The 107,954-nt window shown below is 57.4% G+C and carries 131 protein-coding genes and 1 tRNA gene (1 of these 132 running past the window's edge); 63 read left to right on the top strand and 69 right to left on the bottom strand.

The genetic code is table 11. The annotated features are described in order from the left end of the window. Window positions 1-297, top strand: the end of a protein-coding gene (locus tag AC2FFP_RS13880) for a 3-hydroxybutyryl-CoA dehydrogenase (RefSeq protein WP_058273257.1). Its footprint begins 579 nt before the window's first position; the window shows 297 of its 876 coding nt (coding positions 580-876); its start codon lies off the left edge, out of view; its stop codon occupies window positions 295-297. 72 nt (window positions 298-369) lie between these two features. Here AC2FFP_RS13880 and AC2FFP_RS13875 read toward each other — a convergent pair whose 3' ends face one another. From AC2FFP_RS13875 to AC2FFP_RS13845, 7 genes are read right to left on the bottom strand one after another with little or no spacing between them, the layout of a single operon-like run. Continuing rightward, a complete protein-coding gene (locus AC2FFP_RS13875) occupies window positions 370-1,269 on the bottom strand; it encodes a lysophospholipid acyltransferase family protein (RefSeq protein WP_496727082.1) in 900 nt (299 codons plus the stop codon). 39 nt (window positions 1,270-1,308) lie between these two features. Then, window positions 1,309-1,578 carry an HPr family phosphocarrier protein gene (locus AC2FFP_RS13870; RefSeq protein ID WP_058273259.1) on the bottom strand — a complete coding sequence of 90 codons (270 nt, stop codon included), beginning with the start codon at window positions 1,576-1,578 and terminating at the stop codon, window positions 1,309-1,311. Window positions 1,579-1,595: 17 nt separating this feature from the next. Continuing rightward, a complete protein-coding gene (locus AC2FFP_RS13865; protein WP_170561187.1) occupies window positions 1,596-1,988 on the bottom strand; it encodes a PTS sugar transporter subunit IIA in 393 nt (130 codons plus the stop codon). Continuing rightward, window positions 1,985-2,878: an RNase adapter RapZ gene (gene rapZ / locus AC2FFP_RS13860; RefSeq protein ID WP_496844441.1), complete on the bottom strand. Its 894-nt coding sequence runs from the start codon at window positions 2,876-2,878 to the stop codon at window positions 1,985-1,987. The genes AC2FFP_RS13865 and rapZ overlap by 4 nt, the downstream gene beginning before the upstream one ends. Beyond that, window positions 2,863-3,333 carry an HPr kinase/phosphorylase gene (locus tag AC2FFP_RS13855; protein WP_496844440.1) on the bottom strand — a complete coding sequence of 157 codons (471 nt, stop codon included), beginning with the start codon at window positions 3,331-3,333 and terminating at the stop codon, window positions 2,863-2,865. The genes rapZ and AC2FFP_RS13855 overlap by 16 nt, the downstream gene beginning before the upstream one ends. A 3-nt stretch (window positions 3,334-3,336) precedes the next feature. Next, entirely contained in the window at window positions 3,337-5,046 is a 1,710-nt protein-coding gene (locus AC2FFP_RS13850) for a sensor histidine kinase (RefSeq protein ID WP_496780119.1), read from the bottom strand. A gap of 32 nt (window positions 5,047-5,078) precedes the next feature. Beyond that, complete coding sequence (locus AC2FFP_RS13845; RefSeq protein WP_496727077.1) at window positions 5,079-5,783, bottom strand: response regulator transcription factor; 705 nt, start codon at window positions 5,781-5,783, stop codon at window positions 5,079-5,081. Between the two features lie 348 nt (window positions 5,784-6,131). Between AC2FFP_RS13845 and AC2FFP_RS13840 the strand changes: the two genes are divergently transcribed. From AC2FFP_RS13840 to AC2FFP_RS13830, 3 genes are all read left to right on the top strand, one after another. Next, window positions 6,132-7,730, top strand: coding sequence for a phosphoenolpyruvate carboxykinase (locus AC2FFP_RS13840; protein WP_496767165.1), 1,599 nt, complete (start codon window positions 6,132-6,134; stop codon window positions 7,728-7,730). Between the two features lie 369 nt (window positions 7,731-8,099). After that, complete coding sequence (locus AC2FFP_RS13835) at window positions 8,100-8,390, top strand: hypothetical protein (protein WP_058273655.1); 291 nt, start codon at window positions 8,100-8,102, stop codon at window positions 8,388-8,390. A 111-nt stretch (window positions 8,391-8,501) separates the two neighbouring features. Next, window positions 8,502-8,966, top strand: coding sequence for a hypothetical protein (locus AC2FFP_RS13830; protein ID WP_496727075.1), 465 nt, complete (start codon window positions 8,502-8,504; stop codon window positions 8,964-8,966). Here the strand turns inward: AC2FFP_RS13830 and AC2FFP_RS13825 are convergent. After that, window positions 8,963-9,727, bottom strand: a complete 765-nt coding sequence (locus AC2FFP_RS13825) for a sulfite exporter TauE/SafE family protein (protein WP_496727074.1) — start codon at window positions 9,725-9,727, stop codon at window positions 8,963-8,965. The two genes, AC2FFP_RS13830 and AC2FFP_RS13825, sit on opposite strands and share 4 nt — an antisense overlap. Before the next feature lie 145 nt (window positions 9,728-9,872). On the opposite strand from AC2FFP_RS13825, the gene AC2FFP_RS13820 reads away from it, so the two are divergent. From AC2FFP_RS13820 to AC2FFP_RS13810, 3 genes are all read left to right on the top strand, one after another. Beyond that, window positions 9,873-11,564 (top strand): acyl-CoA dehydrogenase family protein, encoded by a 1,692-nt coding sequence (locus AC2FFP_RS13820; protein WP_496881162.1) that lies wholly within the window; start codon window positions 9,873-9,875, stop codon window positions 11,562-11,564. 217 nt (window positions 11,565-11,781) lie between these two features. Next, window positions 11,782-12,336, top strand: coding sequence for a hypothetical protein (locus AC2FFP_RS13815; RefSeq protein WP_496737188.1), 555 nt, complete (start codon window positions 11,782-11,784; stop codon window positions 12,334-12,336). 49 nt (window positions 12,337-12,385) lie between these two features. Continuing rightward, the gene (locus tag AC2FFP_RS13810; protein WP_496737187.1) at window positions 12,386-12,778 is read left to right on the top strand and encodes an META domain-containing protein; all 393 of its coding nucleotides are present in this window, start codon (window positions 12,386-12,388) and stop codon (window positions 12,776-12,778) included. On the opposite strand, the gene recO is transcribed toward AC2FFP_RS13810, so the two are convergent. Beyond that, entirely contained in the window at window positions 12,762-13,487 is a 726-nt protein-coding gene (gene recO / locus AC2FFP_RS13805; protein ID WP_496780220.1) for a DNA repair protein RecO, read from the bottom strand. The two genes, AC2FFP_RS13810 and recO, sit on opposite strands and share 17 nt — an antisense overlap. A gap of 125 nt (window positions 13,488-13,612) precedes the next feature. Between recO and AC2FFP_RS13800 the strand changes: the two genes are divergently transcribed. Next, complete coding sequence (locus tag AC2FFP_RS13800; RefSeq protein ID WP_496727070.1) at window positions 13,613-13,918, top strand: hypothetical protein; 306 nt, start codon at window positions 13,613-13,615, stop codon at window positions 13,916-13,918. Between the two features lie 28 nt (window positions 13,919-13,946). On the opposite strand, the gene AC2FFP_RS13795 is transcribed toward AC2FFP_RS13800, so the two are convergent. The 3 genes from AC2FFP_RS13795 to era form a co-directional block, all read right to left on the bottom strand. Then, window positions 13,947-14,270, bottom strand: coding sequence for a SemiSWEET transporter (locus AC2FFP_RS13795; RefSeq protein ID WP_496780125.1), 324 nt, complete (start codon window positions 14,268-14,270; stop codon window positions 13,947-13,949). Window positions 14,271-14,375: 105 nt separating this feature from the next. Next, complete coding sequence (locus tag AC2FFP_RS13790; RefSeq protein ID WP_496740295.1) at window positions 14,376-14,705, bottom strand: DUF1491 family protein; 330 nt, start codon at window positions 14,703-14,705, stop codon at window positions 14,376-14,378. Further along, complete coding sequence (era, locus tag AC2FFP_RS13785) at window positions 14,702-15,610, bottom strand: GTPase Era (RefSeq protein WP_058273275.1); 909 nt, start codon at window positions 15,608-15,610, stop codon at window positions 14,702-14,704. The genes AC2FFP_RS13790 and era overlap by 4 nt, the downstream gene beginning before the upstream one ends. A gap of 157 nt (window positions 15,611-15,767) precedes the next feature. Between era and AC2FFP_RS13780 the strand changes: the two genes are divergently transcribed. Then, window positions 15,768-17,144, top strand: a complete 1,377-nt coding sequence (locus AC2FFP_RS13780; RefSeq protein ID WP_496767174.1) for a multicopper oxidase family protein — start codon at window positions 15,768-15,770, stop codon at window positions 17,142-17,144. Between the two features lie 27 nt (window positions 17,145-17,171). Here the strand turns inward: AC2FFP_RS13780 and AC2FFP_RS13775 are convergent, their stop codons facing one another. The 10 genes from AC2FFP_RS13775 to folK form a co-directional block, all read right to left on the bottom strand. Beyond that, a complete protein-coding gene (locus AC2FFP_RS13775) occupies window positions 17,172-17,648 on the bottom strand; it encodes a hypothetical protein (protein WP_496727065.1) in 477 nt (158 codons plus the stop codon). Between the two features lie 156 nt (window positions 17,649-17,804). Beyond that, entirely contained in the window at window positions 17,805-18,482 is a 678-nt protein-coding gene (gene rnc / locus AC2FFP_RS13770) for a ribonuclease III (RefSeq protein ID WP_058273658.1), read from the bottom strand. After that, window positions 18,479-19,318 (bottom strand): signal peptidase I, encoded by an 840-nt coding sequence (gene lepB / locus AC2FFP_RS13765; RefSeq protein WP_496767178.1) that lies wholly within the window; start codon window positions 19,316-19,318, stop codon window positions 18,479-18,481. The genes rnc and lepB overlap by 4 nt, the downstream gene beginning before the upstream one ends. A gap of 57 nt (window positions 19,319-19,375) precedes the next feature. Then, window positions 19,376-19,795: a holo-ACP synthase gene (acpS, locus tag AC2FFP_RS13760; RefSeq protein ID WP_496727062.1), complete on the bottom strand. Its 420-nt coding sequence runs from the start codon at window positions 19,793-19,795 to the stop codon at window positions 19,376-19,378. Then, the gene (locus AC2FFP_RS13755; protein WP_496881161.1) at window positions 19,792-20,415 is read right to left on the bottom strand and encodes a LysE family translocator; all 624 of its coding nucleotides are present in this window, start codon (window positions 20,413-20,415) and stop codon (window positions 19,792-19,794) included. Before AC2FFP_RS13755 ends, acpS begins: the two co-directional genes overlap by 4 nt. Beyond that, a complete protein-coding gene (locus tag AC2FFP_RS13750; RefSeq protein ID WP_496844438.1) occupies window positions 20,412-21,158 on the bottom strand; it encodes a pyridoxine 5'-phosphate synthase in 747 nt (248 codons plus the stop codon). The genes AC2FFP_RS13755 and AC2FFP_RS13750 overlap by 4 nt, the downstream gene beginning before the upstream one ends. Further along, window positions 21,151-21,849 (bottom strand): DUF2062 domain-containing protein, encoded by a 699-nt coding sequence (locus AC2FFP_RS13745; RefSeq protein ID WP_058273282.1) that lies wholly within the window; start codon window positions 21,847-21,849, stop codon window positions 21,151-21,153. The genes AC2FFP_RS13750 and AC2FFP_RS13745 overlap by 8 nt, the downstream gene beginning before the upstream one ends. Before the next feature lie 16 nt (window positions 21,850-21,865). Then, window positions 21,866-23,998: a RelA/SpoT family protein gene (locus AC2FFP_RS13740; protein ID WP_496881160.1), complete on the bottom strand. Its 2,133-nt coding sequence runs from the start codon at window positions 23,996-23,998 to the stop codon at window positions 21,866-21,868. Between the two features lie 26 nt (window positions 23,999-24,024). Continuing rightward, window positions 24,025-24,378 carry a DNA-directed RNA polymerase subunit omega gene (rpoZ, locus tag AC2FFP_RS13735; RefSeq protein ID WP_010437681.1) on the bottom strand — a complete coding sequence of 118 codons (354 nt, stop codon included), beginning with the start codon at window positions 24,376-24,378 and terminating at the stop codon, window positions 24,025-24,027. 94 nt (window positions 24,379-24,472) lie between these two features. Continuing rightward, entirely contained in the window at window positions 24,473-25,030 is a 558-nt protein-coding gene (gene folK, locus AC2FFP_RS13730; RefSeq protein WP_496881159.1) for a 2-amino-4-hydroxy-6-hydroxymethyldihydropteridine diphosphokinase, read from the bottom strand. A gap of 154 nt (window positions 25,031-25,184) precedes the next feature. Between folK and AC2FFP_RS13725 the strand changes: the two genes are divergently transcribed. From AC2FFP_RS13725 to AC2FFP_RS13695, 7 genes are all read left to right on the top strand, one after another. Next, a complete protein-coding gene (locus tag AC2FFP_RS13725) occupies window positions 25,185-25,757 on the top strand; it encodes a LabA-like NYN domain-containing protein (RefSeq protein ID WP_058278950.1) in 573 nt (190 codons plus the stop codon). Window positions 25,758-25,950: 193 nt separating this feature from the next. After that, window positions 25,951-26,901, top strand: a complete 951-nt coding sequence (gene ispH, locus AC2FFP_RS13720; RefSeq protein ID WP_496723282.1) for a 4-hydroxy-3-methylbut-2-enyl diphosphate reductase — start codon at window positions 25,951-25,953, stop codon at window positions 26,899-26,901. After that, a complete protein-coding gene (locus AC2FFP_RS13715; RefSeq protein ID WP_496723284.1) occupies window positions 26,898-27,350 on the top strand; it encodes a DUF3429 domain-containing protein in 453 nt (150 codons plus the stop codon). The genes ispH and AC2FFP_RS13715 overlap by 4 nt, the downstream gene beginning before the upstream one ends. Further along, window positions 27,347-27,934 (top strand): class I SAM-dependent methyltransferase, encoded by a 588-nt coding sequence (locus AC2FFP_RS13710; protein WP_496881158.1) that lies wholly within the window; start codon window positions 27,347-27,349, stop codon window positions 27,932-27,934. Before AC2FFP_RS13715 ends, AC2FFP_RS13710 begins: the two co-directional genes overlap by 4 nt. Further along, complete coding sequence (rnhA, locus tag AC2FFP_RS13705) at window positions 27,927-28,394, top strand: ribonuclease HI (RefSeq protein ID WP_108861286.1); 468 nt, start codon at window positions 27,927-27,929, stop codon at window positions 28,392-28,394. Before AC2FFP_RS13710 ends, rnhA begins: the two co-directional genes overlap by 8 nt. Then, window positions 28,391-29,014 (top strand): trimeric intracellular cation channel family protein, encoded by a 624-nt coding sequence (locus AC2FFP_RS13700; RefSeq protein ID WP_058273289.1) that lies wholly within the window; start codon window positions 28,391-28,393, stop codon window positions 29,012-29,014. Before rnhA ends, AC2FFP_RS13700 begins: the two co-directional genes overlap by 4 nt. A gap of 54 nt (window positions 29,015-29,068) precedes the next feature. After that, window positions 29,069-29,671 carry a COG3904 family protein gene (locus AC2FFP_RS13695; RefSeq protein WP_496767189.1) on the top strand — a complete coding sequence of 201 codons (603 nt, stop codon included), beginning with the start codon at window positions 29,069-29,071 and terminating at the stop codon, window positions 29,669-29,671. Between the two features lie 6 nt (window positions 29,672-29,677). On the opposite strand, the gene AC2FFP_RS13690 is transcribed toward AC2FFP_RS13695, so the two are convergent. The 5 genes from AC2FFP_RS13690 to def (AC2FFP_RS13670) are packed head-to-tail and all read right to left on the bottom strand — an operon-like array spanning window position 29,678 to window position 32,102. Further along, on the bottom strand, window positions 29,678-29,914 hold the full coding sequence (locus AC2FFP_RS13690) for a GlsB/YeaQ/YmgE family stress response membrane protein (protein WP_058273291.1): 237 nt from the start codon (window positions 29,912-29,914) through the stop codon (window positions 29,678-29,680). Between the two features lies 1 nt (window position 29,915). Continuing rightward, window positions 29,916-30,170, bottom strand: coding sequence for a hypothetical protein (locus AC2FFP_RS13685; protein WP_058278955.1), 255 nt, complete (start codon window positions 30,168-30,170; stop codon window positions 29,916-29,918). A gap of 14 nt (window positions 30,171-30,184) precedes the next feature. Then, window positions 30,185-31,090: a methionyl-tRNA formyltransferase gene (gene fmt, locus AC2FFP_RS13680; protein ID WP_496780138.1), complete on the bottom strand. Its 906-nt coding sequence runs from the start codon at window positions 31,088-31,090 to the stop codon at window positions 30,185-30,187. Between the two features lie 2 nt (window positions 31,091-31,092). After that, the gene (gene def, locus AC2FFP_RS13675; protein ID WP_496780140.1) at window positions 31,093-31,587 is read right to left on the bottom strand and encodes a peptide deformylase; all 495 of its coding nucleotides are present in this window, start codon (window positions 31,585-31,587) and stop codon (window positions 31,093-31,095) included. Continuing rightward, a complete protein-coding gene (gene def, locus AC2FFP_RS13670; protein WP_058278958.1) occupies window positions 31,584-32,102 on the bottom strand; it encodes a peptide deformylase in 519 nt (172 codons plus the stop codon). The genes def (AC2FFP_RS13675) and def (AC2FFP_RS13670) overlap by 4 nt, the downstream gene beginning before the upstream one ends. A 94-nt stretch (window positions 32,103-32,196) precedes the next feature. Here def (AC2FFP_RS13670) and AC2FFP_RS13665 point away from each other — a divergent pair, with 94 nt between their 5' ends. Next, window positions 32,197-33,369 (top strand): MalY/PatB family protein, encoded by a 1,173-nt coding sequence (locus tag AC2FFP_RS13665; protein WP_496881157.1) that lies wholly within the window; start codon window positions 32,197-32,199, stop codon window positions 33,367-33,369. A gap of 36 nt (window positions 33,370-33,405) precedes the next feature. Here the strand turns inward: AC2FFP_RS13665 and AC2FFP_RS13660 are convergent, their stop codons facing one another. Further along, window positions 33,406-33,759 (bottom strand): hypothetical protein, encoded by a 354-nt coding sequence (locus AC2FFP_RS13660; protein WP_496740277.1) that lies wholly within the window; start codon window positions 33,757-33,759, stop codon window positions 33,406-33,408. 211 nt (window positions 33,760-33,970) lie between these two features. On the opposite strand from AC2FFP_RS13660, the gene AC2FFP_RS13655 reads away from it, so the two are divergent. Continuing rightward, window positions 33,971-34,960, top strand: a complete 990-nt coding sequence (locus AC2FFP_RS13655; protein WP_496780144.1) for a glutathione S-transferase family protein — start codon at window positions 33,971-33,973, stop codon at window positions 34,958-34,960. Here AC2FFP_RS13655 and AC2FFP_RS13650 read toward each other — a convergent pair. Further along, window positions 34,942-35,304, bottom strand: a complete 363-nt coding sequence (locus AC2FFP_RS13650) for a response regulator transcription factor (RefSeq protein ID WP_108861296.1) — start codon at window positions 35,302-35,304, stop codon at window positions 34,942-34,944. The genes AC2FFP_RS13655 and AC2FFP_RS13650 overlap by 19 nt on opposite strands. A gap of 182 nt (window positions 35,305-35,486) precedes the next feature. Here AC2FFP_RS13650 and AC2FFP_RS13645 point away from each other — a divergent pair, with 182 nt between their 5' ends. Genes AC2FFP_RS13645 through AC2FFP_RS13635 form a run of 3 tightly spaced genes read left to right on the top strand, consistent with a single transcriptional unit; the run spans window position 35,487 to window position 38,544 of the window. Next, complete coding sequence (locus tag AC2FFP_RS13645; RefSeq protein WP_496881156.1) at window positions 35,487-36,452, top strand: threonine-phosphate decarboxylase; 966 nt, start codon at window positions 35,487-35,489, stop codon at window positions 36,450-36,452. Further along, window positions 36,449-37,369 carry an adenosylcobinamide-phosphate synthase CbiB gene (cbiB, locus tag AC2FFP_RS13640; RefSeq protein ID WP_496881155.1) on the top strand — a complete coding sequence of 307 codons (921 nt, stop codon included), beginning with the start codon at window positions 36,449-36,451 and terminating at the stop codon, window positions 37,367-37,369. Before AC2FFP_RS13645 ends, cbiB begins: the two co-directional genes overlap by 4 nt. Window positions 37,370-37,380: 11 nt before the next feature. Beyond that, complete coding sequence (locus AC2FFP_RS13635) at window positions 37,381-38,544, top strand: lytic murein transglycosylase (RefSeq protein WP_496844428.1); 1,164 nt, start codon at window positions 37,381-37,383, stop codon at window positions 38,542-38,544. Window positions 38,545-38,596: 52 nt separating this feature from the next. On the opposite strand, the gene AC2FFP_RS13630 is transcribed toward AC2FFP_RS13635, so the two are convergent. The 5 genes from AC2FFP_RS13630 to AC2FFP_RS13610 form a co-directional block, all read right to left on the bottom strand. Continuing rightward, entirely contained in the window at window positions 38,597-39,394 is a 798-nt protein-coding gene (locus AC2FFP_RS13630; RefSeq protein ID WP_496844427.1) for a class II glutamine amidotransferase, read from the bottom strand. A gap of 180 nt (window positions 39,395-39,574) precedes the next feature. After that, on the bottom strand, window positions 39,575-39,925 hold the full coding sequence (locus AC2FFP_RS13625; RefSeq protein WP_109312259.1) for a hypothetical protein: 351 nt from the start codon (window positions 39,923-39,925) through the stop codon (window positions 39,575-39,577). Window positions 39,926-39,979: 54 nt separating this feature from the next. Then, window positions 39,980-43,435, bottom strand: a complete 3,456-nt coding sequence (locus AC2FFP_RS13620) for a chromosome segregation SMC family protein (RefSeq protein WP_496881154.1) — start codon at window positions 43,433-43,435, stop codon at window positions 39,980-39,982. Window positions 43,436-43,574: 139 nt separating this feature from the next. Next, window positions 43,575-43,970, bottom strand: coding sequence for a hypothetical protein (locus tag AC2FFP_RS13615; RefSeq protein WP_282153166.1), 396 nt, complete (start codon window positions 43,968-43,970; stop codon window positions 43,575-43,577). Window positions 43,971-44,015: 45 nt separating this feature from the next. Continuing rightward, a complete protein-coding gene (locus AC2FFP_RS13610; protein ID WP_282153165.1) occupies window positions 44,016-45,215 on the bottom strand; it encodes an aminotransferase-like domain-containing protein in 1,200 nt (399 codons plus the stop codon). A gap of 155 nt (window positions 45,216-45,370) precedes the next feature. On the opposite strand from AC2FFP_RS13610, the gene AC2FFP_RS13605 reads away from it, so the two are divergent. Next, the gene (locus AC2FFP_RS13605) at window positions 45,371-46,141 is read left to right on the top strand and encodes a FadR/GntR family transcriptional regulator (RefSeq protein ID WP_496881153.1); all 771 of its coding nucleotides are present in this window, start codon (window positions 45,371-45,373) and stop codon (window positions 46,139-46,141) included. A 3-nt stretch (window positions 46,142-46,144) separates the two neighbouring features. On the opposite strand, the gene AC2FFP_RS13600 is transcribed toward AC2FFP_RS13605, so the two are convergent. The 7 genes from AC2FFP_RS13600 to AC2FFP_RS13570 all read right to left on the bottom strand — a co-directional run bounded on the left by AC2FFP_RS13600 (window position 46,145) and on the right by AC2FFP_RS13570 (window position 50,630). Then, complete coding sequence (locus AC2FFP_RS13600) at window positions 46,145-46,927, bottom strand: class I SAM-dependent methyltransferase (protein ID WP_496767217.1); 783 nt, start codon at window positions 46,925-46,927, stop codon at window positions 46,145-46,147. A gap of 3 nt (window positions 46,928-46,930) precedes the next feature. After that, a complete protein-coding gene (locus AC2FFP_RS13595; protein ID WP_496881152.1) occupies window positions 46,931-47,791 on the bottom strand; it encodes a hypothetical protein in 861 nt (286 codons plus the stop codon). A gap of 268 nt (window positions 47,792-48,059) precedes the next feature. Continuing rightward, complete coding sequence (locus tag AC2FFP_RS13590; RefSeq protein WP_496767220.1) at window positions 48,060-48,620, bottom strand: F0F1 ATP synthase subunit B; 561 nt, start codon at window positions 48,618-48,620, stop codon at window positions 48,060-48,062. A 5-nt stretch (window positions 48,621-48,625) separates the two neighbouring features. Then, window positions 48,626-49,177 (bottom strand): F0F1 ATP synthase subunit B', encoded by a 552-nt coding sequence (locus tag AC2FFP_RS13585; RefSeq protein ID WP_496767222.1) that lies wholly within the window; start codon window positions 49,175-49,177, stop codon window positions 48,626-48,628. 86 nt (window positions 49,178-49,263) lie between these two features. Beyond that, window positions 49,264-49,488: a F0F1 ATP synthase subunit C gene (locus AC2FFP_RS13580; RefSeq protein ID WP_005981269.1), complete on the bottom strand. Its 225-nt coding sequence runs from the start codon at window positions 49,486-49,488 to the stop codon at window positions 49,264-49,266. Window positions 49,489-49,536: 48 nt separating this feature from the next. Further along, window positions 49,537-50,295, bottom strand: coding sequence for a F0F1 ATP synthase subunit A (locus AC2FFP_RS13575; protein ID WP_058278975.1), 759 nt, complete (start codon window positions 50,293-50,295; stop codon window positions 49,537-49,539). A 2-nt stretch (window positions 50,296-50,297) separates the two neighbouring features. Next, complete coding sequence (locus tag AC2FFP_RS13570) at window positions 50,298-50,630, bottom strand: AtpZ/AtpI family protein (RefSeq protein ID WP_058273313.1); 333 nt, start codon at window positions 50,628-50,630, stop codon at window positions 50,298-50,300. 231 nt (window positions 50,631-50,861) lie between these two features. Between AC2FFP_RS13570 and AC2FFP_RS13565 the strand changes: the two genes are divergently transcribed. After that, entirely contained in the window at window positions 50,862-51,197 is a 336-nt protein-coding gene (locus AC2FFP_RS13565; RefSeq protein WP_058273314.1) for an ArsR/SmtB family transcription factor, read from the top strand. 2 nt (window positions 51,198-51,199) lie between these two features. Here the strand turns inward: AC2FFP_RS13565 and AC2FFP_RS13560 are convergent, their stop codons facing one another. The 4 genes from AC2FFP_RS13560 to AC2FFP_RS13545 all read right to left on the bottom strand — a co-directional run bounded on the left by AC2FFP_RS13560 (window position 51,200) and on the right by AC2FFP_RS13545 (window position 53,850). Next, window positions 51,200-51,613, bottom strand: coding sequence for a universal stress protein (locus AC2FFP_RS13560; RefSeq protein ID WP_496767225.1), 414 nt, complete (start codon window positions 51,611-51,613; stop codon window positions 51,200-51,202). Between the two features lie 106 nt (window positions 51,614-51,719). Next, window positions 51,720-51,998, bottom strand: a complete 279-nt coding sequence (locus tag AC2FFP_RS13555) for a hypothetical protein (protein WP_496881151.1) — start codon at window positions 51,996-51,998, stop codon at window positions 51,720-51,722. A 62-nt stretch (window positions 51,999-52,060) separates the two neighbouring features. Further along, window positions 52,061-52,975: a DMT family transporter gene (locus AC2FFP_RS13550; protein WP_496767229.1), complete on the bottom strand. Its 915-nt coding sequence runs from the start codon at window positions 52,973-52,975 to the stop codon at window positions 52,061-52,063. Continuing rightward, entirely contained in the window at window positions 52,972-53,850 is an 879-nt protein-coding gene (locus AC2FFP_RS13545; protein ID WP_058273318.1) for a LysR family transcriptional regulator, read from the bottom strand. The genes AC2FFP_RS13550 and AC2FFP_RS13545 overlap by 4 nt, the downstream gene beginning before the upstream one ends. A 118-nt stretch (window positions 53,851-53,968) precedes the next feature. Between AC2FFP_RS13545 and AC2FFP_RS13540 the strand changes: the two genes are divergently transcribed. Both AC2FFP_RS13540 and AC2FFP_RS13535 read left to right on the top strand, forming a co-directional pair. Beyond that, window positions 53,969-54,550, top strand: a complete 582-nt coding sequence (locus tag AC2FFP_RS13540) for an FMN-dependent NADH-azoreductase (protein WP_496767230.1) — start codon at window positions 53,969-53,971, stop codon at window positions 54,548-54,550. A gap of 71 nt (window positions 54,551-54,621) precedes the next feature. Further along, on the top strand, window positions 54,622-55,362 hold the full coding sequence (locus AC2FFP_RS13535; RefSeq protein WP_496780166.1) for an aspartate/glutamate racemase family protein: 741 nt from the start codon (window positions 54,622-54,624) through the stop codon (window positions 55,360-55,362). On the opposite strand, the gene AC2FFP_RS13530 is transcribed toward AC2FFP_RS13535, so the two are convergent. Then, entirely contained in the window at window positions 55,363-55,893 is a 531-nt protein-coding gene (locus tag AC2FFP_RS13530) for a prolyl-tRNA synthetase associated domain-containing protein (RefSeq protein WP_496767234.1), read from the bottom strand. It lies immediately after the preceding gene. 89 nt (window positions 55,894-55,982) lie between these two features. Here AC2FFP_RS13530 and AC2FFP_RS13525 point away from each other — a divergent pair, with 89 nt between their 5' ends. The 13 genes from AC2FFP_RS13525 (at window position 55,983) to AC2FFP_RS13465 (ending at window position 64,024) form a co-directional block, all read left to right on the top strand. After that, window positions 55,983-56,501, top strand: a complete 519-nt coding sequence (locus tag AC2FFP_RS13525; RefSeq protein ID WP_496767236.1) for a hypothetical protein — start codon at window positions 55,983-55,985, stop codon at window positions 56,499-56,501. A 161-nt stretch (window positions 56,502-56,662) separates the two neighbouring features. Further along, the gene (gene ffh, locus AC2FFP_RS13520; protein ID WP_496767238.1) at window positions 56,663-58,168 is read left to right on the top strand and encodes a signal recognition particle protein; all 1,506 of its coding nucleotides are present in this window, start codon (window positions 56,663-56,665) and stop codon (window positions 58,166-58,168) included. A gap of 41 nt (window positions 58,169-58,209) precedes the next feature. Further along, window positions 58,210-58,722: a GNAT family N-acetyltransferase gene (locus AC2FFP_RS13515; protein WP_496844422.1), complete on the top strand. Its 513-nt coding sequence runs from the start codon at window positions 58,210-58,212 to the stop codon at window positions 58,720-58,722. Beyond that, window positions 58,719-59,270 (top strand): GNAT family N-acetyltransferase, encoded by a 552-nt coding sequence (locus AC2FFP_RS13510; RefSeq protein WP_496767241.1) that lies wholly within the window; start codon window positions 58,719-58,721, stop codon window positions 59,268-59,270. The genes AC2FFP_RS13515 and AC2FFP_RS13510 overlap by 4 nt, the downstream gene beginning before the upstream one ends. Next, a complete protein-coding gene (locus tag AC2FFP_RS13505) occupies window positions 59,267-59,818 on the top strand; it encodes a GNAT family N-acetyltransferase (RefSeq protein ID WP_496767243.1) in 552 nt (183 codons plus the stop codon). Before AC2FFP_RS13510 ends, AC2FFP_RS13505 begins: the two co-directional genes overlap by 4 nt. Then, a complete protein-coding gene (locus AC2FFP_RS13500) occupies window positions 59,815-60,111 on the top strand; it encodes a chorismate mutase (protein ID WP_170561253.1) in 297 nt (98 codons plus the stop codon). The genes AC2FFP_RS13505 and AC2FFP_RS13500 overlap by 4 nt, the downstream gene beginning before the upstream one ends. Window positions 60,112-60,153: 42 nt before the next feature. After that, window positions 60,154-60,543 (top strand): 30S ribosomal protein S16, encoded by a 390-nt coding sequence (rpsP, locus tag AC2FFP_RS13495; protein ID WP_170561254.1) that lies wholly within the window; start codon window positions 60,154-60,156, stop codon window positions 60,541-60,543. A 12-nt stretch (window positions 60,544-60,555) separates the two neighbouring features. Continuing rightward, window positions 60,556-61,191 carry a 5,6-dimethylbenzimidazole synthase gene (gene bluB, locus AC2FFP_RS13490; protein WP_496767246.1) on the top strand — a complete coding sequence of 212 codons (636 nt, stop codon included), beginning with the start codon at window positions 60,556-60,558 and terminating at the stop codon, window positions 61,189-61,191. A 6-nt stretch (window positions 61,192-61,197) separates the two neighbouring features. After that, a complete protein-coding gene (locus tag AC2FFP_RS13485) occupies window positions 61,198-61,347 on the top strand; it encodes a hypothetical protein (protein ID WP_496844421.1) in 150 nt (49 codons plus the stop codon). Further along, a complete protein-coding gene (rimM, locus tag AC2FFP_RS13480; RefSeq protein ID WP_058278985.1) occupies window positions 61,340-61,843 on the top strand; it encodes a ribosome maturation factor RimM in 504 nt (167 codons plus the stop codon). The genes AC2FFP_RS13485 and rimM overlap by 8 nt, the downstream gene beginning before the upstream one ends. After that, the gene (locus tag AC2FFP_RS13475; RefSeq protein WP_496767252.1) at window positions 61,843-62,658 is read left to right on the top strand and encodes a hypothetical protein; all 816 of its coding nucleotides are present in this window, start codon (window positions 61,843-61,845) and stop codon (window positions 62,656-62,658) included. The genes rimM and AC2FFP_RS13475 overlap by 1 nt, the downstream gene beginning before the upstream one ends. Beyond that, complete coding sequence (gene trmD / locus AC2FFP_RS13470; protein ID WP_496780179.1) at window positions 62,655-63,464, top strand: tRNA (guanosine(37)-N1)-methyltransferase TrmD; 810 nt, start codon at window positions 62,655-62,657, stop codon at window positions 63,462-63,464. The genes AC2FFP_RS13475 and trmD overlap by 4 nt, the downstream gene beginning before the upstream one ends. 197 nt (window positions 63,465-63,661) lie before the next feature. Next, window positions 63,662-64,024, top strand: a complete 363-nt coding sequence (locus AC2FFP_RS13465; RefSeq protein WP_147235301.1) for a hypothetical protein — start codon at window positions 63,662-63,664, stop codon at window positions 64,022-64,024. Here the strand turns inward: AC2FFP_RS13465 and AC2FFP_RS13460 are convergent. Beyond that, window positions 64,021-64,824 carry a glycoside hydrolase family 25 protein gene (locus AC2FFP_RS13460; protein ID WP_496844420.1) on the bottom strand — a complete coding sequence of 268 codons (804 nt, stop codon included), beginning with the start codon at window positions 64,822-64,824 and terminating at the stop codon, window positions 64,021-64,023. The genes AC2FFP_RS13465 and AC2FFP_RS13460 overlap by 4 nt on opposite strands. Window positions 64,825-65,202: 378 nt before the next feature. On the opposite strand from AC2FFP_RS13460, the gene rplS reads away from it, so the two are divergent. Then, on the top strand, window positions 65,203-65,586 hold the full coding sequence (rplS, locus tag AC2FFP_RS13455; protein ID WP_058273331.1) for a 50S ribosomal protein L19: 384 nt from the start codon (window positions 65,203-65,205) through the stop codon (window positions 65,584-65,586). 11 nt (window positions 65,587-65,597) lie between these two features. Continuing rightward, window positions 65,598-65,819 carry a 50S ribosomal protein L31 gene (gene rpmE / locus AC2FFP_RS13450; RefSeq protein ID WP_010437577.1) on the top strand — a complete coding sequence of 74 codons (222 nt, stop codon included), beginning with the start codon at window positions 65,598-65,600 and terminating at the stop codon, window positions 65,817-65,819. 79 nt (window positions 65,820-65,898) lie between these two features. Here the strand turns inward: rpmE and AC2FFP_RS13445 are convergent, their stop codons facing one another. From AC2FFP_RS13445 to AC2FFP_RS13435, 3 genes are all read right to left on the bottom strand, one after another. Continuing rightward, window positions 65,899-66,363, bottom strand: coding sequence for a GNAT family N-acetyltransferase (locus AC2FFP_RS13445; protein WP_496844419.1), 465 nt, complete (start codon window positions 66,361-66,363; stop codon window positions 65,899-65,901). Between the two features lie 59 nt (window positions 66,364-66,422). Beyond that, a complete protein-coding gene (locus AC2FFP_RS13440; RefSeq protein WP_496881150.1) occupies window positions 66,423-68,018 on the bottom strand; it encodes an MFS transporter in 1,596 nt (531 codons plus the stop codon). A gap of 81 nt (window positions 68,019-68,099) precedes the next feature. After that, on the bottom strand, window positions 68,100-68,987 hold the full coding sequence (locus AC2FFP_RS13435) for an AEC family transporter (RefSeq protein ID WP_496881149.1): 888 nt from the start codon (window positions 68,985-68,987) through the stop codon (window positions 68,100-68,102). Between the two features lie 217 nt (window positions 68,988-69,204). Between AC2FFP_RS13435 and AC2FFP_RS13430 the strand changes: the two genes are divergently transcribed. Next, window positions 69,205-70,014, top strand: a complete 810-nt coding sequence (locus tag AC2FFP_RS13430; protein ID WP_496727013.1) for a division plane positioning ATPase MipZ — start codon at window positions 69,205-69,207, stop codon at window positions 70,012-70,014. A 321-nt stretch (window positions 70,015-70,335) separates the two neighbouring features. Beyond that, complete coding sequence (locus AC2FFP_RS13425; RefSeq protein ID WP_108861328.1) at window positions 70,336-71,802, top strand: uracil-xanthine permease family protein; 1,467 nt, start codon at window positions 70,336-70,338, stop codon at window positions 71,800-71,802. 77 nt (window positions 71,803-71,879) lie between these two features. Here the strand turns inward: AC2FFP_RS13425 and AC2FFP_RS13420 are convergent, their stop codons facing one another. Continuing rightward, the gene (locus tag AC2FFP_RS13420; protein ID WP_496881148.1) at window positions 71,880-73,124 is read right to left on the bottom strand and encodes an adenylate/guanylate cyclase domain-containing protein; all 1,245 of its coding nucleotides are present in this window, start codon (window positions 73,122-73,124) and stop codon (window positions 71,880-71,882) included. A gap of 60 nt (window positions 73,125-73,184) precedes the next feature. Further along, window positions 73,185-73,637: a MarR family winged helix-turn-helix transcriptional regulator gene (locus AC2FFP_RS13415; protein ID WP_496767264.1), complete on the bottom strand. Its 453-nt coding sequence runs from the start codon at window positions 73,635-73,637 to the stop codon at window positions 73,185-73,187. A 57-nt stretch (window positions 73,638-73,694) separates the two neighbouring features. Between AC2FFP_RS13415 and hmgA the strand changes: the two genes are divergently transcribed. From hmgA to AC2FFP_RS13380, 7 genes are all read left to right on the top strand, one after another. Next, window positions 73,695-75,050 (top strand): homogentisate 1,2-dioxygenase, encoded by a 1,356-nt coding sequence (gene hmgA, locus AC2FFP_RS13410; protein WP_496844417.1) that lies wholly within the window; start codon window positions 73,695-73,697, stop codon window positions 75,048-75,050. Window positions 75,051-75,072: 22 nt separating this feature from the next. Continuing rightward, window positions 75,073-76,329, top strand: coding sequence for a fumarylacetoacetase (gene fahA / locus AC2FFP_RS13405; protein ID WP_496844416.1), 1,257 nt, complete (start codon window positions 75,073-75,075; stop codon window positions 76,327-76,329). A gap of 10 nt (window positions 76,330-76,339) precedes the next feature. Continuing rightward, complete coding sequence (locus AC2FFP_RS13400; RefSeq protein WP_496727009.1) at window positions 76,340-77,290, top strand: MBL fold metallo-hydrolase; 951 nt, start codon at window positions 76,340-76,342, stop codon at window positions 77,288-77,290. A gap of 137 nt (window positions 77,291-77,427) precedes the next feature. After that, entirely contained in the window at window positions 77,428-79,038 is a 1,611-nt protein-coding gene (locus AC2FFP_RS13395) for an FAD-dependent oxidoreductase (protein WP_496881147.1), read from the top strand. Between the two features lie 5 nt (window positions 79,039-79,043). Next, on the top strand, window positions 79,044-79,241 hold the full coding sequence (locus AC2FFP_RS13390) for a DUF2783 domain-containing protein (RefSeq protein ID WP_200833234.1): 198 nt from the start codon (window positions 79,044-79,046) through the stop codon (window positions 79,239-79,241). Between the two features lie 19 nt (window positions 79,242-79,260). Continuing rightward, a complete protein-coding gene (gene maiA / locus AC2FFP_RS13385; protein ID WP_496767276.1) occupies window positions 79,261-79,899 on the top strand; it encodes a maleylacetoacetate isomerase in 639 nt (212 codons plus the stop codon). Window positions 79,900-79,986: 87 nt separating this feature from the next. After that, on the top strand, window positions 79,987-80,328 hold the full coding sequence (locus tag AC2FFP_RS13380) for a DOPA 4,5-dioxygenase family protein (RefSeq protein WP_496767278.1): 342 nt from the start codon (window positions 79,987-79,989) through the stop codon (window positions 80,326-80,328). Here AC2FFP_RS13380 and AC2FFP_RS13375 read toward each other — a convergent pair. Further along, the gene (locus AC2FFP_RS13375; RefSeq protein ID WP_496881146.1) at window positions 80,325-81,953 is read right to left on the bottom strand and encodes an acyl-CoA synthetase; all 1,629 of its coding nucleotides are present in this window, start codon (window positions 81,951-81,953) and stop codon (window positions 80,325-80,327) included. The two genes, AC2FFP_RS13380 and AC2FFP_RS13375, sit on opposite strands and share 4 nt — an antisense overlap. A 219-nt stretch (window positions 81,954-82,172) precedes the next feature. On the opposite strand from AC2FFP_RS13375, the gene AC2FFP_RS13370 reads away from it, so the two are divergent. The 3 genes from AC2FFP_RS13370 to AC2FFP_RS13360 all read left to right on the top strand — a co-directional run bounded on the left by AC2FFP_RS13370 (window position 82,173) and on the right by AC2FFP_RS13360 (window position 85,180). Next, entirely contained in the window at window positions 82,173-83,564 is a 1,392-nt protein-coding gene (locus tag AC2FFP_RS13370; protein ID WP_496767314.1) for an aminotransferase family protein, read from the top strand. Window positions 83,565-83,725: 161 nt separating this feature from the next. Continuing rightward, a complete protein-coding gene (locus tag AC2FFP_RS13365; protein ID WP_496767282.1) occupies window positions 83,726-84,187 on the top strand; it encodes a hypothetical protein in 462 nt (153 codons plus the stop codon). Window positions 84,188-84,361: 174 nt separating this feature from the next. Then, window positions 84,362-85,180, top strand: a complete 819-nt coding sequence (locus tag AC2FFP_RS13360) for a DUF2189 domain-containing protein (RefSeq protein WP_496767283.1) — start codon at window positions 84,362-84,364, stop codon at window positions 85,178-85,180. A 131-nt stretch (window positions 85,181-85,311) separates the two neighbouring features. On the opposite strand, the gene rplT is transcribed toward AC2FFP_RS13360, so the two are convergent. From rplT to pyk, 5 genes are all read right to left on the bottom strand, one after another. After that, a complete protein-coding gene (gene rplT, locus AC2FFP_RS13355; protein WP_058273348.1) occupies window positions 85,312-85,677 on the bottom strand; it encodes a 50S ribosomal protein L20 in 366 nt (121 codons plus the stop codon). Window positions 85,678-85,691: 14 nt separating this feature from the next. After that, on the bottom strand, window positions 85,692-85,892 hold the full coding sequence (rpmI, locus tag AC2FFP_RS13350; RefSeq protein WP_010443552.1) for a 50S ribosomal protein L35: 201 nt from the start codon (window positions 85,890-85,892) through the stop codon (window positions 85,692-85,694). 182 nt (window positions 85,893-86,074) lie between these two features. Further along, a complete protein-coding gene (locus AC2FFP_RS13345) occupies window positions 86,075-87,625 on the bottom strand; it encodes an alanine/glycine:cation symporter family protein (protein ID WP_496844409.1) in 1,551 nt (516 codons plus the stop codon). Window positions 87,626-87,639: 14 nt separating this feature from the next. Beyond that, a complete protein-coding gene (locus AC2FFP_RS13340) occupies window positions 87,640-88,077 on the bottom strand; it encodes a universal stress protein (protein WP_058279007.1) in 438 nt (145 codons plus the stop codon). 244 nt (window positions 88,078-88,321) lie between these two features. Further along, entirely contained in the window at window positions 88,322-89,767 is a 1,446-nt protein-coding gene (gene pyk, locus AC2FFP_RS13335; protein WP_108861341.1) for a pyruvate kinase, read from the bottom strand. Window positions 89,768-89,899: 132 nt separating this feature from the next. Between pyk and AC2FFP_RS13330 the strand changes: the two genes are divergently transcribed. From AC2FFP_RS13330 to AC2FFP_RS13320, 3 genes are all read left to right on the top strand, one after another. Then, window positions 89,900-90,637 carry an N-formylglutamate amidohydrolase gene (locus tag AC2FFP_RS13330; RefSeq protein ID WP_496780210.1) on the top strand — a complete coding sequence of 246 codons (738 nt, stop codon included), beginning with the start codon at window positions 89,900-89,902 and terminating at the stop codon, window positions 90,635-90,637. Window positions 90,638-90,702: 65 nt separating this feature from the next. Beyond that, entirely contained in the window at window positions 90,703-90,942 is a 240-nt protein-coding gene (locus tag AC2FFP_RS13325) for a DUF6868 family protein (RefSeq protein ID WP_108861343.1), read from the top strand. A 77-nt stretch (window positions 90,943-91,019) separates the two neighbouring features. After that, entirely contained in the window at window positions 91,020-91,334 is a 315-nt protein-coding gene (locus AC2FFP_RS13320; protein ID WP_496767290.1) for a DUF1244 domain-containing protein, read from the top strand. A gap of 43 nt (window positions 91,335-91,377) precedes the next feature. Here AC2FFP_RS13320 and AC2FFP_RS13315 read toward each other — a convergent pair whose 3' ends face one another. The 3 genes from AC2FFP_RS13315 to dgcN form a co-directional block, all read right to left on the bottom strand. After that, complete coding sequence (locus AC2FFP_RS13315) at window positions 91,378-92,238, bottom strand: D-amino-acid transaminase (protein ID WP_496726996.1); 861 nt, start codon at window positions 92,236-92,238, stop codon at window positions 91,378-91,380. An 11-nt stretch (window positions 92,239-92,249) separates the two neighbouring features. Then, window positions 92,250-93,215, bottom strand: coding sequence for an N-acetyl-D-Glu racemase DgcA (dgcA, locus tag AC2FFP_RS13310; protein ID WP_496726995.1), 966 nt, complete (start codon window positions 93,213-93,215; stop codon window positions 92,250-92,252). Between the two features lie 74 nt (window positions 93,216-93,289). Then, window positions 93,290-94,291 carry an N-acetyltransferase DgcN gene (dgcN, locus tag AC2FFP_RS13305; protein ID WP_108861347.1) on the bottom strand — a complete coding sequence of 334 codons (1,002 nt, stop codon included), beginning with the start codon at window positions 94,289-94,291 and terminating at the stop codon, window positions 93,290-93,292. 295 nt (window positions 94,292-94,586) lie between these two features. Between dgcN and AC2FFP_RS13300 the strand changes: the two genes are divergently transcribed. Continuing rightward, on the top strand, window positions 94,587-95,546 hold the full coding sequence (locus AC2FFP_RS13300; RefSeq protein ID WP_496726994.1) for an L-malyl-CoA/beta-methylmalyl-CoA lyase: 960 nt from the start codon (window positions 94,587-94,589) through the stop codon (window positions 95,544-95,546). Window positions 95,547-95,587: 41 nt separating this feature from the next. Here AC2FFP_RS13300 and AC2FFP_RS13295 read toward each other — a convergent pair whose 3' ends face one another. Further along, on the bottom strand, window positions 95,588-96,163 hold the full coding sequence (locus AC2FFP_RS13295) for a PA14 domain-containing protein (RefSeq protein WP_109312215.1): 576 nt from the start codon (window positions 96,161-96,163) through the stop codon (window positions 95,588-95,590). Window positions 96,164-96,278: 115 nt separating this feature from the next. Then, a complete protein-coding gene (locus AC2FFP_RS13290; RefSeq protein ID WP_058273360.1) occupies window positions 96,279-96,731 on the bottom strand; it encodes an Lrp/AsnC family transcriptional regulator in 453 nt (150 codons plus the stop codon). A 73-nt stretch (window positions 96,732-96,804) separates the two neighbouring features. On the opposite strand from AC2FFP_RS13290, the gene AC2FFP_RS13285 reads away from it, so the two are divergent. The 3 genes from AC2FFP_RS13285 to AC2FFP_RS13275 all read left to right on the top strand — a co-directional run bounded on the left by AC2FFP_RS13285 (window position 96,805) and on the right by AC2FFP_RS13275 (window position 99,385). After that, window positions 96,805-97,401 carry a LysE family translocator gene (locus AC2FFP_RS13285; protein WP_496881145.1) on the top strand — a complete coding sequence of 199 codons (597 nt, stop codon included), beginning with the start codon at window positions 96,805-96,807 and terminating at the stop codon, window positions 97,399-97,401. A 236-nt stretch (window positions 97,402-97,637) separates the two neighbouring features. Continuing rightward, window positions 97,638-98,321 carry a hypothetical protein gene (locus AC2FFP_RS13280; RefSeq protein WP_496726992.1) on the top strand — a complete coding sequence of 228 codons (684 nt, stop codon included), beginning with the start codon at window positions 97,638-97,640 and terminating at the stop codon, window positions 98,319-98,321. A 101-nt stretch (window positions 98,322-98,422) separates the two neighbouring features. After that, entirely contained in the window at window positions 98,423-99,385 is a 963-nt protein-coding gene (locus tag AC2FFP_RS13275; protein ID WP_108861352.1) for an acetyl-CoA carboxylase carboxyltransferase subunit alpha, read from the top strand. 4 nt (window positions 99,386-99,389) lie between these two features. Here the strand turns inward: AC2FFP_RS13275 and AC2FFP_RS13270 are convergent, their stop codons facing one another. From AC2FFP_RS13270 to AC2FFP_RS13260, 3 genes are all read right to left on the bottom strand, one after another. Next, window positions 99,390-100,517, bottom strand: a complete 1,128-nt coding sequence (locus AC2FFP_RS13270) for a lytic murein transglycosylase (RefSeq protein WP_496767294.1) — start codon at window positions 100,515-100,517, stop codon at window positions 99,390-99,392. A 111-nt stretch (window positions 100,518-100,628) separates the two neighbouring features. Continuing rightward, complete coding sequence (locus tag AC2FFP_RS13265; protein WP_496767296.1) at window positions 100,629-101,276, bottom strand: GntR family transcriptional regulator; 648 nt, start codon at window positions 101,274-101,276, stop codon at window positions 100,629-100,631. A gap of 30 nt (window positions 101,277-101,306) precedes the next feature. Further along, window positions 101,307-102,002: a M48 family metallopeptidase gene (locus AC2FFP_RS13260; RefSeq protein WP_496767298.1), complete on the bottom strand. Its 696-nt coding sequence runs from the start codon at window positions 102,000-102,002 to the stop codon at window positions 101,307-101,309. A gap of 100 nt (window positions 102,003-102,102) precedes the next feature. Between AC2FFP_RS13260 and AC2FFP_RS13255 the strand changes: the two genes are divergently transcribed. After that, on the top strand, window positions 102,103-102,429 hold the full coding sequence (locus AC2FFP_RS13255) for a TIGR02300 family protein (protein WP_496726988.1): 327 nt from the start codon (window positions 102,103-102,105) through the stop codon (window positions 102,427-102,429). A 142-nt stretch (window positions 102,430-102,571) separates the two neighbouring features. Then, window positions 102,572-102,647: transfer RNA gene (locus AC2FFP_RS13250), tRNA-Ala, on the top strand. Between the two features lie 647 nt (window positions 102,648-103,294). Here AC2FFP_RS13250 and AC2FFP_RS13245 read toward each other — a convergent pair. Both AC2FFP_RS13245 and AC2FFP_RS13240 read right to left on the bottom strand, forming a co-directional pair. Further along, window positions 103,295-103,555: a hypothetical protein gene (locus AC2FFP_RS13245; RefSeq protein ID WP_170418260.1), complete on the bottom strand. Its 261-nt coding sequence runs from the start codon at window positions 103,553-103,555 to the stop codon at window positions 103,295-103,297. A 2-nt stretch (window positions 103,556-103,557) separates the two neighbouring features. Further along, window positions 103,558-103,761: a hypothetical protein gene (locus tag AC2FFP_RS13240; protein ID WP_170418263.1), complete on the bottom strand. Its 204-nt coding sequence runs from the start codon at window positions 103,759-103,761 to the stop codon at window positions 103,558-103,560. Window positions 103,762-104,648: 887 nt separating this feature from the next. On the opposite strand from AC2FFP_RS13240, the gene AC2FFP_RS13235 reads away from it, so the two are divergent. Next, the gene (locus AC2FFP_RS13235; RefSeq protein WP_496881190.1) at window positions 104,649-105,293 is read left to right on the top strand and encodes a thermonuclease family protein; all 645 of its coding nucleotides are present in this window, start codon (window positions 104,649-104,651) and stop codon (window positions 105,291-105,293) included. A gap of 140 nt (window positions 105,294-105,433) precedes the next feature. On the opposite strand, the gene AC2FFP_RS13230 is transcribed toward AC2FFP_RS13235, so the two are convergent. Beyond that, entirely contained in the window at window positions 105,434-107,143 is a 1,710-nt protein-coding gene (locus AC2FFP_RS13230) for an adenylate/guanylate cyclase domain-containing protein (RefSeq protein WP_496844403.1), read from the bottom strand. Between the two features lie 206 nt (window positions 107,144-107,349). On the opposite strand from AC2FFP_RS13230, the gene AC2FFP_RS13225 reads away from it, so the two are divergent. Further along, the gene (locus AC2FFP_RS13225) at window positions 107,350-107,772 is read left to right on the top strand and encodes a hypothetical protein (protein WP_496844402.1); all 423 of its coding nucleotides are present in this window, start codon (window positions 107,350-107,352) and stop codon (window positions 107,770-107,772) included. Window positions 107,773-107,954 lie beyond the last annotated feature (182 nt).

Genomic DNA, 107,954 nt, shown 5'->3' with positions numbered 1-107,954 from the left:
ATGCCGATGATCAATGAGGCTGTCTACACCCTCTACGAAGGGGTCGGCAGCGTGCAGTCGATTGACCAATCGATGCGGCTGGGTGCAAACCACCCGATGGGGCCACTGGAACTGGCTGATTTCATCGGGCTGGACACTTGCCTGGCGATCATGAACGTGTTGCATGACGGATTGGCAGACACCAAGTACCGGCCTTGTCCACTGTTGACGAAATACGTCGAAGCCGGCTGGTTGGGCCGCAAGACCGAACGCGGGTTTTATGACTACAGAGGTGAAACTCCGGTCCCAACGCGCTAGAGGGGCCAGCCCCCTCGACCGGCTTTCATCCGGGTTCACCCCCGGGATTTTTTCAGCCAGATGAAGAGCGGATCAGGGATTGCGTGATTTACCAAGCGCCATTGTGCGCTTTCTTAGCCACGCCATGAAACCGCGCGGATCACTTTCCAACAGCTTCATTTCCTCGTCCGAAATCGGTTCGCCAATCACCGGAGATTGCGGTTTGTTGCAAGAGCGGACGATCTCATGCAACAGCAGCCCCTGCCGTAAGATCGGCGACAGCTTGTTGGCAATCTGATAGGCGCGCGAATTGCTGCCGGGGAAGAAAATCGGAACCACCTGCGCGCCAGATCGGCGGATCATCTTGGCGGTAAACACATTCCATTCCTGCTCTTGCGCAGGACCGAACCAGTCGTCCGAGGACATCACCACACCTGACGGGAACAGAGCAACAACGCCACCTTCCTTCAGGTGTTCCATCGCCTTGCCGCGCATCTCAAGCATTTTGGTTTGCGCTTCGGGGTCGTGTGGAAAGGGAACCGGGATCATGAACGAGGTCGCCGCCTCGTCCAACCCGGTCAGGACAGAACGGGTCAAGATACGATAGTCATTGCGAACCTGTCCGATCAGTTCCGCCAGAATCATACCGTCGACCATGCCATGCGGGTGGTTGGCCACGACAACTACGGGTCCGGTTTTCGGGATATTTGCAAACTGTTCCTTCGGAGTAGTGAGGTTGATGCCCATAACCTCAAGCGCGCCGCCCCAGAACCGCTGGCCGCGATAGTATTCGTTCTTCTTCTCGAACTTGTTGACCATCCGCAGGATAGTCAGCTTACCCGTACACCATTCAATGGCGCGGATGGCTGTAGACGTCCAGACATCGTCGAAGGAGTTCGCGTAGGTCAGGGTTCTGCGATCATAGATTTCGCCCTGATCTTCTGCCCCGTCCACCACCGGGCCTGTCTTGGTCTCGTGCGTCGTTTGCGCCAATTCCTGGTTTTCCCGTTCTTCGTATCGCGACTGGCAGGATCAGAACCCTTCCCCGAACTTTCCGTTCACAAGGGTTTCTAATGCATCCGCCAACGCCTCAGCATCCGGTCCGGACGTCTCGACGTCAATAGTCGTTCCGCGAGACGCTGCCAACATCAAAAGACCCATGATGCTGTCCCCTGATGCAGAAAGCCCGTCTTTGGACACCTCTGCCTGGGCGTCAAACCCCTCGACCACTTCGACCAGCTTAGCCGAGGCGCGGGCGTGCAGGCCTTTTTCATTGATTATTTTCAAGCTTCGGTTGGTCATTCTTAATCAATCCGGTCTTAATCCAACGTCACGTTTTGGGCATTGATATACTTGCGTCCAGCCTCCATAGCCCGCCGAACCGCATCCCCGATCGGCAGGTGGCGACTTTTGGCCAATTTTATCAGCATAGGCAGATTTGCACCGTAGAGGATACGGCGGTCCTGCGGGGTGCAGGCCTTCAGACTCAGATTCGACGGGCTGCCGCCAAACAGATCCGTGACAACAACCACGCCGTCGCCGACATCCACACCGTCAGCGGCGGTGCAGATTTCCGACTGCTTGGCTTCCCGGTCGTGGTCAGCCTCGATCGAGATTGCGGCCAGGCCCGGTTGCTTTCCGACAACATGCTGCATTGCGGCCAGATATTCCTGAGCCAGCCCGCCATGTGCTACGAGTACGATCCCGATCAATCCGGCCTCTCATTCAACGATCGACGTTCCATTTCGCGGTGCCTAATTGCCACTTGCTGCCCCTCCTGTGCAAGGGCCTTTGCGACCGCTTCTGCGGTTGCGACCGATCTGTGTTGCCCTCCGGTACACCCAAATGCCACCGAAAGGTGCGCTTTGCCTTCGGCGCGGTAAGCGGGCAACAACAATTTCAGCAGATCGACAACGCGGTCGAAAAACGGCGCGTAATTCGCGTCAGACTGTACATAGCGCGCCACGTCCGGGTTTCGACCATCTTCGGCCCGCAATTCCGGACGCCAATAGGGGTTGGCCAGAAACCTGCAGTCAAAAACCATGTCCAACCCATGCGGCAAGCCGCGTTTGTACGAAAAAGACTCGATGGATACCGCCAGATGTCGGCCGCCTTCTGGAGCGAACCAATGCTCGACCTCCTTGCGCAACTGGTGAACGTTGATCTGGCTGGTGTCGATCAGAATGTCGGCAATTTCACGGATCGGGGCCAACAGCTCTTTTTCCTGCAGCACACCGGCTTCAGGACCTGCGTTGGCCGCAACGGGATGGCGTCTTCGGGTTTCCGAGAACCGCTGCAGCAGCACTTCGTTTCGGCAATCAAGATAGAGAACCGTAAGCTCGACCTGCTCGGTCCGCCGCAGCCGCATAACAAGATCAATGAACCCAATGGTCGAGAAATCGCGATTTCGGGCATCGATGCCCAATGCCATGGGCCGATCGTTTTCCGGACCGTCCAACAAGCGCATCAAAAGGCCCATCGGCAAATTGTCGATGGCCTCGAACCCCAAATCTTCAAGCACACGGATCGCCGTCGTCCGCCCAGCGCCCGAAGGACCGGTGATCAAAACGATCCGCCGCTGTTGTTTCATTTGCTGGGCCATTCCGGGTTTACGCGCCCCATTTTCATCAGTTGCATCAATGCTGAAGCCAAATTGGGGACGCCGCTACCGCGAAGCAAGAGGATTGTTTGCCTCAGGGCTCGGATCGAGATCGGATCTGGCAAACGTGCTTCTTCCCTTTGGTCCAGATCCACCACATATCGCAAATCCACGGGTCCTACGGGTGGCGCGCGCAACAATCCGATACCGCGGGCCTCAACAACGCCGCGGATATTCGGGGCCGCATCAGCGGTCACTTCACCGCCGCTATTGTGTAAAGCCACGCGGTCATCACCGACAAGTTCGGCACCCAGCGCCATCATCTGCAAGACCAGCGCGGATTTTCCCGCCCCTGCCGCGCCAACAATCAGCAGACCGCGCCCGCCGACAGCCACACAACTGGCGTGGAGTATGGCACTGTCCTGTTCTTCCAAATCATAAATTGACGGGGCGTTCATAATTTACACAGGCAACCCGACAACAAATCGCGCACCCAGCGGGTCCGAGGTGATATCGGCGTCGGTTGGTCGGATGTTTTCAGCCCAGATCACACCACCATGTGCTTCGACAATCTGCTTTGATATTGCCAGCCCCAAGCCCGAGTTGTTTCCGAAGTGTTCAGCGGGACGCTCGGAATAGAACCTTTTGAAGACCTTTGTCAGGGCCTGTTCAGGAATTCCGGGGCCGGTGTCTTCGACCACGACCAGCACCCTGTTTTCGCGCCGTCGGACCCAGACACGGATCGCATCGCTGTCCTCGCAGAACGAGGTGGCATTGGTAATCAGGTTGACAAAGACCTGCGCCAGTCGCGCCTCCAGCCCGTTGATTATGATCGGATTGGACGGCAGATCGGTTATATAGTCGATGCCCTTAGCCCGCGCATCTTCACCCAGATACTGGCTGATATTGCCAACCAGCTTCACCAGATCAAACGGCTGTTCTTCTTCCTTGACCAGTTCGGCATCCAGACGGGACGCGTTCGAGATATCGCTGACCAGACGGTCCAGACGGCGAACATCATGTTCGATCACACCCATCAGCTTTTCACGTTGGTCATCGCGTTTGACCATTCGTAACGTGCCCACGGCAGACTGAAGGCTGGCCAGAGGGTTCTTGATCTCATGCGCGACATCAGCGGCGAACTGTTCGTTCGCGTCAATTCGGTTATAAAGCGCGGTGACCATACCCCGCAGCGCGCGGCTGAGCAGACCGATTTCATCCGGACGCGCGGTCAGGTCTGGGATGCGGATACGGCCGGGGTTCACTCCGGCGCCCCGGTCCTTACCCAGTTCGGCGGCCGCCGCAAGATCCGCCAACGGGTTTGCGATGGTTGAGGCGAGAACAAGGCTTAGTCCGATCGACACAAGAAGCGCGACAACAAACATCTGAAGGATGCGCTCCTGCTCGCGACGGGCGAGGGCGTCAATCTCTCCGGATGGCCCGGCCATGGCAACGGCCCCTACCGCGACGCCATCTTGCAGGATCGGGGCGGCTGCAACAATGACCGTTTCGCCAAAGTCATCCTTGACGGCCTGCACCTGCATCTGCCCCTGCAGCGCGCCGGGAACTATGGTCTGTACCCGTTGCGCCAGGGTAGGCGCTTCGCTGGGTTCTGTGGCGGAGAACACACGCGACAAGCCCGTCCACACGGCGTTCAAGGCGTCGCTGATCAAGGTACTGCCGGTCTGAACCTCGGACTCGGACGCCAACAGCGCCTGCTCGGATGCTGCGCCACGCGCCCATCCAATCAGAGTTCCCCGTTCGTCATAGACAAAGACCTCGCCCCCTTGGGGCAATGTAAGGCCCTCCAGCGTGTCCTTTACGTCCAGTGTGCCGGCATCCTGTGACAGGCCGGATGCTGTCTGGCGCAACTGTGCTTCGAACACGTTGCTGACCAACTGCGCATCCCCGATCAGATTGCGCGCGGTCTGCTGAACCTGCTCATCACGGGAATCGTCCAGATACAGCAACCCGGTGACAAGGATCACCAAGGCGATCAGGTTGAGCGTGATGATCTTGCGCGCAAGCGGCGAGCCGCGCATTGCAAACAAGCCGCGGCGGCGGCGCGCGTGCCGAAGTTCGGCTGACTCGGGATCCTGCGGGATGACCCAATCATCCCCCAGAACGACATCACCGTCCCGCAATTCGCTGGCTTGTTCCGTATCGCGCACGAGACTTGGTTACCCCTAGTTTTTGGCCACGCCTATTCTTCGTTGTACCTGTACCCAATTCCGTACAGTGTTTCGATCGCCGAAAACTCAGGATCTGCGGCGCGCATTTTCTTGCGCAGTCGCTTGATGTGGCTGTCGATCGTGCGATCATCCACATAGACCTGATCATCATAGGCTACATCCATCAGCTGATCGCGGCTTTTGACAAAGCCCGGTCGCTGAGCCAACGCTTGCAACAACAGAAACTCGGTTACGGTCAAAGAAACGTCCGAGCCCTTCCAGCTGACCGCATGGCGCAGAGGATCCATCCGCAGATCGCCGCGTTCCATAACCTTGGCGTCACCTGTGTTGGCGGTTGCCACATCGCCAGTTGTCGCCTCTTGCCGGCGCAGCAGCGCGCGGATGCGTTCAACCAGAAGACGCTGGGAAAAGGGTTTCTTGACGTAGTCGTCCGCGCCCATGCGCAGGCCAAGAACCTCATCTATTTCGTCATCTTTGGAGGTAAGGAATATCACCGGCATCTGAGTTTTCTGCCGCAGCCGCTGCAACAGATCCATCCCATCCATCCGCGGCATCTTAATATCCAGAACAGCCATATCAGGCAGTTTCTTGTTGAAAGCGTCCAGCGCCGCCTGCCCATCATTATAAGTTTCAACCTCGAACCCTTCGGCTTCGAGTGTCATGGATACGGACGTCAGAATATTTCTGTCGTCGTCCACCAATGCAATCTTCGACATCGGGTTAACCCCTATTCCTGCTCACTCACGCAATAATTCGCTTATTAGTAGGGCATCTTTGTCGTTTTTATGGCCGCGAATCAATCCGTATCTGCGAATCGTGAGATTGTTGTCACACAGATGCGGCAAAAAAGCCGTTAATGCGCGCGGAAAAACGCCTTGTTTTCCGACAGGAAATTAGTGGTGGCGCTAAACTTTAACTTGGTTGCGCTAACTGCGCCAAACCGTCCTGTTCATGCCCCAAACGACCATGTTAAGACCCGCCCATCCGCCGGTTTTTCCCGGTATACTGCCCCAAGTGCGCCCCCCGGCCCAACCGCCGACGCGCCGCCACAGGAGAAGAAACGCATGACATCTGGACGGGTTAACCCGCAATTCCGCCTCGAAGATCAGGGCATCGAGGGTCTGGGCAATGTCTATTACAACTTCATGGAACCGGCGCTGATCGAAGAAGCGCTGAAGCGCGGCGAAGGCACTCTTGGCAATGGCGGCGCATTCCTGGTCACCACCGGCAAATTCACCGGCCGTTCGCCCAAGGACAAACACGTCGTCAAAACCGACAGTGTTGCCGACACAATCTGGTGGGAAAACAACGCCGCGATGACCCCCGAAGGGTTTGACGCGCTGTATGCCGATATGATCGAGCATATGAAGGGCCGTGACTACTTTGTGCAGGATCTTGTCGGCGGCGCCGATCCCGCCTATTCGATCAATGTGCGCATGGTCACCGAACTGGCATGGCACAACCTGTTCATCCGCCACTTGCTGCGCCGTCCGGATCGCGAAGATCTGGAAGAGTTCATTGCAGATTTCACCGTCATCAACTGCCCCAGCTTCCAGGCCGACCCGGCCAAGCATGGCTGCCACAGTGAGACCGTGATTGCGCTGAACTTCGACCGCAAGCTGATCCTGATTGGCGGCACCGAGTACGCGGGGGAGAACAAAAAGTCTGTCTTCACCCTGCTGAACTACATGCTGCCCGAAAAAGGCGTAATGCCGATGCATTGCTCGGCCAACCACGCCGTTGGCAACCCGGTCGACACCGCGGTGTTCTTTGGCCTGTCCGGCACTGGCAAGACCACCCTGTCGGCAGACCCTGCCCGCACGTTGATCGGCGATGACGAGCATGGCTGGTCGGATCGCGGCACCTTCAACTTCGAAGGCGGTTGCTATGCCAAGACCATCAATCTGAACGCCGAAGCCGAGCCGGAGATCTACGCGACCACCAGCAAATTCGGTACTGTGATCGAGAACATGGTCTTTGACCCCGAAACCAAGGAATTGGATTTCGAGGATGACTCGCTGACTGCAAACATGCGCTGCGCCTATCCGCTGGAGTATATCTCGAACGCCTCGAGCAGCGCGCTGGGTGGGCATCCCAAGAACATCATCATGCTGACTTGTGACGCATTTGGTGTCCTTCCTCCGATCGCGCGGCTGACCCCAGCACAGGCGATGTATCACTTTCTGTCGGGCTTCACCTCGAAAGTAGCGGGTACAGAGCGTGGCGTCACCGAGCCTCAGCCCACCTTCTCAACCTGCTTCGGCGCGCCCTTCATGCCGCGTCGCCCGGAAGAATACGGCAACCTGTTGCGCGACAAGATCGCCCAGCATGGTGCGACTTGCTGGCTGGTGAACACTGGCTGGACAGGTGGTGCCTATGGTGTCGGCAGCCGTATGCCAATCCGCGCGACCCGCGCGTTGCTGACAGCTGCCTTGGAAGGATCGCTGCGCGACGCCGAATTCCGCAAGGACGCCAATTTCGGATTTGACGTCCCGGTCTCCGTGCCCGGTGTGGCCGAAGTTCTGCTGGATCCGCGCCGCACCTGGGATGATCAGGCCGCATTCGACAAGCAAGCGGAAAAACTGGTGCAGATGTTTGCAGAGAACTTTGAGCAGTACCTGCCCTTTATTGATGATGACATCAAAGCCGTAGCAATCGGTTGATATCCAAAGGGGGCGGTTTTCGCCCCTTTTCTTTTCTCCGGGCGAGTAACCTTTCTGCAATCTTCCTGTGGTTGTATAATGCACCAAGCATATACAAATTCATTGCCCGCTGCAGCAGATTGCAGTACTTCACTGTGTCATTATGACGTAAAAGCCCGGCGCTTGCGCACCGGGCGGGAAGTAAAAAGACCTTGGGGACACTCAATAAGCGCGCACTCACATTCGCGATTTGAGCAACCTAATCAGGTATCTAGTTTAATCCATCGGGGATGGGTGTCAATATGAGACATGCTGGAAAAATTCTGTTTCAGCGAGTTTCTAACTTTCGCTCCAGCGCGAAAGGCGGCAAGGAAAACAACAGGTAGGCAAATGACGGAAATCTCGAAACTGACCGAACTTCGCAAACTGATGCAAAGTATGGAACGGACCCTTGGACTGGAACAACTCTCTCCGGTTGAGCGTGACATTTACTACGCGGCCGAAGAATTGTCGAAAGCCGATCAAGAAGTCCGCACCTTCGGTCTGATCGAGCACACCCTTGTTCAGAGCGTCTCGCGCCCGACATTCTTCCGCGCGCTGAAATCGCTGGTTCAAAAGGGCTATCTGTCCCAAAGCGGCAATGCCAACCGGGGGCGGTATATCGTACATGCGCCCAGGTGACACCGCCAACCTGCGTGTTGATGGCTAATCATCGTGCGCAGATGGGCCTCTGACACTTTCTTCGCCTCACTGGCTTACATAGTTGCATCATTCCTCACCTTTGAGGTCTTGATGCCGCTGCAAAACGTGTTCTTTCCGGAATATCCAAGCCGGGCCAGCCTGCTGTTCCTACCTCACGGGGTTCGGGTCCTGGCGGCGTGGCTATTAGGGTGGCGTGCGATTTTCGCATTGTTGCCGGGCGTCTTTGCAGTCTTTGCATTCCTGGGGGGTGCGGATGTCTTTTTGCCCAGCCGCTTGTTGGCAATTGTCATCGCGGTCACAACGGTTCCCACCGTGTTCTACTTGCTCAAGTGGGCAGGTTGGGACTTGTTCCCCAGACCCGATCGCAAACCCTGCTGGTTGTGCGTCATGGGTGTCGGCGTGATCACGTCGTTCTTGGCATCCGCTATGACAAACATGAGTTTTGGCAGCGCAGGGGTAGAGTACATCGCCTTTCTGATCGGCGATATCTCAGGGCTGTTTTTCCTGATGCTGGGGCTTTACTTCGCGTTTCGGTATATGGACCGCAGAACTTAACCCATCAGACCGCGGCGCAGCAGGTTCAATCCAGCGGCCAACAGCACAACCAAAGTTACTTTGCGAAACAACGCCTGATCGATTCTCGATTGCAACTGCATACCCACCCACATCCCGATCACTGCTGGAGCGATCAGAGCAGCCGAGAACGGCGCCGTGTCGGCCCGCAGGATACCTGATCCCATATGGGCGACCATCAAGGCAATTGCGCCCAGCCCATAGATAACCCCCTGTACCCGCATTTGCACGGCTTTCGGTGTGTTCAGGGCCGTCAGGTACGCCACCGTTGGCGGCCCCCAAATACCAGACATACCGCCCACAAATCCTGCGACGGCCCCAATGAGAACCTCAACACGGGCCGATGGTTCTTTCAGCACCAGTTTCACACCCAGGACCTGGATCAAGGCAAAGAAGGTGATTGGAACGCCGATCATCAACAGGAAGGTCGATGTCGGCACCAAAGTGACCAGCTTGGCTCCGGCCAGAAGGAACACCAAGCCCACAATCAGAAATATACGAAACTCCCTGACCGACGACACGGCCGCGGAAACACCCTGTCCCAAAGCCTGAAAGACATTAGTTACCAGTGTCGGAAGGATCAGACCCGCGATGGCCAACTCGGGCGGCAGAAAGACACTCAACCCTGAAACCATAACCATCGGCATGGCAAAACCGACGATACCTTTGACCCACCCTGCCAGAAACGCAACGCTCAGAGCCAGCAGAAGATCCTGTGGAGGTAATAAAGAAAACAATGTCATGGCCCCCTGATATCATTCCTGACGGGCGCTGCACTGCAAAAACGCTCGAGAAATATTAGAACTTTTTCGCAACGTAATACGTATTTTTGTTGCGCTGCACGTGCAGCATGATATGACCAGACGACACGAGAAAAGGACACGATTCATGGCCCATGACGGACAGGATATGACCCAGATGACGACACCTGCGATTTTGCCCGATCTTCTGACGCTGACCGGTGCGGCCGCACCCGCCGTTGAAACAGTGTTTGAGCGTGCGCGTGAGTCGGTGCGCGGTATGGTTTCCGCTGATGGCCGTGTATCCGGTGCCTTGATCGAAGCCAATCAAACTGCCGCCCATGGCTTGTCATGGCTGGCCACATATTCTCAGTCCCTAAAACAGATGCAACGCTGGGCCGAGGCGCTGGAGGCCGATGGCAAGTTCGGCGAGATCGAACAATTGCTGCACCAAATCGCCTTTGGCGAATACCTGCACCAGGTTGCGGGCGGCATTCCGATGAACCAGGGCGAAGTCGTGCGCCTGCAGGACATGGGTCTTGGCTGGGACGCGCTTTCCGGATTTCAGATCCCCGAAATCCAAACGCTGATGGCACAGGCCAATTCTCAGGCCGCCCGCACACGGCTGGTCAAGCTGATGGAAGATCAGGCAGGTGCCACCATGTTCGGTGCCTCGGGTCTGGACGAAGAGCTTGAGATGATCCGTGACCAGTTCCGCCGCTATGCGGTCGAAAAGGTCGAGCCCCACGCTCATGACTGGCACCTCAAAGACGAACTGATCCCGATGGAAGTCATCGAGGAACTGGCGGAAATGGGTGTCTTTGGCCTGACCATCCCCGAAGAATTTGGCGGCTTCGGCTTGTCCAAAGCCTCGATGTGCGTCGTGTCCGAGGAATTGTCGCGCGGTTATATCGGCGTGGGCTCTCTTGGTACACGCTCCGAGATCGCGGCCGAGCTGATCATCGCGGGCGGCACCGATGAACAAAAAGCCAACTGGTTGCCTAAACTGGCCAGCGCCGAAATTCTGCCGACAGCCGTTTTCACCGAACCAAACACTGGCTCGGATCTGGGCAGCCTGCGTGCACGTGCGGTCAAGAACGCGGACGGTGACTATGAAATCACCGGCAACAAAACCTGGATCACCCACGCGGCACGTACCCATGTGATGACGCTGCTGGCCCGGACCAACCCGGACACTACCGATCACCGCGGTCTGTCCATGTTCCTTGCGGAAAAGACGCCAGGCACAGACGAGACCCCGTTCCCTACCCCCGGCATGACCGGCGGTGAGATCGAAGTTCTGGGTTATCGCGGAATGAAGGAATACGAGCTGGGCTTTGACGGTTTCAAAGTCAAAGGCGAGAACCTGTTGGGCGGTGAAGAAGGCAAAGGCTTTAAACAGCTGATGGAAACCTTCGAAAGCGCGCGCATTCAAACCGCTGCCCGCGCCATTGGTGTGGCCCAAAGCGCGCTGGATATCGCGATGCAATACGCGCAGGACCGCAAACAGTTCGGCAAGTCGCTGATCAACTTCCCCCGTGTGTCCGGCAAACTGGCCATGATGGCGGTCGAAATCATGATCGCCCGTCAGCTGACATATTTCTCAGCCTGGGAAAAAGATCACGGTCACCGCTGCGACCTTGAGGCCGGCATGGCCAAGCTGCTTGGCGCTCGTGTGGCCTGGGCTGCGGCGGATAACGGTCTGCAAATCCATGGCGGCAACGGTTTTGCGCTGGAATACAATATCAGCCGCGTTCTGTGTGACGCGCGCATTCTAAATATTTTTGAAGGGGCTGCCGAAATTCAGGCACAGGTTATTGCACGGCGTTTGCTGGGCTAACCGGAATTAGGCATCCCGTTTCCCCAACTAGACCCGGTCTTGTGCCGGGTCATTTTCTTTGTTCCGAACCCCAGTTTGAAATTCATGCCATCCGACCTGTGACCGGATAGAGACCTTTTCAGATCCTCGACCGAAAAAACTTCCCCCTTTGCTTTTTGTTGAAACCCCTTTAGGGCACGCTGCGACCCAAACCGGGCCCAAGGATGGTGATGACAGAATGACCCGACTATTTTTTGCGCTTTGGGCGACCGTTGCAGCCCTGATACTGGGCGGATGCGCCACAACCCAGCCTGTGGCGGGCTACACCGAGGTAGACGAGCTGGCACTGGCGATCGAAAACCTTGGACCCCAAGTCGATCCCGCCGAGGCACAAAAGGCCGCCACCATCGCCTACACCTATTCGCAGCAACTGAAGCGGGATTGGAACGTCACAGACCCGGCGATTATCCATAACGCCAAGGTCATCAACGGGTTCCGGGAAAAGGGATTGTGCAACGACTGGGCGCAGGCCATGACCCGCCGCCTGCAGCAGGAAAACTTCCGAACTTTGGACGTGCACTGGGCTACGTCGCCCCCAACCGCCTTTCGGATCATCCACCATTCTGCCGCTATCAGCGCCAAAGGAGACACGATGAAAGATGGCATCATCCTTGACCCATGGCGCAACAGCGGTGCGTTATTCTGGGATCAGGTAAGCGAGGACACCAGATACAACTGGAGGCCACGCCTGGACGTTCGCGAAGAACTTATCAGCGGTGAGATCCCCTACTAATCTGGCTTCGCCGGTTCCCTCGGCACCAGTAAGAAAGTAAGACACCCGAATGATGCGTCTGATCCTGACACTGCCTTTGATTGGCCTGTTTCAATGCGACAGGGACGAATCTGTTGCCGCCTACGGCGCCGCGGACCAGACTTGGGTGCTGCAGGAAATCGACGGACAGCCTTTCCAGGCCAGCGCCATGTTGCGGTTCCCCGAAGAGGGCAAGATTGCGGGGAACGCCCCTTGCAACAGCTATAGCGGCACCCTGAACGCGCCCTACCCCTGGTTCGAGATTTTGGACCTGACGGCAACACGCGCGGCCTGTGCCGGGCTTGAGGCCGAAGGGTTCTATTTCGCTGCGCTGATTGCGATGACGCAGTCCGAAGTATCCGGCGACCTGTTGATACTGCGCAATGATGACGGGCACGAAATGGTGTTCAAAGCCGCCGAGTGAACTGATCCACAAATCTTGCCCGTGCATCCGGCAAGGGGTTATGCCCCAGGGACGGGGCTAGATGGTGTTCCAGAAAGTAACCGGTGGTTTTCAACCCTGCGGCAATCTCAGCGTCCGGCGCTTGCCCCTCACCGCGCAAACAGGGTGGCAGGGGCAACAGCTTATCCGCCCATTCGCCAGCACCATCGGCGCTAACGGCTCGACCAGTCTTGGGGGAGACATAGACCAACCCATCCGCCGCCCCTGTCACAGCACAGGCCGACAGGTCCAGGCCAAAGCCCAGTTCTTCAAGCAACGCCAATTCCCAGCGCAGGTAAGCTAGCGGCCAGATTTCGTCCTGCCCCAGCAGATCCAACAACTGTTCGGTCTGTTTGTAGATCGCTGGATGCGGTTCACGCTCGGGCAGGCAAAAGGACAACAGCGCAACGGACGCGTTCAATCCTGCCAACGCCATCCGACCCGAAAATGCCGCTGCTGCACGTGAACGCAAAGGTTCAACCTGAAATGTGCCAAGGTGTTCTTCTAACCGCGCGCGCCATAAAACATCTATTTGCGCGCCGGGCTGCAGGATGGGGGCAATTTTGCGGCTGGTGCCACCGCGTACGACGCCTGCATGACGACCGTGGCCTTCGGTGAAGACCTCGATTATCGCCGCTGTCTCGCCATGACCGCGAGAGGTCAGAAGTATGCCGTGATCACGCCAGTCCAATTGGGCCTCGCACTGTTTGCCTTGCTCAACTTGACCCGGCATTGCGGGAAGCCGCAACCGCGAATACTTGACTCGCGGGCATTCCTATACTTAATTAACAATATTGTTAAACAAGAGGCCAGATCATGCGAGGCATCACAATCTCATACCGTTATGACGGTGATGAAGCCGAATGGCAGACCACTATCCGCACCTTTATCGAGGCGATCGACGCCGATCCTGAGGCGGCCGGAAAATTCACCTATCAGGTTGCGGTCGCTGATGACGGAAAGTCCCGGGTTCATTGGGGCCGCTGGGACAGCGCTGAGACATTGGCCCACGTGCAGTCGCAACCCTATTTTCAGGCCTTCGCACCCAAAGTAAAGCAATTCGCCGGTGAGACATTGACCACCACCGGGCACGATATCACGCTTAAAAGCAGCGGTTGGTGACGTCTTGGCACCGGACTGTGGCGGCCGGTCAAAACGTTAAACCGGCGTGGATCAGGATGCCCAGAACCATCAGGAGGTTCAGCACCATCGATATACCGTTGCCCAAATAGATGGGCAACTTACCGACCGCCAGCCCGTAGGCGAACCAAAGGAATGACAGCGCAGCATAGAGCGACCAAGACAGCAGAGACTGGCCGGTCGCGTGTTGCGAATGCGTGAAGTACAGCTTGATCAGCTGCGGCAACGTGGCAAAAGGGCCGACAACGCCAATGAAGACCATGAAGCCCTCAAACCGCTGCATCCAATGCCCAAATTCTGATTTTTCAAGCTTTTCAGCGAGTGTTTCGGCCACACACACCCCCATAATTTGTTCAAACGGTACGGCGATCCTCACCGACATAGTATAGGGTAAAATAGACGTTTTGACCCGAGTGACCAAGACCCGTTGAACCGCGGGCTAGTCCAACCCCTCTTCACCCAACAGATGCCGGCCTTGCCGGTCTTCGACTTCAATCACCCAGAGGTCCGGATCAAAACTGCGTTGCCGGGTGATGGCGTCGTCAACCTCTGCTTCGACGCCGGAGGAAAGCTCGACCCATTTGCGTTCACCGCTCATCAGATCAAAGCTGCGTTGGAACGCCACGGCGTGCCCGTCCAGAGTGTTCAATTTGACAAGCACTGCACCCGCCGTATCGTCGCCATGGGCTACGACAAACGCCGGGATTTCCTGAAAACGCAGCCGCGCCAGATAGGCGTGGACCCAGAAATCAGCCGTCAGGCGAGTCATGCATTACCGTCTTTGAAATCCAGACCCATTTCCGAGTAACGCTCGGATTCCTCGAGCCAGTTCGGACGCACTTTGACCTGCAGAAACAGATGTATCTTACGGTCCAGGAACTCTTCCAGTTCCGCCCGCGCGGCCTGGCTGACCGCTTTGATCGTCTCGCCCTTTTTGCCTAGCACGATGCCCTTGTGACCATCGCGCATGACATAGATGATCTGGTCGATCTTGGCAGAGCCGTCTTTGCGCTCTTCCCAGTTTTCGGTCTCGACCGTCAGCTGATAGGGCAACTCCTGATGCAGGCGCAGGGTCAGTTTCTCGCGCGTCATCTCAGCCGCGATCATGCGCAGGGGCAGATCGGCGATCTGATCTTCGGGATACAGCCACGGGCTTTCGGGCAATTCCGCAGCCAGCCATTTGCGTAGATCCTCAACGCCATAGCCCTTTTCGGCGGAAATCATAAAGGTTTCGGAAAACGGGTAGCGTGCGTTCAGGTCACTTGTTAGGGCCAGCAGCACCTCAGACTGGACCTTGTCGATCTTGTTGATCGCCAGCGCAACCTTTCGGCCCTGCCCGATCTCTTCCAGACCTTCGAGGATACGTTCTACCCCTTCGGTGATGCCGCGATGCGCCTCGATCATCAGAACGACGACATCTGCATCCGCCGCTCCGCCCCAGGCCGCGGCAACCATGGCGCGATCCAAACGACGACGCGGTTTGAACAGGCCGGGTGTGTCTACAAAGACCAGCTGCGCATCGCCTTCCATTGCCACACCGCGAATGCGGGTACGGGTCGTCTGAACCTTATGCGTCACGATCGAAACCTTGGCCCCGACCATGCGGTTCAGCAGGGTGGATTTGCCTGCGTTGGGCTCTCCGATCAGGGCGATAAATCCGGCGCGTGTGGTCATGTGTCTGGCGTTCCTGGTTGCAAGTGCGCACCCCTATAGCAGAAAGGCCGCGCGGGCCAGAGGGATTTGTCGCATTGCGGTCATGCAAAATCGGTGGCACGCCTAATCCAGGCCGCGCCAAATCCAGCCAGGCGACCATCGGAAAATGAGGCAAGACATGAAACGTCGCGAGTTTCTTTTGGGCAGCGGGGCCGCTGCCGGCGCGCTGGGTCTGGGCGGTTTCGGGTTGGCGCAAGGCACGCCGGAGTTGACCATTCAACCAGCAAGCTTTGCCCTGCGGGATACGGTGACGACCGGAATGGTCAGCCTGTCCTCTAACGCACCGCCGCCGGTATTGTACGGCAAGCAAGGGGAAGTGATGTGGCTGCCCGTGCGCAATACCCTGTCGGAATACACGGCAATGCACTGGCACGGGATGCGGATCGCGAACAACATGGACGGGGTGCCTTACCTGACCCAAATGCCATTGGGTGAAGGTGAGGCCTTCACCTATGAATTCACTCCGCCCGATGCAGGCACCTACTGGTATCATCCACATTGCATGACGATGGAGCAGATGACCCACGGCCTGACGGGCGTCATGGTCATTGCCGAACCCGAAAACCCCGGTTTTGACAGCGAACAGGTGATCAACCTGCGCGATTTTCGGCTGGACGATGATGGTGCGTTTTTACCCGCCTATACCCAGCGCGGCGCCGCACGGGCCGGGACCTTTGGCAATGTCCACACTGCCAATTGGCTGCAAGGGCCTATCTACGATCACGCCGCAGGCAGTCTGGTGCGACTGCGGGTGGTGAATACGGACACAACGCGCATCTACAAATTACATCTTGAGGGTGGCGATGCGCGGATCATCGCGTGGGATGGCCATCCGCTTGAGATCAGCATTCCAATGCCCAGCGCAGATGAGCCACTTCTGGTGGGACCAGGTCAGCGCGTGGATTTTGCGGTTGCAATGCCCGGCGACGAAGGGAGCAACGTTGCGCTGATGGCCAAACTGCCCGGTCAGCCGCACAGACCTATGGCACAGCTGCGCGCGATTGGATCATCGGCGGCACGGGACCTGCAAGAATTGCGCCCTCTGCCATTAAACCCGGTGTCCAAACCCGATCTGACCAACGCCGAGCTGCACGAGTTTGTTTTTGGTTGGACCCCCGAAGGAGGTCAGCCCAACAATGGATCCTGCGGCTCGCTGGGGTATAACTTCTGGTCCATCAATCGCAAACCATGGCCCGGTGACGCGGCAAAGGGTGTCGGTCCGCTCGCAACGCTGGAAATGGGCAAAACCTATGTCTTGCGACTGCGAAATGAATCCCCGAACCTGCACCCGATCCACCTGCACGGGCTGGCGTTTGTCCCGCTACGGTCGAACCTGCGACAACTGCCGCCCCTGATGACCGACACGATGCTGCTGCTGAAGGACGAGGTGGCCGAGATCGCGCTGGTCGCCGATAACCCGGGCGACTGGGCATTTCACTGTCATGTCATAGAGCACCAGAAGACCGGGCTAACAGGATTTATCCGAGTGGTATGAGGGGCGCACTAGACGCCCCCCTTTGACTCATCCGTTCTGACGTTCGATCAGGCGCAGAACGGCAACCATGACGATCCCGTAAAAAACATGCCCGATCAACGCGACCCAGGTGATCGCCGAGAAGTTCAGGAAAGTCGGCAATCCGGACAAGGTGGTGATCCCGCCCAGGGCAAAAACCCAAAGGCCAAACCCATAGATGGCCGAGGCGACGAACATATGAACCGGGCCAAGGACCTTAACCCAGATCGGCTTGAAGATCAGAAACCACCCCATCGGGTAGGCAATCAGACCCACAAGGTAGAAATGCACGAAGAAACCAAGGAAGGCATTGCTGGGCAAGCCGAGACTGGCCAGCAGGCTTTGGGCCAGTCCTTCGGGCGACAGATTGGCCCAGCCGATGCCGGGGCTGACAACCTGCCCCCAGAAATCGAAGGCGATCGTGGCGATAAAACCGGCGATGAACAAAAAGCCGATATTCACGGTAGTCAGTTTTGCGTTTTGCATGGAAATGCCTCAACTCATTGTATCAATTTCGCTTTGCTCGCTTGTTCTTAGACATGCGCCAAAGCGGATGATGTTCAGATACGACTGCGACCCGAGGTCTGCCATAGGCCTCAAGTTAGATTGAGAATTGTGACATGTTCGGGCTGTCGAGGGTTGCTATTTCAACTGATCCAGTAGCGCCTTTGCGGCGGCTTGTTCCGCCTGACGTTTCGACCCCGCCGTTGCCTGCGCTTCGGTCCCGTCCTGCAACCGAGCCGCAATAGTAAACACCGGGGCGTGATCGGGGCCGCTGCGCTTGACCTCGACGTAAGCGGGCGGCTTTTGCCCGCGCGCCTGCGCCCATTCCTGAAGCGAGGTTTTGGCGTCGCGCGCATCCGCTTCAACGTTGTGGACGCGATCCCCCCACAGTCGCAGGATGACGTCGCGCGCGGCCTCGAAACCGGCATCGCGATAGATTGCGGCGATTACAGCCTCCATCGCATCACCCAGCAAGGCCTGTTTGCGGCGCCCGCCTGACAGCATCTCGGACCGGCCCAGTTTCAGCACCACGCCAAGATCGATCTGCCGGGCCACATCAGCGCAGGCCTCTTTGCGGACCAACGCGTTGAACCGAGGAGCCAACTGCCCTTCTGATGCTTTTTTGTCGGCCTCCAACAGCGCGGTGGCCATGACAAGACCCAAAACCCGATCGCCCAGAAACTCCAACCGCTGATTGTCAGGTCGTGTCGAGGACGAGACCGATCCATGGGTCAGGGCGCGCACCAGCAGTTCAGGGTTCGAGAATTCGTACCCCAGACGCTGCTGGAACGCCTTTATCTCGGTCGAAAGCTTCAATTGACCGCCTTGAAGAAGCGATCCCCGCGCCACGTCCAGAAGAACAGCATCGACCGGCCAGCGGATGAGAACAGGATGCGATCAGCCCGCCCGATCAGGTCTTCGTAAGGCACATAGCCGACGCCGCCTGCGGATTGCGGCACGCGACTGTCGCTGGAGTTGTCGCGGTTGTCACCCATGAAAAAGTAATGGCCTTCGGGAACCGTGTAGATGCCGGTATTGTCAGCCGCCTGATTGCCGATGTTCAGCACTTCGTAAGACACACCGTTTGGCAGTGTTTCGATCATACGCGATTTTTCGCAGACACCGCCAAAGCCGACAGGACCGTTTTCGCAGCGCGGGCGCAGACCTTGCGAGCCTTGTGGTTCGGCGACTTCGGTGAATACACCATCGGGTTCTTGTTGCACTGGCGTACCGTTCAGAATGATCTGACCGTCCCGTACTTGAATACGGTCCCCGGGCAGACCGATCAGACGTTTGATGTAATCGCGGCCGCTGACCGGGTGGCGGAAAACAATGACGTCACCGCGTTCGGGGTCGCCGCCCCAGATACGAGTGTTTTCATCGCTCTGCATCCAGCCGCAGAGATCTTCGGCGTCAACATTCAGGCCGACGCTTGGGATGATCAGGCTGGGGCAAGACGCGTAGGAATAACCGTAAGACATTTTGTTGACGAACAGGAAATCCCCGATCAACAAGGTGGGCTTCATCGAACCCGACGGAATCCAGAATGGCTGGAACAGGATCGTGCGGAAGACGCCCGCGATCAGCAGGGCATAGACGATGGTTTTGATCGTCTCCCAAACGGCGTTACCTGTTTTGGCTTCCTCGGCCATACTGCTCTCCGGTCGTTTATTCGTTGGGGTGCTACATGCGGGTCGGTTGGGGGCAAGTCAAGACTGCGCAGGCGCATCGTGAAGCGGACGCGCCTCGATCACCACGAATGCCTGTGCCCAAGGGTGATCGTCGGTCAGGGTGACGTGGATAATCGCCTCATACCCTTCGGGCGTCATCTCTTTCAGCCGATCTGCCGCCCACCCCGTGACATGCATCACAGGCTGACCCGTGCGCAGATTGGTCACCGACATGTCCTTCCAGGCGATGCCCATGGCCAAACCGGTGCCCAGCGCCTTGGAACAAGCCTCTTTCGCGGCCCAGCGTTTGGCGTATGTTCCCGCAACATCAGCGCGACGTTCCGCTTTGCTCTGTTCGATTTCGGTGAAGACACGATTGCGGAACCGATCTCCGAACCGATCCAATGTGCCCTGAATGCGGTCGATATTTGCAAGATCTGTGCCGATGCCGAGTATCATGACAGCCGCACAGTCAAAATCTTGTAACTCGCGACCCCAAAGAACCCGGCAAAGGCGAAGTCGAACCACCGGCGAGCGCGGCGGTAGGCCTGCACCATACGCTCGGAGGAAAAGAGGAAGGCGTAGCCGATGAAGATCAACAACGATCCTGCGTAAAGCATGGCGAAATAGCCCAGCAACATCGAAAGGCTGGCATCATTCGGGGCGACGATGGCATAGATCGAGCCCCAGCTCAGGATCGCCTTGGGGTTGGTCAGGTGGATAGCTGCGCCCTTTGCAAAGATTGTGCGTAGTGAGCCGGCCACCGGGTTGCCGATAGCAACTTCATCAGACGTCAGTGCCCGGCGCAGCGCTTTGAACGCCAACCAACCCAGATAGGCCACACCAACATAGCGGATGACCTCGAACACCCAGACATTGGCCAGCATGATTGCTGATAGGCCCAGCGCTGCGGCGATGCCCCAAACGGCAGAGCCTGCGCAAATGCCCAAGGCAAAGACCAGGCCGGCGCGGCGACCTTCGTTCATTGCCGTTCCGGCAATCCCCATTGTTGCAGGCCCCGGAGAGCCACCGGCCATCAGCCAGGCAAACCAGATCGCAACAAATCCGGGTGTGATCATCCGCGCGCCTCATCCATTAGACGCCGCATCTCGGCCATGGCAGGCGTGAGGCCGCGAAAGATCGCCTCGCCAATAAGGAAGTGGCCGATATTCAGCTCGCGCACTTCGGGGAATGCCGCGATCGGTTGTACGGTGTCATAGGTCAGGCCGTGACCCGCGTGCACCTCAAGGCCCAATGAATGGGCAAAAGCGGACATTTCGCGCAGAGCTTCCAACTCACTGTTGGCCTTGTCCGCGTGGCCCTCAGCCATGGCATCGCAATAGGCACCGGTGTGCAGCTCGATCACTTCAGCGCCGATACGATGCGCCGCCTCGATCTGGCGCTGATCAGCAGCGATAAAGATCGATACACGACACCCGGCATCGCGCAGCGGAGCGATAAAATGAGCCAGTTTGTTTTCCTCGCGCGCGACTTCCAGCCCGCCTTCGGTGGTTCGTTCTTCGCGCTTTTCAGGGACGATGCAAACGGCATGCGGCTTATACCGCAAGGCAATTTTCTGCATCTCGGGCGTCGCGGCCATCTCAAAGTTTAACGGCACCGACAGGACCTCCATCAGGCCATCGATATCAGCGTCCGAGATATGGCGACGGTCTTCGCGCAGATGCGCGGTAATGCCGTCAGCCCCGGCCTCTTCCGCCAGCTTGGCGGCACGCAGCGGATCAGGATAGGCCCCGCCCCGCGCGTTGCGAACCGTGGCCACGTGGTCGATATTTACGCCAAGACGCGTGTGGTTGTCAGACATCGCTCGAATCCTTCTTAAGGCCCTGGTCAGAACCTAGGGCATTCATCAATGGAACGGCAGGCTTAGTTTCGGCCAAGCGTTTGATTTCGTCAAACTTTGCCTTGATCTTGTCGCGACGGCGCTGCTGATAGGTGCGGATCAGCGGCAAGCTGAGATAGGAGCAAATTACACCCGCCAAAATGCCCGGAAGAACGCCGCCAATCATGTAGGGAAAGAACACTTCGTTATAGAAGATGCTGAGCCCATGCCAGTCCGCGACACGATCGGTGAACATGGCAATAAAATTGTTCTTCAGATCACCCATTGCATCTGTGAACTTGCCCATCAGCCCATGTGTATCACCCTTGTGGAATTTGGTTCCCAGCAGGAAATGCCCGGTCTGCAGGCAAACCACGCCGATTGGCACATAGGTGAGTGGGTTGCCAAAGAATGTTCCACTCAGAGCCGCCAGAATATTGCCGTTCAGCAGGCGCGCCACCACGGCAGCGACAAGAAAATGCAATCCGTAGAACGGAGTGAATGAGGCAAAGACGCCTGCACCGATGCCACGCGCAATGCGCTCGGGGGAATCCGGCAGCCTACGAACACGATGCTTGACGTAGTGAAAGGCCCGCGTCCATCCACCACGGGGATAGACGAATTCAGACGCGATCTGGACAGGCGAGCGTCGGTCTCGGCGCTTAAATACCACTCCTGATCACCCCTTCTCAGCCAGCCGCAACTGCGGTTTTTGCCCTGTCCCGATACCGCTCCACTGCCGCCACGTCGCTTTCGGCCTCGAGCATCAGCATGAGCGAATGCAGCTGCTCCAGGTCACGCAGTTCGACATTGATCAGCAAGCGGTAAAAATCCGGTTTGCGGTCGACGAATTCGAGGTTCGAGATATTGGCCTTTTTCTCGCCGATCAACGTGCAAATGCGTCCCAGAACACCGGCATCGTTGCCAATGGTCATATCCAGCGTCGCACCATAGACAGCCGGGTGCGTTCCCGAGTGCCAGTGCAAATCGACCCAGCGATCAGGTTCGCTTTCGAATTCGGATAGGCGGTCGCAGTCGATCGCATGCACGACAACACCTTTGCCGCGATAGGTTATGCCGACGATGCGTTCGCCCGGCAAAGGCTGGCAACAGGGGGCGCGGTCGAATTTTTGGCCGGGCTCAAGGCCGATCACCGCGCGGCGCGGAGAAATGGCATCACCGTCATCCTGGGTCAGTTCAGGGTAAACGGCGCTGACCACATCATGCGCCGTCAGCTCGGCGCTGCCGAGACGCGCTAACAATTCGTGACGATCCTTCAGGCGCAGGTGTTTCGCCGCGGTATCAAGCGCCTTGTCGGTTGCCTTTCGACCGACATGTTCGAAACCGGAACGCGCAAGTTCCTTGCCCAGCTTGATGAACCGCTCGCGGTCGACCTCGCGCAGCGCACGCCGAATGGCGGTCCGGGCCTTGCCGGTCACCGCAATCTCAAGCCACGTTACCTGAGGCGTCTGGCCGTCAGCGGTAATTACATCCACCGACTGACCATTCTTGATCCGCGTCCACAGTGGCACACGGATGCCGTCCACCTTGGCGCCAACACAGGCATGTCCAATGCGCGTATGGATCGCATAGGCGAAATCAATCGGCGTAGCCCCGCGCGGCAGCTTGACAACATCGCCCTTGGGCGTGAAGCAAAACACCTGGTCCGAGTACATTTCCAGTTTGACCGCTTCGAGGAAATCTTCGTGATCTTCCTCACTGTCGAACTGTTCAGTCAGGTTCGCAATCCACTTGGCCGGATCAACGGCAAATGGGTTTTCCGAGCGGACACCGTCGCGGTACGACCAATGCGCTGCAACGCCGGTTTCTGCCACATCATGCATCTGACGGGTGCGGATCTGAACCTCGACCCGTTTCCCGTCGCGACCGGAAACTGTTGTGTGGATCGAGCGATAACCGTTCGATTTCGGCTGCGAAATATAATCCTTGAACCGACCCGGCACCGCGCGCCAGCGCTGGTGGATCGCACCTAGCGTCCGGTAACAATCTTCCTCGGACCGGGTAATGATGCGAAAGCCGTAGATGTCGGACAGGCGCGAAAAGCCCTGATCCTTTTCCTGCATCTTACGCCAGATCGAATAAGGCTTTTTGGCGCGACCAAACACTTCGGCTTCGATGCCCGCCTTTTCCAGCTCGTGCCGCATGTCGCCGGTGATCCGGTGAATCACGTCGCCGGTTTCACGTTGCAAGGTGATAAAGCGGCGAATGATCGACTGGCGACCTTCGGAATTCAGAACGCGGAAAGCAAGATCCTCAAGCTCTTCGCGCATCCACTGCATACCCATGCGACCCGCGAGCGGCGCATAAATATCCATCGTCTCGCGTGCCTTCTGCACCTGCTTTTCCGGACGCATTGCCTTGATCGTGCGCATGTTGTGCAGACGGTCAGCGAGCTTGACCAGAATAACCCGCAGATCCTTGGACATGGCCATGAACAGCTTACGGAAGTTCTCGGCCTGTTTGGTTTCGCGGCTGGACAGTTGCAGGTTGGTCAGTTTGGTGACGCCGTCGACCAGCTTGGCAACCTCTTCCCCGAACAGTTCGGACACTTTGCCATAATTGGCTTTGGTGTCTTCGATCGTGTCATGCAGCAACGCTGTAATGATCGTCGCATCATCCAGGCGCTGTTCGGTCAGGATGGCGGCCACGGCAACGGGATGTGTGAAATAGGGTTCGCCTGAATGGCGGAACTGACCGTCATGCATCTGCTTTCCGAACTCATATGCCCGGGCGATGCGGTCAGCATTTGTCTTGGGGTTGTAGTTGCGGACCAGCGCAATCAGGTCGTCTGCAGAAATCATCCGGTCCGCACCTTCATCTTTGGGGATTACCCCTGGCCTTGAGCCTCCATCAGAGCGCGCAGCAGCTTCTCTTCTGACATATCGTCATCGGCAGGTTTGTCCGATTCCGCACCCATCAACAGAGCCATCTGATCTTCTTCCGGCTCATCGACCTCAATCTGGGTCTGGTTGGCCTCGATCAGGCGCTCGCGCAGTTCATCCGCGCTTTGGGTTTCGTCCGCAATCTCGCGCAGCGACACGACGGGATTCTTGTCATTGTCACGGTCGACGGTGATCGGGCCGCCGGCAGAAATCTCGCGCGCACGATGGGCGGCAAGCATCACCAGTTCAAACCGGTTAGGAACCTTGTCTACGCAATCTTCAACCGTCACGCGGGCCATGGGGCGCTCTCCGTTACTGAATCCATGTCAGGAAGAGGTTTATCTAAGGGCGAATCCCCGCCTTGACAAGCAAGAAATGCTGCAAATGCACCGTTCATACAGCCGTGACTGCCGCAATATCCGACGCGGGCAGGTCTGCCAGCATTTCGGTTACCGTCCGACCCAGCACCGGATGCCGCCAATCCGGGGCGACGTCCGCCATCGGAACAAGGACGAAAGCACGATCCTGTAGGCGCGGATGTGGAATAATCAGCCGGTCCGGCGCCTTTTGCGTCTGTTCCTGTGCTGGCAGGGTCAGCCAGCTGTCAAATTCGGTGCGATCCGGCAGAACCAGATCATCATAGCAGACCAGATCCAGATCCAGCGTTCGCATACCCCATCGCTGCACCCTTTCGCGGCCAAACTGATGCTCAATCTGGTGAAGAAGGTGCAACAAATCGGTCGGCGTCCTGTCCGTTTCGATCAAAGCAGCCGCATTGACGTAGTCAGGCCCGGCACCTGCCGGGAAGCACGGGGTCTCAAAAAAACGGCTGACGGCACGAATCACCACCCCATGACGCAAGATCGCGTCAAGGGCGCTTTGAAGTGTCACCTTGGGGCCAATACCTCTCATTTTGAGATTTGCGCCCAGCGCGATAACCGCTTTTGACATAGATTTGTACGTTCCATTCACTATATTCGGCGAATTGCATACTTGCGATACGACCGAAATGGCCTAATTATAGAAGATTAGCGCGCCGCCTATTTTTCAAATACCCACTCACGTAACACCACGGCGCTCTGTATTGTACCGGAAGGACCTATTTATGTTCTATAAAGACGAACGGCTAGCGCTGTTCATCGACGGCTCGAATCTTTATGCAGCCGCAAAAGCACTGGGGTTTGACATCGACTACAAATTGCTGCGCCAGGAGTTTATGCGCCGCGGCAAGATGCTTCGGGCTTTTTACTATACGGCGCTATTGGAAAACGACGAGTATTCCCCGATCCGCCCCTTGGTTGACTGGCTGCATTACAACGGCTTCACCATGGTGACAAAACCGGCGAAGGAATACACCGACAGCATGGGGCGTCGGAAAGTCAAAGGTAACATGGACATCGAACTGACAGTCGACGCCATGGAACTGGCACCACGTGTCGATCATATTGTGCTGTTTTCGGGCGATGGGGATTTTCGCCCGTTGATTGCCAGCCTGCAGCGTCAGGGCGTGCGCGTTTCGGTGGTTTCGACCATCCGCAGCCAGCCGCCGATGATCTCGGACGAGTTGCGCCGCCAGGCCGACAACTTCATCGAGCTTGAGGACCTGCGCGACGTGATCGGGCGACCTCCGCGTGAAATGCCCATGGAGCCACGCAGCGTTGCTGCGGGTGGACAGTAAGACCGGGCCACTCACCAAACCCGGGGGAAGAAATTAGCGCGGTCAGGCTGTACCAACCTGACCGCGCTTCTTTAACTAAAAGCAGGTACTGAAACACCTGCTGGCTAGCAGTGATTCATGTCATATCAATGACAATGTCCTGTCTGGACCATAGCCGGGAAAAGACTTACCTGTGGCCTATGGAGACCAAGACATGACCAAGCCGCCCCTTACCCTATACCTCGCCGCGCCGCGCGGGTTCTGCGCCGGTGTCGACCGGGCGATCAAGATCGTTGAAATGGCGCTGCAGAAATGGGGTGCTCCGGTCTATGTGCGGCATGAAATTGTGCACAACAAATTCGTCGTAGATGGTCTGCGCGCCAAGGGGGCCGTTTTTGTCGAAGAGTTGGACGAGTGTCCTAACGACCGACCCGTTATTTTTTCAGCGCATGGCGTACCGAAATCTGTTCCCGCGTCGGCGGCCCAGCGCGAGATGATCTATGTCGATGCCACCTGCCCGCTGGTCTCCAAGGTTCATGTCGAGGCTCAGCGCCATGCTGAGGCCGGATTGCAGATGATCATGATCGGGCACAAGGGCCATCCGGAAACCATCGGCACCATGGGCCAGTTGCCCGACGGCGAAGTGCTGCTGGTTGAAACCGTCGATGACGTGGCCTCGGTTCAGGTACGCAATCCGGAAAAGCTGGCATTTGTCACCCAGACGACGCTTTCGGTGGATGACACCAAGGATATTATCGCAGCCCTCCAAGTCCGGTTCCCGGCCATCGTTGGCCCGCATAAGGAAGACATCTGCTACGCCACCACCAACCGGCAAGAGGCCGTCAAAGCCGTGGCTCCAAAATCGGATGCTTTGCTTGTTGTTGGCGCACCGAACTCTTCGAACTCACGCCGACTGGTCGAGGTTGCGGCCCGCGCCGGGTGCAACTATGCGCAATTGGTGCAGCGCGCCCACGATATCGACTGGCGGGCGCTGGAAGGCATCTCAACCATCGCCATTACCGCAGGCGCTTCAGCACCCGAAGTGCTGGTGAATGAGGTGATTGACGCTTTCGACACCCACTATGACGTGACGGTTGAACTGGTCGAAACCGCCGTCGAAAATGTCGAATTCAAAGTGCCCCGCGTCCTGAGGCAAACCGCATGAGAGGCGTCCCCAGGGCGCCGTTGGTTCTGGCGCTGGCGGGGTTGATCCCGTTCATTTGGGGCGCGCTGACCTCCTTGAACGGCGATTTGCAGGATTGGGGCAGGCAAGAGCTTGGGTCGCGGTTCGTCGGACCGTATATTCAACTGTTCTACGGCTCTGTGATTTTAAGTTTTATGTCCGGTGTTCTGTGGGGGTTCGCCACCAAGACCTCGGGCAGTAAGGCAGCGACATGCTATGTGCTGTCAGTCCTCCCGGCGCTTTGGGCGTTTTTCATGACCGGCGGTGGACCTGTTGAGGCGGGCATCAACCTAATGTACGGCTTCGCCGGTTTGCTGATGTTGGATGCGATATTTGCATATTGGCGGCTGACCCCAACATGGTGGCTGAGGCTGCGCGTTCTGCTGACAGCCATCGTCCTGATATGCCTTGCCGTAGGAGTGTACCTGTGACCGACCGCAAGACAATTGACGCCTACACCACACGTGTTGCCGAGTACCTGAGCGTCCCATTGCCGCCCGAACAGATCGAGGCCCGCATGGCCTTTGCCGAAGCGGTTGCGCCGGGCGGCTATGTGCTTGACCTCGGCTCAGGCCCCGGGGCGGACAGTATGTTCTTCATGCGTGAGGGGCTGCGGGTACGGGCATTGGATGCGACGCCGGCCTTTGTGGAACACGCCCGCGAAAATGGCGTGGATGCGCATGTCGGTACATTTGACGATGTGACCGAAACGGCCACGTTTGACGGCATCTATGCCAGCTTTTCGCTGCTACATGCGCCGCGCAAGGATTTCCCGCGCCATTTGGAGGCCATCCACCGGGCACTCAAGCCTGAGAGTATCTTTTTCCTTGGTCTGAAACTGGGAACCGGTGAACACCGCGACGACATTGATCGCTATTACACCTATTTCTCACAGACCGAGATCGAAGAGGCTCTGGCGAAGGCGGGGTTCACAATTGACCGGATCACAACTGGCGTGGGCAAAGGCCTGGCTGGATCTTATGACGGTTTTATTCTGGTGATCGCCCATGCCTGAGTTGTTTGCCTATACCGATGGTGCCTGTTCGGGCAATCCTGGTCCCGGGGGCTGGGGTGTGTTGATGCGCGCAATGGATGGCGAGAAAGTCCTGAAAGAACGCGAGCTGAACGGCGGCGAAGCTGAGACCACCAACAATCGTATGGAATTGCTGGCCGCGATCAGCGCGCTGGAAACCCTGGAGCGGGCCTCGAAGATCACTGTGGTGACCGACAGCGCCTATGTAAAAAATGGCGTGACCGGCTGGATTTTCGGCTGGAAACGCAACGGCTGGAAGACCTCGAACAAGAAACCGGTCAAGAATGTCGATCTGTGGCAGCGACTGGATGAGGCACAGGCCCGCCATGACGTGACCTGGGAATGGGTCAAAGGCCATGCTGGCCATCCCGAAAACGAAAAAGCCGACGAGCTGGCCCGCGCGGGCATGGCCCCGTTCAAACCAAAAAAGGCGCAAACGTGAGCGGTCTGGCACTGCTCGACTATGCCTCAGTTCTGGTTTTTGCCCTGACAGGCGCATTGGTGGCCAGCCGGGCACAGCTGGATTTGGTAGGCTTCGCCTTTATGGCCTGCCTGACTGCTGTGGGCGGCGGAACCGTCCGCGACCTGCTGCTGGACCGGCATCCGGTATTCTGGGTCGGCCAGCCAGACTATATCCTGATCGCCACAGCAGCCGCCGTGGTGGTGTTTTTCACTGCCCATTTGGTGGAAAGCCGATACAACTTGCTGGTCTGGCTGGACAGTTTCGCCCTGTCGATTGCCGCGGCAGCAGGTGCTGGCGCAGCCTTGTCTCTGAACCAATCCGGTGTCATCGTTGTGCTGATGGGCGTCACAACGGGCTGCCTTGGCGGCCTGATGCGGGACGTGGTCTGCAACGAAGTGCCACTGGTCCTGAAACAGGGTGAGCTCTACGTCTCTTGCGCGTTTGCCGGGGCTTTTGCCGCTGTGATCGCGACCCGACTTGGTTTCGACGAGTTGGCCACACTAGCCGCATGTGCGTTGATCTGCTGGGCATTGCGGGCAGGATCATTGGTGTTTGGCTGGCGGCTTCCGGTTTACAAGGCGCGCCCGCCGCGGCAATAAATGGGTGCAAAATGTTCGATCTGCATTTCCTGTGCCACAGAAGTGAGAACTGAAATGAAATTCACTTTCCCCATTTTTGTCGCCTCACTGGCTCTTCTGGGTGCGTGTGCGGAGCGATACGACGCGGTCAGCTTCGTTGTACAGGGCGACGAAATCGTTGCTTCGGGGGCTATTGATCACACGACACTCAGCGCTTTTGAAGAAATCACTGCGGCCAATCCCGAGATCAAGACACTTGTACTGCAGAACATCGAAGGCTCGGTCGATGATGATGCAAATGTCGTTTTCAGCCGCGTTGTTCGGGACGAAGGGTTCGATACTGTGGTGCCCTCAAACGGCTTGGTCGCCTCTGGTGGCACCGATCTGTTCCTGGCAGGCAATCGTCGCACTCTGGAACCTGGCGCATGTGTCGGGGTTCATAGCTGGGGCGGCGGCGGATATGTGGCTGCCAACCTGCCCGAAAACCACCCCGAGCACGATCGCTATCTCGACTATTTCAATGACATTGGTGTCGACCCGGCCTTTTATTGGTTCACGCTTGATGCAGCGTCCGAGGACGAAATGCACTGGATGTCAGCAGAGGAAGCCAATCGCTTCAAAATGGCGACGCGCAATTCGAAATCGTTGGGATCAACAGTGATTTGCGACGAGCGGTAGCCCCGCTCAACGCCGCAGATAGGTCTGCCATATCCAGATTACCAGCAGCGCGCCCAGAACCGCGCCTACAAATCCGGACAACCACCCTGCCACGGTGATCAAGGCCCGCAACAGAAATCCGCCAACCAGTGCACCAACGATGCCAATCAACATGGTTGTGGGGATGTTGGCCTCGATCCGCATTAAACGGGTGGCCAGGAACCCTGCGGCGGCTCCGATGACGATCAGGGCGATGACAGGCATGTCACTTCCTCCAATGGGTCGGCACGATGATCAGCGCGCCGACGGATGACACAATAGCGTTCAATCCCGGGGACCCAAAAGCAAGGTTAAACCCGAACATCCTGCCAAACATGATCTGAGCAAAGAAAAACAGAAAGGCACCGCCGATACAAATGATGATAGATTGCAGATAGCCGTTTCGGGTAAACCCGGTTTTTTCCGCAAGGCTTCCAACGACGGCTGCAATCAACACCGTCCCCATCAAAGTCATGTACAAGTCTGTTATTCCTTCTAAATCCGACTTCCCTTGGCCACAGGCCAGCCCCGCAGAAAGGTTTCCTTATCCTGTGCGCCTTTGCCCGCCCGTTGCAGGCGCAACAGATCAACGGCACCCTCGCCGCAAGCTACTGTCAAGGCATCGTCCAGAGCTTCGCCGGGTACGCCCTGCCCCTCGGCCAGACGCGACGCCAGTAGTTTCACGCGGTCTCCGTCAATCTCGGTCCAGGCACCTGGGAACGGGGACAGACCGCGGATCTGCCGGTCCACCTCTGCTGCGGGCCGCGACCAGTCAATCCGTGCCTCTGATTTGTCGATCTTGGCGGCATAGGTCACACCGACCTCGGGCTGCGGCTCGGGCGTCAGATTCGGCAGGTCATGCAAAGCCCCAACGATCAGTTTGGAGCCCATTATCGACAGCCGGTCATGCAACTGGTCGGTGGTTTCCTCGATCCCGATATCGGTTGCTTCGCGCATAAGAACCGGGCCTGTGTCCAGACCGGCCTCCATCTGCATGATGCAGATACCGGTTTGCGCATCGCCGGACATGATGGCGCGATGGATCGGGGCCGCCCCGCGCCAGCGCGGCAACAGGCTGGCATGGATATTCAGACATCCCTGGGCAGGCGCGTCCAGAATGGGCTGCGGTAGGATCAGGCCATAAGCGACCACCACAGCCACATCTGCGTTCAGTGCAGCAAAGGCATCCTGTTCATCTGACGATTTCAGAGACACCGGATGGCGGACAGTCAGGCCTAACGCTTCGGCCCGTGCGTGAACCGGTGTCGGTCGATCCTTTTTGCCCCGACCAGCCGGGCGCGGGGGCTGGCAATATACGGCGACGATATCATGACCCGCCTCAACCAGCGCATCCAGCACAGGAACCGAAAAGTCGGGTGTACCCATGAAAGTGACGCGCATCTCTACCCCTGCTTTTTGGCTTTGCGCAGCAGCATGTCCCGTTTGACCTTGCTGAGCCGGTCGAAATACATCTTCCCGTTCAGATGATCGATCTGGTGCTGTACGCTTGTGGCCTCGATCCCGACAAAGTCGCGGCGATCCACCATGCCCTGTTCGTTCAGAAACTTGACCGTCACCGCGCGCGGGCGTTTCACCTTGGCCGAGACACCGGGCAGGTTCGGGCTGGCCTCATCATGTTCGCGCAATTCGATTGAGCTGTGCAGGATTTCTGGGTTCGCCAAACGCACAGCCTTACCGCGTTCGACCGAGCCGTCCACCACAGCCAGCCGCAACATGACACCGATCTGCGGCGCGGCAAGGCCAACACCGGGCATAGCTTCCATCGTGTCGATCATGTCGTCCCAGATGGCTCGGATTTCATCGGTGATCTCGGCGACGTCCTCCGCCTTGGTGCGCAGGCGTTTATCGGGCCATGGCAGGCAGGTGCGAGCGGTCATGCGCGGGCCTGCTCGCGCTTTAGTTTTTGCATCTTCCGCGTGATCATCTGCCGTTTCAGCGGCTTGAGATAGTCGATGAACAGCTTGCCGTTCAAATGGTCGATCTCATGCTGAACACAGGTCGCCCACAGGCCGTCGAATGTTTCCTGTTGCAAGTTCCCATCCTGGTCAATCCACGTGACATCAACCACTTTGGGGCGCGTGACTTCGGCGAATTGCTCGGGGATCGACAAGCAGCCTTCTTCGTAGACATTGGTCTCATCGGACGAGGCGATAACCTCGGGATTGAACATGATCAACGGACGCGGGGCTTCGCCCTCTTCCTTAATGCAGTCCAACACGATCAACCGATCCAGCACGCCGATCTGAGGCGCGGCCAGACCAACGCCAGGCGCGTCATACATCGTCTCCAGCATGTCGTCTGCCAGCTTGCGCAGCTCGTCGCTGATATCTGCCACAGGCGCGCAGACCTTTTTCAGGCGGGGGTCGGGATGGATCAGGATATTACGTTTCATGGGGTTGATTTAGGCCATCCCGCACTGCACCGCAACGCCCCCCTTGCACCCGCTGGAATTGTAGCTAGCTTTCGTCCGGACAGATGGAGCAGACATGACTTTCAACGACCTGATCGACCGCCGGGGAACCAACAGTTCAAAATGGGATAAGATGGAGCAAATCTACGGTGTGCCCCCGCAGGACGGGCTGGCCATGTGGACGGCAGATTCCGATTACCCAACAGCGCCTTGCGTAATTGATGCGGTTCGAAAAACGGCTGACCATGGGGTCTTTGGGTATTCGTGGATTCACCCGGAATATCTGGCATCGATTCAGTGGTGGATGAAGAACCGCCATAGCTGGGACATCGACACCGATTGGGTGCTGACCTCGCAAGGGTTGGGCAATGCCATCGCCTTGTGTCTAGATGTCTGGAGCGAACCGGGCGACGGCGTCGTCATCTTCAGCCCTGTCTACCATGAGTTTGCTCACAAGGTGAACAAATCAGGTCGCCGTGTGGTGGAATGTCCGCTGGCGCGACAAGGCGAAACCTATGGCCTGGATCTGGACGACGCTCAGTCGCGTCTGGACGGGTCGGAAAAGCTGTTGCTGTGGTGCTCGCCGCAAAACCCCTCGGGCCGGGTGTGGACACCGGATGAACTGCGTGCCGTGGCCGCATTCGCCGAACGTAATGGGTTGATTTTGGTCTCGGATGAGATCCACCACGATCTGGTTTATCCTGGCAATACGTTCGTGCCGATGGATGTGGCTGCGCCGGATGCGCGGCCGTGGACCGTGACCCTGACTGCGGCGTCCAAGACATTTAACATCGCCGGTCAACGCACCGGTAACATGATCATTCCGGACCCCAAACTGCGCGCGGCCATGCGGCACCGCATTCAGACGCTGGACTATGACCCCAGCGCGTTGGGCGTGGCGATGATAACTGCCGCCTATTCGCCCGAGGGTGCGGCATGGGTTGACGAACAGGTCGCGCATCTGGCGGGCAACTGCCAGGTCTTTGACGCAGCAATCGCCGAGATCCCTGGTCTGTGGTCCATGCCGTTGCAGGCTACTTATCTGGCTTGGGTAGAATTCTCAGGAACCGGCATGACCCATGAAGAGTTTGTCCGCCGCCTGCGCGAAGATGCCAAAATCGCAACGTCCTCAGGCCCCGGTTTCGGCGCAGGGGGTGAGACCTTCGAACGGTTCAACCTGGCTACTCAGCGTGCGCGGGTCGAAGAGGCATGCGAACGGCTAAAGCGCGCATTTGCTGATTTGCAGTGAACGAGGCGGCCAACGGCAATGTCGTTGGCCTTGCCCTCAATCCTTGTGCCCAATTAACGCAATCGGCGCGTCCGGCGCGCGGTAGAAATCCAGCGGAGCCTTGTCGGCAGCGGCCGTGCTGCGCTTGAATTCGTATCGCATCTCGCCTGCTTCATCCTCATCCGCTATGATCAGACATTGGTACAGGTGGTTGGCGCCATCATAGATGTCGACGAGCCCGCGCAGTCGCGGCGTGGTTTCAGCTTCAACCGTAAAGCCATCTTTCCACAATCGAAGAATTTTATAGGAATTGTCGCCAATTTCGACACGCAGGCGGCTGGTTTTCTTCAAACCGGCGATTCGGGCCGCATCCAATTCGGCAGTAATTTCCTTTGAAACATACGTACTCATAAAAATTTCCCCCAACAGAGTACTCTATTGTGAGGCGCAAATTGTAAAAATCCAGTGAACCCGGTCACAGTCAGCGCCGAGAAATCAATTTGTTGCACAGAAATCCCAATCCAACTTGTGCGTGTGCGCAGGCAGATTGCGCGCGTCCTCGCATAGGAACGGCACTTGCGACCGCCTATGTTTGGCTAAATCGCTTTTCGGAGGGCATGAGATGGGCCTGTTGGTCGACGGTAAATGGCACGACACCTGGTATGACACCAAATCCACTGGCGGCGCGTTCAAACGCAGCGCCGCGCAGTTCCGCAACTGGCTGACTACAGATGGCAGCGCCGGACCATCGGGCAAGGGCGGGTTCAACGCTGAATCCGGGCGCTATCATCTTTACGTAAGCCATGCCTGCCCATGGGCGCACCGAACTCTGATCTTCCGGGAACTGAAGGGTTTGACCAGTCACATCTCTGTTTCTGTTGTGCATTCCGACATGCTGGATAAGGGCTGGACCTTTGAGACTGATGGCAATGGGGCAACCGGGGACACTCTCTATGGTCTGGACTTTGCCCACCAGATTTACACCAAGGCCGACACTTCTTATTCGGGCCGGGTCACAGTGCCGATCCTGTGGGACAAGAAACAGCAGACGATCGTTTCGAACGAAAGCTCGGAAATCATCCGCATGCTCAATTCGGCCTTTGACAGGATCACCGGAAATACCGATGATTACTGGCCCGAGACAATGCGGGATGAAATCGAAGAAGTGAACGCGCGCATCTATTCCAACGTCAACAACGGCGTCTACAAGTCAGGCTTTGCCACCAGCCAACAGGCCTATGACGCCGCCGTGGATCCGCTGTTTGAAACACTGGACTGGCTGGAAGACCGTTTGACTTTAAACCGTTATCTGATGGGTGATCGCCTGACCGAGGCTGACTGGCGGTTGTTCACGACGCTGATCCGGTTCGATCCCGTCTATCATCTGCATTTCAAATGCAATCGGCGGCGGCTGATCGATTATCCGAATCTTTGGGCTTATACGCGCGAGTTGTATCAATGGCCGGGCGTCGCTTCGACGGTGAATATGCATCACATCGTGCGCCACTATCACTATAGCCACGAAAGTATCAATCCGCATCGGATCATCCCGACCAACCCGGTTTTGGACTACATGGAACCGCACGGGCGCGGTCAGCGGCCCGCCGCGTAATGCTCGACCATCGCCGCCAGATCTTCTGGCGGCGTGCCGCTTTGCACATAAGCGCACGCATTTGGGCTGTGGGCAAAAATCGATCCGTCTGAAAAAAAGGTGGTGTTGGTGACAAAGATCACCCGCGCCTCGGGGCGGCGATAGCTGGCGAAATCAGCCACTGCCAACGCGCTGCCATTTTCCAGCACCAGATCCAGCACGATGATATCGAAATCCGTGCCGTACAGCGCAAGGATCGCAGCCTCTTGCCCGGCAACAAGCGTCACTTCGGCGCCTTGCCGTTCCAGATGTCTTTTCCAGACCCGACCAAGGTCGGGGTTACTCTCAACAATCAGTACATTCATTTGCAACAACCTCGGCACTTGGTAGAGTGTGCGGTGCCGACCCCCGTGGTTTGTGATCACGCTTATTCCTTAACAAAGTGTTAATGGTGCCGGTCATCCGGGCCGATCACGCGGATTTGCTTGTGTAAGCGGCGAAAATCCGCTTGAAGCACAACAAACGCGCAATTCCGGCGAGAACATCGATGGCAAGCCCAAACGCAGATTTGAACCCCCGTGCCGCGCGCGACCATGGCGGCGGACTGGACGGTGCTATCGCCCGGTTCGGCGGGGCACGCGACAACTGGCTGGACCTGTCCACCGGCATCAACCCACACCCGTATCCGGTGTCGGGACTGACCCCATCGGATTGGGCCGCGCTGCCGGATCACGGTGCGTTCGAACGGCTGTCTGCCGCAGCACGCCAGTTCTGGTCCGTTCCCAAAGGTGCAGCGATTCTGCCCGCGCCCGGCGCTTCAGCAGTAATCGCCCGCATGCCTGCACTTGCTGCGACGGGTCGGGTTCAGATCACAGCACCTACCTACAACGAACACGCGGCAGCTTTCTCCGCGCAGGGTTGGACAGTTCAGTCGAACGGCCCAGCCGAGGCGCGCGTCCTTGTGCACCCGAATAATCCGGATGGACGTATCTGGACCGTAGAGGACGCCGATGCCCCGCTGACCGTGATTGATGAGAGTTTTTGTGACGTTTGCCCTGACGCATCCCTAATTCATCTGGCCGAGCAGCCCGGTGTGATCGTGTTGAAAAGTTTCGGCAAGTTCTGGGGTTTGGCCGGGTTACGACTGGGATTTGCGATTGGCCGCCCTGACCTGATCTCAAAGCTGAACGATCTGACCGGGCCGTGGTCCGTCTCGGGCCCTGCCCTTCGGATCGGGGAACAGGCGCTGCAGGACATAGACTGGGCCAAGGCGACCCGTCAGCAATTGGCGGATGCGGCAGATCGGCTGGACGGGTTCGTTACGGGCAAAGGTGCAGAACTGGTCGGCGGCACCACATTGTTCCGCCTTTATGACGTCGACGATGCCGCCGCTTGGCAGGCCAAACTGGCCCGCGCCCATATCTGGAGCCGTATATTCCCCTACTCAAACACCTATCTGCGCCTTGGCTTACCGCCCGCAGACGGGTGGCGTCAGCTTGAGGCCGCGTTGTGAGCACAGCTTTTCTGCTGGTTTGCGCCATGTGTCTGGACGCGGCGCTTGGAGAGCCAGATTGGCTCTGGTCGCGCATTCGTCATCCGGCAGTGATGACCGGCACCGCCATCGGCTGGCTGGATCAGCGTCTGAACCACGGAACGAATAGACGCCTGAAAGGCGTGGCCGTCGTGGTGCTGCTGATCTTTGGCGCAGTGACTCTGGGCCGCGCGCTGACCGTGTTTGGGCCAGTGATCGAGATCATCCTTGCCGCAATTCTGCTGGCACAGAAGTCACTGGTGACCCATGTCCGCGACGTGGGCGAAGGGTTGCGCGCCTCGTTGGTCGACGGGCGCGCCAAGGTTGCCATGATTGTTTCGCGCGATACGCGGGATATGACTGAAGCGCAGGTCGCCCGATCAGCGATTGAGAGCGCCGCTGAAAACCTCAGCGACGGAGTAATTGCGCCCGCCTTCTGGTTTCTGGTTGCGGGCCTGCCTGGATTGCTGATCTACAAGGCGGTCAACACCGCCGATAGCATGATCGGCTACCGATCAGAAAAGTACCGCGATTTCGGCTGGGCCGCTGCGCGTCTAGACGATGTGTTGAACCTTATTCCCGCCCGTCTGACCTGCGTGATGATCGTGGCGTTGTCCGGCCAATGGGCGCGCTGGCCCGAAATGGTCGCGGATGCAAGCCGCCATATCTCACCCAACGCAGGCTGGCCCGAGGCCGCCATGGCGCGCGCCTTAAACGTCGCCCTAGCCGGGCCGCGCAGCTATGATGGTCAGGTCCGCGATCTGGCCTGGGTCAACGGTGATGCGCCACGTAACATCGGCGCGCCGGAGGTTTTCCGCGCATGTGACATGCTTTGGCGGGTTTGGGGGCTTGCGCTGGGGCTCGTGTCGGTGTGGGTTGGGGCAAGCTTCATTTTCTGACGGACCTAAAAATGCGTTTTCTCTCCGGCATCATTGCCGCCACCCTGCTCGCCGCTCCCGCCTTGGCCCAATGTGGCGGTGGGTTCAATTCCTTCGTGAAGGGCCTGAAGGCCGAGGCCGTACAACAAGGGTTCGACAAATCCACGGTGAACAGCTTTTTCAAAGGTGTTCAGCAGGACAGCGCGGTTCTAAGGGCGGATCGGGCGCAAGGCGTATTCCAAATACCGTTCATCGATTTTTCACGCCGTCTGATCTCTCAGAACCGGATAGATCGCGGCAAATCCATGTCTCGCAAATACGATACGGTGTTTGACCGGATTGAGCGGGAATATGGCGTGTCGCGCGGTGTACTGCTGGCATTCTGGGCGTTCGAGACCGACTATGGCGCGGTACAAGGTGACTTCAACACCCGCAACGCTCTGGTCACTCTGGCGCATGACTGCCGCCGACCTGAGTTGTTCCGACCACAGGTTTTTGCGGCCATCGAGCTCTATAGCCAAGGGGATTTTGACCCCAACCGCACAACTGGTGCCTGGGCAGGTGAGATCGGCATGGTGCAGATGTTGCCCCGCGACATTCTGGAAAACGGCGTAGACGGGGATGGCGACGGCAAGGTCTCGCTAAAAACCTCAGCCCCGGATGCGCTGATGTCGGGCGGCAAGATGCTGTCGCATCTGGGCTGGCGTCCGGGTGAACCCTGGCTGCAGGAGGTAACTGTTCCCGCCCAGATGGACTGGTCCCTGTCTGGCCCCGGCAAGTCGCGGTCCGTATCTGAGTGGCAGGCGATGGGCGTTCAAGCGCGCAGCGGATCTCTGGCCAATCTGCCCGCGTCGCTGATCCTACCACAGGGTCGCAACGGCCCTGCATTTTTGGCCTACCCAAACTTTGACGTCTATTTCGAATGGAACCAGAGCTTTGTTTATGTCCTGACCGCCGCCTATTTCGGTACGCGGTTGGAGGGCGGCCAAATCTATGACGCAGGTTCCCCGCCACAAGGCCTGTCGGGCGCGCAGATGAAGCAGTTGCAGACCAAGCTACAAGCAAGCGGTTATGATGTTGGCAAGATCGACGGCATTCTGGGCGCGGGCACACGGGCTGCCGTTCAGGCCGAACAGGCACGGCTGGGGTTGCCCGCGGATGCGTGGCCAACAGCTGATTTGCTCAACCAGTTATGAGCCCCGATGCGTCCCGCACAGACGGGACGCATCCGGACGCAACACCACAGAGTTATGCAACCTCGACGTGGTGATGCGGCGCTTTTGGTTCAAACGCGTGTGAAGTCAACGCCTTTCCCCGCGTTTCAATCGCCGTATTGGCAGGGATTTCAGTCCATTCGCCGCTATTCGCGTCCAAGGGTTCGGACGAAATAATGAACCCATCCTTACACGCCTTGTAGTGGAGGCTTGGGGCAAAGCGGTCCGAGGCATATCGGGCGGCAAAAAGGCGATCGCCGTCCGACCAACAAGCGGCAAAGCGAAGATATGGCATCGTACCTCGGCGTCGTGACAGATCTTCGACACGTTGGACTGCCCGCTCCATGGCGCCGATCGGATCGATATCCAGACCTTCGCCATGGGCAATCAGGAAAATCGCTTCGCTTTCGGTTGCGCCAAGCCGGTGGCTGTAGAGGTCAGGTGGTATCATCCCGTCCAACTCCTGCCGGATACGGTCATGCCCTCCGGCCTGCCCATTATGCATAAAACTCCATTTTCCAACCCCAAACGGGTGGCAGTTGTTCCGCGACGTTGCAGTACCAGTTGATGCCCGCACATGGGCCAGAAAGAGATGCGACCGGGTGTGATGCGTTAGCTGTTTAAGATTGGCATCCGACCAGGCGGGGTTAGTGTCCTTGTAAAAACAAGGCGTCTCACGTTCGGAATACCAGGCAAGGCCAAATCCATCTGCGTTGATCGGCGTCTTTCCGATCAGAGCATTTCGGCTCTGAATGACAAGCGATTGCTCTTGGTTCAGAACCAATTCATCTAGATAACGCTTTGCGCCTGCCCAAGCCAGAAATCGGCACATCTGTTAGCCCCATTGAGTATGAATTTTTTGAGAGCATACCACCGTCTCAGATAGGAAAACTCACCATTCTTCGCGAGCATTCGGCAATACTTCGATCAAATGACAACGCAGAACGCGAATCTTAAATCAACTAATGCCCTACTTGGATTCGATGCCTGATCGTCAAGGCGGCTACCAAACTCATTCAGGCCGGACCGGGTATCTGTCGCCTTTCTCGTCAATCAGAACTAGGCGCTTACCGCTGCGTACATAGAGATCGCAGCGGCTGAACCCGTTACGATACGTGATGCAGACACTGCCGTCGTCGGCAATGGAATATGTCCCAAACGCGGAATCCCCGCTGGCGTAGGTAAAGGAATAAGCCCCACCAGCCGAAAACTTAGACTGTCCGTCGTCATAGAAGGTCAGCGTTCGCCCCGCGAGGGCGTCCAGCTCGGCAGATGAAAGCGGGACATCTCCGGGTTTTGTTGGCCATTCCGCCGCCACAACCGGGCTGGCAGCCAACAAGGCAAAGATCAGATATCGGGTCATGCTGCCACCTTACCCCGCCACCGGGCGATTGAGGCATAACGTTGCAGTGAACGATCAGGCGACCATCTGTTCGGCCTTTTTCAGATCGACCGAAACCAACTGGCTGACGCCCTGTTCCTGCATGGTCACGCCAAACAGCCGGTCCATCCGCGCCATGGTCACCGCATGGTGGGTGATGATCAGGAAGCGAGTGTCCGTCTGGCGGCACATTTCGTCTAGCAGGTCGCAGAAACGGGTGACGTTGGCATCGTCCAGCGGCGCGTCGACCTCATCCAGCACACAGATCGGCGCGGGGTTGGCGAGGAAGACGCCAAAGATCAGCGCCGTGGCGGTCAGGGTCTGTTCCCCGCCCGACAGCAGACTAAGCGTCGACAGCTTCTTGCCTGGCGGTTGGCACATGATTTCGAGCCCGGCATCCAACGGATCATCGCTTTCGACCATGACCAGATTGGCCTCGCCACCGCCGAACAGATGCTTGAACAACAAGGCGAAGTTGGAATTCACCTGCTCGAACGCAGTCAGCAGACGCTCACGACCCTCGCGGTTAAGACTGGCGATGCCGCTGCGCAGAGCCTTGATCGCCTCTTCCAGATCGGCCTTTTCGCTGTTCAGTGTGTCAAATTCTTCCTGAACTTCTTTGCTGTCTTCTTCCGCCCGCAGGTTCACCGCACCCATCGCGTCTCGTTGACGCTTGTGGCGGTTTACTTCGGCCTCCAATGCATCAGCGGCAGGCATCTGGTCGGGGTTCACATCCAGTTGGTTCAGCAACTGGTTCGGCGTCAGCTGCTGGTCTTCAGCGATCCGCTCAGCGGCGGCCACGACGCCTTCCTTGGCTGCGTCACAGCGCGCCTCGGCCGCCGCGCGGGATTCGCGGGCTTCGGACGCCAAACGTTCAGCCTCACGCTCGGCCAACACAACCTCGCGCTGCTGCGTCTCAGCCTCGGCAAGCTTGTCGGCGGCCTCGGCGCGCCGGGCCTCGGCTGTTTCGATCAACTCGTTCAGTTCTTCACGCGCCTCGGCGATCTCACCCGGGGCGGCCATCGCCTCAGACAGTTCCCCCTCAGAGCTTTCCTTGCGCTCGACCAATTCCGAGATACGTTTTTCTGCTGACTCCAACCGGTGCCGCCACCCACTGAGGTCCTTTGTCACTTCTTGAGCCCGCCGCGTCCGCGCCTCGCCTTCGCGGCGCAGCTCATCATGGGATGAGCGGTGGGTCAGCATCGTGATCCGCGCGGCCTCGACCGTCTGTTTGATATCCTCAACCTGCGCACGCGCGCTGTCGACATCACCCAGGCCGGACAGCACTCCCTCGGCCTCGCGCAGTTGCGCGCGGGCGGACATGGCATCTTCCTTGTGCCGGTCAACAGCAAGGGCGAGAGTTTCCAGCTTACCCTGCGCCAGATTGCGGTCGGCCTCAGCCCGGCTTAGCTGACGCGCGGTTTCCGCCATCCGCTGGTCGGCTGCTCGGCGGGCTTCGCGGGCCCGGCGGTCTGCTTCGGTGACGTCCGCCAATTGCTGCGACAGCGCTTCATGCGCGGCGCGGGCACCATCAGCCTGCGCTTCGGCGCGGGTAAGTTCCTGTTTCAGAGCTTCAAGCTTGTTGAGCTGCTCCAACCGCAAGGCTGCAGCGCTTGGCGCATCCTCGGCCCATGCCCGAAATCCATCCCAACGCCACAAGTCACCTGAACGGGACACCAGACGCTGCCCCGGCTTCAATGAGGCTTGCAGCTGCGCGCCCTGATCCGCATCAACCAACCCGATCTGAGCGATCCGGCGGCTCAGACGGTCCGGGCCCGAGACATGCAACGCCAATGGTTCGGCCCCGTCGGGCAAGGGCTGATCTGCATCATAGCCCGAAACTTGTACCCAGCCCGACGGTCCGTCGGCGTCGACCAACGGTGTACGCAGGTCGTCAGCCAGTGCCGCCCCCAGCGCCTTTTCATAACCGGGCTCGACTCGCAGCAGATCCAGAACCTGCCCGCCTTCGGCCGTATCCCGTTCGACCAGCTTGGCCAGGGCCGATGTCTCGGCGCGGATTGCACCCAGTTCACCCTCGGCCTCGGACCGCTGCGCGCGCGCCTCGGCCTCGCGCGCCTGCGTTTCGTTGCGCAATTCATCTGCCGCGGCCAGCGCTTCTTCGGCGGCCTCTGCGGCCTCTCGCGCTTCCTCCTCGCCTTCCTGCGCTTGTTCGTACGCTTCGCTGGCACGGGTCAAAGCATCACTAGCCTCGTCTACCGCCGCGCGGGCTTTCTCTTCCTCACCCTCGGACCGGGCCAGTGTCTTACGGCTGTCTTCGACCAATCGTTGCGCCGACTGGTGACGGGCTACAAGACGCGCCATATCCTCGGTTTCCTGCGACAAGTGATCTTCACGATCCTGCAGCACAGATGCGGCTTCGCGCGCGATCTCGGCGGCCTTAGCCACTTTGTCGTCATGCCCTTCTGCCGCTTTGGCCAGTTCGCGTGCTTCCCATTCGAGACGCTCGATCATCTGGCCCGCGTCCCTGTTCAGGCCGGTTTCGCGTTCGATATCGTTGGCCAACTGCTGAATTCGGTTGGTCAGCGTCTCGATCGTCTGACGCGCGCGGGTTTCCTGATCAACCAGCTGATCACGCTGCACCTGCTGACGTTGCAAGACGGCGGCGGCGATTGCCTCCTCCTCCCGCAACGGTGGCAGAGTTTCCTCGATTTCAGACCGCTTGGCGCTGGCGGCGCGGGCTTCGGCCTCGGCGCGCGAGGCTTCGGTGATCCGCTCGCGCAAGACGTCTTCGGCCTGTTGGCGGGCCATGTCAGCCTCTTTCCAGCGGCGATAGAGCAGCATGCCTTCAGCCTGCCGTAGTTGCTCCCCAATCTCACGGTACCGTGCGGCCTGACGCGCCTGCCGCGCAAGCTGCCCCAATTGGGTGCCAAGCTGTTCAAGAACGTCATCCACACGGGTCAGGTTGGATTCGGTGCCCTTCAGCTTAAGCTCCGCCTCGTGGCGGCGCTGATAAAGGCCCGAGATACCGGCGGCCTCTTCCAGAATGCGGCGACGCGCGCGGGGCTTGGCGTTGATCAGCTCGGCGATGCGGTTCTGCCCCACCAGTGCAGGTGAATGCGCGCCGGTCGAGGCATCGGCAAAAAGCATCTGGACATCGCGCGCCCGAACATCTTTGCCGTTGGTCTTGTAAGCGCTGCCGACATCGCGGGTGATGCGACGCACAATTTCCAACTGATCGCTGTCATTGAACCCCGAAGGTGCCAAACGTTCCGAGTTATCCATCGTCAGGACAACTTCGGCAAAATTGCGGGCCGGACGCGTTGCGGCCCCGGCAAAGATCACATCCTCCATCGCGCCACCGCGCATGGATTTGGGGCGGTTTTCACCCATTACCCAACGCAACGCTTCCAGAAGATTGGACTTGCCGCAGCCATTTGGGCCCACCACACCGGTCAACCCATCCGCGATAATCAGATCGGTCGGGTCAACAAAGCTTTTGAAGCCGGTGAGTTTAAGTTTGCTGAACCGCAAAGGCCGCTCGTCCCATGATTCCTATATCTGGAAGTCTGCGCAACCCATTGGGGGTGAGTCAACGGAGTAACGCAGGATATGGGATTTCACGCCAAGTTATCCACAATATCTTGCCAAAATACGCAAAAAAGCGCGTATCTCAGTAAGAAGCGCACTCAAAAACCTGATAGCCATAGTCTTCGTAGTAGCCATAGTCGATACATTCATAGGGACCGCGAAGAAGGCTGCCGAGAATCAGCTTTTCCCCCAATTCCCGGTCACAACCTAGAATGCCCACGGTGACCGCAGCGTCGCCCAGAACATCCAACAACGGGCAACCCGACACCTGTGCCATAGCCAGTGCGGCCCGGTCTCGAATGGGGTCAAGACGCGGAGCATATTGAGAGTTGATGCGTACAGCCTCGGCCAGTTGATCGCGGACCCGCACGTCAAACACACTGCCATTCACCGCAACGCGGGTCGCAGGCACATCGCGAAAGTGGGGCGTGCCAGCCGAACAAGCGGCCAGCACTAGGAGGGACAGATACCGGATCATGCCCGCAGCATTGCAGCATCAAGGTTAACAAAACCTTTCCGCCGATCAGGCGCGCAAAACCTCACCCAATCGGCGAATACCTTCGCGGATCGTATCCTCATCCGAGTTCGAGAAACTCAACCGGATCGTGTTGGTCCCGCTGCCGTCCGGGAAAAAGGCTCCACCCGGGACAAAGGCGACTTTGACCGTGTCCAACGCCCGGGCCAACAGTTCGGCCCCGTTTGTACCGACCGGCAATGTCAACCACACGAACATGCCACCTTCCGGCTTGGTCCACTGCACGCCATCGGGCATATGGTCCTGCAACGCCTGCAACATGGCGTCGCGACGGGCACCGTAGACACGACGCAACATCGGGATATGCGTGTCGAAACAAACCCGTGCCACCTGGTCAATGGCCATCTGGTTGATGGTTGCCGAATGCAGATCGGCAGCCTGTTTCATCAACACCAATTGAGAAATCACTGGCTTTGCCGCCACGACCCAACCAACCCGCAACCCCGGAGACAAGGTTTTCGAAAAGCTTCCACAATAGATCGTGCGGCAATCCTCAATCGACCCTTTGCACGCCAATTCCAGTGCCAGAACCGGGGGGATGGCATTACCGTCATAACGCAGGGCCTGATAGGCGCCATCCTCGATCACCGCACAGTTCAACTCATCCGCCAGATCCAGCAGCGCTTCCCGCCCCCGCAGATCCACGGTTTCGCCTGTCGGGTTGGCGAAATCGGGCGAGAGATAGGCAAATTTGACCGCGCCTTCGCCCGCTAACGCCGCGTATTCTGCCGCGCCCCGGTTGCCATTGATGCTGAGCCGGTCAAAACGTGGTTCATAAGCATTGAATGCAGCCAATGCGCCCAGGTAGGTCGGCCATCCGACCAGCGCAGTATCGCCCGGCGACAGATAGAGTTTACCCAGATAATCCAATGCCTGCTGCGAGCCTGACGTGATCAGGATGTTCTCAAGCCCGCATTCCACTCCGATTGAACGCATGTGGTCGACGAGCCATTCCCGCAGCGGGACGTAACCTTCGCTGACGGAATATTGTAGCGCCTGAGCCTGCTGGTCAGGCCCCAACGCAGCTTGAAAGGCGGCCGCGAACCCTTCGGCTGGAAACAACGCGGGATCGGGGATGCCGCCTGCAAAAGAGATGATCCCCGGCTGATCCAACAGCTTTAACAATTCGCGTATCTCAGACGCTTTCATCCGGGATGCCCGCGTGGCGAACAATTCGTGCGTAGACATGAGTCTCCTCCGCTCTCAGTCACGGCCAGCGTAGAGAGGAACATCATAAAGTCAACAATGCTGACCTAATATTATAGACCACGTGACCCCGCATTCTTGAACCTCGCCGCCTTCCGTGGTCATATCATTTGACCAATTTCCGGAATGACGCCCGCATGCCTTTTCAAAAAGTTCAGACCGAAAAGCTTTCAATCGCGGTAGTTCGCCAGATTGAACTGCTGATACTGCGCGGCATACTGCGCCCCGGCGAACGTCTGCCCGCCGAACGCGAATTGGCCGAGCGGCTGGGCGTATCCCGGCCGTCCCTGCGCGACGCGATCGCAGACCTGCAAAGCCAAGGGTTGCTGACAGCAAAAGCAGGATCCGGGATCTATGTGGCCGAGGTTCTGGGCTCAGCCTTCTCCCCGGCGCTGATCCGGCTGTTCGGCAGCCATGACGAGGCGGTGTTCGATTACCTCTCATTCCGGCGCGACATGGAAGGGTTGGCCGCCGAGCGCGCGGCCCGGTTGGGGTCGGACAGCGACCTGAAGGTGGTACAGACGATTTTTGCAAAGATGGAAGCCGCCCATACCAGCAATGCGACCGAAGATGAGACGCAGCTGGACGCGCAATTCCACATGGCTATCATCGAGGCCAGCCATAATGTGGTCATGTTGCATATGATGCGGTCAATGTTCGATCTGTTGCGGCAAGGCGTGTTCTATAACCGCCAGATGATGTTCCACCAGCAAACAACGCGCGAAGCAATTCTGGACCAGCACCGCGCCATCAACACGGCGCTTCAGACACGCGACCCGGCTGCGGCCAGACATGCGGTTCAAGAACATCTAAGCTTTGTTGAACGCTGCATGGCCGATCAGCAAAAAGCAGAAAGAAACGAAGAAATCGCTCAGCAACGCCTTCAGCACGAGGCAGGCACACTATGATCGTCAACGTTTGAGTTGCATCGACTTTACGCGTTGCTTCATGTCTTCATAGTCCTGTTGCGTCAGGCTGGCGCGGCGGAACGCTTTTAGAATTCTCCATTGCTGCCACCGGCTGGGCCACGTGAGGCTGTCCAGCGCAGTGAAGGCATAAAGGTCTCCTCGGAGGTGGACTTTCCGCATCTCCAACTGCTCAGCCATATAATCCAGGCTTTGCTCTGAGAAAAAGCTGATGTGCTGGCCCGTCTCAAAAGCCCAGTACCACCAGTCGCGCGGCGGTAGATCCCTTGGATCGAAGCAAGTCGCCGAAAAAAAGAGCGTTTCGAAACCAAATTTCTTGCGCGCCTCTTTTAAGTGCGAAAGCGGATCCGGCAAATGTTCAAGAACTTCAAAGGCCGTCGCAACTGCATATGTTCCATCATCCGCGTCGAACCCACGCGCCAACAGGTTTTCTGCATAGGGGTCGGACCAGTGAAAATTCAGTCCAATGTCCCTTAGGCCGCGAACAAACAGCCCATAGCCTCCGCCGATGTCGATCCCACGGGCATCTGCAAGACCATTCGCACGCATGGCTGTTGAAACACGGCGCAGGTTCGACAGGTTTCGGGCGACGATCCCTGTATCCGTCAACGCGATGGCATCGCTATACGCTTCTTCCAGCCATGTCGGGTTTTCCACCCAGATAAAACCGCAGCTTTCATCCAGAAAGTACTTTGCCGGGTGCCGCCCGATCACTTCGCTTTCAAAAAGCAACACTCCAAGTTGCCCGGTGATTGGAGAATAGGGCATTGATCACGTTGCTCCGCTCGAAAGGTCTTGTAGGTTCGGTGGAAATGGTGCTCCGCTGCCTTCACCAAGATGTTCTTGCGGCGCGATAGTCATCAACGCCGGGTCGATATAGAGCCTGGCACCTCGTGTACGCATTTCCTGATGAAACAGGACATGTTCACAGACCAGCCGGTCCTCCTCATCTCGGCATTTATATCTCAAGCCTCGTAACGCCTGAGTTTTATAAAGGCCGGCGCCCGCAAATGCGCTGTCGACAGGTATAAGTTGGCAATCTTCTGGAATATGAAACTGACGGTCATGGATCATAGCCTTCAATAGGTTTCGACGCCATTTTCGTTTACCAAACAGAGGTTTACGCGCGTTGTGTATCTGTTGCCAGACATCCTGTTCGCACCACCCCCGGCAGCGCAAGGCATATAGGTCGTAGTAGGCAGGCCTCGAGTTTGCAAAAACCGCTTCCCACTGAATATCCGAACGCTTGGCCGCTGCTAAAACAGCTTCGGGATTCAGACAGATGTTCGGCCCGTCTAAATCCAGTATCAGAGTCAGGTGGTTGTCACGACCATTCTTTTCGAGAGTTTCAAGTATAGAATTTCGAGCAGCGGTGATACGCTCGACACGTTCAGAAATGTCCGAGATCACACCATCCAGCCGAATGATCTGAACCTCGGTAATCTGGTTCGCGTATTCAGACAGGATCTGATCGGTGTCATCGGTATTGTCATTGGTGGCAATGATGACCGAGTATTGCCCTACCCGTTTCGACAGGTCTTCGATCCGATGGATCGTTTCTTTCAGAGCCGAACCCCCGTTACGCACCGCGCCGACAATGTTCATGGAAACTGTGTTGTCTGTGGCTGGCACGGTCACTCTTTTCCTGTTTCCGGATTTCAGTTTTCTACTTCATCCGACCTTGTTCTGTGCAATCCCAGAGCCTCCGGAAAGGAAGGTAGACGCACTATGGCTCTGTCATAAAACGCCCAAACAACGCCTTCGCATCCGTCAAATCACAATTCGGATCCGCTGCACAAGTGACTAGACTAGGATCGCGCGTCGTCCCTGTAGAAAACAAATGACCCGAAAGCATGCGGCTTCCGGGTCACTTCTGTTACTCGTCTGCTATCTGTCGGTGTCAGTGCAGTTTGTCACCAACATCCGCAATCGCTGCGTCGATCAGTTTGTTCGCCTGTGCGGCCGTCATCTGCTTGGCCAGAACTGCGTTGGCAGCCGATACCGCAACGGTGATGGCCTGATCACGGACTTCCTTGACAGCTGACGCCTCAGCAGAAGCGATCTGGTCCTGAGCTGCTGCCAGACGGCGGGCGATGGATTTCTCCAAATCGACCTTTGCCTGTTCTGCCGCCAGAATAGCATCTTCTTTGGCTGCAGCCACGATGGCATCCGCTTGGGTCTGCACTTCACGCTGCTTGCGCTCGTACGAGGCCAACAGGCTGCGTGCCTCTTCATGCAGGGCGCGGGCTTCATCCAGTTCGGATTTGATGCCGTCGGCGCGGTTGTCCAGCGCGCCACCAATCATGCCTGGAACCTTGAAGTAGAACAGGACCGCGATGAAAACGATGAAGCCCAGAAGGACCACAAAGTCGGTGTTGCCAAGCGAGAAGAACGGGCCACTTGCGGCCAGCGCGGGGCTGGCGGTGCCGACGGTCAGGATAAGGGCAAGAGTATTCCGCATGTCACTTATCCTTTCGTCTGCGCGTCAATTGCACTGTCGATGGCTTTGGCATCCGCCTCGCCGCCCAGAGCTGTGACCAGTTCAGCTGCCGTGTCCTTGGCAACCACTTGAATGCTTTCCAGCGCGCCGGCTCGGATATCGGCAATTGCCTTTTCCGATTCAGCCGCCTTTGCAGCGATTTCCGCGTCTGCCTTGGCAATCGCGTCATCCAGACCAGACTGAATTTCAGCGCGGGCTTCCGCTGCGATACGCTGTGCCTCAGAACGGGCATCGGCCAGCGCCTTGTTGTAGGCCTCTTCAGCCTCGACCGCTTTGGCCTTCAGATCTTCGGCCGCAGCCAGGTCATTTGTAATGGTCCCCTGACGTTCCGCCAGGATTGCCGCGATGCGGGGCAAGGCCACGCGAGACAGGACCAGAAAGATGACGACCAGCGTGATGACCAGCCAGAAAATCTGGTTGGGAAACCAATCGAAGCAGAGCTGCGGCATACCGATGGCCGAGCCGTAGGCGTCGACGCAGGTGCCAGCTACTTCTTTGGCAAGGGGTTCAGTCGCCATGATGTCCTCCGTCGGAACGTTGTCTTTACAACAGGTGGGCCGCTATGGCTTGGACCCACCTGCGCGTAAGGATCAGGTTCCGCAGATTAGACGGCGAACATCAGCAGCAGCGAGACCAGGAATGCAAAGATCCCCAGGGCTTCTGCGAATGCGATACCGATGAACAGGGTTGCGGTCTGCGAAGCAGCCGCCGAAGGGTTGCGCAGGGCGCCGGCCAGGAAGTTGCCTGCTACGTTGCCCACCCCGATTGCGGCTGCGCCGGAACCGATTGCTGCCAGGCCTGCGCCGATGTGTGCGAGATCGCCTTCCATGATGTTTCTCCTTACGAATTGGAAGTTTCGATGTTTGGGTATCGGACCTTAGTGCGAAGGATGCAGCGCATCTTTCAGGTAAACACAGGTCAGAATGGTGAATACGTAGGCCTGAATAAAGGACACGAGGACCTCGAGGCCGTACATTGCGGTGATCGCCAGAACGGACACCGGTGAGATCACGGCAATCGCGGCAAAGCCTGCGAAAACCTTGATAACCGCGTGGCCTGCCATGACGTTACCGGCAAGACGAATGGAGTGGCTGACCGGACGCACGAAGTACGAGATCAGCTCGATGATCGCCAGGACAGGGCGCAGTGCCAGCGGTGCGCTGGACACCCAGAACAGACCTAGGAAGCTTGCGCCGTTCTTGACGAAACCCAGAACGGTTACGGTCAGGAACACAGCCAGCGCCAGCGGGATGGTCACGGCGAAATGCGACGTGGTGGTGAAAGACATGGGCAACATGCCCAGGAAGTTCGCGCAGACGATGAACATGAACAGGGTCATGACATAGGGGAAGTACTTCACGCCTTCTTTACCGCAAATGTCTTCCAGCATCTTGTAGATGAAGCCATAGGCCAACTCAGCAACAGACTGCATTCGGGTCGGAACAATGGCACGTTTCGAGGTGCTGAGAACCAGCAGGGCAAAGATCGCCGCAATAGCCAGAAACAACCACAGAGTCACGTTGGTCGGCGTGTACCACGCAATCGCACCGTCACCGAAAAGCGGTTTAACGATGAACTGATCCATCGGATGGAAAACCAGGCTGCTGCCTTCTGCTGCGGTGGTCTCAGTTGCCACGTTCAGTCCCTCTCGTCCTTATCGGCCGCCTCAGCAGCCGCTTGTTTCTCCTGAACCTCTTTCGCGCTGCGGAGCATAACCTTCACGCCCGCGACAAGGCCCAGCAATGTGAACAGCACCAGAAAGATCGGGATTGTCCCGAGCAGGCTGTCCAGCCCGTATCCGATGCCAAATCCGATCCCAAGACCGGAAACCATTTCGATGACCATCCTCCAGGCAAGCTCGCCCCCGGACACGTCAGCATCCGCACGAGGCTTTGGCGCTTTGGCCTTTTTCGCCGCTGTGATCTTGGCCTCCAGCTGCGCCATACGCTGCTTTTGGTCATCATCGGTCACGGGCAATTCCCTCGCACAGTCTTGGGTAGGGTGCTAAGGGGCGCAAGGCACAGAGTCAACGGTGTTAAATGTCTGACTTTCCGCAGGTTAAGTAATTGAATTTACGCAATTTATTCATGTAATTGAAGCACCATTAAAATGTCCCGATCCATCGGCGTGCGTAAAAACCACTCAATTCGTATATTCAACCAAATGGTTGACCAAAACCGGGCGCTGTGATTGAGCGATAGCATGTCCAATGACCTCGATACCGTTTTCGCGGCCCTCGCCGACCCGACCCGCCGCGCCATCCTTGCGATGCTGCTTGAGGATGACATGGCCGTCACCGACGTCGCCGACCCGTTCGAGATGTCGCTGGCCGCGATCTCGAAACATCTGATCATCCTGACCAAGGCCGGGTTGATCAGCCAGGAAAAGCGCGGGCGGGTGAAGTGGTGTAAGCTGGAACCGGATGCGCTGCGCGCGGCATCCGTCTGGATGCAGGGGTTCGGTCAGTTCGAACCGGTCAATCTGGATGCGTTTGAACGATTTTTGGAAGTCGAACTGCCCGCAACAGACGATCCCTAGATCTATCTAACTACAAACACCGATACTTTGGCGTGTTTGGCCAGATATCCGGCATGGCTGGAAAAGATGTGGTCCGTGATGCGCGGTGCGTGCGTCCCAACGACGATTAGGTCGGCCCCAATCTCTTCAGCGGCGCGGGTCAAATCACCGTCGACCTCTGCAGCTACATCTACCGAGTGGATGTTGCGCGCTGAAACCTCGGAGCCACTCTGCTCGGTAAGTTGATCCACAATGGCTTGCAGCTCGACGCTGATCTCCGCGTCTGAATGCGTGACGTCGCCCGGCTGGGTTCCGGTCACGCTGACGATCGTGATCCGGGCGTTTTGCCATCTCGCCATTTGCGCCGCGACATCCAGAGCTTTGCGAATTTCCGGCGGCAGATGAATATCGACCGGGATCATAATGTGATTAAACATGGCATCTTCCTCCTGCCGCCGATGTTAGCGGGCTCAGGAATAGAGCACTTTGATCTGTCTCATGTAGATGACTCCGACCATTTCATCCGGTTCGGCCGGTTCCCAGCTAGCCTTCCTGACTATACTCGACGCCGATGATCACACCCGTTGCATCCGCAAGACGCAACCACGGTGCCTGAGCGCCAGTGACCTCAATTGTCGTGATTGTTCCGGTCGGTAGCGATTCAGTCGAAATCGCGTTGACGTCAGCGGCCTGAACACCCGTCTCAGCCGATACCAGCGCCTCACAACTGCCTTGAAGGTCGGTCTCCGACGACCCCTGCCCCCCTCCTTGCGTACAGGCGGATAACATCGCACCGACGACAAATAGAATAGCTTGCTTCATCATTCCCTCCGGGATGGTTCATCAGACCCGAGGGTTGTTAGATTACGGCCAAAAGACAAGGGTCATTCCGAGAGCGGCGCAGTGTCTTTCGCAGGTTGCTCTTCGCTTTTGAGCAGCAGAACAAGCGCGATCGCGGTTAAAACGACACCGACCAGCACCATGACGGTTGGCGCAGGCCGCCCAAGCGCGATCTCCCACAGGATCACCCAGCTGGGGATCAGATAAGTGTAGGCCATAACCTTGGCCGACGGCAGGCGTAGCGCTGCAAACTGGACCAGAACGAAACTGGAGGCCGTTGCGAAGATAGAAAGATACAGCAGACTGACCCAGACGATCAGCGGCAGGTTCGCCCAATCGGTTGCACGGATGTCTGACCAGCCGACCACCGTCAGGATCACACAACCAGCAACCAGTGTTCCAAATGTAAACACGACTGCGGGCTCGCCCCGGTTCAATTTACGCACCATCGGCGTGTAGATTGCATGCGCCATGCAGCCCCAGAAAAAGATGATCTCTCCGCCACCGATCTCGAAGGCGCGAAAGGACTGCCAATCGGCGCGAAAGATAACCCACAAAGCCCCGGTAGCCCCCACCGTCAGGGCAAAAGCCATGCGCGGCGTGGTGATCTGGCGCAGCAGAACCCATCCGGCGATGGCCGACATGATCGGCGTCAGGGTGAAGACCGCGGATGTGCTGACCGGATCGGCGGTTTTCAGGCCGTAGAACATAAGAACAAAGTAAGTGGCGAACAGCCCGCCCAAAACAGCGTATCGCCACGGCGCGTGCGCAGCGCTGCGCGGCAACCCGGTGGTGGCAAGCGCCGCAATGCCGATGATGACGGCCGCAATCAGAAACCGCCCGGCTGTAATCGCCAACGGTGCAATCTGGTTGGCAACAATCGATCCCAACGAGAAACTACCCGCCACCAGCAGAGTGAATGTGATCATTGCCAAATGACCACGCCCCTGCGGTGTCACGAGAGCCAACCTTTGGATTCTTTCTTAAGGAACGATAGGAAGGCCTGCACTTTGGTCGTGCGATGCAGATCGACATGGGTCACCAGCCAAAGTTTGCCGAACCATTCGGGCAATGGCTCAATAACTTCGACCAACTCCGGATCGCGCGATGCCTCCCACCGCGCCATGAAACCAATCCCTGCCCCGGCCAGAACCGCCTCGCGCAAGCAGAAATTGTTGGTACAGCGGAATGCGATGGCCTCGGCCGGGACAGTGGCACGCAACCACTTGGAAAACGGAGCGCGGCTGTTTTCATCGTCCGTGCCGACAAACAAGTGGTCTGCAAATTCGTCAATGCTCGCTGGTTTGCCTCGGCGTTCGATATATGACTTGCTGGCAAACAAGCCGACCTCCTGTTCGATAAACGGCTGCACAACATTGTCAGGTTGGTCCGGGGCGGCACCCGCACGGATGGCCACATGCGCCTCGCCGTATTCCAGGCGGAACAAGCGGTCCCCGGTCAGGTAACGTACAATCAGACCCGGGTGCATTGATTGAAATTCGGACAGGGCGGGAACGACCAAGGGCGCCAGCGAGGCCAGAGACGTCACAACCAATTCGCCCGACACATCATCGCCACGCCCTTTCATTCGGCCCACCAACTGATTGAACTGATCTTCGGTGGCCTGAGCCACGCGCAGAAGGTCCTCTCCGGCATCGGTTGGGGTATAGCCACGGGCGTGGCGCTGGAACAGCTTAACGCCCAGCCGCGCTTCGATCGCGTCGATATGGCGGATCACGGTGGCATGGTGAACGCCCAAGATTTCGGCCGCGCCGCTGACGGTGCCCATCCGAGCGACCTGATACGCGGTTTTGACTTCGTCCCAATTATCCATGCTCAAGCCTACTGTGCAAAATCCAACAATACCTGTTGGTATATCTGCGTTTCGTTCGCTGACGCAACACTCATATTGGGACCGGAAGCAGATTCCCCGCCAAAAAGGAAACCCTGACATGACCAAGACCATCCTGCATATCGACGCCTCGGCCCGCCGCACCGGATCCGCCACCCGTGACCTTTCCGGCCAGATTATCGGGCACCTTGGCGCCGGACGCATTATCCGCCGCGATCTTGCCAGCCCCCTGCCCCTGCTGACCGAAGACTGGATCAACGCCAACTTCACCCCCGCCGATCAACGTGACGAGGTTCAACGCGATCTGTTGGCCCTGTCCGACGAGTTGGTTGGCGAGCTGCAAAACGCCGACACCATTGTCATCGGGCTGCCGATCTACAATTTCTCGGTGCCTGCGGCCTTCAAGGCCTGGATCGACCTTGTCGCCCGCGTGGGTCTGACCTTTGCCTATTCGGAAACCGGCCCCAAAGGCCTGCTGGAAGGTAAGCGCGCCGTGCTGGCGATCGCGTCCGGCGGCACCGAGGTAGGGTCTGAGATCGACTTTGCCACCAACTATGCCAAGCACGTTCTAGGATTCATCGGCATCCACGACGTCGACGTGATTGCGGCTGACAAGATGGCGCTGGATGCGGACGCCGCGTTGGCGAATGCCCAAAAAGCGGTAACTCAACTCGCCGCTTGATCCACCTCTGGCCTTTACCTTGTGAAACGTCCAGTCTGCCTTAAGCGAGATTTGCAGACTGGGCGTTCATCATGAAGAAAATCGGCATTCTGGGCGGTGTGGGCTGGGCCTCGACCGTGGATTATTACCGAGCGATCGCAGAAGGGGCCAGCAGGCACTTTGCCAATCGCGGCCACAGCTCGCCCCTGCCGATCCCGCCCATGACAATCGAATCCGTTACGCAGGCCAAAACACGCGCCCTGCGGGGAACCGCCGGAGACGAGGCCAGTTGGTCCGGGTTCGACGCGGTGTTTCGCGAGGCGCTGTTAACACTTGAAAACGCGGGCTGCGACTTTGGCATCATCGCCTCGAACACTCCGCACGCGCGGCTGCATGCGATCCGGCAAGGTATCACCATGCCCATTCTCAGCATTTTCGATGCAACGGCTGAGGCCACGGCATCTGCCAAGGCGTCCACAGCCCTGGTTCTGGGAACGACAGTGACCATGCAGGCCAGCAATTATTCAGACCGATTGGCCGCTGAAGGGATCACTGCAAATGATCGCTTGCCCGAAACGGAAATTGCCGAGATGCAGGCTATGATCGACAGTGACTTCTACGGCGGCGCATCAGACACGGCGCGCGCTCGTTTACTAACATTCTGCGACAGGCACGCAAAGCCGGGAACCGCGATCTTGCTGGCGTGCACCGAACTGCCGCTGGCCTTTCCCGACCACCTGGATGACCCTGTTTTTGAAGCTGACGGCCACCTGTTCGTCAATCCGTCCGCCGCCCATGTCGCCGCAACCCTCGAAGAGGCGCTGAGCGATTGATCACGGCAGCCAGGTGATCTCGCATCCGATCTGATCGAAGAATGCCATCAGGTCATCGCGTGTCATGGCGACAGTCCGGTCATTTACCAATGGATGCATATAGATGACGTCCGCCGTTTGCGCGGCGGCGTCCATGAAGAACCGCACATCGTTTGACGCCCCGTTGATCATGGCCAGCGGACTGACCGCGCCGGGGCGGATGCCAAGGTTCTGAAACAGCCGATCCGCCGATCCAAACGACAGATTACCGATCCCCAGCTCTGTGCCCAACGCCTTAAGATCAATCTCGCGGCTTTGTTCCAGCGTCACCAGATAGTTCCGCTTTTTCTTGTCGCGCAGGTACAGGTTCTTGAGGCGCAAGGTGTTTTCGCCTGGTACCAGGAATTGCTCTTCAACGCCTTTGGCATCCTCAACCGTGCGCAGGGGGATATGCGTGTGCAGACGATAGCTCAGCCCCCCGTCATCCAGCCGCTGCAACAGCGCGTCTGAACTGATCGGCAGCGTGTCTTGAAAAGCGGATGACGCATCCATGGGTACCTCCTCGTTTGAGGCGCTAATCGCGCAATGCGCTGACAGATTCAAGCCACGACAGGCCTGAAAATCGATGCTAGCGTGCCGCCATGAAAGTCACGCGCAATTCTCCGAACCAACTGATCTTGTCCGATACGCCATGGTTTATCGGCATCACGCTGGTCTTCTTCATTCTGGCTTTTGTCGGCGCGGGCCTGTTCATGGTCAGTGAGGGCGGTGAGGGCATCTTGTTCGGCATCTTCTTTGCCCTATTCGGCGGTGGGATGGGTCTTGGGGCCTTCTGCGCCTTTGTGCGCCGCGTTCAGGTTATCTTGGACCGGAACAAAGACAAAATAATGATCCGCAGGCAGTCCGTCTTTGGCTATGATACCGTCGAGCATTTGCTTGCAAACTTGTCCCATGCGGAGATCGAAAGCACGGCATCGAGAAGCAATAAGGGGACATCCACCCGATATCGGCCTGTGCTAATATTGGACAAGGGAATGAGCGAGGGCCGGCATCCCATCGTCGAGGCATTCTCAAATGGTCGGGGTGCGCATCGGCTGGTTGATGCGGTCAATGACTGGCTTCCTGCGCGCAAGGTTGACTCTGCCAGCCGATCGGCCTAAAGCCCAACCCAACATCCGGAAGCGTCTGATCTTCCGGTCCCTTGAGTCGTTCAGGGATCGCCCCCCACCAGCGTGTTACGCCCGTGGGGGCGTTTGTGCATTTAACCGGCGCATCCTATCTAGGGCACGCCACCAGATAACCGGCATAGGAGGCCGAAGGCATGTTTGAAAATCTATCCGAACGCCTTTCTGGCGTCTTTGACCGGCTGACCAAACAGGGTGCCCTGTCCGAAGAGGACGTCAAAACCGCTCTGCGTGAGGTTCGGGTTGCGCTGCTTGAGGCAGATGTCTCGCTGCCGGTAGCTCGAGAATTCGTCAAGAAAGTGCAGGATCAGGCCACCGGTCAGGCGGTGACCAAGTCGATTACCCCCGGACAGCAGGTCGTCAAGATCGTGCATGACGCGTTGGTCGACACCCTGCGCGGTGAAGAAGATCCAGGTGCGCTGAAGATCGACAACCCTCCTGCCCCGATCCTGATGGTCGGCCTCCAGGGCTCGGGTAAGACGACCACAACCGGTAAGCTGGCGAAGCGCCTGAAAGAGAAAGAGGGCAAAAAGGTCCTGATGGCCTCGCTCGACGTCTATCGCCCGGCCGCGATGGATCAGTTGGCCGTTCTGGGCACGCAGGTTGGCGTTGACACCCTGCCGATTGTGCCGGGCCAGAAGCCCGTTGATATCGCCAAGCGCGCAAAGCAGCAGGCCACGCTGGGCGGCTATGACGTCTACATGCTGGATACCGCTGGCCGTCTGCATATCGACGAAGTCCTGATGGACGAGGTCGAGCAGGTCCGAAACGCGGTTGATCCGCGCGAGACCCTGCTGGTCGTCGACGGCCTGACCGGTCAGGTCGCTGTTGAAGTCGCCGAAGAGTTCGACGCCAAAGTCGGCATCTCCGGCGTGGTCCTGACCCGGATGGACGGCGACGGGCGCGGTGGTGCGGCGCTGTCGATGCGTGCGGTCACTGGCAAGCCGATCCGCTTTGTCGGTCTGGGTGAGAAGATGGACGCGCTCGAAACCTTCGAGCCGGACCGTATCGCCGGTCGTATTCTGGGCATGGGCGACATCGTTGCCCTGGTCGAAAAAGCACAGGAAACGATGGAGATGGAACAGACCGAGCGCATGATGAAGCGCATGGTCAAAGGTCAGTTCAACATGAACGACCTGAAAATGCAGCTGGAACAGATGATCCAGATGGGCGGCATGCAGGGCATGATGGGCATGATGCCCGGCATGGGCAAAATGGCCAAGCAAGTCGAAGAAGCAGGCATGGATGACAAGGTGCTCAAACGCCAGATCGCCATGATCCAGTCCATGACCAAACGCGAACGCGCCAACCCGCAACTGCTGCAAGCGAGCCGTAAGAAACGCATCGCCGCCGGTTCGGGCATAGAGGTCAGCGACCTCAACAAGCTGCTCAAGATGCACCGGCAGATGTCCGACATGATGAAGAAGATGGGCAAAATGGGCAAAGGCAAGATGCTGAAACAGGCCATGAAAGGCATGTTCGGCAAAGGCGGACCCTCGCCCGAGGACATGGCCGCGGGTATGGATCCCAAAGCGCTGGAACAGGCCGCCAAGGCGATGGGCGGCAAGATGCCCGGTATGCCTGGCATGGGCGGCGGCATGGCTCTGCCTCCGGGTCTGAGCGGTTTCGGAAAGAAAAAGTGACGCCAGCACGCTGCACCCAGCCCCCGTCCGGAAAGGCGGCGATGGCAGCAGCGCAATATCGCGCGGCCTTGCCGGTCATTCAGACCCGGCGGCTGGTCCTGCGTGCGCCCACTTTGGACGACCTGCCGGTGTGGACGTCAGTCTGTGCAGAAAGCTTTGGCGACACTGAGCAAGAAGCCTGGACCGAGTTTTCCTACTATACCTCCGGCTGGCTTCTGCATGGTCATGGCCTGTTCTCGGTCACCCTGAAAGATGGCGGTCAGGTCATTGGCTTCGTCATTCTGGGCTTGGAATGGGACGATCAAGAACCCGAGCTTGGCTATGTTTTCAGCACCGAATACCGCAAGCAAGGCTACGCCATTGAGGCCTGCACTGCCGTTCGCGACTTCGGTTTTGACCTGCTCGGGTCCGGCCAGTTCGTCAGCTATGTATCGGCATCCAACGTCCGCTCGAATGCGCTGGCTCAACGCCTTGGTGCGTCCCGTGACGCCATGGCTGAGAGCGCCTTTGGCGCAGACCAACATGTCTGGCGCTATGGCGAGGTGCAGGCATGACACTTTCCATGGCGATCCCGACGCTGGAAACCGAGCGCCTGATCATGCGTGCCCCCTGCGAAGCTGACTTCGCAGCCGAGGCCGAGTTCTTTGCCAGCGATGCCTCAAAATTCGTCGGCGGCCCAAAACGCCCGGACGAAACTTGGCGCGCAATGGCGATGCTGCTGGGTCACTGGGCCATGCGCGGATATGGGTTCTGGGGCGTCGAAGAAAAGGGCACCGGCACCTATGTCGGCCATGTGGGCCTGTGGTTCCCACACAGTTGGCCCGAGCCCGAAATCGGCTGGACGTTGATGAATAACGCCACCGGCAAAGGTTACGCGACCGAGGCCGCTCTGGCCGCGCGTGCGCATGCCTATGATGTGCTGGGGTGGGAAACGGCGATTTCTCTGATCGATCCGGACAATCTGGGCAGCAAGGCCGTGGCCGAAAGGCTGGGCGCGCAGTTTGATTATACCTACGAACACCCGGGTTTCGGTACAATGCAGGTCTGGCGGCACCCTGCGCCGGCCGATCTGGTGAATGGCGGGATCGAGGCCTACGCATGACGTCGTACACCATCCCCACCGTTGAAACAGAAAACCTGATCCTGCGGGCACCACAAGAGGGTGATCTGCCCGCGATGACAACCTTCTTCGCGTCGGACCGCAGCCGTATGGTCGGTGGACCAAAAACGCCGCTGGAGGCATGGCGGTCGCTTTTGGGCCGGTTCGGGCACTGGGCCATCATGGGTTACGGCGGTTGGCACATCGTTGAAAAGGCAAGCGGCGCGTTTGCAGGCTGGACCGGGATCATCAACGCCCCGGGCTGGGATGAGCCGGAATTAGGTTGGGTCGTTTTCGACGGCTTCGAAGGCAAGGGCCTTGCATACGAAGCTGCGATGGCTGCCCGCGCCTATGCCGCCCATCACCAGGGGGTGAACGGTCCGATCTCATACATCGCCCACGCGAATGACCGCTCGCGCGCATTAGCCGAACGTCTTGGTGCCACTTATGAGCGCGAAGGCGAGGTTGTCGGCGAACGCTGCCAGGTTTGGCGGCACCCGATAATCGACATTTCCGACACCGCTTTGACCGCTGAGAGGACCGGCCAATGAACAACCCTGTGACACGGGCTGCGACGTTGCTGAAAGAGCATCGCGAAAGCATTGATCGGCTGGACGCGATCCTTGTCTACACGTTGGGCGAGCGGTTCAAGCACACCCAGGCCGTTGGCAAGCTCAAGGCCGAACACGAACTTCCCCCGTCCGATCCTTCGCGCGAGGCCGCGCAGATCGCACGGTTAGAAGAACTGGCGAAAGAAGCCGATCTGGACCCCGATTTCGCCAAGGCTTTTCTGAATTTCATCATTCAGGAAGTCATCCGACACCACAAGAAACACCAGAACTAAACCGGTGAACCACCGGATACGCCATTCAAAGGAGATACCACCATGGCAATGAAAATTCGTCTCGCCCGCGGCGGCTCGAAAAAGCGTCCTTTCTATCGCATCGTAGCGGCTGACAGCCGTATGCCCCGCGATGGTCGCTTCATCGAAAAGCTGGGCACCTACAACCCGCTGCTGCCCAAAGACAGCGAAGAGCGCGTGAAAATGAACATGGAGCGCGTTCAGTACTGGCTGGACCAGGGCGCACAGCCCACCGACCGTATCGCACGGATGCTGGAAGCTGCCGGCACCCGCGACAAGGCCGAGCGCAACAACCCCAACAAGGGCACCCCGGGCAAGAAAGCTCAGGAACGCGCAGAAGAAAAAGCTGCAAAGGCTGCTGAAGCTGCCGAAGCGGCTGCTGCGCCGGCTGAAGAAGCAGCAGCAGAAGAGTAAGCAGGTCGGCGCGTGCAGGATCAGGACTTCACCGACGATTTTCGCACGCAGTTCGAACTGTTGATGCGGCTCCGGCGCGATGTGCGCCGGTTCCGCACCGATCCCGTGGACGAGGCGGTGCTGACGCGCTGCCTCGACACATTTCGACTGGCCCCTTCAGTGGGGCTGAGCGAACCCTGGCGCGTCATTCGCGTCGAAAGCGAAGCGGCGCGTGCCGCAGCGCTGGAGAATTTCCAAAACGCCAACGAAAAAGCCCTTGCGGGATACTCGGGTGACAAGGCGCTGAAATACAGCCGCCTGAAGCTGTCCGGCATGCAGGAAGCGCCTGTTCAGCTGGCTGTTTTCTCAGACGAGACGACCAACAAAGGTCTGGGGCTGGGCGCGGGCACGATGCCCGAGATGCGCCGCTATTCTGTTGTAGCCGCAATCACCTTGTTTTGGCTCGCTTTGCGGGCCGAGGGGTTGGGTCTGGGTTGGGTCTCGATCCTTGATCCCGAACGGATGAAACGCGATCTGGCTGTGCCTGACGATTGGTCTCTGGTAGGCTACTACTGTGTGGGCTGGCCGGAAGAAATGTCTGAAAGACCCGAACTTGAGCGTGCCGGCTGGGAACAGCGCAGCGCCCGGTTGCATATCGAAACGCGGTAAGGCCAGATGTTCGGACTGATACGGCTTCCCATCCTGTTGCTGATCGTTTTTATTGTGGGCGTGTTCTTTGAGCGCAATAACCAACGCGAGGCATGTGCCTCGCTTGGAGACTGGCAGGACGGATTATGTGTAACGACGGAAGAGCCAAATGACTGATCTGATCTGCGTGGGCAGCGTTGCGGGGTCTTACGGCGTGCGCGGCGAAGTGCGGCTAAAAAGTTTTTGCGCCATCCCAGAGGATATCGAGACCTATTCGCCCCTAACTGACGAAGACGGCAAGGAACGCTATCCGCTGGTCCTGACCCGCCCAATCAAAAACGGCTTTGCGGCGCGTTTGGGTGGGATCGAGACCAAAGAACAGGCAGACGCCATCAACGGCCTCCGCCTGTTCGCGCGGCGTGATCAGCTGCCATCATTGCCTGATGACGAATTCTATCACACCGACCTGATCGAGCTTGAGGTCTACGACACCGGCGGAACGCTGCTGGGTCGTGTGAAGTCGGTACAAAACCACGGCGCCGCAGATCTGCTGGAACTGCACGGGCCGGGGTTGAAAGGCACCGTTTTTCTGCCCTTCACGCTTGAGGTTGTTCCAACCGTGGATCTGGACAAAGGCCGCATCATCGCAGACCCGCCCGAGGGGCTGATCTGATGCGACGCGTTCTGCTGCATCTGGGGCTACACAAGACCGGAACCACTGCAGCTCAGTCGTTTCTGTATGAAAACCGCGAGTTGATCTGGCCACATTTTGCACTGTTGCTGCCTTACAAGACGCGCAAATTGGGGCTGTCAGGTGCTGCGACCCGCCACTCCATCTATGGAACCGTGGGAACGCTGTCCGAATTCAGCTCGCAGGCCCGAGAGTATCTGGCCACGCGGAACTTCGGCACGAAACGTGGCCTGATCGTCAGTGAAGAGAATTTCAGCGGCCTGCGACCCAGCCGCAATATCGAACAGGGGTATGCAGCTACACCCGATCTGGCCGCTTGTCTGGTGGACGCCGTCCGCGATCGGTTCGAGGATCAGGAGGTCAATATCACGATCTACCTGTCCCTGCGCCAGCGCGGAGCGTGGTTGCGCAGCCTGTGGGCTCACGATCTTCAAAGAACCCGTGAAGTCCAGGATTTCGAAACCTTCCGCACGAACATGGATCACCTGCCCCCGCTCGAGGAAACGGTCTCGGAAATTCGCAAGAAACTGCCGTCGGTCACCGTGATCCAAGAGTGGCTGGAAGAGACGCATTTGCGCCGCTTTGGTCCCGGTACGCCTTTTGCCGAATTCCTGAACTTGCCTCGGGAAAAAGCGCAGCTTTTGGTGCCGCCCACAAAATCCAACAGCAGGCTGCCGGAAAGCGTGCTGGCCGAATTGCTGACGCTGAACCGATCCCATCTGGACGAAGCTGAGCTGACCCGGCAAAAAGCGCTGGTAGTAGAGCGGGCAAAGAACGCGATGGTCGGCACAATATGACAGACAAGCCAGGCAAATCTCACGGACGCAAGGCAATCCGACCCACGCTGAAGCCGCGTGAATTGATGACTCCGACACCTGACCTGCACGGGGTCTGGAAGGCGAAAATCATCACCCTGTTCCCTTCGGCCTTTCCCGGCGTTCTGGGCGAAAGCTTGACAGGCAAAGCCCTGCAAGAAGGGTTGTGGCAGTTAGAGACCGTGGATCTGCGCCAGTTCGGCGTTGGCAAACATCGCAATGTCGACGACACGCCGGCCGGCGGCGGCGCGGGTATGGTGTTGCGCGCAGACGTGCTGGGTGAGGCAATCGAACACACAATGGCTGGTGTGCAAGGCAACTGGCCGTTGATCTACCTCAGCCCGCGCGGTCGCCGGATGGATCAACGTATGATGCAAAACCTCGCACGCTGCGACGGTATGACCTTGCTCTGCGGTCGGTTCGAAGGCGTCGATGAACGCGTGTTGGAACATTACGGCGTTCAGGAAGTCAGCCTTGGGGATTTCGTGATGACCGGCGGCGAGATCGCAGCCCAGGCGCTGATTGACTCAACTGTGCGGTTGATTCCCGGCGTATTGGGCAACCAGGCCTCAGCCGAAGACGAGAGCTTTTCCTCGGGTCTTTTAGAGCACCCGCAATACACCCGACCCGCAGATTGGAAAGGCCGTCCGATCCCCGACATTCTGATGTCTGGTCATCATGGGCGCATTGCCGAATGGCGGCACCAGATGTCTGAAGAGATCACCCGCAAGCGACGCCCTGATCTGTGGGAACGCTATGAGGAATCCGGGGACGACACACAGGATTGATACCCCGAGTGTGGCTTGTATGCAGCACGTTCCTGTATTTAGCGAACACCACTTGAAGCTGATGTTCTGAAAAAATACTCATCTTGAAGATATTGCAAAATGCGATTTCAATTCAACGCATAACAGGCTGCTAAATGAAAAAAATCATATGCTTAGCTGTGCTTGCCCTTTCAGCTTGCACAACCAAGCCTCTTGAGATGGCAGTGCCCACTCAGGCGGGCCATAACCTGCACTCCGCAAAGGTCGCCGTGCAATCATGCGCCACCGAGGAAGATATTGGGGGCAACAGCGCGGTGATTGGTGGATACGCCACGAATATCCTGCTGTGGGGCGTGATCCTTGGCCCCATCGTTACGGCGCCCTTCGACGATAAGCTTCGCTCACAGGGTGAAATTGACCAGGTGCACCGCTGCATGACCGAACTTGGCTTCGAGCGACGCGAACTGACTGATGGAGAGCGGTTCTGGCTGCATCACACATCTGGCCAAGAACGGGTACGCCGTCTGGATCACCTTGTGGCGGGAGGAACCATTGAAACTTATGGGGCACCAAGCGGCTAAGTGCCCCCCGCCTTCCATCTGGCCCATATCTCAGGCGGGCCGTTGAATGTGTTGATGTCCACTTTCCCCTGAACGCCAGGAACCAAACCCGTGCCCGTATACTGCCAAAACCGCCACGCGGCCTTGGGGTAAACGTTGCGCGGGTGCCCGGCGACCGACCGCAGCCAGAATTCCGTCTTGGGCAGGCGGGCGATATCGGTGTCACCGTAGAAATCCACGGTCGTATAGACGATCGGGCGGCGGCCATAGTGGCGTTCCAGGATATCAAGGAACCGCTTCGCCTCGGACCGGACGGTGGCGCCATCGGGTCTGATGGTGCAGGTCTTGGAATGTGGCGTCCATTCCATATCCAGCACATGCGGCAGGTCGGCACCTCGGGGCACGTTCTCGATGAACCATTTTGCCTGCTCATGCGCCGGTCGGCAAAAATAGTAATAGTGATAAGCCCCCCATGGAACACCGGCGGCTTGCGCGCCGCGCCGGTGATCATCAAACAAAGGGTCGGCTACGTCCCCCCCCTCGGTCGCCTTGATGAATACGAAACTGACACCGGAGGACTTGGCCCTGCGCCAGTCAATCGGACCCTGCCATCGCGAAACATCGAGCCCGTGAACCGGATAGTGCCCCGGATGCCGGCCTTCCCACTCATGCGGCTTGGCATCCCCAAAGCTTGGAAAAATGACCGAAGGCGACGTGGTGCTCAGAAATGCCTTTGGTTCAACCTGTTGGGGCGGCGGGCTGCTGCGACCGCAAGACAGGGTCGCGAAGGCCATAACAGCCAGCATCAATGCTGTACGCATGGTATGTTCCTGTTCCAAATTTCTGCTCTTATAATTCCCTCTAGAATGCCCGATCTGCCTGACAAGGCAACGGTGTTGTTGACAAGCGGCGAAAACCTACCACTCCGCCCCGATCTTTATAGAGATTCAGGCTTGATCCCTGCCCACAAAGCCCGTAAAGCAGCGCAATCCGGTGCCGCGACATGCGACTCCGGTGTTTTGGTTTGCATCATGGCGTGACGCCCGGCTTTCTTCGGCCACGGCGCGGCAGGGCAGACCAGGCATAAGGAACATTCGATCTGACCTCTGGCGGGCTGTTCGCAGGACCCGGTGAAGACCAAGAGCTCTCAGGCCGTGCTCAACTTCGTGGACCAACCACGAGCAGATAGGAGAAATGCGATGGACCTGATCGCACAGCTTGAGGCGGAACAGATTGCCGCCCTGGGGAAGGACATCCCCGATTTCAAAGCCGGTGACACCATCCGTGTCGGCTTTAAAGTGACCGAAGGGTCGCGCACCCGTGTGCAGAACTACGAAGGCGTCTGCATCGCCCGCAAAGGTGGCAACACCATCGCCGGTGCGTTCACCGTTCGCAAAATTTCGTTTGGCGAAGGCGTAGAACGTGTGTTCCCGCTGTATTCGACCAACATCGACAGCATCACCGTTGTCCGCCGTGGCCGCGTCCGTCGCGCCAAACTGTACTATCTGCGCTCGCGCCGTGGTAAATCCGCGCGTATCGCAGAAGTCACCAACTACAAGCCCAAGGCTGGCGCCGAAGCGTAAGGAACGGAAAGATGAAAAAAGACATCCATCCCGATTATCACGTCATCGACGTCAAAATGACCGATGGCACCGTAGTTCAGATGAAATCCACCTGGGGCGCCGAAGGCGATCAGCTGGCTCTGGAAATCGACCCCTCTGTGCACCCTGCATGGACCGGTGGTTCGTCGCGCCTGTTGGACGCCGGCGGCCGTGTGTCGAAGTTCAAGAAGAAATACGAAGGTCTGGGCTTCTAAGCCAGACCTGTTTGAGATGCGAAAGGCCGCCCACCGGGGCGGCCTTTTTTGTGCGTAGAACGTTGCCAAAAATAAGTGGCTAATCCAGCCGCATGATCAACTCGACCTCACCATCGACAAGCCGGCCAGTCGGCGCAAACCCGAACGATTGATAAAGCGGCAGCGCACTGCCGGGTTCGTCGACGACGCTGATCACCAGGTTAGAGCGACCCTTTTTCAAAGCCACGGATTTCGCAAAATCCAATGCGGCCATTCCATAGCCCCGACCCTGACGAGATTTGTCGACCATCAACCGCCAGATATAGACGCCATCCGGGTCATCCCCGTCATCCAAATCTGCGTCGGGATGCGCCATGTCGATTATGGCCAGCAAACCAACCGCATCGCCGATATCCCAAATGCCATAGATTTCTGACCCCGGTTCGAAAATCGACTGCGCCATCGTCATTAGATTTGTCGCGACAAACCCTGCCTGATCTTCACGCACAGACAAAGCCGCCAAAGGGCGCAGGTTTTTTTGAGAGAGTAACGCAAACTCAACCATGGCGCCCTATTATCACAACCGGATTTCCAATAGAAGAATTCCGAACGGTCGAAGCGAACTCAACTCTTCGCACGCGTCAGCTCGGCTGCGCTGTGTACGGGCGGCACCGGGCCTCGAAGCAACATCAGCGCCAAAGCCATCCCGACTAGAGCCGCCGCAGCAGCAACAAGCATCGCGCTGTCAAAGGCGTTGTCCTGCAAGTCCCTAAGGGCCTTGGCCAATGCAACGCTAGTTTCAGGATCCATTTTAGCGATCATTTGTTGGATTTGACTCGGCGTCCCATGGGTCAGGGAATGGGCCAGATCTTCTCGCTGGGCGGACCCGGTGGGCAAAGCATTCATGACCTCGGAAATACCTCTGCGGGTCGTTATAGCTTCGGCCAAGCCTCCGACTACGGCCCCTAGTGTCGCGCCAAAATACAGGCAGGCATTAATCACTCCGGACCCTTGCCCGACATGCTCTTCCGGCAAAAGGCGCAGGCCCAGCCGGGGTAGCAGCGAGAAACAGATCCCCAACCCGATACCGACAATCATCAGCTTCCGCCAGATCTCGACATATTGGGTAGAGTTCGAGGTTGTCATCAACAACAAGAACCCACAGGCCATCGCCCCCAAGCCAACCGCAATGGGCCATCGAAAGCTGTAGGGTGCCAGAAACCGGGGTGCGGTGACCGAGATCACGAACATGCTGAGGCTAAGCGGCATGATCGCCAAACCTGCGCCGACAGGCGAGTAACCGAAAGCATCCGGGGATTGAACGAACGTGTTGAAATACACAAAGAAGCAGAACAGCGTGAAGCCGGTGAAGAACATACCAACGGCGGCCATGAAATAGCGCGGATGCTTGAAGTATCGCAGCTCGATCAACGGATCGTCGCTGCGGCGGGATACGATGACAAGGATGATTGTCGCAACCGCAGCGACTCCCAGCGGCATCAATGTCATCGGCGTAGCCCACCCGCTGCTTTCGCCATTGCTAAGCGCGAAGGACAGCGGGCCAAGGAACAACAGCAGCGCAAAAGCACCCGGATAGTCAAACTTGGCCCCGGCCTGACGTGTGTCCGGCACGTATCTGCGCCGGCTGACATGTAGCCCAATCAGGAAGGCGAACATCAGCAACACCAGATCGGTCGCAAACACTGCGCGCCAGCTGATGTAGTGGGCAAAGGCTCCGCCGACGATCGGCCCGACGCCAATGGCAAGACCGACAATTGCACCCCATGCGCCGGTGACACCTGCACGCTGTTCTTCGGGTGTGGCGGCGGTGAGCAATGACAGAGATGTTCCAAACAAGGCCGCAGCCCCTGCACCCTGCGCCCCGCGCCCAAACAAAAGCATCGCGCCATCTTGCGCAAACAGGACCGAGGCGGACCCAATGCCGAAGACAATCATACCAGCAAAGAACACGCCCATCTTGCCGGTGATATCGCCCAACCGGCTGACGATTGTGACCAGCGTAGCGCTGGCCACGGTATAGGTTGCCATCACCCATTGCAGACCGGATGGTGTCAAATCGAACTCGGCCTTGAGGTTCGACAGGATGGTCGCGACGGCCGTTGTGTTAAACCCAACAACCATCATGCAGATGGCCGTCATCGCCAGCACAACGCGGGCACCCCCCTCGTGTGTTGGGTCAGATGACGTCTTGTCGATCATAAATACACCCCAAAACTCATTGTTCTTAAATGCAATTAATGAGCAGTTTAACGATTTTTGTCGCTGCGCAAAGGGTCGGCTTTAGATCCAGTAGGACAGAGCCACCGGCAGGACGATGATCGTGGCCAGCGTCGACACAAGAATGAAACCAGCAACATCCGGCCCGTATTCCGGAACGTGCTGGTCAATGAAAAGGTAAGTCGCAACCGAGGATGGCATCAGGCAACACAGAATCACCGCGCCACGCTCAGCTCCGGTGAAACCGAACGCCCATACCAAAGTGCTGGCGATTGCAATCGCCATGACCAGATGCAGAACGGTCAACAGCACCGCCCGGCCCAGACTTTTGATCCGCAACGTCGCCAGCGTATGGCCCAATGTCAGCAGCATCAGCGGGATCGACAGCCCACCGAGAATGTCGAAGGATTTTGCCAGCGGCTGAGGCAAGCTTGATCCGCTCGCCATAAGGATCAGTGATAGGATCACTGCATAAATGATCGGGGACGTGACGAGCTTTCTGGGCGAAAACTCACCCGCCGGGATCCACATGCCGATGGTGAAAATGCTGATCAGCACGACTACGACAAAACCCATCGTATAGGCCATTCCCGCATCACCCAACGCAAGCAACGCGATAGGCAGCCCGACATTGCCCACGTTCCCATGCATCAGCGGCGTCAAAAAGGCCCGAACCGGCAGACGCATGGCTTTTAGTGCCAGAAATCCCAACACTCCGAACCCCGCAATGGCCAGCGCTGCGGCCGTCATGACGTCCAGAAAGGTGCCAACCGCAACTTGGGTCGTGGACAGATGCGAGATGATCAGCGTCGGGTACCCAACGCGTGAGACGATCCCACCGATGACTTTGTTGTCGAACGGCGCCTTGATCACAGCAAGGGCATAGCCGATCCCGGCACAGATCAGCACCGGCAGAACCACGTTCAGAACGTTCAAAAACAGATGGTCCAACCGGTTCCCCTATCGCCAAACCCTGATTTGAACTGTGAAACACCCCATCCGCTTTGACAAGCACGCGTCCTAACCAACACACCCGGTTGAGTTTTCCAAATTAGAGCCTGATATTGCCCTTCGATGGCGCTTGGGGTTCTTCCATTCCCGGCCTCCACAACATATAGTGGGTCGCAACAACGTGTGGTTAAGCACGGCGGGACGTGGGAATACAAGCATGGCACATATTATCGTAGTGGGGAACGAGAAGGGCGGCGCAGGCAAATCGACCGTGTCGATGCATGTAGCGACCGCACTAGCGCGATTGGGTCACAAGGTCAGCACACTGGACCTTGATCTTCGGCAGCGCAGCCTTGGCCGGTACTTTGAGAACCGCGGTAATTTCCTGAACGGGTCCGAGGTCACTTTGCCTAGCCCTCGCCACCACGATCTGCCCGAGATTGATGCCGCCAAGCTGAAACCCGGCGAAAACATCTATGACCACCGCTTGTCAGCTGCCGTGTCCGAGCTGGAAAGCGACAGCGATTTCATCCTGATCGACTGCCCCGGATCGCACACACGCCTAAGCCAGGTGGCACATTCGCTGGCCGATACGCTGATCACGCCACTGAATGACAGCTTTATCGACTTTGACTTGCTTGCACGGATCGACTCGAAGGGCGAAAAGATCCTAGGCCCGTCGGTCTATTCGGAAATGGTGTGGAACGCGCGTCAGTTGCGCGCGCAGGCGGGACTAAAACCCATCGACTGGGTGGTCGTGCGCAACCGCGTCGGCACCCAGCGCATGGTCAACAAGGAAAAGATGCAGCGCGCGATTGAGATGCTGTCCCAGCGCATCGGCTTCCGCGTCGCCTCGGGTTTCTCCGAGCGGGTTATCTTCCGCGAGCTTTTCCCACGCGGCCTGACCTTGCTGGACCTCAAGGATATCGGGGTCAAACAGCTGAACATTTCGAACATCGCTGCACGGCAAGAGCTGCGCGACATGATGAAAGAGCTTAACCTGCCGGGCGTAGAGATCGACTTCTAACTGCCACGTTCGGGCGTTCCAGTCCCAGCGCTACTATACCTCGCTAAAATCGTAGATCGGGTGCGCCCCTGCCCTTTTGGGCAATGAGTTTTGACAATACCGGCAGCCTGACGCTTCAGCGTCGAGTTAGGGCTGACTCTGGACCGCCATTGGTTTCTTTACCAAAAATACAACCATCCAAAACACCTTTTTGGTATTTTTGATAATCCCAGCTATCTGCTTGCTCTAATAATAGACAACTTTGAATGGATCAGGATGTGAATTCCACACCAGGCTATCAAAGGACAGGACGCCAAAGCGCGCGTTTACGGGAGGACAGCCATGACCGATTCATCCATTGGGACGCCGGAGCAACTCCGCGATCCAAATTACTTTCCAGCCATATACCGGGCCGTGCCGTTGGGGATTCAGCACGTGCTTGCAATGTTCGTGTCAAACGTTACTCCGGCGATTATCGTCGCTGGCGCGGCGGGCTTTGGCTTTGGCTCAAACAGCCCGGATTTTCCCGAATTGCTGTACCTGATCCAGATGTCGATGCTTTTCGCCGGTGTTGCCACGCTGTTGCAAACGGTAACGCTTGGCCCGGTTGGCGCGGCGCTTCCGATCGTACAGGGCACATCATTCGCCTTCATTCCGATCATGATCCCTCTGGTTGCCGGAAAAGGCGTGGACGGTCTTGCCGCCCTGTTTGGGGGCGTGATTATCGGTGGCTTGTTTCATGCCCTGTTGGGCACGGTAATCGGCAGGATACGCTTTGCATTACCGCCTCTGGTCACCGGATTGGTTGTGACGATGATCGGTCTTGCACTGGTAAAGGTCGGCATCGAATACGCGGCCGGAGGCGTACCAGCCAAAGCATCGGGTGCGGAAAGTTATGGTTCATTGTCCAGCTGGACACCTGCGCTGATCGTTGTGTTTGTCACGCTGGGGCTAAAGTTCTTCGCGCGTGGCATGCTTTCCGTTTCGGCTGTCCTGGTCGGTATTTTGGTGGGCTATGTTTATTGCCTACTGGTTGGGAAGCTGCCCGTCGAAGTGATCTCCGGCTCGTGGGAACGCTCTGCGGCTTTCGCACTGCCGCAGCCTTTCAAATACGGTTTCGAGTTCTCGTTCGCCGCAGTAATCGGTTTCTGCCTCATGGCCTTTGTCTCTGCGGTTGAGACGGTCGGAGATGTCTCGGGAATCACCAAAGGTGGCGCCGGTCGCGAGGCGACCGACAAAGAGATTCAGGGGGCCACATACGCGGACGGTTTCGGCTCTGCCATTGCGGGTGTCTTTGGCGGCTTCCCGAACACCTCGTTCAGCCAGAATGTCGGTCTGATCGCTATGACCGGCGTCATGAGCCGCCACGTGGTCACCATTGGTGCCATTTTCCTGATTGTGTGCGGTCTGGTGCCGAAGGTCGGCGGGTTGATCCGAACGGTTCCGATCGAAGTGCTGGGCGGCGGCGTCATAGTCATGTTCGGCATGGTTGTCGCCGCAGGCGTATCCATGTTGTCGGATGTTGTGTGGAACCGTCGCAACATGGTGATTTTTGCGGTTTCGCTTTCGATTGGTCTGGGGCTTCAACTCGAAGTCATGAACGTGGCGCCCGGATCGGCAAATGCGCTACAGCACCTGCCCGACACCCTGCGGGTCCTGGGCGCGTCAGGCATCCTTCCAGCTGCGTTCATCGCTATTGTGCTTAACCTGATCCTGCCAGAGACACTCGCTGATGAGGCGACAGAAGAAGTCTCTGGGGGTATGGCCGGCCACGGGCGCGGCGCGTTGGTTAAGGACGATCACGTCTGAGCCAGAAACCATTGCCTGAGCCTGTTCACAATTGGATAGGCCCAAGCCGTAACAAATTTCGGCAACGAAAAGCAAACTTAATCCCGTGCGTCATTCGCCTTGTAAACCGTAAACAGTTCCTTCGGTTCCGGCACTCCACGCAGCATGTAACGACCGACAGAGACCAGCTCTGACGCGGCAGGTCGCGCCGCCTTTGCCACGTCATCCGAGATCAGGATCCGTTGACCCAGCGACCTGTGCATTCCGGCAATCCGCGCGGTCTGGTTGACGGTCGGGCCGATGACGGTGAAGTCGAGGCGGTTCTCAGAGCCGATATTGCCGTACAGAATCTCACCCGCGTGCAGGGCCAGCGTATAGTTCGACACAGGTAGGCCATCGGCAGAACGTTGTGCGTTCAGTTTCGCCATCGATGCCTCCAATTCGGCGACGGCCGCCAATGCCGCACGCGCATCCGCATCAATCTCGCCTACATCGAACATGGCCATCAACCCGTCGCCCATGAACTTGAGGATGCTTCCGTCGCATTTGTGGACCACGTCGATAGCAGCGGCCAGATACTCGTTTAGCATCTCAATAAGGGCATCGCCCGGCAGCTCTTCGGACAGGCTGGTGAACCCCTCAAGGTCAAAATTCCAGATTACTGCATCGATCTGCTGAAGCGACCCGCGCCTGATTTCGCCGGATAAAACGCGCCGACCGGCATCACGGCCCAAATAGACGCGCATCAGGTCCTTTGATATCCGCTGGTTGTTTGCCGATTTCAAAGCCAACCCGAGATGCGGCAGCGCTGTATTGATCAACGCCAGATCGCTGTCCTTGAACCCCTCGGGCGCGTTTGACGTCCAGGACAACAATACACCGTTCACCGCCTTTTTGGCGTCCTTCGGCTGATTATGAGTCGGAATGTCAAAGGACACACCCGTCGCGTAATATTCAGTGGCGCCATGTTCGCGCAGTTCATTCAGCAAGGGAAATCGGCTGGGTTCGTTCTGATCCACCAACCGTTCGTGCACGACGCTTTCGCCTTCGTTCAGAACAGCAAACAGAGGGCTAGCACGCCATTGATCGCTGGGCTGTTCAGAGTATTCGAACTTTTGATATTCCCCTCCCTTGCCGTAATACCAGCTATAGCCGGTTCCGCCATAAATCGGGTGCAGGGTCGACTGGGCCGCATGAAATCGCATCAGCGGAACGCCCAGTTCCACCAGGCGATTGCAGTACTCTTCCAGCAGTTCTTCTTTTTCGACACCCTCAAGCCCGCGCGCCACCAGCCAGTTGATCAGATCGCTTGATTTTGCCGTATCGGCATCCAAGGTCGCCATGTTTTGTCCCATTTTTGTTCTGGGCTTCATCTGGGAATTGAGGCGGTGAATTACCAGTGGTCAATCCATATGCGCCAAACGCCGAAGCATTTTGCGCAACAGTTCTGCTTCGTTCCGGGAAAACAGGCCAGCAAGCTTTGTATCATAGGCCTCGGCCACCAAGCGCAAATCCCTGTAAACCGACTGACCTGCGGATGTCAGCGTTAATTGTTCAACCCGGCGGTCGGATGTGTCGCGTTTACGGGCTAAGTATCGGCGCTGTTCCAGTTTCGAAACTGCACGGCTGACCTTGGTTTTGTGAATTTTGGCACGCTCACCTATTTCTTTTGCAGTCATCTCGCCGTAATTTCCCAGATGAAACAAGACGCGCCATTCGGTGCGAAGCATTCCGTAACGGTCCTTATAGACCTGCTGAAACTCTAGCGAACTTTCTTCGGCTGCACGGTTCAGCAGGTACGGCAGGAATTCCTGCAGATCAAAGTCATCTTTTTTGGCAGATTTGTCCTGAGTCATGCTTGTTAGTTACAAAATCAACTATTACTCGACAAGCAGCAATTGGAGGAACACAGGATGAACCATCCGACGGATCCGCACAAAATGACGCAAGCCAGCACGCCCGTTGGCACGCAAGCAGGCTATATGCCCGGCTTTGGAAATGATTTTGAGACGGAAGCCCTGCCCGGCGCATTGCCGCAGGGTATGAACAGCCCGCAGCGTTGCAACTACGGTCTTTATGGTGAACAGCTTAGCGGCACGGCTTTTACAGCCAATCCGCCCGAACGCACGTGGTGCTATCGCATTCGCCCGTCGGTCAAGCATTCGCACCGTTATGAAAAAATCGAACTACCACATTGGAAATCCGCGCCCTGCGTTGACCCGGACGTGATCAGCCTTGGCCAATATCGCTGGGACGCAGTGCCTCATTCCGATGAAGGCCTGACATGGCTGACCGGCATGCGCTCGATGACCACGGCGGGGGACGTGAACACGCAGGTTGGCATGGCCAGCCACATTTATCTGGTCACGGAATCCATGGTGGATGACTATTTCTTCTCAGCCGATTCCGAAATGTTGGTGGTGCCACAGGAAGGTCGCCTGCGGTTCGCGACTGAACTCGGGATCATTGATCTGGAACCCAAGGAAATCGCCATTCTCCCCCGTGGCCTCGTGTACCGTGTCGAGGTGCTGGAAGGCCCAGCGCGCGGGTTTGTCTGCGAGAACTACGGCCAGAAGTTCGAATTGCCCGGCCGCGGTCCAATTGGGGCCAATTGCATGGCCAATCCACGCGATTTCAAGGCTCCGGTGGCGGCGTTTGAAGACCGCGAGGTGCCTTCGACCGTGACGGTCAAATGGTGCGGGCAGTTCCATACCACAAAGATCGGCCAAAGCCCGCTGGACGTGGTGGCGTGGCACGGGAACTACGCGCCCTACAAATATGACCTGCGCACCTACTGTCCGGTCGGTGCAATTCTATTCGACCATCCCGATCCGTCGATCTTTACCGTCCTGACAGCGCCCTCTGGGCAACCGGGCACGGCCAATATCGACTTTGTCCTGTTCCGCGAACGCTGGATGGTGGCCGAGGATACTTTCCGCCCGCCCTGGTATCATAAGAACATCATGTCTGAGTTGATGGGCAACATTTACGGCCAGTACGACGCCAAACCGCAGGGGTTTGTTCCGGGCGGCATGAGTTTGCACAACATGATGCTGCCGCATGGGCCGGATCGGGAAGCGTTTGAAAAAGCATCAAACGCGAACCTCGGGCCAGACAAGCTGGACAACACGATGTCCTTCATGTTCGAAACCCGTTTCCCGCAGCATCTGACACCATTTGCAGCCAACGAAGCCCCGTTGCAGGATGACTACATCGACTGCTGGACGTCGCTTGAGAAAAAGTTCGACGGCACACCGGGCAAAAAGTGACACCCAAAAGAGGTTTGAATAAATGCCATTGATGAAATCCTGGGTGGCCTCGGCCAACGACGCCGATCACCCGTTTCCCCTGAACAACCTGCCATACGGCGTTTTCTCGACCGAAGGCGGCGATCCGCGCTGTGGCGTCGCGATTGGTGACATGATTCTGGACGTCACCGCAGCCGAGGCCGGGGGCCTGATCGAAATGGCCGACGAGCCGCTCTTCGATCTGCCTTTCTGGAACCCGCTGATGGAGGAAGGTCCTGCCGTCTGGGCTGCATTGCGCAACCGCCTGACCGCATTGTTGGACGAAGGCGCAGAGGAACAGGCGCAGGTTGAACCGTTACTTATTGCTCAGATCGACGCCGAAATGCACATGCCTTTCGCCGTCAGCGAATACACCGATTTCTATGCCGGACGTCACCACGCGCAAAACGTTGGCACCATGTTCCGCGGACCGGAAAATGCCCTGCCGCCGAACTGGTTGCATATCCCCATCGGGTATAACGGCCGGGCTTCATCCGTTGTCGTATCGGGTACCGATATCCGTCGGCCCTGGGGCCAGCTCAAGTCGCCCGATCATGACATGCCCGCTTTTCTGCCTAGCCGCCGTTTTGACATCGAGCTTGAGATGGGCGCGATTGTCGGTACACCCTCGGACGGACCCATCTCGGTTCAGGAGGCCGACGACAACATCTTTGGCTATGTTCTGCTTAACGATTGGTCCGCACGCGATATTCAGGCCTGGGAATATCAACCCTTGGGGCCGTTTCAAGCCAAAGCCACAGCCACTTCGATCAGCCCGTGGATTGTGACAAAGGCGGCGCTGGAACCCTTCCGCTGCGACACGCCTGCGCGTGAATTCGAGTTATTGGATCATATCAAAGACTGCGGTCCGATGCTGTATGACATTGATCTTGAGGTCACGATGGAGCCCGACGGCAGGGGCGCCACAGTCATTGCCCGAACAAATTACAACGAAATGTACTACTCGGCCGCCCAACAACTGGCACACCATTCGACCTCAGGCTGCCCAATGAACACGGGCGATCTGCTTGGGTCTGGCACGATTTCCGGTCCAACAAAACCAGAGCGGGGCTCGCTGTTGGAACTCAGCTGGGGCGGAAAGGAACCGCTGACGCTGGATACCGGTGAAACCCGCACTTTTATCGAGGACGGTGACACACTGACCCTGACAGGTGCTGCCAAGGGCAAAGGTTACACCATCGGGTTTGGCGACTGTGTCGGGACCGTGCTGCCCGCCCTAAAAAACCCGTACACCCGATAAGGAGCTTATCATGGCTAAGGCATTCGCGTCCCAGGGGGATATGTCGGATAAGAAGATCTCTTTCACCGAGGTCGGCGAGGGCCTTTATGCCTTCACCGCAGAAGGCGATCCAAATTCCGGCGTCATCATCGGCGATGATAGCGTCATGATCGTCGAAGCGCAGGCGACTCCGCGCCTGGCCAACAAGGTGATCGAATGTGTGCGGTCCGTCACCGACAAACCGATCACCCACGTTGCGCTGACCCACTACCACGCGGTTCGCGTACTGGGTGCCAGTGCGTTTGGTGCGCAGCAGGTCCTGATGTCGGACATGGCGCGCGCCATGGTCGTTGAACGCGGGCAAGAGGACTGGGACAGCGAGTTTCAGCGTTTCCCCCGCCTGTTTGAAGGCCATGAAAGCATCCCCGGCCTGACCTGGCCCACCACCACATTCAGTGACACGATGACGGTTTATCTGGGTAATCGTCGGGTCGATCTTATGCATTTGGGCCGCGCCCACACCGCAGGTGATATCGTCATTCACGTACCCGACCAGAATGTCATGTTCACCGGTGACATCGTCGAATACCACTCCGCCTGTTATTGCGGTGACGGGCATTTCGGCGATTGGGGTGATACGCTGGATGAAATCAAGTGGTTCGACGTCGATGCCATCGCACCTGGTCGCGGAAACGCCCTGGTCGGCAAGGACATGGTCAATGCAGCGATCGAAAACACCCGTGACTTTGTCGATAGCACCTACCGCCCGGCTGCGAAAGTGGCGGCACGCGGAGGATCTCTGAAAGAGGCATGGGATGCAGTGCGCGCAGAGTGCGATCCGAAATTCGCCGATTACGCGATCTACGAACATTGCCTGCCTTTCAATGTCGCCCGCGCCTATGACGAAGCCCGCGGCATTGACACGCCCCGTATCTGGACCGCCCAGCGCGACTTGGAGATGTGGGAGGCCCTGCAGGGCTGAAGAAGACGAGCAAACTTGATCCAGATCGTTTTGCACAGGGGAAATAGGTGGAATCATAGGGCAAGGCCTTCTGGCGCACACGTGCCAGAGGGCGGGATTTAGTGCGCCCACGGCGCCTGAGTATCGGGGGAGAGCCCATGAACAAGATTTTCGAAGTTCCACTCTATGCCTATCAACGCAGCCCGGATCAGGACACGGCAAGCTCGGTACGACACAAGGTTATCGTGATTGGTGCCGGCCCGGTTGGGTTGGCCGCAGCCATTGATCTGGCCCAGAAAGGGGTCCCTGTCGTCGTGCTGGACGACAATGACAAGGTTAGTTTTGGCAGCCGCGCGATCTGCTTTTCACAGCGGTCTCTGGAAATCGCCGACCGTCTGGGCGCCGGGGGTAAGTTGGTCGATAAAGGCGTACTGTGGGATGCCGGCAAAGTCTTTTTTGACAACCGCCAGGTCTATGAGTTTCACCTGCAACCCGACGCCGGCTATGCGCATCCGGCCTTCATCAACCTGCAACAATACTATTTTGAAAAAGCGCTAGTTGAACGGATACGGGAATTGCAGGCCAAGGGCGCGCCGATTGAAATTCGCGGCCAGAACAAGGTCGAAGCCGTCGGCACCCACAACGATCACGTCAAGCTTGAAGTCGAAACGCCCGAAGGCCCCTATAACGTTGAGGCGGATTGGCTGATTGCCTGTGACGGTGCAAACTCGCCTACCCGCCGCATGCTCGGCCTGGATTTCGAAGGCCGTGTATTCGAAGACAACTTTCTGATTGCGGACGTGGTGATGCAGGCGGACTTCCCGACCGAACGCTGGTTCTGGTTCGATCCGCCGTTCAATCGCGGACAATCTGCCCTGCTGCACAAACAACCCGACAACGTGTGGCGGATCGACCTGCAACTAGGAAGGGACATCGATCCCGAGAAGGAAAAACAACCTGAAAACGTGATCCCTCGCCTAAAGGCGATGCTGGGCGAAGAGATCAATTTCGAACTTGAATGGGTCTCGATCTACACGTTCAAATGCCGACGGATGGAGCGGTTCCGTCATGGTCGCGTTTTGTTTGCTGGCGACAGCGCTCATCAGGTCAGCCCCTTTGGCGCGCGCGGGGCCAACTCTGGCCTGCAGGACACAGACAACCTGTGCTGGAAACTAAAGATGGTTATTGACGGCGACGCGCCCGAGCTTTTGCTGGACAGCTACAACCGCGAACGGGTCGAAGCCGCTGATGAGAATATACGCATGTCCACCCTATCGACGGAATTTATCACGCCCAAATCCGATATGTCGCGTCTTTTACGGGATGCGGTTTTGGACCTCAGCGAGCACTACGCGTTTGCGCGCCCGCTGGTCAATTCCGGCCGGTTGAGCACACCATGCGCATATTCCGGATCATCGCTGAGTTCTGCGGATGCTCTGACCGGGCCAGAGATCACGCGCCCCGGTTCCGCCTGCCCCGACGCGCCTTTGGGTGATGAATTTTTGCTGCCCAAGTTGGCCGGAAAATTCACGCTGCTGACGATAGATGCGGATGCACCCGACAGTATCGAAGAGGGCGGTGTACAGGCGACGCGGCTGGCCCTGTCGGTCAAGGATGACCTGTCTTTGGAGTTGAAGCGCAGGTATCTGGGTGATGCCACAGGCGCGGTGTACCTGATCAGGCCTGACCAACACGTTGCAGCCCGTCGCGACACGTTCGAAGAAAACGCATTCCGGCAGGCGATCCGCCGGGCAACAGGTAAGGAGTGAGCGACATGACCGATCTGATCCTTTCCCCCAATCTTGAAAATGCCGACGGTTTCTATGCCGATTTGGTGGCGGCGCATGATGGGCTGGTCAAAGCCGACAGTGACGCCCTGAATGCACGTCTGGTTCTGGTCCTGGCCAATCACATCGGCAATGCAAATGTATTGTCTAGCGCCCTGAAAGCCGCCACGCTGAAGGACACCTGACGAACTGAGGAGATCGATGATGAGCGGCGTGGTGTTGTATGACTTTTGGCGGTCTTCGGCCAGCTACAGGGTGCGCATCGCGCTGAATCTGGCCGGGATCACCTATCGCGGAGTGTCGGTTGATCTGGCAGCGGGCGAACAAAGGTCCGACCACCACTTGGCGCGTAATCCACAGGGGCTGGTCCCCGTGCTCGAGATTGACGGGCTGCGGTTGACGCAATCTCTGGCCATTATCGACTACCTTGACCAAACTCGCGGCCTTGGACTGTTGCCTCCGGAACCGGCGGCCCGGGCGCATGCGCTGGCTTTGGCGCAATCCATCGCGGTTGATGTGCATCCGGTCTGCAACTTGTCCGTCGCGCAGTATGCGACCGCGCTGAGTGATGGTACTGACGGTATGCCCGGTGACTGGATGCGCCATTTCATTCGCCCCGGTCTACTGGCTTTTGAGGCGCTTCTCGAGGGTTTTGAACAAGCACCCTATTGCACCGGGACCAAGCCCGGACTGGCCGATGTTTGCCTGGTCCCGCAAATGTACAATGCGCGCCGTTGGGACGTGGATTTATCGGACTTGCCGCGCAGTTTAAACGCCGAGGCCGCTTGTGCCGAACATCCCGCCTTTGCCGCAGCCCACCCAAATCTCCACGCAACCACTTGATCTGGCGCACAGAGCCTGTGTGACGGCGCAAGTGGCAATACCAATTGCAGCGCCGTACCTTGTTCGAAACGTATGCAAGAGGCCCCAATGTCAGAGATCACCGGCTATCACGCCCATGTCTATTACGACGCAAATACGCAAGCCATTGCCCAGCAGGTCTGTGAAGAGGTCGCCGATCTGTTTCCAGTGCAGATGGGGCGCATGCATGCCAAAAATGTAGGCCCCCACCCGCGATGGAGCTGCCAGTTGGGCTTTGACCCGGACGCGTTCGATCAAGTCATGCCTTGGCTAATGCTGAACCGACAGGGCCTGACCATCTTCACCCACCCCGAAACCGGCGACCATCTGGCGGATCATCGGGACCGGGCCATCTGGATGGGTGAAATGCTGGATCTTGATCTGTCGATCTTTGACAAGGTGGGCACTTAAGTCAGCGCCTTTGCCTGATCCCGCAATTTGAACTTTTGGATCTTGCCAGTCGAGGTCTTGGGTAAAGGTCCAAACACCACCGTTTTGGGGGCCTTAAAATGGGCCATGTTTTCCCGACAGAAGCCGATGATATCAGCCTCACTCGCCTGCGCGTTTGGCTTAAGTTCGATGAATGCACAGGGCGTTTCGCCCCATTTGTCATCCGGGCGCGCAACCACGGCGGCCTCCATCACCGCCGGGTGCTTGTAAAGGATATCCTCAACCTCGACGGATGAGATATTCTCACCCCCCGAAATGATGATGTCTTTCGACCGGTCCTTAAGCGCGATGTAACCGTCCGGATGCATCACCCCCAGATCGCCAGAGGCAAACCATCCACCCCGGAACGCCTTATCTGTGGCTTCGGCGTTCTTGAGGTAGCCTTTCATAACGACGTTTCCTTGCATGAAAATCTCACCCATCGTCTCACCATCAGCAGGCACAGGTTCCAACGTGTCCGGGTCCGCAACCATCAGCCCCGACAGAGCCGTATAGCGCACACCCTGACGGACCTTCAGCGCGGCGCGGTCTTCGGCCCCCTTGTCGTTCCATTCATCCTTCCAGGCACAGACCACTGACGGGCCATAAGTCTCGGTCAATCCATAGACATGGGTAACTTCGACGCCCATGTTTTCCATGCTTTCGATCACCGCAGCGGGTGGCGGCGCGCCAGCGGTCATCACTTTGATCTCATGATCGAAATCCTTGAGGTGATCAGGCGCATTGGCAAGCATGTTCAGAACGATCGGCGCGCCGCAGAAATGCGTGACTTTCTCATCCCGGAACGCCGCATAAATCGGTTCGTCCCGCACGGCCCGCAGGCAGACGGAAACCCCCGCATTGGCGGCCATCGCCCAGGGGAAACACCAGCCGTTGCAGTGGAACATCGGCAGGGTCCACAAATAGACCGAGTGCTTTGGCATGTTCCAGTCCAGCAGGTCCGACTGCGCGTTCAGCGCGGCCCCTCTGTGGTGGTACACGACGCCCTTGGGATTGCCTGTTGTCCCCGAGGTATAGTTCAGCGTGATCGCGTCCCACTCATCCTTGGGAAGCGACCAGTTGAATTCAGGGTCGCCCTCGTCCAGCAAGGCGTCATAGGTCAGGCCGCCCAGCTTCTCACCACCGTCAAAGCTCGGGTCCTCGATATCGACGATCAGTACATCGTGATCCACCTGTTTCAGCGCCTCTTTGACCACGCCTGAGAACTCGGGATCGACCAGAAGGACCTTGGATTCCGCGTGGTTCAGTATGAAGGCAATGATCGGTGCGTCCAATCGAGTGTTGATGGCATTCAGAACAGCACCTGCCATCGGCACGCCAAAATGCGCCTCATACATTTCCGGAATGTTGGCGGCGATGATAGAAACAGTGTCGCCCGTACTGATTCCACGTGCCGACAATGCGCCTGCCAAACGACGACAGCGGGCATAGGTTTCAGCCCATGTATAGCGGCGCGCGCCGAATACCACCGAAGGGTAATCCGGATAAATCTGCGCCGTCCGCTCGATAAAACTCAGCGGTGACAGCGGAGTATAGTTTGCCCGGCACTTGTCCAAATGACGCTCGTAGATGCTGGCCTGTGTCATTTACTAACCCTCCCTCGTCCATTTCGGCGAATTGAGCACAAAGTTGATCCTCTGACAAACCCGTAAAAATACGGCGCGGCCATGGACTGGAATTACGGGATGGTGCAATCTGGCCCTATCTCCGACAGAGCTTTCGCGGTGATCTGAGCCATCGAAACACAAAGCCGGGAAAGCCCATTTTTGGCAACCCGCGCCCCAGTCATTCTGAAAGGACATGTCATGGACGGCACGTTCAACGAAAACGATCTCTCCCACGTGGTCGAGGCCGACCGCGCCCATATCTGGCACCACCTGCTGCAGCATAAGCCATTGGAAACCAATGATCCGAAGATCATTGTCGAAGGCAAAGGCATGCGCGTCTGGGACCAGAATGGCAAAGAACACCTTGATGCTGTGTCCGGCGGCGTCTGGACCGTAAACGTCGGCTATGGCCGCGAATCGATTTGTAAGGCGGTTCATGACCAGCTGATGAAGCTGTGCTATTTCGCCAATACCGCAGGGTCTATTCCCGGTTCGATCTTTGCTAAAATGCTGATTGAAAAAATGCCGGGCATGAGCCGGGTCTACTACACCAACTCCGGCTCTGAGGCGAACGAGAAGGTGTTCAAGATGGTTCGCCAGATCGCGCACAAGCGCTACGGCGGCAAGAAAACTAAGATTCTGTACCGTGACCGCGACTATCACGGCTCGACGCTGGCAACCATGTCTGCAGGCGGTCAGGACGAGCGTACGGCGCAGTACGGCCCCTTCGCGCCCGATTTCGTCCGCGTTCCCCACTGCATGGAATACCGCAAGCACGAGCTGGACGGCGCGCCTGAAGAAAACTTTGGCGTCTGGGCCGCGGATCAGATCGAAGAAGTGATCCTGCGCGAAGGTCCCGAAACCGTTGGCGCCCTGTGTCTTGAGCCTGTGACCGCAGGTGGTGGCGTCATCGAAGCGCCCGAAGGGTATTGGGAACGCGTGCAGGAAATCTGCAAAAAGTACGACATCTTGCTGCATATCGACGAAGTTGTCTGCGGCGTGGGCCGTACCGGCACCTGGTTCGGTTATCAGCAGTACGGCATCAAGCCGGACTTCGTGACCATGGCCAAAGGCGTTGCCTCAGGTTATGCGGCGATTGCCGTGATGGTCACCACCGAGGAAGTCTTTGACATGTTCAAGGACGACATGTCGGACCCGATGAGCTATTTCCGCGACATCTCGACCTTTGGTGGCTGCACCGCCGGTCCAGCTGCGGCAATCGAAAACATGCGCATCATCGAAGACGAGAACCTGTTGCAGAACTGCACCGACATGGGCAACCGGATGCTGGGCAACCTGCAGGCGCTGATGGAAAAGCACGAAGTTATCGGCGACGTGCGCGGCAAGGGCCTGTTCCTGGGTGCTGAACTGGTCGCAGATCGTGCCACCAAAGAGCCGATGGACGAGAAAAAGGTTCAGGCGGTCGTTGCCGACTGTATGGCGCAGGGCGTCATCATCGGTGCCACCAACCGTTCGATCCCCAGCCGCAACAACACGCTGTGCTTCTCGCCTGCACTGATTGCAACCGCAGACGACATCGACCAGATCACCGACGCGGTCGACGGCGCACTGGGTCGTGTATTCGGCTGAACCTAACTGAATACATCTGCCACCACTCACGCAATCACGGCAGATGAACTTAAACCGGCGCGCCACCCGCGCCGGTTTTTTGTGTTTACGCATATGGGTTTGTCAAATGCGTCTACTCCAGTACCCTGTAGTTATCACACCCCATGCAGGAGACGTGTCCAATGGTACTCAAGCTCATCCGAAGCCTCGCCGCCGTGGCCACCCTTGCGGTCACCACCCCTTCCAGCGCTGATGAAGGCAGCGGCTTTCCCCAGATCGTCGGCACCTGGCACGGCACCTATCTGGTGGCCTTCGCCAAATCGAACCCAAATCACGGGAAAGGTCTGCTGAAAACCGAGATGGAGCTGGAAGTCACCAAACTGGACGGCAATCTCATCACTGCCACCAACCGCTGGCGGCGTATCGGCGATGAAGAGTGGGTCGTAGAAGAAGCTATGGGCACTTTCAGTCTGGACGACCCCACCCGCTTTGTTCTGGCCGAGGCTGGGATTTCGGGCGAAGACGTCTCGGCGGGGATTTTCAACGGGGTCTACCTGGATGACGTGATCATGGTCACCTATGCCGGTCCGGGAACCGGCGTGGCGTTTGCGGCGCAGTTGGTGAAGAAAGACCCAAACAAATAGGCTTATGGCTCCGTTGAAATTAGCAAAACTCGCCAGCCAAAGTTTGGCCGCCATCCTTACTCTTGCCGTTATGCCGCCACTGATGCAGACTTGTTTCAGGAAGGATGTCTGCTTAACCGCATAGCAAGTTGGCAGACCACCCAGCGCGACACCATTCTTTGAGAGGAGTGTGTCATGGCATCCAAAACTACAGGGTCCACACCACCGGACAACATGACTCCGCAACATGCGGCCATGCCCCAAATCAACAAGGTAACTACAGGTGATGTCACCGAGTCGCTGAAGGCAGGGTTTTCCGACTTTCTGGCGCGCCCCTTCATGAGTGGGTTCTTCGGCCTGTTCTATGCGGTTTTCGGAATCCTGATGGTTTGGAGTCTGGTCTGGCTTGGAAAGATCTGGATGATCATTCCCGCCATTGTTGGATTCCCGCTGGTCGCGCCTTTCGCTGCCGCCGGGCTCTACGAAATGTCCCGTCGGTTGCAGAACGGAGAGAGGTTCGGCTGGTCAGAAATCCTGACTGTGATGGCCAATCAGCGCAAACGCGAAATGGGATGGATGGCCTTTGTCACCCTGTTCATTTTCTGGGTTTGGATTTACCAGATCCGGCTTTGGCTTGCGATCACCCTGCAAAACGCATCCTTTTCGGATTTTGAAGGGTTCTTGAATACCGTATTCTTCACGCCTCAGGGCTGGGCCTTCCTCGCCATCGGAACTTGCGTCGGCGCATTTCTGTCGGCGGTCCTTTTTTCGGTCACTGTCATTGCCATGCCCATGTTGCTTGACCGGGAAACCAATTTTGTTTCCGCCATGTTGACTTCTTTGCGCGTCGTCGCGGAAAGCCCGGGTGTCATGCTCACTTGGGCTGCGATCATCTCGGTTACCATGCTGTTGTCGCTGGTTCCGGCATTTCTGGGCCTGATCTTCACACTGCCGATCCTTGGCCACGCCACGTGGCATCTTTATCAACGGGCGGTACCACCAGCGCAGGAATAATCTATCCGAGCATCACCATGGACGTTATGCGCTTTAGTTTACCGAAGTGTTGCTGAGTTCACTTTCGGCTATCAATGAAAAAGGCCGCCCCAAACGGGACGGCCCTTCATTCACTGTCTCTCGAAAGAGGATCAAGCAGCCAGAGCGGCCTGAGCTTTGGCGACGATCGTGCCGAACGCTTCCGGTTCGTGCACGGCCAGGTCGGCCAGAACTTTGCGGTCCACTTCGATACCGGCCAAGGTCAGGCCGTTGATGAAGCGGGAATATGTCAGTGCTTCGTCATGCGAACGGACAGCAGCGTTGATACGCTGGATCCACAGCGCGCGGAAGTTGCGCTTGCGGTTCTTACGGTCGCGGGTTGCATACTGGTTCGCCTTATCGACGGCCTGACGGGCAACCTTGAAGGTGCTCTTGCGGCGGCCATAATAACCTTTGGCGGCCTTGATAACCTTCTTGTGACGGGCGTGAGTTACGGTTCCACCTTTAACGCGGGACATCTCTTAATCTCCTCTTAGCGGTCGTAGGGCATGTAGCCCTTGACGATCTTGGCGTCGGGGGCGGACAGGGTGGTGTTGCCACGGGCGTCGCGGATGAATTTCTTGGTCCGCTTGATCATGCCGTGACGTTTACCGGCTTGGCCAGCAAGGACCTTACCGGTCGCAGTCACCTTAAAGCGCTTTTTGGCGCTCGACTTTGTCTTCATCTTAGGCATTTCCGTCTCCTTTCGGGGTTCGGTTTCAGACGCGACTCGGCATGCCATCTCGGCCGGTCACGCGATCAGAAGCGCCGTTTACGCAAGTTCGACTATACTGGCAAGGGGGTTTGGACCAGAATCTGCGCTTTTTACAGGCTGATCAGGCACCGGGGCGACAAAGGCCGCCCCGGTGGTTTGATTTAGTGTTCGAATTTGCGGATTTCGCCAGTCTTTAGTCGACTCGAATAGCTGGCCAGTTCTTCACGCACCACCTTCATCAGGAAGTAGAGCGCAAACACGTTCACGACCGCCATCGCAAAGATTGCCGCATCCGAGAAGTCGATGACAGGGCCAAGATTGGCCGCCGCGCCGATAACAACGAAGATGCAGAAGATGACCTTGAACACCAGCTCCTTGGCGTGGCCTTCCCCGAACAGGTAAGTCCAGGCCTTGAGGCCATAGTAGGACCAGCTGATCATGGTTGAGAAGGCAAACAAGACCACCGCAATCGCCAGTACATATGGGAACCAGCTGAAGGCACTACCAAAGGCTGCCGAGGTCAGGCTGACGCCCGAGTTGCCATCAACAGTCGCAATAGCATTGCCCGCTTCGTTCAGCATGTAATTGCCGGTTTCCGGATCGACGATCAGCTGCTGGGTGATGATGATCACCAGCGCAGTCATCGTACAGATCACAACCGTGTCGATGAACGGCTCAAGCAACGAGACGAACCCTTCGGTGATCGGCTCTTTGGTCCGAACAGCCGAGTGCGCAATCGCCGCAGAACCCACGCCCGCTTCGTTCGAAAACGCGGCACGCCGGAAGCCCTGGATCAGTGCCCCGACCATACCACCAGCGACGCCGAGGCCGGTGAAGGCACCTGCGAAAATCTGGCCGAACGCCCAGCCGATTTGATCAGCATTCATGATGATAATCACCAATGCCGCGGCCACATACAGGATGCCCATGAACGGAACGACCTTTTCGGTCACCCGTGCGATGGATTTCAGGCCGCCGACAATGACAAGGAACACGATGATTGCAAAGACAACCCCTGTGATCCATCCGGGATAGTCGCCCGTGATGCCCGCAATCTGTTGGTGAGCCTGATTGGCCTGGAACATATTGCCCCCGCCCAGCGCGCCCAGAATACAGAAGATCGAGAACAGGACGGCCAGAATCTTGCCTCCAGGCAGGCCCAGCTCGTCAAAGCCCTTGGACATATAGTACATTGGGCCACCGGAAACGGTGCCATCTTCGTATTCGTTACGGTATTTCACACCCAACGTACATTCGGTGAATTTCGACGCCATGCCTAACAGGCCCGCGACAATCATCCAGAAGGTGGCTCCCGGTCCGCCAATGCCTACGGCGACCGCCACACCGGCGATGTTACCAAGACCAACTGTCCCCGACAGCGCCGTGGCCAGAGCCTGAAAGTGGCTGACCTCACCCGCGTCATTGGGATCGGCGTAGTCGCCTTTGACAAGGCTGATCGCATGGCCAAAGAACCGCAGCTGCACAAAGGCAAAGTACAGCGTGAAGACAGTCGCCGCGACGACCAACCAACCCACGATCCACGGGAAACTGGTTCCCGGAAACGGCGCAAAAATAAAGCTAACAAATGGACCGGTGAAATCGGCAAATGCCTGATTGATCTTGTCGTCCAGCCCGGGCGCCTCTTGCGCCATCGCAGGAGCGGCGATCAAGGCGGCGATTACAGCCAGCCAGAGATGTTTCAACATAGTCATTCTCATCCCTCCCGTCAGTTCACAACAGTGACTGGCACATCGGCGTGCATGACCAGATTTTGGGTCGAGCTGCCAAACAAGCGTTTCTTGAATCCATCAGCCGAGGCGCGCCCGACGATGATCTGCGAACCGCCATTCTCAACGGTGATTGCGTTCAGAGTTTCAGCCACGTCGCCATGACGCACGATGCCCTGCACTGTGTAACCATCTGCGGTCAGAGCCTCGACAGCCGGGGTAACAATCCGGTTCGTCGCAAGTTCGATTTCTTCTTCTCGCCGCTTGTGCCGCAATGCGTTCTCTTCAGGGGTCTGAAAAGTAAATGGGGACCATTCGATGACATAAACAACCAGCAATTCACACGTACCAATTCGGCCAGCCAGATCTTTGGCAAAGGCGATGGCGTGTTCTCCGGTTTCTGTCCCGTCCAGTCCAATGACAATTTTCGTTGTCATAACGTTCCTCCAATAATTTTGGTTATGCCGGGACCCGTGCCCCCGGCAGGGCAGCCGGAACCTGGAACTTATTAAGTGGACCGCCCATGCGCCCGAGTATCCCGGAAAAACCCTCAAAAACAGAGAGTTATCTTGCAAACACATCCGTTATTTCGGTATGCTATTGAAATTTATATACTTTTTCCGCCCAAAATTTAGGCGTATCGGTTTGATACCAGCTTTTCAAGGCCCTGCATCGCAACTGTCACCCGGGATCAGTGTTGTAGATCAGCCGTTCATCGCAAGGCGCGATACGCAAAATATTGGTCGTTCCCGGGACGTTGAAAGGCACACCGGCAGTCACCACGATCTGATCGGCTTCGGATGCGAACCCACCGGCACGGGCCGCACGGGCCGCGTTGACGACAGCGCCTTTGAACCGCTCAAGCTCGGGCGTCATCACGCAATGACAGCCCCAGCTCAGACACAGACGCCGCGCGGTTCCCGTGGCAGGCGTCATCGCGATGATCGGAACGCCTGGACGTTCGCGGGCAGTCAGAAGCGCGGTGGTGCCGCTTTGGGTAAAACAGCAAATCGCCTTGATATCTGTTTTTTCTGCAATCTCACGCGCGGCGGCAACGATTCCATCGGCAATAGTGGTCCCCTTTGCCGTCCGGGACGCTGCGATAATCTGCGTGTAGGTCGGGTCCGCTTCGACCTCGATCGCAACCTTGTTCATGGTTTGCACGGCCTCGATTGGGTACGTACCCGCAGCGGATTCCGCGCTGAGCATGATCGCATCCGTGCCTTCGTAGATTGCTGTCGCCACGTCCGAAACTTCGGCCCGGGTTGGCATCGGGCTTTCGATCATGCTTTCCAGCATCTGAGTGGCCACGATCACGGGCTTAGCCGCCCCACGGCATTTGCGTACCAGTCGTTTCTGGATCGGGGGCACCGCCGACACAGGAAGCTCAACACCCAGATCGCCGCGCGCGACCATGATCCCGTCAGAGGCATCCAGAATGTCGTCGAATGCCTCGACCGCTGCAGGCTTTTCGATCTTGGACAGGATCGAGGCGCGACCGTCGGCCAGCGCGCGCGCTTCAAACACATCCTTGGCACGCTGCACAAAGCTCAGTGCCAGCCAATCCACACCCAGTTGGCAGACGAATTCCAGGTCGTCGCGATCCTTGGCCGACAAGGCGGCCAGCGGCAGCACCACATCAGGAACGTTCACACCTTTGCGGTTCGAGATCGTACCGCCGACCTCAACGGTGCAATTAGCGAAATCCTGGCCACAGTCCTGCACGGTCAGGCGGATTTTGCCGTCGTTGACCAGAAGGCGCGCACCCGGCTCCAACGCGGCAAAAATCTCGGGATGCGGCAGGCAAACGCGGTTGATATCTCCGGGCGCAGGGTCCAAGTCCAGACGGAAGGCCGCGCCTTCTTCAAGTTCTTCTGCGTCGTTGGCGAACACCCCGACACGCAACTTGGGTCCTTGAAGGTCAGCCAGAATTGCGATTGGCCTGTCCAGATCTTTTTCAATCTGTCGGATGATCCGGTGGCGTTCGCGGATCTCATCATGGCTGCCGTGACTCATATTCAGGCGGAAGACGTCTGCGCCTGCCTCGTACAGCGCGCGGATCATGTCATAGTCATTTGACGCCGGTCCCAGCGTCGCCACGATTTTCACATTTCTCAGGCGTCGCATTGGTCTGGCTCTCCTAACGTCTTCTCTTGATTCTGCGCAAATGTTACCGCAAACATTGCTCCGCCTGCTTATTGCGCAATTCCCTTTTCAAAGCAACTGCCCTAAACCTGCGACAAACTAGATGACAGGCTTATGACGTATTCCCCGTTTTTTATCCACGGCGCGGATCGGCCCTCGCGCTGGCTGATCACATGCGACCACGCATCCAACTTGGTTCCGCCCGAAATCCACGGTGGCGATCTTGGCCTACCTCGTGAAGATATGGAACGCCACATCGCTTATGATGTAGGTGCCTACGAGGTGTCAAAACATCTGGGTGAGCTTTTGAATGCACCCGTGATCGCGGCCAATTTTTCCCGCCTCGTGATTGATCCGAACCGCGGCGAAGATGATCCGACCCTGTTGATGAAGCTCTATGACGGGTCGATCATTCCCGGCAACCGGCACGCCGATGCGGCAGAACGAGAGCGGCGGTTGAACATGTGCTATCGCCCGTATCATGACGCGCTGGCGCAGATGGCCGCGTTGCCGCATGCGGTGATCGTGTCGATGCACTCGTTCACGCGGCAATTAAGGGGTCGTGATCCCCGCCCGTGGCATATTGGGGTTTTGCATACTCCGGACGAACGGTTCTCGGGCCCGTTGATCAACCGTCTAGAGGCCGAGGGTGACCTTTGCGTCGGCGTTAATGAACCCTATACCGGCGTGCTGCCCGGTGATGCCATTGACAAACACTGTACCAGTTTTGGTCGCCCCAACGCACTGATCGAGCTGCGCAATGACCTGATTGCCGAACACGCGGGACAGCGAGAATGGGCCGAGCGGCTAGCCCCTATCCTGCAGGACGCACTGGGCGAAAGCGGGTTGTGACAAATGCCCTCACGTCATTGTGAGAACCCGCCCCAGACCCCATATTATTGGGAAAGGAGGCCACAATGACTCAGGAGTTTCTGACGTCCGTCTTTGGCTGGATGGCTGTGCTTAACATCGCGGTTCTGCTGTTCACCACAGTGATGATCTTGCTGTTGCAGGATTGGATCGCAGGCATCCACGGCAAGATGTTCCAGATGGAGCGCCCCGCAGTGAAACGGGCATATTTCCGGTATCTGGCCAACTACAAGATTTTGACACTGATCTTCTGCATCACTCCTTGGCTGGCATTGAAACTGGCCTGATACGCTGATCGTTGAAACATCGCCCTTTGGCCGCTAGGTCATTTACAGCACGTATTTCTGTCATCCGGAGCCAGACCATGCACAAGCAAACCGAAATAGAACTTCAGGCAGCCGCATTCCGTCGCTTGCAACAGCATCTGATGGAGGACCGCACCGATGTGCAGAACATCGACATGATGAATCTGGCCGGGTTCTGCCGCAACTGCCTGTCGCGATGGTATCAGGAAGCCGCCAATGAAAAAGGCATCGAGATGGGCAAGGATGAAGCCCGTCAAATTTTCTATGGCATGACCATGGATGAATGGAAAGCCAACTACCAGACCGACGCCAGCCCGGAGAAGCAGGCCGCCTTCAAGGTCGCGTTCGAAGAGAATGTGACGAATAAGGGCTGACGCCCAAAACGAAAGAGGCCCGCCAACCTGGCGGGCCTTTTGTTTAGATTGCGACCTTGCGGCTTTCGTCCAGATAAATCTCTCGCAAACGCTTGGCGATTGGCCCCGGCGTACCGTCGCCCAGCGTAACCCCGTCAATCTCAACCACGGGCATGACAAACGCACTGGCCGAAGTTGTAAAAGCCTCATCCGCTTCCTTCGCCTCATCAATGGTGAACAGGCGTTCTTCCACTTCCATCTGCGCCTCGGCGGCCATACGCAGGACGGCCTTGCGGGTGATGCCGTGCAGAATGTCGTTCGAAAGCGGGCGGGTGACGATCTTGCCGTCCTTTACGTAGTAGGCGTTGTTGCTGGTGCCTTCGGTCACATAACCGTCCTCAATCAACCACGCATCGTCACAGCCTGCCTTCTTGGCCATCATCTTGCCCATCGACGGGTACAGCAGCTGAACGGTCTTGATGTCGCGGCGGCCCCAGCGGATGTCTTCGATCGAGATGATCTTGGCGCCCTTCTTGGCGGCTGGGCTATCGGCCAAGCCGGGCTTGTTTTGAGTGAACAGCACAAGGCTGGGCTTGGTATCTGCGGGCGGGAATACAAAATCGCGGTCGCCATCCGAACCGCGGCTGACCTGCAGATAGACCAGCCCTTCTTCGATGCCGTTCAGCTCTACCAGCTTGCGATGAATTTCCAGCAACTCATCCTTTGTGCAGGGCTCAGCCATCTCCAGCTCATCCAGAGACCGTTTGAGGCGTACTGCGTGACCTTCGAAATCGATCAGCTTTCCATCCAGAACACTGGTGACCTCATAGACAGCATCTGCAAACAGAAAACCACGGTCAAAGATGGATACTTTGGCCTCGGTCTCAGGCAGATATTCGCCATTTACATAAACGGTGCGGGTCATGTCTTGTCTCCTCAGCCCCAGAGGTCCGCTTTGGGCGGGTGCACTCCGGCATCATCAAAAATCAGCGGGTTGTCGCGGTCTTCGGCCAGCAGAAGCGGGCCGTCAAGGTCTGTTACCATTGCGCCCTGTGCCAACAGTGTCGCAGGTGCCATAGCCAAAGAGCTTCCGACCATGCATCCGACCATCACGCGATAGCCTTCAGCAAGCGCCTGTTCCCGCAGGGCCAGCGCCTCTGTCAGGCCGCCCGTTTTGTCGAGCTTGATGTTGACCACATCGTACTTGCCCTTGAGTGCAGGCAGGCTTGTGCGATCATGACAGGACTCATCGGCACACACCGGCACGGGGCGCTCCATCCCGATCAGCGCGTCATCTTCACCGGCGGGCAAAGGCTGCTCGACCAGGGCCACACCCAATCGCACCAGATGCGGGGCAAGGTCCGCGTAAACACCAGCGGACCAGCCTTCGTTTGCATCGACGATGATCGTGGCATCTGGTGCACCTGCGCGCACGGCCTCCAGCCGGGGCATGTCATCCGGCGTTCCCAGCTTGATCTTCAACAAGGGCCGATGCGCGTTGACGGCAGCCTGTGCCTGCATCTTTTCCGGCGTATCGAGCGACAGTGTATACGCAGTGATCTCTGGTCCCGGAACTGGCAGCCCGGCCAGATCCCAGGCGCGCTTTCCGGCGCGTTTTGCCTCCAGATCCCAAAGGGCGCAGTCCACCGCATTCCGCGCCGCGCCTGCAGGCAAAAGGTCCATCAGGCTGTCGCGGGTAAATTCAGCAGGCAAAGCTGCGATCTCGGCCTCGACCGAATCCAGCGTTTCATCATACCTGGCATAGGGCACGCATTCGCCCCACCCCTGATGGGTACCGTCAGAAATCCGAACCGTCAGCACCCTGGCCTCGGTCCGAGACCCACGCGAGATCGTAAAAACCTGCGCCAGCCGAAACATGTCACGAGAAACTTCTACCTGCACGCGCCAGCTCCTTCATCTTTTTCAAAATACTCTCGCCGAAGGCGGACAAGCCCGCCTCCGACGCGCCGCTTAGATCACAGTGCGGCCAGCGCATCCACCAGCTTACCCGAACCAAAGCGGAACGGGTCAGTCGCAGGCAGGCCCATTTCCGCCTCAACCTTGGCCAGGTATGCGGTGGCGTCCTCTTCGGACATATGCTGGGTGTTAACCGAAACCCCAACGACCTCACATGCCGGATTCGCGACCTTTGCCAGTGCCAGCGCCGTGTCGCGCAACGCTTCCAGTGTCGGCAACTGATAGGTCGGCAGCCCGCGCATATGCTCTCGGGTCGGTTCGTGGCTCAGGATCAGCGCATCGGGCTGGCCGCCGTGGATCAGCGCCATGGTCACACCGGAATAAGACACGTGGAACAGCGACCCCTGCCCTTCGATCAGATCCCAGTGGTCATCATCATTGTCAGGTGTCAGCCATTCGACCGAACCCGCCATGAAATCCGCGATGACCGCGTCCAATGGCACGCCGTCCCCGGTGATCAGGATGCCGGTCTGACCGGTTGCGCGGAAGGTCGACTTCATGCCGCGCTCGCGCATTTCGGCATCCATTGCCATCGCAGTATACATCTTACCGACCGAGCAATCGGTGCCAACGGCCAGGCAGCGCTTACCTTTGCGCTTGATACCATTTGCAATCGGATACTCGACCGATGGCACACGAACATCGTGCAGCTTGCGGCCAGTGGCCTCGGCAACGGCAACCAGATCGGGTTCGTCACACAACAGGTTGTGCAGGCCCGAGGCGAGGTCAAATCCTTCCTCGAGCGCCATCACCAGAACTTTCTTCCATTCCTGGCTGATCACGCCGCCACGGTTGGCCACGCCGATGACCAGCGTCTTGGCGCCGGCTTCTTTCGCTTCGGTCAGGGACATGTCGGTCAGGCCCAAATCAGCCTTACAACCTTCCATACGGTACTGGCCGACGGCATTTTCAGGACGCCAGTCCTTAATGCCAACTGCCACTTTGGCCGCCAATTGGTCGGGCGCATCGCCCAAAAACAGCAGGTACGGTGTCTCGATCATTGCGGTTCACTCCTTTGATTCTGGCGCAATCTAGGGGACGATTTCCACGAGTGTTTCGCGTTTTCGCCTGACAACGCCCCGTCACGTGGGAAATTTTTGCGCCATTCCTTTAAGTAGCGCACTAATCTTTCAAGTTTTTAAAGCGATTAAACTTTAATCGCTGTTTTGACCCAGTATTGCGGCAATTGCTGCGATTGCATTGCCGCACCTGCACAAAGATGCTTGCTATGGCTTGCGCAATTTAATACCCCATGAGGCAAGAAAATCGTAATTTCCTTTCTCGCACGAGGTCCAGATGAGCTTTCGCATCCAACCCGCCGCCCCCGCGCGCCCCAACCGTTGCCAGTTGTTCGGACCGGGATCAAACACCAAGCTGTTCCCGAAAATGGCCGCGTCGGCCGCTGACGTAATCAACCTCGACCTTGAGGACTCGGTCGCGCCGTCGGACAAGGACGCCGCGCGCGCAAATGTAATCGAAGCGCTGAACACCGTCGATTGGGGCAACAAATACATGTCCGTGCGCATCAACGGGCTGGACACACCCTATTGGTACCGCGATGTGGTGGACCTGCTGGAACAAGCCGGCGACCGGCTGGATCAGATCATGATCCCCAAGGTCGGCTGCGCGGCAGATGTCTACGCCGTTGACGCGCTGGTCACCGCCATCGAGCGCGCCAAGGGCCGCACAAAGCCCGTCAGCTTTGAGGTGATCATCGAATCCGCAGCTGGCGTTGCCCATGTCGAAGAGATCGCGGCCTCGTCTCCGCGCATGCAAGCGATGAGCCTGGGTGCAGCAGATTTTGCAGCCTCGATGGGGATGCAGACCACCGGTATCGGCGGCACGCAAGAAAACTATTACATGCTGCGCGAAGGCGAAAAGCATTGGTCCGATCCGTGGCATTGGGCGCAGGCTGCCATTGTTGCGGCATGCCGGACACATGGCGTTCTGCCCGTGGACGGACCCTTTGGCGACTTCTCAGACGACGAAGGTTACATCGCGCAAGCGAAACGTTCGGCTACCTTGGGCATGGTTGGTAAATGGGCGATCCACCCCAAGCAGATCGCGTTGGCCAACCTGGTCTTCACCCCGTCGGACGAAGCCGTGTCCGAGGCACGCGAAATCCTGGCTGCGATGGAGCAGGCCAAAGCCAATGGCGAAGGCGCAACCGTTTACAAAGGCCGTCTGGTCGACATCGCCTCGATCAAACAGGCCGAGGTGATCGTGGCGCAGGCCGAATTGATCGCCGCGAGCTGATCTAATTGAATAAGGCGCCCTTAGGGGCGCCTTATTGGGGCCTACCGGCCAAAGACGTCGTTAGGCGTCCATGTAAAACGCTCACCCTTTTTTCCTGACTTCATCATCAGGCAAGATGTACCGAGCTTCTGAAAATAGATTATCTTCAGCGGATACCAACCCGCCTTCGGCACCTCTACTTCGGTTCGTTGATTGGCCTCACACCCCTGAATACTATTGACTTTGCCGATCTGCTGCCCGCCGACCCAGGCATCGATCCCATCGTTTGACCATGTCTCCAACTCGTATACCCCCGGTGAGTCAAAGCGCATGTAACCGGTGATTTCTGCGGCGACATTATAGTGGTGGTCGAATGTCAAAACATCCTCGCCTTCGTTTGTATCCCTATAATCCAAACCGATCAGCGGCTGCCCCGGCTGAGCCTTAGGCAGCAACTGCTTGGCATGAGTGAGGTTGCGGATTTTGCGCTGAGTACCAGTTCCCACATATTTTACATTCAATCCCGCTTTTGGACTGGGTTGCGGACTGGCGGGCTGCAATTTGAGCGGCGCGGCCACTGCTGAACTGGCGATAAACGCCGCAGCTGCTATCAGCGCTCCAATGCGAACAAATTTCATTATCTTCTCCCTGTGTGTGGCCTGTTGGGGTTGTTCCCCTTCGATCAGGTCCTTGAGAAGACACTAGGCTGTGAAAATTCACCCGGCAAGCCGGTTGAAGATCACAATTCCAACGTCAGGCGCGCATATCCTTGGGTGAATCCATCACCACATAAGACGTGATCGACGTCACATGCGGCAGTGTTCCCAGAACTTCGGTGTGGAATGTCTTGTAGGAAGGCAAGTCCGCGCATTCCACGCGCAACAGGTATTCGATGGTCCCCGTGATATTGTGGCATTCGACCACTTCCGGCACACGTTGTAGGGCGCGTTCGAACCCTTCCTGTGCAGCTTTGGTATGTTCTCCCAGCCCAACGCCGATATAGGCGACAAATCCGACGCCAATCTCGGATGGGTTCAGGACTGCGCGGTAACCCGAGATTACACCCGAACGCTCCAGCTCCTGCACGCGGCGCAGGCAGGCAGAAGGAGACAGCCCCACCCGGTCGGCCAGATCCAGATTACTGATGCGGCCGTCTTGTGATAGCTCTCGCAATATTTGCTGATTTATGTGGTCAATTTTCGCCATTGATTGCGATATTAGTGAGATCACGCATTAAAACGCAATTTCATTTGTTCAGTTTGCAGCAATTATCCAACTCATGACCTACGATATCCTTCTGGCCTTGATCGCCTTTGCTTTTGTCTCGTCCATTACGCCTGGACCCAACAACCTGATGCTGATGGCGTCAGGGGTTAATTTCGGATTTCGCAAAAGCATCCCGCACATGCTGGGGATCGGGCTTGGGTTTACCTTCATGGTGCTATTGGTCGGCACCGGCCTCGTGCAGCTGTTCGACAGATATCCGATCAGCTATACGGTGCTGAAATTCGCCTCTGTTGCGTATCTTCTGTTCCTTGCTTGGAAAATCGCGCATGCCGCCCCGGCTAAGGGGCAAAACACGACAGGCACGCCGATGACGTTCCGGCAGGCGGCAGCCTTTCAGTGGGTCAACCCCAAGGCCTGGGCCATGGCCTTGACAGCCACAACTGCCTACACACCGGATCAGACCCTTCAGGCCATCGTTGTCGTGGCTCTTGTATTCGGAGCGGTCAACCTGCCCTCGGTCAGCACATGGACCGTTTTGGGTCAGCAAATGGCGCGCATCCTGACGAACCCACGCCGGCTGATGGTGTTCAACTGGACAATGGCGGCTTTGCTCGTCGGCTCGCTCTACCCTGTTCTATACCCGAACTGAGCAATTTCAGCGCCAGGTCTTCAGCCTGATTATCATGAACGTGGGCCAAAACACGCAGAACGCTGTCTTCATAACGGGTCGTCATCAGCATCCTTTCTATTTGCCCGCCTAGGGATGCATATTCTGCGGCCACATATCTTGCTGAATTCAAATCGGAATACACAGGTAAGAATGTTACACTGGGCGTATAACTCACGAGACCAATAGATTTTTCAACATGGTAAATGAGGACCAATATGAACAATCCATCTCGCCCGCTCCGCCAAATTCTGTTTGCCGCCATCCTTGCCGCAATACCGGCTATTGCGCAGGCCGATGACGTCCAGACACAAACCATGATTTCTGAACGTGTCAGCCAGCATAACCCGGCGCCCGAAGCCTATATCAAGGATCGCCCAATCCTGGGTTGGCAGCTGACCAGCGATGACTTCGACGCCATCCCCGACGCGATACGCGAAAACCTCGGTTCGGTTGATGGCACCAGTTACGATCAGGCTTACCTGACCGAGAACACCGGCTCGATCATTGCGCTGCAGTTCCGCAAGGATGGCCCAGACTTCTACATCATCGGCAAAAGCACGTTTGACGAGGCCTACGAGCTGGTTTCGCTGGACAGTGTTGCCGCCAAGAATACGCGCCTGATCGAACGGCTGGACATGGCCCCTGAGGTCAAGGCGATGTTCGAAGATCAGGCGCCCGGCATTGTTGGCGCGCTCAAGACAACACCGGTTGATATGCTGCGCCTGTCTGATCTGGGATATGCAAAAAGCGATGCTCTGACCATTCAGGCCCCATGGGGCGAACAGACCAAACCCGAAGGCGCAGACGCATTTCTGGTCTGGGACAGCGGCGAGAACCAGTACTACATGGTGAACGCTGACGACGACGGCCTTCCGACCAGCTACGTACCTGTGAAGTGACCCATACCGGCGCGGCCCTTGATCGGGGCGCGCTTTACCTTGTGTTGCATTCCTCTGACAGCAAGTTCATATAGCAATGAACTTCCGCGTTGAGAGGCGTCATGACCCAGTATCTGGATTTCGAAAAACCCCTGGCCGAGATCGAAGGCAAGGCCGAGGAACTGCGCGCGCTGGCCCGTGCCAACGAAGAGATGGACGTGGCCGAAGAAGCCGCTGCGCTGGACGCCAAGGCTGCCAAGCTGCTGGACGAGCTTTACGGTGACCTCACTCCGTGGCGAAAATGTCAGGTCGCGCGTCACCCTGAACGCCCCCATTGCCAGGATTACGTGGCAGAACTGTTTACCGAATTCACACCGCTAGCGGGTGATCGCAACTTTGCTGACGATCTGGCTGTGATCGGTGGCCTGGCCCGTTTCGACGACCAGCCCGTCATGGTGATCGGGCACGAAAAAGGCTCGGACACCAAATCTCGGATCGAACGGAATTTCGGCATGGCCCGCCCTGAAGGTTATCGCAAGGCCGTACGCCTGATGGAAATGGCTGGACGTTTCGGTCTGCCCGTCATCACTCTGATCGACACGGCCGGTGCATATCCGGGCAAAGGTGCCGAGGAACGCGGCCAGTCCGAGGCCATCGCGCGGTCGACCGAAATGTGCTTGAAGATCGGCGTGCCTTTGGTGTCTGTGATCATCGGCGAAGGTGGTTCAGGCGGCGCAGTAGCGTTTGCCACGGCAAACCGGGTCGCGATGCTGGAACATTCGGTCTATTCGGTAATCTCACCTGAAGGCTGTGCGTCGATCCTGTGGAAGGATTCGGAAAAGATGCGTGAGGCCGCCGAAGCGCTACGGCTGACTGCTCAAGACCTGCAAAAGCTGGGCGTCTGTGATCACATCATCACCGAACCCAAGGGCGGCGCGCATCGCGACCGCGCCGCAACGGTCGACTCTGTACGAGGTGCCATTGCTGCTATGCTGAAAGAACTGGATGGCAAGGATGCGGCAGCCCTGATCAAGGACCGCCGCCAAAAATTCCTGGATATCGGCTCGAAAGGGCTGGCGGCGTAATCCGTCAGCCGCCGAGCTGACGCAACAAAGCCGCTGAAGGTTCACCGGTTACGGCCAAACCACTGGCGCGTTGATACGCGCTGATGGCGGATTTCGTATTGTTGCCGATAACCCCATCCGCGCCCTGGGTGTCGTACCCTGCGGATGTCAGTCGGCGCTGCAGCTCTTTGCGATCCTCAAGCGTCAACCCGGTCGCATCGGGCCCGAACGAGGCCTGAAACGGGGCGCCACCGGCGATCCGGTCCGACAGATGCCCAACGCCGATCGCGTAGCTGTCCGAGTTGTTATAGCGCTTGATCACCTGGAAGTTGCGGAACACCGCAATCCGCGGCCCCGGCGTTTGCGGCTGCAACACCGCCACAGGCGTTCCCGAAACAGTACCTGCTTCGCCCCCCCAAGGCTGTCCGCGTACCCAGCCAGCGCGCGCCAGATATGCGGCGGTCGAGGCCAAAGAGTCCGTGGGATCCTCAGACCAGATATCCCGACGACCATCACCGGTAAAATCCACCGCGTAGGCCAAATAAGAGGTCGGGATGAACTGCGTGTGCCCCATCGCCCCGGCCCAACTGCCGGTCATGTTCGCGGGCGATGTATCGCCCTCTTGAATGATCTTCAGGGCGGCTATCAATTGCTTTTCAAAAAACGCACCGCGACGCCCGTCATAGGCCAAGGTTGAAACCGCTGATACCACCGGCACATCCCCGCGGCGGGCTCCATACCGGCTTTCCAAGCCCCATACGGCCACGACAACCTCTTTGTCGACGCCGTATTTTGCCTCGATCGCTGACAGGGTTCCGGCATGGCGTACCAGCATCTGTTTGCCGGTTGCGATCCGTTCATCCGACGCAGCAATCGCCAGGTAGTCTTCGAGTGAGCGCTTGAATTCGACCTGATTGCGGTCCCGTTCGATCACATCCGGCAGATACCCTGCCCCCTGAAAGGCCCGGTTGATGGTGGTCTGAGAAATGCCTTGCGAGGCCGCGCGCGACTTGAACCCGGCAACCCAGGCGTCCCACCCTGCGTTGGGGACGGCCCGCATCCGCGTTGCCGGGGCGCTGGTTGGCGCGCCACCCGAACAGGCGGCCAAAAAGGTTGACCCAAGTCCAACTGAAAATAGGCGTCGATTGATCATGTCTGAAATCTGCTCTTGTTGTGATTTGGGTCAGAGTATCGCAGACCAAGTGCGCAAGCTAGTTCTGCGGTGCCTGGAAAAGGCAACCCGATCACTTCGGCGACAAGCCGCTCAACTGACCAGCATGCGCAGCCCCTGCGTCACATCTGAACGTACGGCCAGCCGCAATCCGGGCTCATCCCCCGCCTTCAACGCGGCGATGATCAGCTTGTGATAATGCGGCGGCTCTGTCCGCCGCAACCGCCCGTAAAGCGCGCGCATCGTCGGCCCCAACTGAAGCCACACGGTTTCCACAATGGCCAGCATCGCCGGAGCCTGAGCGCGCAGATACAGCGTGCGATGGAATTCCAGGTTTGATCGGATGTAACCGACGGCATCCCGTTTCGTGACCATTTCCGCGACGGTCATGTTGATGCTCTGCAACCGGTCTATCAGCGCCATGTGCGCACGGGGCAATGCACGGCTGGCCAGCTCGACTTCTAGCAGTGCACGCAGGGCTGCCAGCTCTTCGATACGGTCATTGGTCAGCTCGGGCGTGGACACCCGACCCGAAGAAGACAGAAACAACGCCCCTTCGGCCACCAGCCGCCGCACCGCTTCACGCGCAGGCGTCATTGAGACATCAAATTCCTTGCCGATGCCGCGCAGGGTCAACGCCTGCCCGGGCGCTATGTCGCCGTGCATGATACGCGAGCGCAGGGCTCGATAGACCAGATCATGAGCTGCAGGTTGGGTTTCGGTTTGGCGAGCGCTTAACATAACCCCATGTGATCACAAATTGCCGCGCGGTCAACTCGTCGCGCCATCAAATCTGTACTGATGAAGCTGCGCCCCGTTGTCGCGCAGCCAGCGCCTTTGGGCTTTGCAGTCACCAAACAGACGCTCGACCTGCGCCCAGAACGCGGGGGAATGGTTCATTTCGTCCAGATGCGCAACCTCATGTGCGGCGACATAATGAAGGATGTCCGATGGCGCGAGGATCAGGCGCCACGAAAACATCAGGCCACCAGCGGAACTGCACGATCCCCAACGAGACCGCGTATCGCGCAAGGTCAGGCTGGAATAAGGACGGCCCAGCATAGCCGCATAATCGTCGCAAGCCTCGGTCAGGCGATCCCGCGCCAGTTCCTTTAGGAACCGTGCCAATCGCCGGGCTTCGGCCCCTTTGGGGACTGCAACCTCTGCGTCCCGCAGCAGAACGCGTCGGCCCTCTGCCAGTACGATTCGCCTATCTTTGCCTTCTATAGGGATTGATTGTCCGAATCCTACGGCTGATGGGTTGGGTCGGTCCTCAAGATGCTGACGGATCCAGTCTTCCTTGACCTTGGCGAAATTCAGCGCCTCGGCTTCAGCCACACCTTTAGGGTAGGTTAGTGTAACCCGCCCATCCAATTGAGAAATCCGCAGGCTGATACGCCGCGCCCTGGCTGATTTGCGCAGCGTTAGCGGCACCGGCGGTTTTCCGGGCAATGCGTGATCCCCCATGTGCCTGTTTCTCCTGCTCAAAGGCTTTGACAGTGCCCGCTGCATGTGGCACGTGACCTGAATCATTACTACGACTCACCTGATATCAAGGGGATCTGAAATGCCCAAGGAAGAATGGGGTGTAAAGCGCGTTTGCCCGACGACCGGTAAGCGGTTTTACGACCTGAATAAGAACCCGATCGTCAGCCCCTACACCGGCGAGATCGTGGAGCTTGAAACCGGCAAGAGCCGGATGATCGCCGCAGATGCGGAAGATGCCGCATCGGCAAAAGCACGCGAAAATGCTTCAGAAGAAGATCTGGTTCTGGACGATGACGAAAATGTCGACGTCGAACTGGACGATGATCTGTTGGACGATGATGACGACAGCAACGATGACGTTTCGCTGGAAGAGATTACCGACATGCCGTCGGAAGACGACAGCTAAAACCTGTCCGGGGCGGCCCCTGCGCCGCCTCAGACGATCCTCGGATGCAAGACAGAAACTTTTCCGCAAACTCCATTTTTGGACTTGCACTCAATGTCACTGTCTCATAAATGTCCGCCCACCGCAGCCGCGGTACCATGATGGGGCCTTAGCTCAGTTGGGAGAGCGCTTGCATGGCATGCAAGAGGTCAGGGGTTCGACTCCCCTAGGCTCCACCAAAAACCTCATATAATTTATACGCTTACGGACCACTACGGCTCATTGGTGTCGAGGGTGCGCCCCTGTGGGGTGCGCTGGGGGTGCAGTATCGTCCGCAATATGGGCAATATGGGCTAGTTTGACCGACGACTCGCCCACCCTACTGTCAACATCAAAGATGTCAAAAAGACTGCATCTTTTCTGTTTTAACCAAGCGTCGGACAGTTCAAGCTAATAAGTATGAGCAGTATAGCTCTAAACCTGATCGACGTCATAACCATAATTGGAACATTGGCATCGGTGGCAGGTCTGGTCGTCGCACTGGGAAAGTTTGGCCACAAGTAACAGTGCAACGACCCAAATCTAGAAACCTATCTAGCAGGCGGACACTGGCGACAGTGCCCGTCACGACTCACAGTAGACTCAGGATGACATTGGCATCAAGTTGAAAGCGCGATGATCCGTTGACAGCCGCAAGAACAAAATTAGAACATGCGGTATGAATCGATGGCCGCGAACGATCCCCTACGACCTGCGTTGCAGGCTGGAAAGTCTGCACGAACACCGCAGTGCACCCAGCATCCAAACCCAATGGGGTGAAGTGCTTGAATGGCTGGAAAAGCATGGTGTCGAGCCACCAGACCACCCGTTACCGATTGCACCAGAGTTAGACGGGCCAATCGGGCATCGTTAGGGCAAGACTACCTTTCAAGCAGATCGTGTCTGCGTCAGGGTCGGTCAGTTGGTGCGTGATCATAAAGATTAGAGTTGCACATACTCTAGCATTTTCCCAATCCGCCGCTTCGACGTGCCGGGTCAGGTTTGCCGTAAATTTTTGCAGGTGCTTTTTAGCCGCAGTGCGCGACACGACCTCTAGTGGTTCTGGCACCGCATCTGTCTTGAATTCGATTACGTTGTCATCGCTCATGGTCAGGCTGCCGGTTGCTCTGGTGCGTCACCCAACGCGAACAACAACAGAATTGCTAATATGGGTGATCCAACAAGACCAATCAGAAACCAGATCAGGCCGGATCGGTTGCGCCGTCCCGCCATCGTGATCGGCAGGATGTAGAGCCAGATCACGACAATAAGCAACACGAGCATAGCGATGAGTTGGATAATCGGTGCTTCCATGGCTTAGTTACCTTTCGTTTCGTTCTGTCAACTGTACCGTGCCTCGCCAAACTGCTTAATTGGCCGACCTGTCAGATCATCCAATGCCATTAACCGGGTGGTTATCCCTACTGTGGAAGTTCACCGAAATAACCGCTTAGGTAAGCTATAATTGCTCCTATCACACCGACCACGATCACAATTTAGATTAACGCACCGTTGCCCCTTGAGTAGTATCCCATCGTGAGAAGTCCGACGACAAAGATGCCAACTAAAAAGTAAAGAACTGTGTTGTCCATTTTGAAACCTAAACTACAAAAACTTTTTGTGACGATAAGATAGAGTCGCGTCGCCGGTCCAATGCAAAAAGGTCACGCTCAATGGCGGGACTGACACTCGTTACCCCCTCATCCCCAAAAATACCCGCATTGTTCGGAGGGAAACCAGTTGAACAACGCGGGTAGCAGTTTGGGGTAAATTTGTTACGGCGAGGATCACAGGTTGGATCATAAGTTCCCCGCGCCGCCCAATTCGGGGACGACGAGCAGCGCGGGGCCAATCTGGTCAGGGGACTGCCCAGCTAAATGGGGCATGAGTGTTACAGGTCGTTTCGCTAGTTGAATCAATAGCCGGTACCCCGCCTCGGTTCAGCGGGTGTTTTTTCTCTGGGCGAACCGAACATCAAAGCCAGTATCCATGACTTGGTTGATTAACTTGGGTGTTGATGAACCACGGTACGAACCTCAATTCGGATTAAAACTTCCGAGAGTAGCTAAGTAGTTGATCTGTATATTATTAATTTGGCGGAAATTAAAAAACTATTGGCCGTGAATCGAAAGCAATTCGACCCCAAAACACCCTATTTGAACAACATAATTCATCCGCTTCGTGGAAGGGTCTTGGGAACAATGGAACTAGTTGTCTTGGCCGTTGTTTTTGGCGGACTTTTGATTAAGGTCACTGGCTCAAGCCGCTCTATAGGTCGCTCCATAGGCCGTGCGGTAGGTCGCTCTCGTCGGAGAAGAACCTCCCTAAAGCCGGTAGTTCGACCTAACAATCGGCGATCAACGCTGAAGCCAGTTGTTCGACCCAACAATAGACGCCGCATCCACAAGCCAGCATACCCAATACCAGCAATGCCAAAGAGCATGATGCTGCAAGGGCGTGCTTATGTGATAGATGGAGACACTATCCGAATAAATGGAACAAAAATTCGTTTGGCTGGAATCGATGCTCCGGAATTGGACATGCCTTACGGCCAAAAGTCCAAATGGGCGATGGTCGAAATTTGTAAGGGGCAGACCATTACCGCAGAACTTGATGGTGAAAGGTCTTACGACCGACTTGTGGGAACATGCTATCTACCAGACGGTCGAGACATTGGTTCAGAGTTAATTAAACAAGGACTGGCGTTAGATTTGCCGGAGTTTTCTCGTGGTAAGTATCGCCATCTAGAGCCACCGGGAGTGCGGCGAAGGCTCGCTAACGGGCAATTTGGGCATGCTTCTGTCCGCATTCGACAGAGGACGACAATAATGGTGAGCCGGAGCTGAGACTATTAGGCTCTGGACCTATTAACAGGTCGGAGCGTAAACGGCTGCTTTGATCCAGAGCAGACACTGGTAAAAAACACGGCTATGACCGGGTTGCGGACGAAGCCGCCGGATTGGGTCGCCTGCTTAACTTTGCTTTCTCAGATTGGAAGGCCTGCTTTTAGCCATCCATCCCGCCATTGCTCCGAGCATTCGGGAACGCTGAATATGGGGAGCTTCGTTTGTTCTTTAATGTCGAGATCCGGACGAAGTTCCTTCAGTTCAGATACCGCAGCCCTTGCTGACTCAAGGTCTCCGTTTTGAGCCAAGGATGCGATGAGCATGAGATGAGTAATCACGAATTTCGCCCTAATGGCCAAGGCGTTTCGATTGGCCTCTACAGCTTCAGCATAGCGGCCAAGTTGGAAAAATGCGGAGGCTTGCCCTACATAGGCTGCGTGCCGCATCGGATCTTTCGGACTGAGATTGATCGAGTGTGTCGCGTGTTCGAGGGCTTCTTCGGGTCTGTCGAGAAAATTCAGATTGATGCCAGCGAGCATGTGAACGGTCGCAGCATTTGGATTTTCGGCTAGTGCTTGTTTGAAAACTGCGCGAGCTCGCGGCAAGTCTTGTGCAAGCATAGAGATTGAGTGTGCGGCGTAAGCCAACGCGATTCCATCCGCGCGGTCACTTAACAACACACGTTCTGCTGCGGTTACGGCTGCTTTAGGCCCTTCATCAATCGGCTTAAGTCCCTGTACCATCCTTTGGATATGCAGCCACGCAAGCAATCCAGCTGCCGACGAATAATCAGGATCGCGCTCCAACGCCAGACGTGTAAGGCGAATAGCCTCACGGTTGTCTTCGTCGGTCAGCAGGTGAAAATGTGACTGAGCCTGGAGATAAAGTTCATACGCGTCGAGGTTTTCTGTCGGTTTCGCCCGAGCGCGGACCGTCTCGGCATGGCGAACGGACGGTTCGATTGCCGTGACAACTTCCTGTGTGACCTGATCTTGAAGGTCAAAAACATCGTCCAGCATCCCATCGAAACGATCGGCCCAAATATGGCTGCCATTCTCTGCATCAATTAACTGTCCTGTTATCCGCAGACGCTGACCCGCGCGCCTTACAGAACCTTCAAGCACATATCTCACGCCGAGCACCTGCCCGACTTCGCGAATGTCAGTGCTCTTTCCTTTGAATGTAAAAGACGAGTTTCGCGCCACGACCATCAACCAACGAAACCGAGACAACTCAGTTATGATGTCCTCGGTAATCCCATCGGCGAAAAACTCTTGTTCAGTGTCGCCAGACATATTGTCAAACGGCAGCACAGCAATACCGGGTTTCTCCGATTTGACAGTTGGACTTGTAGCCGCCGAACCGACAGGCCACTGCCACACGCCAACGGGGCGGGCAATGTTCTTCAATTCGGCCTGCTGGCCGCCAGAGAACGAGGCGGCGGCATTCCTGTCTAGGCTGTTATGTGCGGTGTCTGAAATCAATATTTGCCCCGGTTCCGCTAATGCCTCGAGACGGGAAGCTATGTTGATACCGTCACCGAATATATCATCACCTTCCGAAACGACTTCCCCGGTATGTATGCCGATGCGGATTTGGATTTCCTGTGGTCGGTCAGCAATCTGAACAGCAATCGCGCATTCTGTCGCGGCTGATGCGGAGCGAAACTCAACAATCCATCCGTCGCCCATGCTTTTGACCAGTCGCCCATCATGGGCTGCTAAAGCGGGTATTAGATGATCCTCACGGAAAGCCTTGAGCGCTTTGAGTGTTCCGTCCCTATCCTGATCCATCAACGCCGAGTATCCGGCGACATCAGCCGCCAGCACCGCAGCAAGCCTCTTTTCCATGTTTCTCTCCCCGCTTGTTGGAAGCTAGCTTGTAGAAAGAGCAATGTCAGCCCGGTAGTTAGAGCAAAGGGGTTCCATCAAGAAAGCGCGACCGCTTTGGGCTCTTACCGTTGGTAGATACTAGCGGCAGAGAATGGCAGCAGGGAACCCAAAGCTACGTGCAGATGTGCTTGATCTTACGGAAGTATCACAACTACCTTTCCAGTATGTTTGTCCGTTTTGTCAGCAATAGACCTCATCCCAATATCAACGCAGAACTCGGTATGTTTGCGGCCCGCGACCATGTTGATTTTTCAAAGCAGAAAGGGAGCATTCAGAGAGCACATGAAGAAGCATTCTACTGGTTCAGCGCAGATGGCGGTGGCGGGTTAACCTATCCCCGGCTCAAGGGAAAGGTTCGCACACCCGACGTTAGAAGGTCGCTGTTTTGGTTTCGGGAAGATGCCAAATTTTTCCGTCGTGAGGCTGGTAGCGTTGTTGTACGGGCGCGCGAACTGGCAGCCGTTCTAACTCTTGCGGGGTGTGAGATTCGCGAAATAGGAACGAGAACTCCGGGTAAAATAATCTGGGAAGACAGCCGCCAAGTGCTCGCGCTGCCAAACTTCGAAAGAGTTCCTAGAGCGTTTTGAGCTGGGTTGTCGAACGGCAACTTCGTCCGCGCAGCAGGCGCTCAGAAAAACTTGCCGACTGACCGCTTCGAGCCCATAGTGACGGATGCTGCGATTTGGTCGAACGACATGGTGTGATCGCGGTGGTCGCTCTCCTTGGGCAAACGAGGCCTGATATTATCAGCCTCACCAATCAAAAGCCG

The organism is Ruegeria sp. YTSC004, assembly GCF_059609805.1.
Note: the sequence above shows the minus strand (reverse complement) of the source record. Positions and strands in the feature narration are given on the sequence as shown.

Excerpts from the sequence above, each read along its gene's own strand:
- AC2FFP_RS13225 (WP_496844402.1), top strand. The coding sequence starts at position 107,350 with ATGTTTGTCCGTTTTGTCAGCAATAGACCTCATCCCAATATCAACGCA.
- AC2FFP_RS13320 (WP_496767290.1), top strand. The coding sequence starts at position 91,020 with ATGCACAAGCAAACCGAAATAGAACTTCAGGCAGCCGCATTCCGTCGC.
- AC2FFP_RS13445 (WP_496844419.1), bottom strand. The coding sequence starts at position 66,363 with ATGGTTGAGTTTGCGTTACTCTCTCAAAAAAACCTGCGCCCTTTGGCG.
- AC2FFP_RS13590 (WP_496767220.1), bottom strand. The coding sequence starts at position 48,620 with ATGCGGAATACTCTTGCCCTTATCCTGACCGTCGGCACCGCCAGCCCC.
- rplS (WP_058273331.1), top strand. The coding sequence starts at position 65,203 with ATGGACCTGATCGCACAGCTTGAGGCGGAACAGATTGCCGCCCTGGGG.
- AC2FFP_RS13775 (WP_496727065.1), bottom strand. The coding sequence starts at position 17,648 with ATGCAAAACGCAAAACTGACTACCGTGAATATCGGCTTTTTGTTCATC.
- AC2FFP_RS13380 (WP_496767278.1), top strand. The coding sequence starts at position 79,987 with ATGTCAGAGATCACCGGCTATCACGCCCATGTCTATTACGACGCAAAT.
- ffh (WP_496767238.1), top strand. The coding sequence starts at position 56,663 with ATGTTTGAAAATCTATCCGAACGCCTTTCTGGCGTCTTTGACCGGCTG.
- AC2FFP_RS13690 (WP_058273291.1), bottom strand. The coding sequence starts at position 29,914 with ATGCCTGTCATCGCCCTGATCGTCATCGGAGCCGCCGCAGGGTTCCTG.
- AC2FFP_RS13240 (WP_170418263.1), bottom strand. The coding sequence starts at position 103,761 with ATGGAAGCACCGATTATCCAACTCATCGCTATGCTCGTGTTGCTTATT.
- AC2FFP_RS13545 (WP_058273318.1), bottom strand. The coding sequence starts at position 53,850 with ATGGATAATTGGGACGAAGTCAAAACCGCGTATCAGGTCGCTCGGATG.
- rpmI (WP_010443552.1), bottom strand. The coding sequence starts at position 85,892 with ATGCCTAAGATGAAGACAAAGTCGAGCGCCAAAAAGCGCTTTAAGGTG.
- AC2FFP_RS13265 (WP_496767296.1), bottom strand. The coding sequence starts at position 101,276 with ATGTTAAGCGCTCGCCAAACCGAAACCCAACCTGCAGCTCATGATCTG.
- AC2FFP_RS13630 (WP_496844427.1), bottom strand. The coding sequence starts at position 39,394 with ATGTGCCGATTTCTGGCTTGGGCAGGCGCAAAGCGTTATCTAGATGAA.
- AC2FFP_RS13660 (WP_496740277.1), bottom strand. The coding sequence starts at position 33,759 with ATGAGTACGTATGTTTCAAAGGAAATTACTGCCGAATTGGATGCGGCC.
- AC2FFP_RS13315 (WP_496726996.1), bottom strand. The coding sequence starts at position 92,238 with ATGACCCGCACCGTTTATGTAAATGGCGAATATCTGCCTGAGACCGAG.
- AC2FFP_RS13535 (WP_496780166.1), top strand. The coding sequence starts at position 54,622 with ATGAAGAAAATCGGCATTCTGGGCGGTGTGGGCTGGGCCTCGACCGTG.
- acpS (WP_496727062.1), bottom strand. The coding sequence starts at position 19,795 with ATGATACTCGGCATCGGCACAGATCTTGCAAATATCGACCGCATTCAG.
- AC2FFP_RS13400 (WP_496727009.1), top strand. The coding sequence starts at position 76,340 with ATGGCTAAGGCATTCGCGTCCCAGGGGGATATGTCGGATAAGAAGATC.
- AC2FFP_RS13475 (WP_496767252.1), top strand. The coding sequence starts at position 61,843 with ATGCGACGCGTTCTGCTGCATCTGGGGCTACACAAGACCGGAACCACT.
- AC2FFP_RS13530 (WP_496767234.1), bottom strand. The coding sequence starts at position 55,893 with ATGGATGCGTCATCCGCTTTTCAAGACACGCTGCCGATCAGTTCAGAC.
- AC2FFP_RS13605 (WP_496881153.1), top strand. The coding sequence starts at position 45,371 with ATGCCTTTTCAAAAAGTTCAGACCGAAAAGCTTTCAATCGCGGTAGTT.
- fmt (WP_496780138.1), bottom strand. The coding sequence starts at position 31,090 with ATGCGCGTCACTTTCATGGGTACACCCGACTTTTCGGTTCCTGTGCTG.
- AC2FFP_RS13810 (WP_496737187.1), top strand. The coding sequence starts at position 12,386 with ATGATGCGTCTGATCCTGACACTGCCTTTGATTGGCCTGTTTCAATGC.
- AC2FFP_RS13505 (WP_496767243.1), top strand. The coding sequence starts at position 59,267 with ATGACGTCGTACACCATCCCCACCGTTGAAACAGAAAACCTGATCCTG.
- AC2FFP_RS13255 (WP_496726988.1), top strand. The coding sequence starts at position 102,103 with ATGCCCAAGGAAGAATGGGGTGTAAAGCGCGTTTGCCCGACGACCGGT.
- rimM (WP_058278985.1), top strand. The coding sequence starts at position 61,340 with ATGACTGATCTGATCTGCGTGGGCAGCGTTGCGGGGTCTTACGGCGTG.
- AC2FFP_RS13275 (WP_108861352.1), top strand. The coding sequence starts at position 98,423 with ATGACCCAGTATCTGGATTTCGAAAAACCCCTGGCCGAGATCGAAGGC.
- lepB (WP_496767178.1), bottom strand. The coding sequence starts at position 19,318 with ATGGCCGAGGAAGCCAAAACAGGTAACGCCGTTTGGGAGACGATCAAA.
- rnhA (WP_108861286.1), top strand. The coding sequence starts at position 27,927 with ATGCCTGAGTTGTTTGCCTATACCGATGGTGCCTGTTCGGGCAATCCT.
- rpmE (WP_010437577.1), top strand. The coding sequence starts at position 65,598 with ATGAAAAAAGACATCCATCCCGATTATCACGTCATCGACGTCAAAATG.
- AC2FFP_RS13580 (WP_005981269.1), bottom strand. The coding sequence starts at position 49,488 with ATGGAAGGCGATCTCGCACACATCGGCGCAGGCCTGGCAGCAATCGGT.
- AC2FFP_RS13280 (WP_496726992.1), top strand. The coding sequence starts at position 97,638 with ATGAACAATCCATCTCGCCCGCTCCGCCAAATTCTGTTTGCCGCCATC.
- AC2FFP_RS13645 (WP_496881156.1), top strand. The coding sequence starts at position 35,487 with ATGGCAAGCCCAAACGCAGATTTGAACCCCCGTGCCGCGCGCGACCAT.
- AC2FFP_RS13285 (WP_496881145.1), top strand. The coding sequence starts at position 96,805 with ATGACCTACGATATCCTTCTGGCCTTGATCGCCTTTGCTTTTGTCTCG.
- AC2FFP_RS13655 (WP_496780144.1), top strand. The coding sequence starts at position 33,971 with ATGGGCCTGTTGGTCGACGGTAAATGGCACGACACCTGGTATGACACC.
- fahA (WP_496844416.1), top strand. The coding sequence starts at position 75,073 with ATGCCATTGATGAAATCCTGGGTGGCCTCGGCCAACGACGCCGATCAC.
- AC2FFP_RS13270 (WP_496767294.1), bottom strand. The coding sequence starts at position 100,517 with ATGATCAATCGACGCCTATTTTCAGTTGGACTTGGGTCAACCTTTTTG.
- AC2FFP_RS13395 (WP_496881147.1), top strand. The coding sequence starts at position 77,428 with ATGAACAAGATTTTCGAAGTTCCACTCTATGCCTATCAACGCAGCCCG.
- AC2FFP_RS13465 (WP_147235301.1), top strand. The coding sequence starts at position 63,662 with ATGGCAGTGCCCACTCAGGCGGGCCATAACCTGCACTCCGCAAAGGTC.
- AC2FFP_RS13825 (WP_496727074.1), bottom strand. The coding sequence starts at position 9,727 with ATGACATTGTTTTCTTTATTACCTCCACAGGATCTTCTGCTGGCTCTG.
- AC2FFP_RS13440 (WP_496881150.1), bottom strand. The coding sequence starts at position 68,018 with ATGATCGACAAGACGTCATCTGACCCAACACACGAGGGGGGTGCCCGC.
- AC2FFP_RS13800 (WP_496727070.1), top strand. The coding sequence starts at position 13,613 with ATGCGAGGCATCACAATCTCATACCGTTATGACGGTGATGAAGCCGAA.
- rapZ (WP_496844441.1), bottom strand. The coding sequence starts at position 2,878 with ATGGCCCAGCAAATGAAACAACAGCGGCGGATCGTTTTGATCACCGGT.
- maiA (WP_496767276.1), top strand. The coding sequence starts at position 79,261 with ATGAGCGGCGTGGTGTTGTATGACTTTTGGCGGTCTTCGGCCAGCTAC.
- AC2FFP_RS13835 (WP_058273655.1), top strand. The coding sequence starts at position 8,100 with ATGACGGAAATCTCGAAACTGACCGAACTTCGCAAACTGATGCAAAGT.
- AC2FFP_RS13525 (WP_496767236.1), top strand. The coding sequence starts at position 55,983 with ATGAAAGTCACGCGCAATTCTCCGAACCAACTGATCTTGTCCGATACG.
- AC2FFP_RS13610 (WP_282153165.1), bottom strand. The coding sequence starts at position 45,215 with ATGTCTACGCACGAATTGTTCGCCACGCGGGCATCCCGGATGAAAGCG.
- AC2FFP_RS13375 (WP_496881146.1), bottom strand. The coding sequence starts at position 81,953 with ATGACACAGGCCAGCATCTACGAGCGTCATTTGGACAAGTGCCGGGCA.
- AC2FFP_RS13235 (WP_496881190.1), top strand. The coding sequence starts at position 104,649 with ATGGAACTAGTTGTCTTGGCCGTTGTTTTTGGCGGACTTTTGATTAAG.
- AC2FFP_RS13600 (WP_496767217.1), bottom strand. The coding sequence starts at position 46,927 with ATGCCCTATTCTCCAATCACCGGGCAACTTGGAGTGTTGCTTTTTGAA.
- AC2FFP_RS13325 (WP_108861343.1), top strand. The coding sequence starts at position 90,703 with ATGACTCAGGAGTTTCTGACGTCCGTCTTTGGCTGGATGGCTGTGCTT.
- AC2FFP_RS13260 (WP_496767298.1), bottom strand. The coding sequence starts at position 102,002 with ATGGGGGATCACGCATTGCCCGGAAAACCGCCGGTGCCGCTAACGCTG.
- AC2FFP_RS13750 (WP_496844438.1), bottom strand. The coding sequence starts at position 21,158 with ATGTCTGACAACCACACGCGTCTTGGCGTAAATATCGACCACGTGGCC.
- AC2FFP_RS13820 (WP_496881162.1), top strand. The coding sequence starts at position 9,873 with ATGGCCCATGACGGACAGGATATGACCCAGATGACGACACCTGCGATT.
- AC2FFP_RS13330 (WP_496780210.1), top strand. The coding sequence starts at position 89,900 with ATGACGTATTCCCCGTTTTTTATCCACGGCGCGGATCGGCCCTCGCGC.
- AC2FFP_RS13500 (WP_170561253.1), top strand. The coding sequence starts at position 59,815 with ATGAACAACCCTGTGACACGGGCTGCGACGTTGCTGAAAGAGCATCGC.
- dgcN (WP_108861347.1), bottom strand. The coding sequence starts at position 94,291 with ATGATCGAGACACCGTACCTGCTGTTTTTGGGCGATGCGCCCGACCAA.
- AC2FFP_RS13565 (WP_058273314.1), top strand. The coding sequence starts at position 50,862 with ATGTCCAATGACCTCGATACCGTTTTCGCGGCCCTCGCCGACCCGACC.
- AC2FFP_RS13340 (WP_058279007.1), bottom strand. The coding sequence starts at position 88,077 with ATGACAACGAAAATTGTCATTGGACTGGACGGGACAGAAACCGGAGAA.
- AC2FFP_RS13230 (WP_496844403.1), bottom strand. The coding sequence starts at position 107,143 with ATGGAAAAGAGGCTTGCTGCGGTGCTGGCGGCTGATGTCGCCGGATAC.
- AC2FFP_RS13790 (WP_496740295.1), bottom strand. The coding sequence starts at position 14,705 with ATGACTCGCCTGACGGCTGATTTCTGGGTCCACGCCTATCTGGCGCGG.
- AC2FFP_RS13510 (WP_496767241.1), top strand. The coding sequence starts at position 58,719 with ATGACACTTTCCATGGCGATCCCGACGCTGGAAACCGAGCGCCTGATC.
- AC2FFP_RS13290 (WP_058273360.1), bottom strand. The coding sequence starts at position 96,731 with ATGGCGAAAATTGACCACATAAATCAGCAAATATTGCGAGAGCTATCA.
- AC2FFP_RS13485 (WP_496844421.1), top strand. The coding sequence starts at position 61,198 with ATGTTCGGACTGATACGGCTTCCCATCCTGTTGCTGATCGTTTTTATT.
- AC2FFP_RS13585 (WP_496767222.1), bottom strand. The coding sequence starts at position 49,177 with ATGGCGACTGAACCCCTTGCCAAAGAAGTAGCTGGCACCTGCGTCGAC.
- AC2FFP_RS13635 (WP_496844428.1), top strand. The coding sequence starts at position 37,381 with ATGCGTTTTCTCTCCGGCATCATTGCCGCCACCCTGCTCGCCGCTCCC.
- AC2FFP_RS13460 (WP_496844420.1), bottom strand. The coding sequence starts at position 64,824 with ATGCGTACAGCATTGATGCTGGCTGTTATGGCCTTCGCGACCCTGTCT.
- AC2FFP_RS13740 (WP_496881160.1), bottom strand. The coding sequence starts at position 23,998 with ATGATTTCTGCAGACGACCTGATTGCGCTGGTCCGCAACTACAACCCC.
- AC2FFP_RS13295 (WP_109312215.1), bottom strand. The coding sequence starts at position 96,163 with ATGAAATTTGTTCGCATTGGAGCGCTGATAGCAGCTGCGGCGTTTATC.
- AC2FFP_RS13695 (WP_496767189.1), top strand. The coding sequence starts at position 29,069 with ATGAAATTCACTTTCCCCATTTTTGTCGCCTCACTGGCTCTTCTGGGT.
- trmD (WP_496780179.1), top strand. The coding sequence starts at position 62,655 with ATGACAGACAAGCCAGGCAAATCTCACGGACGCAAGGCAATCCGACCC.
- pyk (WP_108861341.1), bottom strand. The coding sequence starts at position 89,767 with ATGCGACGCCTGAGAAATGTGAAAATCGTGGCGACGCTGGGACCGGCG.
- AC2FFP_RS13625 (WP_109312259.1), bottom strand. The coding sequence starts at position 39,925 with ATGACCCGATATCTGATCTTTGCCTTGTTGGCTGCCAGCCCGGTTGTG.
- hmgA (WP_496844417.1), top strand. The coding sequence starts at position 73,695 with ATGAACCATCCGACGGATCCGCACAAAATGACGCAAGCCAGCACGCCC.
- AC2FFP_RS13780 (WP_496767174.1), top strand. The coding sequence starts at position 15,768 with ATGAAACGTCGCGAGTTTCTTTTGGGCAGCGGGGCCGCTGCCGGCGCG.
- AC2FFP_RS13360 (WP_496767283.1), top strand. The coding sequence starts at position 84,362 with ATGGCATCCAAAACTACAGGGTCCACACCACCGGACAACATGACTCCG.
- AC2FFP_RS13855 (WP_496844440.1), bottom strand. The coding sequence starts at position 3,333 with ATGAACGCCCCGTCAATTTATGATTTGGAAGAACAGGACAGTGCCATA.
- AC2FFP_RS13370 (WP_496767314.1), top strand. The coding sequence starts at position 82,173 with ATGGACGGCACGTTCAACGAAAACGATCTCTCCCACGTGGTCGAGGCC.
- AC2FFP_RS13245 (WP_170418260.1), bottom strand. The coding sequence starts at position 103,555 with ATGAGCGATGACAACGTAATCGAATTCAAGACAGATGCGGTGCCAGAA.
- AC2FFP_RS13665 (WP_496881157.1), top strand. The coding sequence starts at position 32,197 with ATGACTTTCAACGACCTGATCGACCGCCGGGGAACCAACAGTTCAAAA.
- AC2FFP_RS13755 (WP_496881161.1), bottom strand. The coding sequence starts at position 20,415 with ATGATCACACCCGGATTTGTTGCGATCTGGTTTGCCTGGCTGATGGCC.
- AC2FFP_RS13300 (WP_496726994.1), top strand. The coding sequence starts at position 94,587 with ATGAGCTTTCGCATCCAACCCGCCGCCCCCGCGCGCCCCAACCGTTGC.
- AC2FFP_RS13425 (WP_108861328.1), top strand. The coding sequence starts at position 70,336 with ATGACCGATTCATCCATTGGGACGCCGGAGCAACTCCGCGATCCAAAT.
- AC2FFP_RS13615 (WP_282153166.1), bottom strand. The coding sequence starts at position 43,970 with ATGATCCGGTATCTGTCCCTCCTAGTGCTGGCCGCTTGTTCGGCTGGC.
- AC2FFP_RS13430 (WP_496727013.1), top strand. The coding sequence starts at position 69,205 with ATGGCACATATTATCGTAGTGGGGAACGAGAAGGGCGGCGCAGGCAAA.
- folK (WP_496881159.1), bottom strand. The coding sequence starts at position 25,030 with ATGTCAAAAGCGGTTATCGCGCTGGGCGCAAATCTCAAAATGAGAGGT.
- rplT (WP_058273348.1), bottom strand. The coding sequence starts at position 85,677 with ATGTCCCGCGTTAAAGGTGGAACCGTAACTCACGCCCGTCACAAGAAG.
- AC2FFP_RS13515 (WP_496844422.1), top strand. The coding sequence starts at position 58,210 with ATGGCAGCAGCGCAATATCGCGCGGCCTTGCCGGTCATTCAGACCCGG.
- AC2FFP_RS13390 (WP_200833234.1), top strand. The coding sequence starts at position 79,044 with ATGACCGATCTGATCCTTTCCCCCAATCTTGAAAATGCCGACGGTTTC.
- AC2FFP_RS13725 (WP_058278950.1), top strand. The coding sequence starts at position 25,185 with ATGTTCTATAAAGACGAACGGCTAGCGCTGTTCATCGACGGCTCGAAT.
- AC2FFP_RS13345 (WP_496844409.1), bottom strand. The coding sequence starts at position 87,625 with ATGACTATGTTGAAACATCTCTGGCTGGCTGTAATCGCCGCCTTGATC.
- era (WP_058273275.1), bottom strand. The coding sequence starts at position 15,610 with ATGACCACACGCGCCGGATTTATCGCCCTGATCGGAGAGCCCAACGCA.
- def (WP_058278958.1), bottom strand. The coding sequence starts at position 32,102 with ATGAAACGTAATATCCTGATCCATCCCGACCCCCGCCTGAAAAAGGTC.
- AC2FFP_RS13815 (WP_496737188.1), top strand. The coding sequence starts at position 11,782 with ATGACCCGACTATTTTTTGCGCTTTGGGCGACCGTTGCAGCCCTGATA.
- AC2FFP_RS13650 (WP_108861296.1), bottom strand. The coding sequence starts at position 35,304 with ATGAATGTACTGATTGTTGAGAGTAACCCCGACCTTGGTCGGGTCTGG.
- ispH (WP_496723282.1), top strand. The coding sequence starts at position 25,951 with ATGACCAAGCCGCCCCTTACCCTATACCTCGCCGCGCCGCGCGGGTTC.
- AC2FFP_RS13845 (WP_496727077.1), bottom strand. The coding sequence starts at position 5,783 with ATGTCGAAGATTGCATTGGTGGACGACGACAGAAATATTCTGACGTCC.
- AC2FFP_RS13560 (WP_496767225.1), bottom strand. The coding sequence starts at position 51,613 with ATGTTTAATCACATTATGATCCCGGTCGATATTCATCTGCCGCCGGAA.
- rpoZ (WP_010437681.1), bottom strand. The coding sequence starts at position 24,378 with ATGGCCCGCGTGACGGTTGAAGATTGCGTAGACAAGGTTCCTAACCGG.
- AC2FFP_RS13555 (WP_496881151.1), bottom strand. The coding sequence starts at position 51,998 with ATGAAGCAAGCTATTCTATTTGTCGTCGGTGCGATGTTATCCGCCTGT.
- AC2FFP_RS13420 (WP_496881148.1), bottom strand. The coding sequence starts at position 73,124 with ATGGCGACCTTGGATGCCGATACGGCAAAATCAAGCGATCTGATCAAC.
- rpsP (WP_170561254.1), top strand. The coding sequence starts at position 60,154 with ATGGCAATGAAAATTCGTCTCGCCCGCGGCGGCTCGAAAAAGCGTCCT.
- AC2FFP_RS13540 (WP_496767230.1), top strand. The coding sequence starts at position 53,969 with ATGACCAAGACCATCCTGCATATCGACGCCTCGGCCCGCCGCACCGGA.
- def (WP_496780140.1), bottom strand. The coding sequence starts at position 31,587 with ATGACCGCTCGCACCTGCCTGCCATGGCCCGATAAACGCCTGCGCACC.
- AC2FFP_RS13830 (WP_496727075.1), top strand. The coding sequence starts at position 8,502 with ATGCCGCTGCAAAACGTGTTCTTTCCGGAATATCCAAGCCGGGCCAGC.
- AC2FFP_RS13415 (WP_496767264.1), bottom strand. The coding sequence starts at position 73,637 with ATGACTCAGGACAAATCTGCCAAAAAAGATGACTTTGATCTGCAGGAA.
- AC2FFP_RS13715 (WP_496723284.1), top strand. The coding sequence starts at position 26,898 with ATGAGAGGCGTCCCCAGGGCGCCGTTGGTTCTGGCGCTGGCGGGGTTG.
- AC2FFP_RS13840 (WP_496767165.1), top strand. The coding sequence starts at position 6,132 with ATGACATCTGGACGGGTTAACCCGCAATTCCGCCTCGAAGATCAGGGC.
- AC2FFP_RS13870 (WP_058273259.1), bottom strand. The coding sequence starts at position 1,578 with ATGACCAACCGAAGCTTGAAAATAATCAATGAAAAAGGCCTGCACGCC.
- AC2FFP_RS13365 (WP_496767282.1), top strand. The coding sequence starts at position 83,726 with ATGGTACTCAAGCTCATCCGAAGCCTCGCCGCCGTGGCCACCCTTGCG.